The organism is Bdellovibrio bacteriovorus, from assembly GCF_002208115.1.
GTDB classification, from domain to species: domain Bacteria; phylum Bdellovibrionota; class Bdellovibrionia; order Bdellovibrionales; family Bdellovibrionaceae; genus Bdellovibrio; species Bdellovibrio bacteriovorus_C.
The window spans coordinates 2,063,264-2,176,572 of the sequence record NZ_CP020946.1; the positions used below are offsets into that span (position 1 = coordinate 2,063,264).

At 50.1% G+C, this 113,309-nt stretch carries 117 protein-coding genes and 2 tRNA genes (2 of these 119 running past the window's edge); 58 read left to right on the plus strand and 61 right to left on the minus strand.

Annotated elements, in window-relative coordinates; genetic code table 11:
• Both B9G79_RS09930 and B9G79_RS09935 read left to right on the plus strand, forming a co-directional pair.
• Positions 1 to 112 carry the end of a chemotaxis protein CheX gene (locus tag B9G79_RS09930; RefSeq protein ID WP_088565372.1) on the plus strand. 389 nt of this gene lie to the left of the window's left edge, so the window shows 112 of its 501 coding nt (coding positions 390–501); the start codon falls outside the window, past its left edge; it ends in the stop codon at positions 110 to 112.
• Positions 109 to 1,500 (plus strand): HD-GYP domain-containing protein, encoded by a 1,392-nt coding sequence (locus B9G79_RS09935; protein WP_088565373.1) that lies wholly within the window; start codon positions 109 to 111, stop codon positions 1,498 to 1,500. Before B9G79_RS09930 ends, B9G79_RS09935 begins: the two co-directional genes overlap by 4 nt.
• Positions 1,501 to 1,511: 11 nt before the next feature.
• Here B9G79_RS09935 and B9G79_RS09940 read toward each other — a convergent pair whose 3' ends face one another.
• The gene (locus B9G79_RS09940; protein WP_088565374.1) at positions 1,512 to 2,117 is read right to left on the minus strand and encodes an RDD family protein; all 606 of its coding nucleotides are present in this window, start codon (positions 2,115 to 2,117) and stop codon (positions 1,512 to 1,514) included.
• Positions 2,118 to 3,311 carry a CCA tRNA nucleotidyltransferase gene (locus B9G79_RS09945; RefSeq protein WP_232468545.1) on the minus strand — a complete coding sequence of 398 codons (1,194 nt, stop codon included), beginning with the start codon at positions 3,309 to 3,311 and terminating at the stop codon, positions 2,118 to 2,120.
• Between the two features lie 72 nt (positions 3,312 to 3,383).
• On the opposite strand from B9G79_RS09945, the gene queG reads away from it, so the two are divergent.
• Complete coding sequence (gene queG, locus B9G79_RS09950; protein ID WP_232468547.1) at positions 3,384 to 4,418, plus strand: tRNA epoxyqueuosine(34) reductase QueG; 1,035 nt, start codon at positions 3,384 to 3,386, stop codon at positions 4,416 to 4,418.
• Here the strand turns inward: queG and B9G79_RS09955 are convergent.
• Positions 4,415 to 4,897, minus strand: a complete 483-nt coding sequence (locus B9G79_RS09955; RefSeq protein ID WP_232468548.1) for a hypothetical protein — start codon at positions 4,895 to 4,897, stop codon at positions 4,415 to 4,417. The two genes, queG and B9G79_RS09955, sit on opposite strands and share 4 nt — an antisense overlap.
• A 68-nt stretch (positions 4,898 to 4,965) precedes the next feature.
• Between B9G79_RS09955 and B9G79_RS09960 the strand changes: the two genes are divergently transcribed.
• Entirely contained in the window at positions 4,966 to 5,892 is a 927-nt protein-coding gene (locus B9G79_RS09960) for an HD-GYP domain-containing protein (protein WP_088565376.1), read from the plus strand.
• A gap of 54 nt (positions 5,893 to 5,946) precedes the next feature.
• A complete protein-coding gene (locus tag B9G79_RS09965) occupies positions 5,947 to 7,275 on the plus strand; it encodes a chloride channel protein (RefSeq protein ID WP_088565377.1) in 1,329 nt (442 codons plus the stop codon).
• A 66-nt stretch (positions 7,276 to 7,341) separates the two neighbouring features.
• On the opposite strand, the gene B9G79_RS09970 is transcribed toward B9G79_RS09965, so the two are convergent.
• Positions 7,342 to 7,881 (minus strand): hypothetical protein, encoded by a 540-nt coding sequence (locus tag B9G79_RS09970; protein WP_232468549.1) that lies wholly within the window; start codon positions 7,879 to 7,881, stop codon positions 7,342 to 7,344.
• 21 nt (positions 7,882 to 7,902) lie between these two features.
• The gene (locus B9G79_RS09975) at positions 7,903 to 8,754 is read right to left on the minus strand and encodes a hypothetical protein (protein ID WP_088565378.1); all 852 of its coding nucleotides are present in this window, start codon (positions 8,752 to 8,754) and stop codon (positions 7,903 to 7,905) included.
• A 176-nt stretch (positions 8,755 to 8,930) separates the two neighbouring features.
• Here B9G79_RS09975 and B9G79_RS09980 point away from each other — a divergent pair, with 176 nt between their 5' ends.
• Genes B9G79_RS09980 through B9G79_RS09995 form a run of 4 tightly spaced genes read left to right on the plus strand, consistent with a single transcriptional unit; the run spans position 8,931 to position 12,579 of the window.
• Positions 8,931 to 9,515, plus strand: coding sequence for a hypothetical protein (locus tag B9G79_RS09980; RefSeq protein ID WP_232468550.1), 585 nt, complete (start codon positions 8,931 to 8,933; stop codon positions 9,513 to 9,515).
• Positions 9,515 to 10,474, plus strand: a complete 960-nt coding sequence (locus B9G79_RS09985; RefSeq protein WP_088565380.1) for a formimidoylglutamase — start codon at positions 9,515 to 9,517, stop codon at positions 10,472 to 10,474. Before B9G79_RS09980 ends, B9G79_RS09985 begins: the two co-directional genes overlap by 1 nt.
• A gap of 3 nt (positions 10,475 to 10,477) precedes the next feature.
• Positions 10,478 to 11,503, plus strand: a complete 1,026-nt coding sequence (locus B9G79_RS09990) for a threonine aldolase family protein (protein WP_088565381.1) — start codon at positions 10,478 to 10,480, stop codon at positions 11,501 to 11,503.
• A complete protein-coding gene (locus B9G79_RS09995) occupies positions 11,500 to 12,579 on the plus strand; it encodes a tryptophan 2,3-dioxygenase family protein (RefSeq protein WP_088565382.1) in 1,080 nt (359 codons plus the stop codon). The genes B9G79_RS09990 and B9G79_RS09995 overlap by 4 nt, the downstream gene beginning before the upstream one ends.
• Before the next feature lie 67 nt (positions 12,580 to 12,646).
• On the opposite strand, the gene B9G79_RS10000 is transcribed toward B9G79_RS09995, so the two are convergent.
• The gene (locus tag B9G79_RS10000; RefSeq protein WP_088565383.1) at positions 12,647 to 13,735 is read right to left on the minus strand and encodes a DUF748 domain-containing protein; all 1,089 of its coding nucleotides are present in this window, start codon (positions 13,733 to 13,735) and stop codon (positions 12,647 to 12,649) included.
• 96 nt (positions 13,736 to 13,831) lie between these two features.
• A complete protein-coding gene (thrS, locus tag B9G79_RS10005; RefSeq protein ID WP_088565384.1) occupies positions 13,832 to 15,082 on the minus strand; it encodes a threonine--tRNA ligase in 1,251 nt (416 codons plus the stop codon).
• A gap of 297 nt (positions 15,083 to 15,379) precedes the next feature.
• On the opposite strand from thrS, the gene htpG reads away from it, so the two are divergent.
• On the plus strand, positions 15,380 to 17,257 hold the full coding sequence (gene htpG / locus B9G79_RS10010; RefSeq protein WP_088565385.1) for a molecular chaperone HtpG: 1,878 nt from the start codon (positions 15,380 to 15,382) through the stop codon (positions 17,255 to 17,257).
• A 114-nt stretch (positions 17,258 to 17,371) separates the two neighbouring features.
• Here htpG and B9G79_RS10015 read toward each other — a convergent pair whose 3' ends face one another.
• Together B9G79_RS10015 and B9G79_RS10020 are read right to left on the minus strand one after the other, a co-directional pair.
• Positions 17,372 to 17,842, minus strand: coding sequence for a peroxiredoxin (locus B9G79_RS10015; RefSeq protein ID WP_088565386.1), 471 nt, complete (start codon positions 17,840 to 17,842; stop codon positions 17,372 to 17,374).
• Positions 17,832 to 18,980 (minus strand): hypothetical protein, encoded by a 1,149-nt coding sequence (locus B9G79_RS10020; RefSeq protein WP_088565387.1) that lies wholly within the window; start codon positions 18,978 to 18,980, stop codon positions 17,832 to 17,834. The genes B9G79_RS10015 and B9G79_RS10020 overlap by 11 nt, the downstream gene beginning before the upstream one ends.
• A gap of 113 nt (positions 18,981 to 19,093) precedes the next feature.
• Here B9G79_RS10020 and B9G79_RS10025 point away from each other — a divergent pair, with 113 nt between their 5' ends.
• The gene (locus B9G79_RS10025) at positions 19,094 to 20,830 is read left to right on the plus strand and encodes an AMP-binding protein (RefSeq protein ID WP_232468551.1); all 1,737 of its coding nucleotides are present in this window, start codon (positions 19,094 to 19,096) and stop codon (positions 20,828 to 20,830) included.
• Between the two features lie 40 nt (positions 20,831 to 20,870).
• Here the strand turns inward: B9G79_RS10025 and B9G79_RS10030 are convergent, their stop codons facing one another.
• On the minus strand, positions 20,871 to 21,254 hold the full coding sequence (locus B9G79_RS10030; RefSeq protein ID WP_232468552.1) for a high-potential iron-sulfur protein: 384 nt from the start codon (positions 21,252 to 21,254) through the stop codon (positions 20,871 to 20,873).
• Between the two features lie 194 nt (positions 21,255 to 21,448).
• Positions 21,449 to 21,925 (minus strand): MerC domain-containing protein, encoded by a 477-nt coding sequence (locus B9G79_RS10035; RefSeq protein ID WP_088565388.1) that lies wholly within the window; start codon positions 21,923 to 21,925, stop codon positions 21,449 to 21,451.
• Positions 21,926 to 22,023: 98 nt separating this feature from the next.
• On the opposite strand from B9G79_RS10035, the gene B9G79_RS10040 reads away from it, so the two are divergent.
• Positions 22,024 to 23,436, plus strand: a complete 1,413-nt coding sequence (locus B9G79_RS10040; RefSeq protein WP_088565389.1) for a protein adenylyltransferase SelO — start codon at positions 22,024 to 22,026, stop codon at positions 23,434 to 23,436.
• On the opposite strand, the gene B9G79_RS10045 is transcribed toward B9G79_RS10040, so the two are convergent.
• The 3 genes from B9G79_RS10045 to B9G79_RS10055 all read right to left on the minus strand — a co-directional run bounded on the left by B9G79_RS10045 (position 23,427) and on the right by B9G79_RS10055 (position 28,364).
• Positions 23,427 to 26,528 carry an efflux RND transporter permease subunit gene (locus B9G79_RS10045; protein ID WP_088565390.1) on the minus strand — a complete coding sequence of 1,034 codons (3,102 nt, stop codon included), beginning with the start codon at positions 26,526 to 26,528 and terminating at the stop codon, positions 23,427 to 23,429. The two genes, B9G79_RS10040 and B9G79_RS10045, sit on opposite strands and share 10 nt — an antisense overlap.
• Position 26,529: 1 nt before the next feature.
• Positions 26,530 to 27,975 carry a TolC family protein gene (locus B9G79_RS10050; protein WP_088565391.1) on the minus strand — a complete coding sequence of 482 codons (1,446 nt, stop codon included), beginning with the start codon at positions 27,973 to 27,975 and terminating at the stop codon, positions 26,530 to 26,532.
• Positions 27,976 to 28,169: 194 nt separating this feature from the next.
• Complete coding sequence (locus B9G79_RS10055; RefSeq protein WP_011164259.1) at positions 28,170 to 28,364, minus strand: hypothetical protein; 195 nt, start codon at positions 28,362 to 28,364, stop codon at positions 28,170 to 28,172.
• Positions 28,365 to 28,670: 306 nt separating this feature from the next.
• On the opposite strand from B9G79_RS10055, the gene B9G79_RS10060 reads away from it, so the two are divergent.
• From B9G79_RS10060 to B9G79_RS10070, 3 genes are all read left to right on the plus strand, one after another.
• On the plus strand, positions 28,671 to 29,552 hold the full coding sequence (locus B9G79_RS10060) for an HNH endonuclease family protein (protein ID WP_088565392.1): 882 nt from the start codon (positions 28,671 to 28,673) through the stop codon (positions 29,550 to 29,552).
• Positions 29,549 to 30,244, plus strand: a complete 696-nt coding sequence (locus tag B9G79_RS10065; protein ID WP_088565393.1) for an RluA family pseudouridine synthase — start codon at positions 29,549 to 29,551, stop codon at positions 30,242 to 30,244. Before B9G79_RS10060 ends, B9G79_RS10065 begins: the two co-directional genes overlap by 4 nt.
• Before the next feature lie 12 nt (positions 30,245 to 30,256).
• Positions 30,257 to 30,348 (plus strand) — tRNA-Leu (locus B9G79_RS10070).
• Positions 30,349 to 30,529: 181 nt separating this feature from the next.
• On the opposite strand, the gene B9G79_RS10075 is transcribed toward B9G79_RS10070, so the two are convergent.
• Complete coding sequence (locus B9G79_RS10075) at positions 30,530 to 30,838, minus strand: DUF2834 domain-containing protein (protein ID WP_088565394.1); 309 nt, start codon at positions 30,836 to 30,838, stop codon at positions 30,530 to 30,532.
• A 124-nt stretch (positions 30,839 to 30,962) separates the two neighbouring features.
• Between B9G79_RS10075 and B9G79_RS10080 the strand changes: the two genes are divergently transcribed.
• Complete coding sequence (locus tag B9G79_RS10080) at positions 30,963 to 31,382, plus strand: hypothetical protein (RefSeq protein ID WP_088565395.1); 420 nt, start codon at positions 30,963 to 30,965, stop codon at positions 31,380 to 31,382.
• On the opposite strand, the gene B9G79_RS10085 is transcribed toward B9G79_RS10080, so the two are convergent.
• Positions 31,360 to 31,830 carry a hypothetical protein gene (locus tag B9G79_RS10085; protein ID WP_088565396.1) on the minus strand — a complete coding sequence of 157 codons (471 nt, stop codon included), beginning with the start codon at positions 31,828 to 31,830 and terminating at the stop codon, positions 31,360 to 31,362. The genes B9G79_RS10080 and B9G79_RS10085 overlap by 23 nt on opposite strands.
• 106 nt (positions 31,831 to 31,936) lie before the next feature.
• On the opposite strand from B9G79_RS10085, the gene B9G79_RS10090 reads away from it, so the two are divergent.
• The 8 genes from B9G79_RS10090 to B9G79_RS10125 all read left to right on the plus strand — a co-directional run bounded on the left by B9G79_RS10090 (position 31,937) and on the right by B9G79_RS10125 (position 37,711).
• Complete coding sequence (locus B9G79_RS10090) at positions 31,937 to 32,692, plus strand: hypothetical protein (RefSeq protein ID WP_088565397.1); 756 nt, start codon at positions 31,937 to 31,939, stop codon at positions 32,690 to 32,692.
• Positions 32,693 to 32,945: 253 nt separating this feature from the next.
• Positions 32,946 to 33,743: a hypothetical protein gene (locus B9G79_RS10095; protein ID WP_232468553.1), complete on the plus strand. Its 798-nt coding sequence runs from the start codon at positions 32,946 to 32,948 to the stop codon at positions 33,741 to 33,743.
• A 5-nt stretch (positions 33,744 to 33,748) separates the two neighbouring features.
• Positions 33,749 to 34,720, plus strand: coding sequence for a hypothetical protein (locus tag B9G79_RS10100; RefSeq protein ID WP_088565398.1), 972 nt, complete (start codon positions 33,749 to 33,751; stop codon positions 34,718 to 34,720).
• Positions 34,721 to 35,059: an ankyrin repeat domain-containing protein gene (locus tag B9G79_RS10105; RefSeq protein ID WP_088565399.1), complete on the plus strand. Its 339-nt coding sequence runs from the start codon at positions 34,721 to 34,723 to the stop codon at positions 35,057 to 35,059.
• A gap of 87 nt (positions 35,060 to 35,146) precedes the next feature.
• Positions 35,147 to 35,890, plus strand: a complete 744-nt coding sequence (locus B9G79_RS10110) for a substrate-binding periplasmic protein (RefSeq protein WP_088565400.1) — start codon at positions 35,147 to 35,149, stop codon at positions 35,888 to 35,890.
• A 57-nt stretch (positions 35,891 to 35,947) separates the two neighbouring features.
• The gene (locus tag B9G79_RS10115; RefSeq protein ID WP_088565401.1) at positions 35,948 to 36,901 is read left to right on the plus strand and encodes a hypothetical protein; all 954 of its coding nucleotides are present in this window, start codon (positions 35,948 to 35,950) and stop codon (positions 36,899 to 36,901) included.
• A gap of 9 nt (positions 36,902 to 36,910) precedes the next feature.
• Complete coding sequence (locus B9G79_RS10120; RefSeq protein ID WP_088565402.1) at positions 36,911 to 37,339, plus strand: SRPBCC family protein; 429 nt, start codon at positions 36,911 to 36,913, stop codon at positions 37,337 to 37,339.
• A 111-nt stretch (positions 37,340 to 37,450) separates the two neighbouring features.
• On the plus strand, positions 37,451 to 37,711 hold the full coding sequence (locus B9G79_RS10125; RefSeq protein ID WP_088565403.1) for a hypothetical protein: 261 nt from the start codon (positions 37,451 to 37,453) through the stop codon (positions 37,709 to 37,711).
• Here B9G79_RS10125 and B9G79_RS10130 read toward each other — a convergent pair.
• Complete coding sequence (locus B9G79_RS10130) at positions 37,703 to 38,581, minus strand: SDR family oxidoreductase (protein WP_088565404.1); 879 nt, start codon at positions 38,579 to 38,581, stop codon at positions 37,703 to 37,705. The genes B9G79_RS10125 and B9G79_RS10130 overlap by 9 nt on opposite strands.
• Positions 38,582 to 38,689: 108 nt before the next feature.
• On the opposite strand from B9G79_RS10130, the gene B9G79_RS10135 reads away from it, so the two are divergent.
• From B9G79_RS10135 to murI, 3 genes are read left to right on the plus strand one after another with little or no spacing between them, the layout of a single operon-like run.
• Positions 38,690 to 39,370 (plus strand): hypothetical protein, encoded by a 681-nt coding sequence (locus B9G79_RS10135; protein ID WP_088565405.1) that lies wholly within the window; start codon positions 38,690 to 38,692, stop codon positions 39,368 to 39,370.
• The gene (locus B9G79_RS10140) at positions 39,354 to 40,403 is read left to right on the plus strand and encodes a guanosine monophosphate reductase (protein WP_226988114.1); all 1,050 of its coding nucleotides are present in this window, start codon (positions 39,354 to 39,356) and stop codon (positions 40,401 to 40,403) included. Before B9G79_RS10135 ends, B9G79_RS10140 begins: the two co-directional genes overlap by 17 nt.
• A 2-nt stretch (positions 40,404 to 40,405) precedes the next feature.
• Complete coding sequence (gene murI, locus B9G79_RS10145) at positions 40,406 to 41,212, plus strand: glutamate racemase (RefSeq protein ID WP_088565406.1); 807 nt, start codon at positions 40,406 to 40,408, stop codon at positions 41,210 to 41,212.
• On the opposite strand, the gene lysA is transcribed toward murI, so the two are convergent.
• On the minus strand, positions 41,209 to 42,384 hold the full coding sequence (lysA, locus tag B9G79_RS10150) for a diaminopimelate decarboxylase (protein WP_088565407.1): 1,176 nt from the start codon (positions 42,382 to 42,384) through the stop codon (positions 41,209 to 41,211). The two genes, murI and lysA, sit on opposite strands and share 4 nt — an antisense overlap.
• Before the next feature lie 44 nt (positions 42,385 to 42,428).
• On the opposite strand from lysA, the gene B9G79_RS10155 reads away from it, so the two are divergent.
• Complete coding sequence (locus tag B9G79_RS10155) at positions 42,429 to 43,076, plus strand: M14 family zinc carboxypeptidase (RefSeq protein ID WP_011164240.1); 648 nt, start codon at positions 42,429 to 42,431, stop codon at positions 43,074 to 43,076.
• Between the two features lie 12 nt (positions 43,077 to 43,088).
• Positions 43,089 to 43,910, plus strand: coding sequence for a 2,3,4,5-tetrahydropyridine-2,6-dicarboxylate N-succinyltransferase (locus B9G79_RS10160; RefSeq protein WP_088565408.1), 822 nt, complete (start codon positions 43,089 to 43,091; stop codon positions 43,908 to 43,910).
• Positions 43,911 to 43,918: 8 nt separating this feature from the next.
• Here B9G79_RS10160 and B9G79_RS10165 read toward each other — a convergent pair whose 3' ends face one another.
• The 9 genes from B9G79_RS10165 to B9G79_RS10205 all read right to left on the minus strand — a co-directional run bounded on the left by B9G79_RS10165 (position 43,919) and on the right by B9G79_RS10205 (position 50,939).
• The gene (locus B9G79_RS10165; RefSeq protein ID WP_088565409.1) at positions 43,919 to 45,169 is read right to left on the minus strand and encodes an FtsX-like permease family protein; all 1,251 of its coding nucleotides are present in this window, start codon (positions 45,167 to 45,169) and stop codon (positions 43,919 to 43,921) included.
• A gap of 37 nt (positions 45,170 to 45,206) precedes the next feature.
• On the minus strand, positions 45,207 to 46,004 hold the full coding sequence (locus B9G79_RS10170) for a substrate-binding periplasmic protein (RefSeq protein WP_088565410.1): 798 nt from the start codon (positions 46,002 to 46,004) through the stop codon (positions 45,207 to 45,209).
• Positions 46,001 to 46,786 (minus strand): substrate-binding periplasmic protein, encoded by a 786-nt coding sequence (locus B9G79_RS10175; protein WP_232468554.1) that lies wholly within the window; start codon positions 46,784 to 46,786, stop codon positions 46,001 to 46,003. Before B9G79_RS10175 ends, B9G79_RS10170 begins: the two co-directional genes overlap by 4 nt.
• Before the next feature lie 134 nt (positions 46,787 to 46,920).
• Positions 46,921 to 47,871 carry an MlaD family protein gene (locus B9G79_RS10180; RefSeq protein WP_088565411.1) on the minus strand — a complete coding sequence of 317 codons (951 nt, stop codon included), beginning with the start codon at positions 47,869 to 47,871 and terminating at the stop codon, positions 46,921 to 46,923.
• Positions 47,868 to 48,578, minus strand: a complete 711-nt coding sequence (locus B9G79_RS10185) for a cell division ATP-binding protein FtsE (protein WP_015090884.1) — start codon at positions 48,576 to 48,578, stop codon at positions 47,868 to 47,870. The genes B9G79_RS10180 and B9G79_RS10185 overlap by 4 nt, the downstream gene beginning before the upstream one ends.
• On the minus strand, positions 48,578 to 49,402 hold the full coding sequence (locus B9G79_RS10190) for an MlaE family ABC transporter permease (protein ID WP_041577479.1): 825 nt from the start codon (positions 49,400 to 49,402) through the stop codon (positions 48,578 to 48,580). The genes B9G79_RS10185 and B9G79_RS10190 overlap by 1 nt, the downstream gene beginning before the upstream one ends.
• 71 nt (positions 49,403 to 49,473) lie before the next feature.
• Positions 49,474 to 50,049, minus strand: a complete 576-nt coding sequence (locus B9G79_RS10195) for a YdcF family protein (protein ID WP_088565412.1) — start codon at positions 50,047 to 50,049, stop codon at positions 49,474 to 49,476.
• On the minus strand, positions 50,036 to 50,413 hold the full coding sequence (locus tag B9G79_RS10200; RefSeq protein ID WP_088565413.1) for a RidA family protein: 378 nt from the start codon (positions 50,411 to 50,413) through the stop codon (positions 50,036 to 50,038). The genes B9G79_RS10195 and B9G79_RS10200 overlap by 14 nt, the downstream gene beginning before the upstream one ends.
• Before the next feature lie 37 nt (positions 50,414 to 50,450).
• Positions 50,451 to 50,939 carry an organic solvent tolerance protein gene (locus B9G79_RS10205; protein WP_088565414.1) on the minus strand — a complete coding sequence of 163 codons (489 nt, stop codon included), beginning with the start codon at positions 50,937 to 50,939 and terminating at the stop codon, positions 50,451 to 50,453.
• Positions 50,940 to 51,085: 146 nt separating this feature from the next.
• On the opposite strand from B9G79_RS10205, the gene B9G79_RS10210 reads away from it, so the two are divergent.
• The gene (locus B9G79_RS10210) at positions 51,086 to 51,715 is read left to right on the plus strand and encodes a L,D-transpeptidase family protein (RefSeq protein WP_088565415.1); all 630 of its coding nucleotides are present in this window, start codon (positions 51,086 to 51,088) and stop codon (positions 51,713 to 51,715) included.
• Here B9G79_RS10210 and B9G79_RS10215 read toward each other — a convergent pair.
• Entirely contained in the window at positions 51,712 to 53,046 is a 1,335-nt protein-coding gene (locus B9G79_RS10215; protein ID WP_232468555.1) for an HD domain-containing phosphohydrolase, read from the minus strand. The two genes, B9G79_RS10210 and B9G79_RS10215, sit on opposite strands and share 4 nt — an antisense overlap.
• A gap of 150 nt (positions 53,047 to 53,196) precedes the next feature.
• On the opposite strand from B9G79_RS10215, the gene B9G79_RS10220 reads away from it, so the two are divergent.
• Positions 53,197 to 53,838, plus strand: a complete 642-nt coding sequence (locus tag B9G79_RS10220; protein WP_088565417.1) for a chalcone isomerase family protein — start codon at positions 53,197 to 53,199, stop codon at positions 53,836 to 53,838.
• 164 nt (positions 53,839 to 54,002) lie between these two features.
• Entirely contained in the window at positions 54,003 to 54,614 is a 612-nt protein-coding gene (locus B9G79_RS10225) for an NADPH-dependent FMN reductase (protein ID WP_088565418.1), read from the plus strand.
• Positions 54,615 to 54,696: 82 nt separating this feature from the next.
• On the opposite strand, the gene B9G79_RS10230 is transcribed toward B9G79_RS10225, so the two are convergent.
• The 4 genes from B9G79_RS10230 to B9G79_RS10240 form a co-directional block, all read right to left on the minus strand.
• The gene (locus B9G79_RS10230; RefSeq protein ID WP_157678768.1) at positions 54,697 to 55,461 is read right to left on the minus strand and encodes a tail fiber protein; all 765 of its coding nucleotides are present in this window, start codon (positions 55,459 to 55,461) and stop codon (positions 54,697 to 54,699) included.
• 226 nt (positions 55,462 to 55,687) lie between these two features.
• A complete protein-coding gene (locus B9G79_RS10235; RefSeq protein WP_088565420.1) occupies positions 55,688 to 56,125 on the minus strand; it encodes a DMT family transporter in 438 nt (145 codons plus the stop codon).
• A gap of 1,035 nt (positions 56,126 to 57,160) precedes the next feature.
• Complete coding sequence (locus B9G79_RS18205; RefSeq protein ID WP_198297999.1) at positions 57,161 to 57,331, minus strand: hypothetical protein; 171 nt, start codon at positions 57,329 to 57,331, stop codon at positions 57,161 to 57,163.
• A gap of 161 nt (positions 57,332 to 57,492) precedes the next feature.
• Positions 57,493 to 60,570: an efflux RND transporter permease subunit gene (locus tag B9G79_RS10240; protein ID WP_232468556.1), complete on the minus strand. Its 3,078-nt coding sequence runs from the start codon at positions 60,568 to 60,570 to the stop codon at positions 57,493 to 57,495.
• Positions 60,571 to 60,958: 388 nt separating this feature from the next.
• On the opposite strand from B9G79_RS10240, the gene B9G79_RS10245 reads away from it, so the two are divergent.
• The 4 genes from B9G79_RS10245 (at position 60,959) to B9G79_RS10260 (ending at position 64,353) form a co-directional block, all read left to right on the plus strand.
• Positions 60,959 to 61,768 (plus strand): helix-turn-helix domain-containing protein, encoded by an 810-nt coding sequence (locus B9G79_RS10245; RefSeq protein ID WP_088565422.1) that lies wholly within the window; start codon positions 60,959 to 60,961, stop codon positions 61,766 to 61,768.
• Positions 61,769 to 61,877: 109 nt separating this feature from the next.
• Positions 61,878 to 62,765 carry an Fpg/Nei family DNA glycosylase gene (locus tag B9G79_RS10250; RefSeq protein WP_088565423.1) on the plus strand — a complete coding sequence of 296 codons (888 nt, stop codon included), beginning with the start codon at positions 61,878 to 61,880 and terminating at the stop codon, positions 62,763 to 62,765.
• Between the two features lie 102 nt (positions 62,766 to 62,867).
• Complete coding sequence (locus B9G79_RS10255) at positions 62,868 to 63,053, plus strand: hypothetical protein (RefSeq protein WP_088565424.1); 186 nt, start codon at positions 62,868 to 62,870, stop codon at positions 63,051 to 63,053.
• 13 nt (positions 63,054 to 63,066) lie between these two features.
• Positions 63,067 to 64,353 carry an erythromycin esterase family protein gene (locus B9G79_RS10260; RefSeq protein WP_088565425.1) on the plus strand — a complete coding sequence of 429 codons (1,287 nt, stop codon included), beginning with the start codon at positions 63,067 to 63,069 and terminating at the stop codon, positions 64,351 to 64,353.
• Here the strand turns inward: B9G79_RS10260 and B9G79_RS10265 are convergent.
• From B9G79_RS10265 to B9G79_RS10290, 6 genes are all read right to left on the minus strand, one after another.
• Entirely contained in the window at positions 64,348 to 65,184 is an 837-nt protein-coding gene (locus tag B9G79_RS10265; RefSeq protein ID WP_088565426.1) for a LysR family transcriptional regulator, read from the minus strand. The genes B9G79_RS10260 and B9G79_RS10265 overlap by 6 nt on opposite strands.
• Positions 65,185 to 65,254: 70 nt before the next feature.
• Positions 65,255 to 65,785, minus strand: coding sequence for a rhodanese-like domain-containing protein (locus tag B9G79_RS10270; protein ID WP_232468557.1), 531 nt, complete (start codon positions 65,783 to 65,785; stop codon positions 65,255 to 65,257).
• 106 nt (positions 65,786 to 65,891) lie between these two features.
• Positions 65,892 to 66,518, minus strand: a complete 627-nt coding sequence (locus B9G79_RS10275; protein ID WP_088565427.1) for a hypothetical protein — start codon at positions 66,516 to 66,518, stop codon at positions 65,892 to 65,894.
• Between the two features lie 116 nt (positions 66,519 to 66,634).
• Positions 66,635 to 66,710: transfer RNA gene (locus B9G79_RS10280), tRNA-His, on the minus strand.
• Positions 66,711 to 66,792: 82 nt separating this feature from the next.
• Positions 66,793 to 67,776, minus strand: a complete 984-nt coding sequence (locus tag B9G79_RS10285; protein WP_088565428.1) for a hypothetical protein — start codon at positions 67,774 to 67,776, stop codon at positions 66,793 to 66,795.
• Positions 67,757 to 68,518 carry a glycosyltransferase family 2 protein gene (locus B9G79_RS10290; protein ID WP_232468559.1) on the minus strand — a complete coding sequence of 254 codons (762 nt, stop codon included), beginning with the start codon at positions 68,516 to 68,518 and terminating at the stop codon, positions 67,757 to 67,759. The genes B9G79_RS10285 and B9G79_RS10290 overlap by 20 nt, the downstream gene beginning before the upstream one ends.
• An 82-nt stretch (positions 68,519 to 68,600) precedes the next feature.
• Here B9G79_RS10290 and B9G79_RS10295 point away from each other — a divergent pair, with 82 nt between their 5' ends.
• Positions 68,601 to 69,215: a hypothetical protein gene (locus B9G79_RS10295; RefSeq protein ID WP_088565430.1), complete on the plus strand. Its 615-nt coding sequence runs from the start codon at positions 68,601 to 68,603 to the stop codon at positions 69,213 to 69,215.
• A 1-nt stretch (position 69,216) separates the two neighbouring features.
• Entirely contained in the window at positions 69,217 to 70,260 is a 1,044-nt protein-coding gene (locus tag B9G79_RS10300; RefSeq protein WP_088565431.1) for a rod shape-determining protein, read from the plus strand.
• 7 nt (positions 70,261 to 70,267) lie between these two features.
• On the opposite strand, the gene B9G79_RS10305 is transcribed toward B9G79_RS10300, so the two are convergent.
• Complete coding sequence (locus B9G79_RS10305) at positions 70,268 to 71,242, minus strand: aminotransferase class IV (protein ID WP_088565432.1); 975 nt, start codon at positions 71,240 to 71,242, stop codon at positions 70,268 to 70,270.
• Positions 71,243 to 71,370: 128 nt separating this feature from the next.
• Here B9G79_RS10305 and B9G79_RS10310 point away from each other — a divergent pair, with 128 nt between their 5' ends.
• The 4 genes from B9G79_RS10310 to tsaA are packed head-to-tail and all read left to right on the plus strand — an operon-like array spanning position 71,371 to position 75,718.
• Positions 71,371 to 72,120 carry a carbonic anhydrase gene (locus B9G79_RS10310; protein WP_088565433.1) on the plus strand — a complete coding sequence of 250 codons (750 nt, stop codon included), beginning with the start codon at positions 71,371 to 71,373 and terminating at the stop codon, positions 72,118 to 72,120.
• A complete protein-coding gene (metG, locus tag B9G79_RS10315) occupies positions 72,121 to 74,181 on the plus strand; it encodes a methionine--tRNA ligase (RefSeq protein ID WP_088565434.1) in 2,061 nt (686 codons plus the stop codon).
• Entirely contained in the window at positions 74,181 to 74,957 is a 777-nt protein-coding gene (locus B9G79_RS10320; protein ID WP_088565435.1) for an RNA methyltransferase, read from the plus strand. The genes metG and B9G79_RS10320 overlap by 1 nt, the downstream gene beginning before the upstream one ends.
• A complete protein-coding gene (tsaA, locus tag B9G79_RS10325) occupies positions 74,942 to 75,718 on the plus strand; it encodes a tRNA (N6-threonylcarbamoyladenosine(37)-N6)-methyltransferase TrmO (RefSeq protein ID WP_088565436.1) in 777 nt (258 codons plus the stop codon). The genes B9G79_RS10320 and tsaA overlap by 16 nt, the downstream gene beginning before the upstream one ends.
• Before the next feature lie 6 nt (positions 75,719 to 75,724).
• Here tsaA and crtY read toward each other — a convergent pair whose 3' ends face one another.
• Positions 75,725 to 76,858: a lycopene beta-cyclase CrtY gene (crtY, locus tag B9G79_RS10330; protein WP_088565437.1), complete on the minus strand. Its 1,134-nt coding sequence runs from the start codon at positions 76,856 to 76,858 to the stop codon at positions 75,725 to 75,727.
• A 37-nt stretch (positions 76,859 to 76,895) separates the two neighbouring features.
• On the opposite strand from crtY, the gene B9G79_RS10335 reads away from it, so the two are divergent.
• From B9G79_RS10335 to B9G79_RS10345, 3 genes are read left to right on the plus strand one after another with little or no spacing between them, the layout of a single operon-like run.
• Positions 76,896 to 77,717: a sterol desaturase family protein gene (locus tag B9G79_RS10335; RefSeq protein ID WP_088565438.1), complete on the plus strand. Its 822-nt coding sequence runs from the start codon at positions 76,896 to 76,898 to the stop codon at positions 77,715 to 77,717.
• Entirely contained in the window at positions 77,714 to 78,577 is an 864-nt protein-coding gene (locus B9G79_RS10340) for an ABC transporter ATP-binding protein (protein ID WP_157678769.1), read from the plus strand. The genes B9G79_RS10335 and B9G79_RS10340 overlap by 4 nt, the downstream gene beginning before the upstream one ends.
• On the plus strand, positions 78,561 to 79,307 hold the full coding sequence (locus B9G79_RS10345) for an ABC transporter permease (protein ID WP_088565440.1): 747 nt from the start codon (positions 78,561 to 78,563) through the stop codon (positions 79,305 to 79,307). Before B9G79_RS10340 ends, B9G79_RS10345 begins: the two co-directional genes overlap by 17 nt.
• Here B9G79_RS10345 and B9G79_RS10350 read toward each other — a convergent pair.
• The 9 genes from B9G79_RS10350 to B9G79_RS10390 all read right to left on the minus strand — a co-directional run bounded on the left by B9G79_RS10350 (position 79,276) and on the right by B9G79_RS10390 (position 87,304).
• Entirely contained in the window at positions 79,276 to 79,857 is a 582-nt protein-coding gene (locus B9G79_RS10350) for a hypothetical protein (RefSeq protein ID WP_088565441.1), read from the minus strand. The two genes, B9G79_RS10345 and B9G79_RS10350, sit on opposite strands and share 32 nt — an antisense overlap.
• Positions 79,854 to 80,768, minus strand: a complete 915-nt coding sequence (locus tag B9G79_RS10355; RefSeq protein ID WP_088565442.1) for a phytoene/squalene synthase family protein — start codon at positions 80,766 to 80,768, stop codon at positions 79,854 to 79,856. The genes B9G79_RS10350 and B9G79_RS10355 overlap by 4 nt, the downstream gene beginning before the upstream one ends.
• A complete protein-coding gene (locus tag B9G79_RS10360; RefSeq protein WP_088565443.1) occupies positions 80,768 to 82,249 on the minus strand; it encodes a phytoene desaturase in 1,482 nt (493 codons plus the stop codon). The genes B9G79_RS10355 and B9G79_RS10360 overlap by 1 nt, the downstream gene beginning before the upstream one ends.
• On the minus strand, positions 82,236 to 83,225 hold the full coding sequence (locus tag B9G79_RS10365; protein ID WP_157678770.1) for a polyprenyl synthetase family protein: 990 nt from the start codon (positions 83,223 to 83,225) through the stop codon (positions 82,236 to 82,238). The genes B9G79_RS10360 and B9G79_RS10365 overlap by 14 nt, the downstream gene beginning before the upstream one ends.
• 123 nt (positions 83,226 to 83,348) lie before the next feature.
• Positions 83,349 to 84,257, minus strand: a complete 909-nt coding sequence (locus B9G79_RS10370; protein WP_088565445.1) for a LysR family transcriptional regulator — start codon at positions 84,255 to 84,257, stop codon at positions 83,349 to 83,351.
• Positions 84,258 to 84,261: 4 nt separating this feature from the next.
• On the minus strand, positions 84,262 to 84,828 hold the full coding sequence (locus B9G79_RS10375) for a lipocalin family protein (protein ID WP_088565446.1): 567 nt from the start codon (positions 84,826 to 84,828) through the stop codon (positions 84,262 to 84,264).
• 135 nt (positions 84,829 to 84,963) lie between these two features.
• A complete protein-coding gene (locus B9G79_RS10380; RefSeq protein WP_088565447.1) occupies positions 84,964 to 86,220 on the minus strand; it encodes an MFS transporter in 1,257 nt (418 codons plus the stop codon).
• Positions 86,221 to 86,228: 8 nt separating this feature from the next.
• Entirely contained in the window at positions 86,229 to 86,615 is a 387-nt protein-coding gene (locus B9G79_RS10385; RefSeq protein WP_088565448.1) for a cysteine rich repeat-containing protein, read from the minus strand.
• A gap of 101 nt (positions 86,616 to 86,716) precedes the next feature.
• Entirely contained in the window at positions 86,717 to 87,304 is a 588-nt protein-coding gene (locus B9G79_RS10390) for an exopolysaccharide biosynthesis protein (RefSeq protein ID WP_232468561.1), read from the minus strand.
• Between the two features lie 60 nt (positions 87,305 to 87,364).
• Here B9G79_RS10390 and B9G79_RS10395 point away from each other — a divergent pair, with 60 nt between their 5' ends.
• Positions 87,365 to 87,640, plus strand: coding sequence for a TMEM165/GDT1 family protein (locus B9G79_RS10395; RefSeq protein ID WP_015090848.1), 276 nt, complete (start codon positions 87,365 to 87,367; stop codon positions 87,638 to 87,640).
• Here the strand turns inward: B9G79_RS10395 and B9G79_RS10400 are convergent.
• Together B9G79_RS10400 and B9G79_RS10405 are read right to left on the minus strand one after the other, a co-directional pair.
• On the minus strand, positions 87,637 to 88,140 hold the full coding sequence (locus B9G79_RS10400; RefSeq protein WP_088565450.1) for a hypothetical protein: 504 nt from the start codon (positions 88,138 to 88,140) through the stop codon (positions 87,637 to 87,639). The genes B9G79_RS10395 and B9G79_RS10400 overlap by 4 nt on opposite strands.
• A gap of 211 nt (positions 88,141 to 88,351) precedes the next feature.
• Positions 88,352 to 90,418, minus strand: coding sequence for a sodium-translocating pyrophosphatase (locus B9G79_RS10405; protein WP_088565451.1), 2,067 nt, complete (start codon positions 90,416 to 90,418; stop codon positions 88,352 to 88,354).
• 200 nt (positions 90,419 to 90,618) lie between these two features.
• Here B9G79_RS10405 and B9G79_RS10410 point away from each other — a divergent pair, with 200 nt between their 5' ends.
• The 3 genes from B9G79_RS10410 to B9G79_RS10420 all read left to right on the plus strand — a co-directional run bounded on the left by B9G79_RS10410 (position 90,619) and on the right by B9G79_RS10420 (position 96,085).
• Positions 90,619 to 91,149, plus strand: a complete 531-nt coding sequence (locus B9G79_RS10410; protein WP_232468562.1) for an RNA polymerase sigma factor — start codon at positions 90,619 to 90,621, stop codon at positions 91,147 to 91,149.
• Positions 91,146 to 91,667, plus strand: a complete 522-nt coding sequence (locus B9G79_RS10415) for a hypothetical protein (protein WP_088565453.1) — start codon at positions 91,146 to 91,148, stop codon at positions 91,665 to 91,667. The genes B9G79_RS10410 and B9G79_RS10415 overlap by 4 nt, the downstream gene beginning before the upstream one ends.
• Before the next feature lie 128 nt (positions 91,668 to 91,795).
• Positions 91,796 to 96,085 (plus strand): tail fiber domain-containing protein, encoded by a 4,290-nt coding sequence (locus B9G79_RS10420; protein WP_088565454.1) that lies wholly within the window; start codon positions 91,796 to 91,798, stop codon positions 96,083 to 96,085.
• A 41-nt stretch (positions 96,086 to 96,126) separates the two neighbouring features.
• Here B9G79_RS10420 and B9G79_RS10425 read toward each other — a convergent pair whose 3' ends face one another.
• The gene (locus tag B9G79_RS10425; RefSeq protein WP_088565455.1) at positions 96,127 to 96,873 is read right to left on the minus strand and encodes an endonuclease/exonuclease/phosphatase family protein; all 747 of its coding nucleotides are present in this window, start codon (positions 96,871 to 96,873) and stop codon (positions 96,127 to 96,129) included.
• A gap of 3 nt (positions 96,874 to 96,876) precedes the next feature.
• Positions 96,877 to 97,866, minus strand: a complete 990-nt coding sequence (cysK, locus tag B9G79_RS10430; protein ID WP_088565456.1) for a cysteine synthase A — start codon at positions 97,864 to 97,866, stop codon at positions 96,877 to 96,879.
• A 102-nt stretch (positions 97,867 to 97,968) separates the two neighbouring features.
• On the opposite strand from cysK, the gene B9G79_RS10435 reads away from it, so the two are divergent.
• On the plus strand, positions 97,969 to 98,391 hold the full coding sequence (locus tag B9G79_RS10435) for a PPC domain-containing DNA-binding protein (protein WP_088565457.1): 423 nt from the start codon (positions 97,969 to 97,971) through the stop codon (positions 98,389 to 98,391).
• Position 98,392: 1 nt separating this feature from the next.
• Here B9G79_RS10435 and B9G79_RS10440 read toward each other — a convergent pair whose 3' ends face one another.
• The 3 genes from B9G79_RS10440 to B9G79_RS10450 form a co-directional block, all read right to left on the minus strand.
• Positions 98,393 to 98,713, minus strand: coding sequence for a hypothetical protein (locus tag B9G79_RS10440; RefSeq protein ID WP_011164179.1), 321 nt, complete (start codon positions 98,711 to 98,713; stop codon positions 98,393 to 98,395).
• A 252-nt stretch (positions 98,714 to 98,965) separates the two neighbouring features.
• Entirely contained in the window at positions 98,966 to 99,553 is a 588-nt protein-coding gene (locus B9G79_RS10445) for a mobile mystery protein B (RefSeq protein WP_088565458.1), read from the minus strand.
• The gene (locus tag B9G79_RS10450; protein ID WP_088565459.1) at positions 99,550 to 100,020 is read right to left on the minus strand and encodes a mobile mystery protein A; all 471 of its coding nucleotides are present in this window, start codon (positions 100,018 to 100,020) and stop codon (positions 99,550 to 99,552) included. The genes B9G79_RS10445 and B9G79_RS10450 overlap by 4 nt, the downstream gene beginning before the upstream one ends.
• Before the next feature lie 293 nt (positions 100,021 to 100,313).
• Between B9G79_RS10450 and B9G79_RS10455 the strand changes: the two genes are divergently transcribed.
• The gene (locus tag B9G79_RS10455) at positions 100,314 to 101,792 is read left to right on the plus strand and encodes a nitronate monooxygenase (RefSeq protein ID WP_088565460.1); all 1,479 of its coding nucleotides are present in this window, start codon (positions 100,314 to 100,316) and stop codon (positions 101,790 to 101,792) included.
• Positions 101,793 to 101,904: 112 nt separating this feature from the next.
• The gene (locus B9G79_RS10460) at positions 101,905 to 102,375 is read left to right on the plus strand and encodes a hypothetical protein (protein ID WP_226988110.1); all 471 of its coding nucleotides are present in this window, start codon (positions 101,905 to 101,907) and stop codon (positions 102,373 to 102,375) included.
• 22 nt (positions 102,376 to 102,397) lie between these two features.
• Here the strand turns inward: B9G79_RS10460 and B9G79_RS10465 are convergent, their stop codons facing one another.
• Both B9G79_RS10465 and B9G79_RS10470 read right to left on the minus strand, forming a co-directional pair.
• On the minus strand, positions 102,398 to 102,748 hold the full coding sequence (locus B9G79_RS10465; protein WP_157678771.1) for a type II toxin-antitoxin system PemK/MazF family toxin: 351 nt from the start codon (positions 102,746 to 102,748) through the stop codon (positions 102,398 to 102,400).
• Complete coding sequence (locus B9G79_RS10470; RefSeq protein WP_088565462.1) at positions 102,741 to 102,965, minus strand: hypothetical protein; 225 nt, start codon at positions 102,963 to 102,965, stop codon at positions 102,741 to 102,743. Before B9G79_RS10470 ends, B9G79_RS10465 begins: the two co-directional genes overlap by 8 nt.
• A 905-nt stretch (positions 102,966 to 103,870) precedes the next feature.
• Between B9G79_RS10470 and B9G79_RS10475 the strand changes: the two genes are divergently transcribed.
• The gene (locus B9G79_RS10475) at positions 103,871 to 105,178 is read left to right on the plus strand and encodes a nucleotide sugar dehydrogenase (protein WP_088565463.1); all 1,308 of its coding nucleotides are present in this window, start codon (positions 103,871 to 103,873) and stop codon (positions 105,176 to 105,178) included.
• A 5-nt stretch (positions 105,179 to 105,183) separates the two neighbouring features.
• Here the strand turns inward: B9G79_RS10475 and B9G79_RS10480 are convergent, their stop codons facing one another.
• The 3 genes from B9G79_RS10480 to B9G79_RS10490 form a co-directional block, all read right to left on the minus strand.
• Positions 105,184 to 105,792: a glycerophosphodiester phosphodiesterase gene (locus tag B9G79_RS10480; RefSeq protein ID WP_088565464.1), complete on the minus strand. Its 609-nt coding sequence runs from the start codon at positions 105,790 to 105,792 to the stop codon at positions 105,184 to 105,186.
• A gap of 77 nt (positions 105,793 to 105,869) precedes the next feature.
• Positions 105,870 to 106,697, minus strand: coding sequence for a class I SAM-dependent methyltransferase (locus B9G79_RS10485; protein ID WP_088565465.1), 828 nt, complete (start codon positions 106,695 to 106,697; stop codon positions 105,870 to 105,872).
• A 122-nt stretch (positions 106,698 to 106,819) separates the two neighbouring features.
• Positions 106,820 to 108,667: a polysaccharide biosynthesis protein gene (locus B9G79_RS10490; protein WP_088565466.1), complete on the minus strand. Its 1,848-nt coding sequence runs from the start codon at positions 108,665 to 108,667 to the stop codon at positions 106,820 to 106,822.
• 166 nt (positions 108,668 to 108,833) lie between these two features.
• On the opposite strand from B9G79_RS10490, the gene B9G79_RS10495 reads away from it, so the two are divergent.
• The 5 genes from B9G79_RS10495 to B9G79_RS10515 all read left to right on the plus strand — a co-directional run.
• On the plus strand, positions 108,834 to 109,427 hold the full coding sequence (locus B9G79_RS10495) for a NeuD/PglB/VioB family sugar acetyltransferase (protein WP_088565467.1): 594 nt from the start codon (positions 108,834 to 108,836) through the stop codon (positions 109,425 to 109,427).
• Positions 109,428 to 109,465: 38 nt separating this feature from the next.
• Positions 109,466 to 110,029 carry a sugar transferase gene (locus tag B9G79_RS10500; protein ID WP_198298002.1) on the plus strand — a complete coding sequence of 188 codons (564 nt, stop codon included), beginning with the start codon at positions 109,466 to 109,468 and terminating at the stop codon, positions 110,027 to 110,029.
• A complete protein-coding gene (locus B9G79_RS10505) occupies positions 110,029 to 110,898 on the plus strand; it encodes an NAD-dependent epimerase/dehydratase family protein (RefSeq protein WP_088565468.1) in 870 nt (289 codons plus the stop codon). The genes B9G79_RS10500 and B9G79_RS10505 overlap by 1 nt, the downstream gene beginning before the upstream one ends.
• A 613-nt stretch (positions 110,899 to 111,511) precedes the next feature.
• On the plus strand, positions 111,512 to 112,750 hold the full coding sequence (locus tag B9G79_RS10510; RefSeq protein ID WP_157678772.1) for a hypothetical protein: 1,239 nt from the start codon (positions 111,512 to 111,514) through the stop codon (positions 112,748 to 112,750).
• Between the two features lie 3 nt (positions 112,751 to 112,753).
• Positions 112,754 to 113,309 carry the start of an O-antigen polymerase gene (locus B9G79_RS10515; RefSeq protein WP_088565470.1) on the plus strand. The gene runs 680 nt beyond the window's last position, so only the first 556 of its 1,236 coding nucleotides appear in the window; the start codon lies at positions 112,754 to 112,756; its stop codon lies off the right edge, out of view.

Consider the following 113,309-nt stretch of genomic DNA (forward strand, 5'->3'; position numbering starts at 1 on the left):
GATTTCCGGTGATTTCAAGATCACCCACGCTGACAAAGGTGCCACGCTCGTCATTCCCTTCAACCTGACGAACGGCTCCACTTTCTATGTGGAGATTTCGGTGCAGCAATGAGTTCCGCTTCAGGAAAGACGGTTGATGTTCTCATCGGGAGTCCCCGTGACTCCTTCTGGGAAGCCATCACATCTGTCCTGAAGGGTTACTATCCGTACCAGCTCAAGCATTTCAAATCCATCGACGAAGCCCTCGATCACGGCACTTCCGAAAATTTCAAACCTATCTTAGCCCTGGTTGACGGACAAGACGGCACCAATCTGACCAATGAATGGGTGCAGTCCACCAAAATGAATTATCCCGACTGCCCGGTCATCGTGCTGCACTCTTCCGCCGCCCCTTTGGATTTCAACATCGTCAAGAAAAACGGCGCTGACGAGATCATGCACATCAACTTCGACCGCGAATTCATTTCCGACATGGTTCTGCAACTGGCCCCTATCGAAATGGAAGGCGATCAGATTCCGATCACGGCTTTAATGCCCGTGGATCTGCGTGATATGGATGCTGACACCAATATCAACTTTGATGTCTATGTACACCTGCCTGCGAATCATCGCTCTGTGATGATGAGAAAGGCCGGCGACGTGGTCGATCAAAAACATCTGGACAAGTTCAATGCCCTAAAACAGCAGATGTACATCAAAAAGACCCAGATGAAACCGTTCTTTGAATACGCCCGCACGGTGATGAGCATGCGCAACATGCCGATGCCCATCTCAATGACGGAAAAATTCCACCGTTCCAAAAAAGTCATCTATGAAATCATGGCCCAGTTCCTGAATGGTGCCTCCACGGACTATTCCGAAGGAAAAGTGATCCTCGACAAATGCAAATCCATCGTTGCCGACTTTGAACTGACCAAAGATCTTCCCCCGCAAGAGATCTTTGATGAGGTCTTCCGTTTTTCAGGCAATGTGCGCACCATGTATCACGACTGCATCTGTCTGTCCGCCTATGCCGCTTACTTCGCCCAGCTTCTGGGATGGAGCATGGAAAAGCGTGAAGCCGCCGCCATCGCCGGGCTTTTGCACAATATCGGCCTGTCCCAGATGCCCGTCAGCGTCGGCACCAAACCCGTGAAAGACTATTCCCCGGAAGAGATTTCCCAGTATCATCTTTACCCGGAGCGCTCGGTGGTGATGGTGAAGGCCAAAAAAGTGCCGCTGCCACAGGAAATCGCCGAAGCCATCGGTCAGCACCGCGAAAACGGCACCGGCACAGGCTTCCCTAAAAAACTTTTGAGTGGGGATATTTCCGATTTTGGAAAACTGCTGGGCTTTGCCTATCGTTTCCACGAAATGACCGCCCTGACCGAAGGCGGCAAACAAGCCCGCACGGCCACACAGGCCATTCAGGATCTGCGCGATGAAGCCCTGTCGGGATCCGGCAACATCGATCTGCTGATGACCACGAATATTTTCAAAAAATGGAAGCCGGCAGCCTAAGCGCGCCCCGCCTAGTCTTCCTCGAACGTCACATCCATATAGTCCTGAAGATCAAAGACCTCGCGCAAGTTCGCCTGACGCTCGGACCAGTCAATGGACTTCAGAATCATTTTGGCCGAAACCAGTCCTTCATAGGAATAAAGGCACACAAACAACAAACCGGTCACCCAGCGCAAACGGGCTTGAGTGGCGCGGGGCTTATCCTGCACCACGCGGGTTTCCGCCGCCCAGTCACAAAGATGCGTGCGATCGTAACGGAAAAACGCCAGGGCATAAATCCCCCAGGAAAAAAAGAAGCTCAAACGCCCCGTCAATGGGCGCAGCAGACACTGGGACCAATGCAGCTTTTCGGTGAAATTATTGGCGGGCACCACTTTTAAGCCCATAAACCACTTGCCCGGCGTGGCCTGCATCAGCACCAGAAACACAAATTCATACACTGCGGGAATCAAAAACAGCAAAAACAACTGCAGCAATGTCACGATGACGTCGTCTTCGGTGAAAATCAGTTTTAAAAACACCCCGGCAAAAGGCAGATAAAACGGCAGACTGATGATCTGATCAATGCCATAGGCAAAAAAACGTCTCCAGGTGCTGGGAACAAATGCGGATTCCATCTAAGTTGACTCTCTTTCCAGATATTTTTTCAACCACAGCAACGCTTCGTCGCGGCTTTGCAGCCGGCGCTCCAGTTGCTGCTCAAAGGCCCTTTCCAGACAGACTCCGATGGCCGGCCCGGTCAGGCGCCCTTTCACATCCTCGCCGTTTAAAAACGGTCGCGGCAACACTTCCTGCCAGCTTTTCCATTCTGCCAGCAGAGTTTCAATCGCGGTCTTTTCAACCGCCTCGGACAGTAAAATTCTTAAGGCGAAAACAACGCCCTCTCTAGCCAGCATTTGCAGTTGCTTTCCCAAAGAGTTCTTCAGCACTGCGTGAGGATCGTGCCAGACTTTCCAGGCATCCTCGATGGCCCGGCGATCGCGGGTGGAAAGCTTCAGCATATCCAAAGCCGCAACAAGCTCTGAACCTTGAGCACTTCGCACAAACAGCGCCAGACGCTGCCAGGATTCGGTGGCCAGCGGGTTTTTCACCCAGTCATTTTTGCGCAGACGAAATGGAAACAGCACACCCATCAGGCCCGAGTCTTTCATGACTTGCAGTCCGCGCCCGGCGTGCTCTGTTTTTAGAAGCTTGGTCATTTCATCGCGGATGCGCTCACCACTGACGGATTTGACTTTGGCGGCCATCTTTTTAACGGCGGCAAAACTGACCGGCTCCAGCTCAAAATTCAGTTGGGCGGAAAAACGGGCCGCTCGCAGCAGGCGCAGTTGATCTTCCTCAAAACGCCGCTCGGCCTCGCCCACCGTGCGCAGTATGCCGGCCTTCAGATCCTTCTGGCCCTCGACATAATCAAGCACCTGCGCTGTCGCCAGATCATAAAAAAGTGCATTCACGGTGAAGTCCCGGCGCTGGGCATCCTCCTGGGGACTTGAGAAAACCACGTTTTCCGGGCGGCGTCCGTCGCTGTAGGTCCCATCGTTCCGGAAGGTCGCAACCTCTATATCCGCGCCCTCGACAATCACACGCATAACCCCGAAGCTTTTGCCCACATTGACGGTTTTACTAAACAGGGATTCGACTTTTTCCGGTGTTGCATCGGTCGCCAGATCCAAATCATTGGCAACAATGCCCAACAGGGCGTCGCGCACACAGCCGCCGGCCAAAAAGGCCTTATAGCCATGGGCCTGCAGCTTGTGGTAGATTGACTCCACTGCCGGCCAATGAGGATGGGATTGAAGAAGACTTTGCACCTGATTCACATCCAAGATTGTAGAAAAAGACAGGCCTGAAAGAAAGAGTTTGTTCGCGTGACGCCACAGGAGATGAAATCTCTTATCGATGGAACTTTGACCGATCTGGGGTTTTCCCACTTCGGTTTTGCGCCATTGAGCAAACCCTTAAGCTTTGATTTCTACCGGGAATGGATTGACCAGGGACTGCATGGAGACATGACCTATCTGGCAGAACATGCCCAGATCAAGGAAAACCCGCAAAGCAAGTGGCCCCGCGCCCAAAGCGCACTGGTGTTCGCCATGCCCTATTTCCCCCATCCCGAGAAAAAATCTGAATTTCCGCTGAAACAGGCCCGCGTCAGTCTTTATGCGCAAGGCATGGACTATCACTTCTGGTTCAAGGATCGCATGAAGTCTTTGTGCACAGATTTGCAAAAGCTTTTTCCAGAAGAGGAGTTTTTGGCCTTCACCGACAGCAGCCCGGTGCTGGAGCGGGATCTTGCCAAACAAGCCGGCCTTGGCTGGGTCGGGAAAAACACCTGTTTGATTCACCCCAAAAAAGGCAGTTTGTTCTTTATCGGGGAAATCTACACTTCCTTGAAAATCCAAACCGAATTTGCACCTTTGCCGGATTTCTGCGGCACCTGCACGCGCTGTCTGGACATCTGCCCCACCGGCGCATTGATTGAGCCGCGCAAGATGGATGCACGCAAATGCATCTCGTATCTGACCATCGAGTCGCGCCAGATCCCCGACGAGGAACTGCGCCCGCAAATCGGCGATTGGTTCTTCGGCTGTGATCTTTGTCAGACCGTGTGCCCCTGGAATCAAAAAGTCTTTAAAGGCCAGCTTTCCATCGAAAAAAGTCTTTCCCTGAACGATGCGCAAGAATCCCTGCTGATAGAGGATCTGCGCTATATCCTGTCAGCTTCCGGCAAAAAGATCAGCCGTGATTTCCTGGGAACCCCACTGGCCCGGGCGGGCTCGTTGGGCTTAAAACGCAATGCCATGATTGTCGCGGTCAACCGGGGTTTGAAAGAACTGCGCCCGGAAATCCAGGCGCTGACGGAACACGAAAAATTAGGTGAGCTGGCTTTGTGGAGCCTGGCAAAACTGGAAAACTAAAGTCCCAGTTTCTTCAGCAGGTCATCAATTTCAAACTGATTCATTTTAGACGGAGCCATGCCCGTATCCACGCTGGCACTGTAGGACTCATTGAACTGATTGGACACCCAGCGAAGCCGGTCAATAAAGGCCTGTGGGATGGTTTCCCGCAGGAAGTTGGAATCTTTATGGATATTTTCAAGCAGGGTTTCCAAAGTCTCTGTGGCATCCAGCAAAAGGCCCACACACACATGGAAGAACTGTTCATTGCCAGTGATCTGAGAAGCCTTGTATCCAACAGCTTTACACAGGGCCGCATAGTCGGAAATCATGTGCAACGCGTGCTCAGGAGGCGCCATCAGGGCCAGACTCTTGGCGCCGCCCATAATTCGATCGACGTTATTGCCATAATCCGCAAGTTTACGAACCTGAGAAAAGTCACCTTCAATACCTTCGAGAAGGTCCAACAACTCTTCAATCAAGGACTTTGACTCGTTCACAAAATCTTCTACAATTTCTTTATCAATCGACATCCACTCAAAGATACCAATCGAAGGATACAGAGGCAATGGATTATGTTTCTATACGTGTAAGCACCCTGCGCGGCGATCAGAAGATCGACTTCAACGCTTACGTTAAAATCAACGACAAGATGATACTCTACCTTCGTCGCGGCGATAGCTTTGAAGGCGAACGTCTGAAACGCCTTAAGGACAAAAAGCTTCGCAAAATGTACATCCTCACCGACGAAGAAACCAGCTATCGCAGCTACCTGCAAAAGAATATCGAAACCGCCTATGACGACACGACCGGGAAGGATATTCAAACCCGCGCCGACATCATTCAAGGTTCCCAGCAAAACAACGCCGAAGAGGTTTTCGAAAATCCCGAGAACATCGAAAGCTACAACTACTGCAAAGATGCCGCAGGCAAATATGTGAACTTCATCATGAGCAACGCCCAGGCGATGTCTGCGGTGATGAAGATTGAAAACACCGACAAGACGGTTTCTCATCATGGTGTCACCGTGGCGACTCTGTCGATCGCCCTGGCACAGAAGCTGGGAATCAATGACCCCAAAAAAACGCAGCTTCTGACCCTGGGGGCTTTGTTGCATGATTATGGCCACCACAACACCACTTTGAACCTGAATCAACCCCTGTCAGGGATGAGCCCGGAAGACCTGGCCCTGTGGAAAAAACACCCGACCGAAGGCGCTCAGAAAGTTCAGGACAAAAAACACTTCGATCAGACTGTTATCAATATTATCGGCCAGCATGAGGAAACCATCAATGGCACCGGCCCCAAGGGACTGCGTGAAAAAGACATGGATCCGCTGGCAGTTCTGGTTTCATCAGCCAATGCCATGGATCGCCTGATCACGTTTGAAGGTGTCCCGAAAGCAGAGGCCGCGAAAAAACTGATGATTGATCACGTTGGCAAACACCCTCTTCAGCACATTCAGCTTCTGAATGATATTCTGAAGGGTCTCTAGATTTTTATTCAAAAAAGGGTTTCCATCACCATCCAATGGGAGTAAGGGTTATGTATGACCCTTACAGACTTACTCCAAAACTGGCGCCACATTCTGCACAAGCTGGAATATCAGGACACTTTGCGTGTGGTCCCTTATCTGCTGGCAAGTCTGGTGGCTGCCGGAACATCCCTGCTGTACTCGCAGGCGTTTTTCTTTGGTGAAGAGGTCGCTCTTCACGTGGTCGAAAACTTTCACTGGGCCCTGTCTTTGCTCGTCACCCTGTCGATGATTTATTTAAGCTGGTATCTGCCCTATCGTTTCGCCAAGCAGGCCGGAGGCAGTGGCATCCCTCAGATGCTCATTGCCAACGAGCTGGATCCCGCCTCTGACAAAGCTCTGATCCGTTCTTTGATTGGCATTCGCACCATCACCATGAAAATCATTTCCTCTATCGCGTGTGTCCTGGGTGGCGGCGCCGTCGGCCAGGAAGGACCCACGCTGCAGATCGCATCAGGTTTGTTCTATCGAATCGGGGAAAAATCCACCAAATGGATTCAACAGCTTTCCATGCGCCCTTTCATTCTGGCCGGAGGCGCTTCGGGCTTGGCCGCGGCATTCAATACTCCCCTGGGTGGAATCGCCTATGCGTTGGAGGAGCTATCCAAGGACTACTTCAACAATTTCAAAACCTATGTGATCTGGTCGGTCATTGCGACGGGCCTGTTGGTTCAGACCGTCCAGGGCAGTTATCTTTACATTGGCTTTCCCAGCCTGGAATCCATCAGTTGGGAAACTTACATGTGGGTCGTGGTCACCTCTGCCATCACCGGGATTCTGGGGGCCACTTTTGGTTCAGTTTTATTTTCAGTGCACCAGAAAAGAAAAAGCATTCAGTCCTTCACGCGCTTAAGTCTGCTTAATCTGGGCTGTGGTTTTTTGTTCTGGCTGGGCATCACCTTTATCAGCAGTCACGGTGTGGGTGGTGGCAAAATGCTGATTTTGGATCTTCTGTTCCGCGATGGCGCAGCGACGGCTCAGGATATTTTAGTGCGCATCGGAGGCCCCTTGCTGATGGCCATTGCCGGAGCCGCCGGAGGACTTTTTGCCCCGTCTTTGACAATCGGCGCTGTGATGGGATCGTTTATGGCCCAGATCGTATGGCCGCACAACCACCATCTGTTGATCATGACGTCCATGATTTCATTCCTGTCTGGATTTATGCAGACACCTTTTACCGCCTTCATTCTGATCTTTGAAATGACGGACCGGCATTCAGCGCTGTTTCCCATGATGCTAAGTTCAGCCATTGCGGTGGGAACATCGCGAATCTTCCATAAGAAATCCTTCTATGATCTGGTGAAAGAGGATTTCCTGCATCAGCATCACAAAGCTTCAAAATAGAGGACCTGAAGAAATAAAAAAAGGGCCCCTTAACGGAAGCCCTTTCAAGTTTCATTTTTATTTCCATTAGAAGATAAATCCAACTGTCAGCATCGGGAAGGTCTCTGTGACCTTATAGCTGTCCAGGGCCGGATTCGTGTCGCTCTTTTTATAGTCAATGCTTCTGTAAGTCAGCTCCACGCCGACAAAGAAGGAACTGGTCACATTGGTCATGTACCCAAAGTCAGCCTGAATTCCCGTGCCCTCTTTCAGCTCGTCGTATTCAGCTGACAGAAGATAGTGACCCTTCACATAAAAACCGCTGGCTCCCACATACCCGATGGAGGCCCCGAGCGCATTTCCGTCCACAGATCCTGAATCTGTTTCTGTCTTACGAAGAGTGTAAATACCCCCCAGATACAAACCATTGCCGCTGACATATCCCAGCTTGATATCATATATGCTGTTATTCGATTTACTTTCACCACCCGGGGAAGCCTCAGTGTTATTGTTGTACATGAAGATATTTGCATTCACCAACACCCCATTGGATGTCGCCGCCTGCGACTGCCAAGAAAGCACACTGCCTGTCATGAATACGGCCAAAGCCAGAATCATCTTGTTCATTCAACACTCCTTGTTTTCGGTTTATGCAGGAACGCCTTTGATTATATCTTCACTAACCAGTGATAAAAACTTTTTTTCAAGTGTCTCGGATGATGGTTGGGGTGTGGCTTTTAAGCTGATCGCGGCCATTTCCAGCAGTTGTTTTTTTGAATACTTCCTATCTTCCTGTAACAAGTCGATGAATAGCGAATCCACCACGTCCAGTGGTCTTTCCACCACAGTATTCTTTGCACCACTATAAACAAAAGCGTACATACCTTTGTCCCGATTCAAGACGAGATTGTCTCGGGATAATATCACCACCTGCAGACTGGGATTCAGTGACAGCACACCGGGTTCTTCCGAACTGTCGCCGTCAAATGGCTGAACCTCAATCCATGCCTGCACCCATTCCCAGTGAGCCAGCTCCAGAATGTCGGCCTGCCCCGGAAACTTCTGTCGCAAGTACCCGACAAAGTAGCGCCAGTGATCCTGCAAAAGCCAACTGCTCCACTCCATGTTTTCCAGATACTCATCACGCAGTCGATTCGCCGCCACACCCAAATGCTTTCGTGTGCGCGGGAAAAGACTTTCAAACAGGCGCTCTTGTTCGGCGCGCAGATTCAAACGCTCGCCTTCTTCAACGCGAAAGGGGCGAAGCCATTCCAGCGTGCGCAAAAGCTCTGCCTGATAGATGGAACTGACTTGTTCGGGAATCTGCATGCCGTGGGTTTGCACAATCAGATTCTTGTTCTTCGACAGAATCTCAAGCTGATGCCTTCGGAAAGCCCCCACCCCCACAATATCGATATCACGCAGGGCGATCGCGTCCGCATCGGGCAGGACTCCGTTCCATGGAAAAACAAGCTGAGGGGTTCTGGTAGTGTCGGACATTTCATTCCATCCTACGGGTGGTGTTTGGAGGGAGCAAGCTTCGCCCCCACAAATCCCGAGCATTACTCTGGAGATACCCATAAATTGCTGATTTCTTTGGCAGTTGACTCACGCAGTCAAAAAATGGAGTCGGAATACTATTGACCGGAATTTCACCTCATGGAAAAAGGTGGGGCATGAGAATTCTGCTTTTCGTCCTCATTCTGATTTCAGGCTTCGCCGCGCATTCTGCTCGTCCGATTTCCGGCACAGTAGAACGTGATGCTTCTGGCGTTTATCTGAGAGCTGATTCCTCTTGCGTAAGATACTTGATCGACACCAAATCCACGGACGCTGAAATCAGCGTGCGTAAACTTTCCACGGGTGACACTTTGACGGCTTCGGGCGCGCTGGATTCCAGCACCTGCACAGCGGTTATTGAAAGTGTTGATTATGTGGGTTTGAGAAAAATGCTGGGTTACTGGCACAGCGCTGACGGTTTGATCACCGTTCGTGATTTCAATTCTTTAAGTTTTTACCCGATCACTTTGAATGACTTCCAAAATGGACAGTCTTACAGTGAAGTGGATCCGATCGTTTACCGTTACAGCATGACTCCTTCTGATGGCAAAGACTGGGTGCTTTTCCTGTCTGATTCCACCAGCACCACGTTCGCGACGATTCGTTTTAACAAATCCCGCGCGACCATGAAGATCTATGATTCTGACACGGGCAACGTGACTCGCACTCTTTACCTTAATAAGTGGGGCAACCTGAAATAATGAGCTGGTTTCATTCCATCGACAAACATCTTCTTTTCACCAAAAACGACAAAGAGGATCCGCGTCTTGGAGAATGCGTCCAGCTCCTTCATAAAGGTGACCTGAACACTCTTTCTGATCACACTTTCGACTTTGCTATTCTGGGTTTTCCGGACGACGAAGGCATTGGCCTGAATGGCGGTCGTGTCGGGGCTCAAGTCGCTCCGCGCGAGATTCGCACCTACCTGTACAAAATGACTCCGCACCTGCAAAGCACCCGTCTGCCACGAATTCTGGACATCGGGGATCTGGTCGATAAAGAAAAACCCCTGGCTGAACGCCATGAAAAAGCCCGCGAGGCGACACGCACGCTGGCCTCCAATGGTCAGCACTGGATTTCCCTGGGTGGGGGCCACGACTATGGCTACTGCGACGGTGCGGGCTTTCTGGATGTCTTTAAAAACGATGCTGTTCTGATCAACTTCGATGCACATATGGACGTGCGCCCGACCGACAAGGGTTTTAATTCCGGCACTCCTTTCCACCGTGTTTTGTCCGAGTTCAAAGGTCAGGTGGATTTTGCTGAAGTCGGCATTCAAAACCAATGCAACAGCCAAGCCCACATTCAATGGGCCAAAAATCACGGCGCCGATGTTTTCACTTTGGATGACGTCAACGAGCACGGCCTTCAGTCCGTCCTTGCCGGCTATCTTAAAGGCAAAGAAAAGAAAAAGATTTTCCTGAGCATCGACATTGATGCCTTCACCTCCAGCGAAGCGCCGGGCTGCAGTCAGTCCTGGACAACCGGCCTTTTCACGAAAGAATTCCTGGCAAGCTTCCTGTGGATGATTGAAAAGTTTGACGTGCGCGGGATTGGTATCTACGAGGTGTCACCGCCTCTGGATCAGGACAACCGCACCAGCAAACTGGCGGCCTTGATCTGTCATAACTTTATCTTCGCCACTCTTAAAAAAGGCTAAGACATGAAACGCGGGTTTGGCAGCGACAATCATGCCGGTGTCCATCCACGGATTCTGCAATCAATCCTTGATGCCAACACCGAGCACGCTCCGGCCTATGGGACCGACGAATGGACCGAGCGCGCGGTGACTGAATTCAAAAATCAGTTCGGCAAAGAAGCTCAGGTCTTCTTTGTTTTCAATGGCACCGCCGCGAACGTCACCGCTTTACGAGCTATGGCTCGCCCCTGGCAGTCGGTCTTCTGTTCGGACGTCGCTCACATCAATGTGGATGAATGCGGTTCACCCGAGTTTTTGAGTGGCTGCAAACTGCTGCCACTGCCTTCCCACAACGGAAAGCTTTCAGTTGATGAACTTGAAAAAGCCTTCATCCGCCGCGGCGATCAGCATTACTCCCAGACGCAGGTGCTCAGCCTGACTCAACCCACAGAACTGGGAACTGCTTATTCTGTGGATGAAATGAAAAGCCTGATCGCCTGGGCGAAGTCGAAAAAACTGCTGGTGCATATCGACGGTGCCAGACTTAGCAACGCGGCCCTGTACCTGAAAAAGACCTTCAAAGAAATCACCACCGACCTGGGCGTGGACGTGGTTTCTTTCGGCGGCACCAAAAATGGTCTGATGATGGGTGAAGCGGTTGTGATCCTGAACAAGGACCTGGCTCAGGACTTTAAATACATCCGCAAACAAAGCGCCCAGCTTCCTTCCAAGACCCGCTTTATCGCCTGCCAGTTCGAAGCCTACTTCAAGGATGGTCTGTGGCAGCAGATCGCTGAGCATTCCCACCACATGGCGCTGTACCTTTATGAACAGTGCAAGGGCCTTGCGGGTGTGACCGTGCGTGAAGTTCCACAAAGCAATGCCGTCTTTGCGACCATTCCCAGCCACTGGGTGAAACCACTGCGGGAACATTATTTTTTCTATGTCTGGGACGAAAACACCTTTGAATGTCGCTGGATGACCTCCTGGGACACGCAAAAATCGGATATCGATGGTTTCGTCGCACTTTTAAAGGAGCAACGTCTATGAAATACCCTCCGGTTCACTATCACGACTATCTGGGCCTGAACCCACTTTTGAATGCCCAGCACCCGAAAAGCACCGAGTACGGAAAACCCGCTCACGACGAACTGCTATTCATTATCGTGCACCAGACTTATGAGCTTTGGTTCAAACAGATTCTTTTTGAATTGGACTCCGTTCTTGCCACCTTCCAAAAGCCCACTGTGGCGGAATCCGAAATGGGCATTGCCAGCGCGCGCCTAGAGCGCATCGTCAGCATCCTGAAACTGATCATTGGTCAGGTGGATGTGCTTGAGACCATGACCCCTCTGGACTTCCTGGATTTCCGCGACATGCTTTACCCGGCCTCCGGTTTCCAAAGCTTCCAATGGCGTTTGATTGAAACCAAACTGGGTCTTCGCATCGGAGATCGTCTGGCTTACAACCAGTCCCCGTTTTATAAATCCTTGAGCGAATCCCAACAGGGCGAAATGCTGAACATCATGAATCAGCCTTCCTTGCATGATTCCGTTGAAAAATGGCTGGAGCGCACACCGTTCCTGCAGGGTGAAAACTTCAACTTCTGGGATTCCTACAAAGAAGCCGTGAACAAAATGTTCCAGGACGACATCAACACTGTGAAAAACAATCCTCGTTTGCCAGACGAGGAAAAAACCCGCACGGTTGCCGGTCTTGAACAAACTCTGAAAAGCTTTGATGCCTTGTTTGACGAACAGGCGTTCAACAAACTTCGCGCCGAAGGTCAGTTCCGTCTGAGCTATAAGGCCATGCACGCAGCCCTGCTGATCCAGTTGCACCGGGACCAGCCGATTTTACAGACTCCGTTCCGTATCATCCGTGCACTTTTGGATATCGATGAAACGATGACAACCTGGCGTTACCGCCACGCTTTGATGGCGATGCGCATGCTGGGCCAGAAAATCGGCACCGGCGGATCCAGCGGTCACAAGTATCTGGCCGATGCGACCGCGAAGCACAAAATCTTTGGAGACTTCTTCAATCTGACCACGTTCTTCATTCCACGTTCTCAGGTTCCGCCCCTGCCGAAAGCGATCGCCGACCGCATGAGCTTCCATTACTGACTTGCCCTCCGGCTTCGCCGGAGTAGCTTACGCTGGCTTTAATTTCGGCGGCTGCCGAAATTAGCCGCTACGGCGACTTCTGCTTCTTTAGGTCTTTGGGGGAAATGGAGTGCTCAAGGCTTTGTTTGATCGCTTCGAAGAAACCGTTTTGAACGGACGACCAAAAGGCGCCCCATTTATCGATGCTGGGCGCTTTGGAAGCGCCCTCAAATTCGATCCGGGCGCCCAGTGTCTTGCTGTCCCCGTCCCGTAAAATCAGATTCACCAGGGCCAGCCCCACTTCGTTAAAAGCACGTCCCATGCTTTTAAAGGACTCTTTGTCATCAATGACATCCAGGTCTTTGATAAAAGGCTTTGCATAACCCTTGATCCGTCCATCACGACTGACACTTTCAACATACAAACTGAATTGCCCCTTGGTGAAGGTGAAAGGTCCATAGGCCATAAAAAACTCGTTCAAGGTTTGCAGCTTCAGATTCTGCAACTGGGCATCGGTATCAAAGCTGGGAACTTTGGAAAGCAGATTCAGACGGGCCTTGCCTTTCAAATCCGCATGCCCCTGCATGCGCGCGACCACCGCAGCCCGTGTCGGCAAAGGGTCCTTATTGTCTTCGGTATTGCGGATGTTGTCGATACGCCCTTCGATACGGTCCACTTTCACATCCACGGGGACTTTAAAATCCCGGTTCAGAAAATGAAAAGAGCTGTCGGCAATTTTCACGGACTCCAGCGTGATGGGAATCAGTTTCTTAAAGACCGTTCGCCAGTCCTGCCCCTGACCAAGATCCTCTTTCTTTTCGTCTTTACTGTCACTCAGGCTGATCCTTGCACCGTGAACGGACAAATCCCCCAGAAACTCTTTTTTAAGAATCCCCCGCCAGGCAATAGACAAATCCAACTGATCGGCGGCAATCAATGCCTGGTCAGGACTGGCGCCTTTTTTCCAGATCTTCAGACCTTCGATCTGATAAGCTCCGCGGTATAAGGCCAGATCAAAATCCTCGATGCGGCCTTCATAGTTTTCCATTTTATTTCCCAGATACCAGTTGATGGCATACTTCATTCCCGTGGGCAGAAATATCCGCACCACAATCAGCACTAACACAACCCCCAGAATCACTTTCCCCGTCGGACCCAATCTGTTGATATACTTCATCGCCGCCTCCCAATCACGGGACCAAGACCCAAAACATCATTATGACTTCCCCCGTCCCAATGCGAAAGAATCCGGTCCCGTTTTTGAGCATTGACACTACTTCCTGTCGCGAATTTCACTCTGCAACAGGGACAGCAATTCTTCAGACGACACACTTTGCGACGACTGCCCCCGTCGCTGCAGACTGAACTGACCTGACTGCAGTTCCTTATCGCCGATCACCACGACGGAATGCACCTTCGCCTGCCAGCATTCGGCCACTTTGCGTGACAGGGCTTCGGCGCGATTGTCGACACTGACCCGCACAAAAGAATTATGTAACAGCAAGCGAAGACTTTCAGCCGCCTCCTGATGACGATCTGCTAAGGGCACAATGCGAACTTGCTCCGGTGACAGCCACAACGGAAAGGCCCCCTGATACTGCTCAATCAGCAAGGCCGCCATGCGCTCGTGAGAACCCAGCGGCGCCCGGTGTAAAATCACCGGGCGCTCTTTGTGGCCTTCTTCATTTATGAAGGACAAATCAAAGCGCTCGGCACTGATAAAGTCGACTTGCACAGTCGAGGCAGTTTCCTCTTTGCCATGCACGGACATAATCTGCACATCAATCTTGGGTCCATAAAACGCAGCTTCTCCCGGAGCCTCGAAAAACGACAGACCGCTTTCAAGCAAAACCTCTCGCAAAATCCCCTCGGCCCAATCCCATTGGGGATCGGCGACATATTTTTCCGAGGCCTCGCCCGCCTGCACTCCGCGCGACAGGCGCAGACGATAATTCGAGATGCCCAAAATCCGGTAGGCCTGCTGATACATGACAAGAACCTTGTGAATTTCTTCTTTCACCTGATTTTTTCGCACATAAAGATGGGCATCATTCTGACAAAGCCCGCGCACGCGCATAAGACCGGACAGTGCGCCCGAGCCTTCGTAACGATACACCTGACCGTATTCAGCCAGTCGCAGCGGCAGATCACGATAACTGCGCAGTTTCGCAGAAAAGATTTTGTGGTGGTGCGGGCAGCACATGGGCCTCAGGCGATAGCGCACGCTTTCAAGGTCCATGGACGGATACATGGAGTCTTCATAGTAAGGCAGATGCCCCGACTGATGATACAGATCCTCTTTGGCCAGATGCGGACTGACCACGCGCTGATACCCGGCCAAAAACTCCATTTCCCGCGCCAGCTTTTCAAGTTCATCGCGAATCACCACCCCGGCGGGCAGCCACAAAGGAAGCCCCGCTCCGATAGATTCGTCACTGTGAAAATAGGAAAGTTCCTGGTTTAACTCACGATGATCTTTTTGGACATGACAGGCCCCGGCCTGTCCTTTCTTAAAGGAAGACATAAACAAATCTCTCTCCGCTTCTGCGGATTTTAAAATTTTAAAATAAATAAGGAAAAATGCGTCGGGGCCGCAAGTTGGGCGGCCAATAGAATATAGACCCCTACGGGGTGGTCACCGTGGTGGCGAAAGCAGAAATGAGGTTGAAAGACTGGTCAAAACTCATAAAAACGACGATAACACAAAGCTTCCTGGCCGGACCAATCAATTTTTTTTAGTTTTCCCATAAGAAATACTCTCACCCGACCTTGCCAAACCCGCTTCTCGGCCCCAAATTGAGTGCATTATTAAGGAGAAACCATGGCCAAGCAGGTTCAAAACTTTAACGCAGAAATCAAACAACTTCTGGATATTGTGATCCACTCCCTTTATTCGCATAAAGAGATCTTCTTGCGCGAACTTCTGTCCAACGCATCTGATGCGATCGACAAACTGAAATTCAACTCTTTGACTCACCCGACTCTGCTACCTGAAAACTGGCAGCCCGCGATCCGTCTGGAACCAAACACTGAAAGCAAAACCCTGAAGATCATCGATAACGGTATCGGTATGACTCAGGAAGAAGTTGTCGAGTTCATCGGCACTATCGCGCGTTCGGGCGCAAAAGCCTTCATGCAGATGAATGCCGAAATGAAAACCAAACCGGAACTGATCGGTCAGTTCGGTGTGGGCTTCTATTCTGCTTTTATGGTCGCGGACCGCGTGACCCTGCACACTCAAAAAGCCGGCAGCAATGACGGCACCGTGTGGGAGTCCATGGGTGATGGCACTTATTCTTTGGACAACGTACCGCGCCCGGAAGGCACAGGCACAACCATCACTTTGCACATGAAAAACTTCAAAGAGGAAGACGAAGTTCAGGATTTCACCGACAAATGGGTTCTAAAATCCCTGGTGAAAAAATATTCTGACTTTATCGCTCACCCGATCAAGATGATGGGCGAAACCGAGGAAGAAACCCTGAATTCGCAAAAAGCTCTGTGGTTGAAATCCCCTTCTGAAGTGAGCAAAGAGGAATACAAAGAATTCTATCAGCACCTGACTCACGACTGGAACGAGCCTCTGCGCACGGTTCACTATCGCGCCGAAGGCACGATGGAGTTCAATGCATTGTTGTACATCCCGGGCAAAAAACCATGGAACTACAACATGCGCGACATGGAATACGGCCTGAGCCTTTACATCAAGCGCGTGTTCATCATGGCTGACTGCAAAGACCTGCTGCCGCCTTACTTACGCTTTGTAAAAGGCCTGGTGGACAGCAGTGACCTGTCTTTGAACGTATCCCGCGAATTGCTGCAGCAGGACCGTCAGGTCACGCAGATCCGCAAGAACGTGACGAACAAAGCTCTTTCCACTTTGAAAGACCTTTTAAGCAAAGAGCGTTCTGCTTACGAAGACTTCTGGACTGAATTTGGTGCGACCCTGAAGGAAGGTCTGCCATCCGATGCGGCTAACAAAGAAAAGCTGCAGGATCTGCTGCTGTTCCATTCCACGTCCTCTGACAAGATGACGACTTTGGATGAATACGTGTCGCGCATGAAAGAAGCGCAGAAAGACATTTACTACATCACGGGTGATTCCCTATCCCAGGTTTCAAACAGCCCTTACCTTGAGAAGCTGAAAGAAAAAGGCTTTGAGGTGCTGTTGCTGGTCGACCCGGTGGATGAATGGGTTGTGGATGCTTTGAGCGAATTCAAAGGCAAAAAGTTGCAATCGATCATGCGTGAAGGTCTGGACCTGGACACGGCTGAAGAAAAACAGCAGAAAGAACAGGAAAAGAAGCAAGCCGAAGTCACTTTGAAGCCGGTTTTGGAATCCATGAAAAAGACTTTGGAAAGCGACGTGAAAGACGTCGTGCTTTCTGATCGCCTGACCAACACCCCGGCGTGCCTGGTGGCATCGTCCGCAGACCCTTCTGCGCACATGCAAAAACTGATGGCGCAAATGGGGAAAGAATACGCTGGCCAGCAGGTCAAACGCATCATGGAAATCAATCCGAACCACCCTGTGTTTGAAAAGATGCTGAAAGCTTCTCCGGAACAACAGACCAAATGGGCAGAAATTCTTTATGCTCAGGCTTTGTTGACCGAAGGCTCCAACCTTCCCGACCCAGTGAAGTTCTCTCAGCAAATCGCGGAGCTGATGGTGCAGGCCGCTGACAGCACGAAACACTAGCCCGCCTGGGGCAGAGCTGGAACGCCGCTACTCCGGCGAAGCCGGAGTGTAGATGGCCGCGCAAGCTGAAGTAACTAAAAGGGCTCCGTCAGGAGCCCTTTTTCATTTATGGATTTACAAATCTTTGATGAACTTCAGCATCTCGGCCGCGTGGCCGTGTGCTTTGATTTTACGGAACTCCCCGACAAGCTTCTGGTCCTCGTCGATAACAAAAGTGCTGCGCTCAATGCCCATTACTTTCTTGCCGTACATGTTCTTTTCTTTGATCACATCAAATAACTGACAAAGCTCTTCGTCTTCATCAGACAAAAGTTCAAACTTAAAGTCATACTTGCAGATAAACTTGTCATGGGATTTCAAACTGTCGCGGGAAACACCAAAGACCACGGCATTTTGCTTTTTAAACTGCGCCAGCAGGTCATTAAACTCAATGCCTTCGGTCGTACAGCCCGGCGTGCTGTCTTTCGGATAAAAATACAGCACAACCTTTTTGCCTTTCAAAGAAGACAGACTCAACGTTTCTCCGCTGGAGGATGGGATTTTAAAGTTAGGGACTTTTTTACCAAGTTCAATTTTAGCGGCCATTCGGAATTCCTTGTGGTTGTTCTTGCGGTGGTAATTGTTGTTGCTGTGATTCATCCTGCGGCTCCGGCACCGGCGGATTGTTTGGATCATATCCTTCCGGGAAGCCTTCATTCGAAGGATCGGTGTTTTCCGGCACTTCAATCATGTCCATTCCTGGATTCTGACTGCGCTGACGCTGCAATAACACGTCTGGATCGACATCACGTCCTGCGGGCATTCCAAGTTCTGGATTTCCCGGATGCAGAGGTTCACTGCCAACCGGCGCCGGGCCTGACGGCATTGGCACGGGCCCACCCGCCTTTGGCGCCCCCGGAGCAGGAGAAGATCCCGGTGCTGGCGCTGGAGCCACAGGCGGCTCTTCCGGAGCATACAACTCTGTTTCCGTGACGGTGATCTTTCCTTCCATCGGAACATCAGCTTCAATCTTGCGGATGTCGGTCAGATTCTCATAAACTTTTCCGCGCAATTTGATCAGATTTTTACCGGACTTTTGGTAGTCGTAAACATCCAGGCGGATCATCTGTTCTTTGCTGCGATCCTGCGCCCAGTCTTTACAATTCAAGCTTTCCAGCTTTTCCTTCCCCTTCAGGGAACAGTGAATCTGCCTGTTCAGAATGCCGGCCCCCAGCCCCAGGACCTCCTGCAAATTTTCGGGATAGAAAACCAGATTCATTTCGCCCTCTTTCGGGACATCAAAGCTGGCAATGCGCTTGGCCTCGGCTTTGTCGCTGCATTTTTCAAAAACCTCGCCCTTTTGCGGGTAACCCAAAAGACCCAAAATATCACGCTTTACGACGTAGCGGTCGCAGCGAAACATCGACTTGTTCGTCAGCTTGATGTTTTGTGTGGCCAACAAAGCTCTTTGAACTTTCCCGAAGGGGGATTTACTGATCGGTGGGCGCGCTGCGGTCAGAACCCACCACGCCTCACGATGAATACCGTCGGCCTCAGCCAGATAGCGCACCAGAACATCCAGACTTTTATCTCTGTGCGAGGTGTCTTCTGCCTTCGGAGTAAGCACTTTGACGACTTTTTCTTTCACGACAGGCGCTTCTTCTTTCTTCCCAAAACAGGAGGAAAGCCCCAATGCGGCAATAAGCGCGGCAGACAGAAGAATAATCAGGCGGCAAAGCTTCATATCTAGAGTCTTGCAAATAGGCCCTGTGAAAACAAGAATTTACTTTACCTCGTTTGAATCTTTACTCTAAACTTTCTAAGAATCAAATTGAAGCACTTTTGCAGGAGGTTCTCATGGAAAGAATTTGGCTTAAGAATTACCCGAAAGGCGTTCCCCACGAGGTGGATCTTTCCAAATATGGATCACTGGTGGATGTCTATGAAGAAGCCATCGGCAAATTCCAGTCCAAAAAAGCTTTCACCAGCATGGGAGTCAGCCTCACCTTCAGTGACCTGGATCGCAAAGTGGATCAGTTTGCCTCTTTCCTGCAAAACGAACTGAAGTTGAAAAAAGGCGATCGCATCGCCATTCAAATGCCGAATCTTCTGCAATTCCCGATCGTGGCCTTTGCAGCTTTGCGTTCGGGCCTGACCATTGTAAACACCAATCCGCTGTACACGGCCAAAGAAATGCGTCACCAGTTCAAGGACTCGGGCGCCAAAGCCATCGTGATTCTGGCAAACTATGCTCACCTGCTTCAGGAAATCCTGAAAGAGACAGACATTGAAAGCGTTGTGATCACTGAAGTGGCCGACCTGTTCCCGACTCCGAAAAGAATCCTGGTGAACTCGGTTGTGAAGTACATCAAGAAAATGGTTCCAACTTATCACCTGCCACAAGCTTACACCTTCCGTCAGGCTTTGGAATTGGGCGCGATGAAGCCTTCTTCCAAAGTTCCGACAAACCTTGAAGACATCGCCTTCCTTCAGTACACCGGCGGCACAACGGGCGTTGCCAAAGGTGCGATGCTGACACACAGAAACGTCGCTGCGAACATGCTGCAGATCTGTGACTGGATGAAGCCAAAACTGCGTGAAGGTGAAGAAGTCGCGATTGCAGCCTTGCCGATGTATCACATCTTTGCTCTGACTCTGAACTGTCTGGGGCTTTTGCGCTACGGAAGCGAGAACGTGCTGATCCTGAATCCGCGCGACATTCCTGGCTTTATCAAAGAACTTAAAAATACTCCATTCACCGTGATGGCTGGCGTGAACACTTTGTTCAACGCATTGATGAACAATCCGGCCTTCACCACGATTGACTTCTCTCGCGTGAAAGTCAGCGTCGCCGGCGCGATGACCCTGCAAAAACCGGTGGCTGAAAAGTGGATGGAACTGACAAAATCCGTGATCGTGGAAGGTTACGGCCTGACGGAAGCTTCTCCGGTTGTGTGCTGCAACCCGATTGACGGCACCGACCGCGTGGGCACGATCGGCCTGCCGTTCCCAAGCACTGACATCATGCTGATTGATGATGATGGCAAAGAGGTCCCGATGGGCGAACCGGGTGAACTGGTGTGCCGCGGTCCTCAGGTGATGGCGGGTTACTGGAACCGTCCGGATGAAACAGCGCAGGTTCTGAATGATGGCTGGCTGAAAACCGGTGACGTGGCTGTGGCTGACAATGATGGGTTCTTTAAGATCGTGGATCGCAAAAAAGACATGATCCTTGTCTCGGGCTTTAACGTTTATCCGAACGAAGTGGAAGAAGCGATTGCCTCCCACCCTGGCGTTCTGGAAGTGGCGGCGATCGGTGTGCCGGATCAGCACTCTGGTGAAATCGTGAAAGCGGTTGTGGTGAAAAAAGATCCAAACCTGACTGCGGAAGATGTGATTGCTCACGCCCGCAAGAGCCTGACAAACTATAAAGTTCCACGCCTGGTGGAGTTCCGCACAGAACTTCCGAAAACGAATGTCGGAAAAATCCTGCGCCGTGCTTTGCGCGATAATGCGATTCTGACGAAATTAAAAAAGAAAAAGCCTGATAAGGAAACTTATCAGGCTTTTTTTATTTTAAGCTGCTTCAGCTGAAGTGCCTGCTGGCACCTCAGCTCTGCCGGGCCAAGCCCGCTTACGCCTTTTTATTCCAGGATGCGCACCAAGCGTCGCCAAGAACCAATTTGCCAGCGAAGATGGTGCAAGTGCCGGCTTCTTTGCCGTTGCGAACTTCTTTTTTAGCGTAGAAACCGCAAGTCACACAGTTATTGCCTTTGGCTTCTGGAGCTTTTTTGTAGTCTTCAACGTACTTGACTGCTTTTGCTACAGAGTCGTTAGGATCAACCAATGCCATGCCACCAGCGGCCGCGCCACCTGCTGCAGGAGCTCCACGTTTTTTTTGAGCTTCAGCGGAAGAAGAGAAAATAGCGTTCAACATTGTTGGCGCAACTACAGCCACACCGGTGATTTTCGCAAGAGTCGTGAAGAAACCACGGCGATTCATATTCGTCTCAGTCATTGATGCCTCCATCATTTGGTTTTCAACTAGACACTACCTGAAATCACTTGGTTTGCAATTGGAAAGAAGGCAAATGACAGCCTTGCAGCGAAAAAATCTGACCTAAGTTATGAAAATCGCAACGAAATGCTGCTTGGCATGCCACAAATAGTGGCATTGACAGGGGCGACTTTGGACCATCGCCCGGTGAATGATTAAGCGTGCTTATGGCAAAGGCAGGCGCGACGATTCAGCACGTGTGCTGTGATCAAAACAAAGCTTCCGATGATGGTGACCACATCGTGCTCCATCACTTCCACCCACTCATGCGGCAGAACCGAGGCCGCACAAATCATCACCAACCCCAGCACTCCCAACGAAAGCACCTTCACCTGGCGGTGATGCTTGTAACCACTCCAGAACGCAAAAAGGCCCACTGGCAAAATCACCACCGCCATCAGGATGTGCACCCACTCTGCGTGAAAGACCTCTCCCATCACAGGCAAAAGCAGAATCAACAACGGCGTGGCCAGACAGTGAATCGCACACAATGAAGACAGCACAATCCCGATACGATCCCAGGTCAGCGTCTTTTCTTCAAAGACCTCGTGCTGAGTGTGATCCACCTCGCAGCAGGAATCATGTGATTTGCCGGAGTTTACAGAATCTGGATTCAGGATTGTTTCGTCCACGGATACCGCCTTTGGAACCCCAGTTGTCTCCTAAATGCAAGTTACTGTCAACTAGATTACCTTTTGCGTTTCCCCTTGGAAAAGAAGATAAGGAACAGGTGAGCAATCCATTCATTCCTCCTATTTACGAACTGGGGCCTGATTTCTACGATCAAGTCCGCCCTGCCGCATTTCCCAAGGCCATACTGCGATATCGCAACCAGGACGCTGCTGAAAGCGTAGGATTGGGCCTGCTGACACCGCAGGAGTGGCAAAAGCACTTCTGGGCCTTTGAGAGCCTTCCTCAGAATATAAAAACACCGCTGGCTTTGCGGTACCATGGTCATCAATTCCGCAGCTACAATCCGGATCTGGGCGATGGCCGGGGCTTTCTTTTTGCGCAAGTGCGCGATGACCATCGACTGCTGGATCTGGGAACCAAAGGCAGCGGCACAACCCCGTATTCCCGCCGGGGTGACGGACGTCTGACCCTGAAGGGCGCCTTCCGCGAAATCCTGGCGACAGAGCTTCTTCAGTCCTATGGAGTCAACACCAGCAAAACCTTCTCGGTCTTTGAAACCGGAGAAAGCCTGGAACGGCATGATGAACCGTCCCCCACTCGCGCCGGCGTTTTGGTTCGACTCAGCCACAGCCATGTCCGCTTCGGAACTTTCCAGCGTCTGGCCTTTTTCAATCAGACCGACAACATCAAAAAATTAATTCAGTATTGCGTGCGCCATTACTATCCAAGTCTTGCCGGCTTCAGCGAAGCCGAGCTTGCCGCAGAATTCCTGCGTGCTGTTTCCCAGAAAACCGCTGAAACAGTCGCCGCCTGGATGATGGCGGGTTTTGTTCACGGCGTATTAAACACCGACAACATGAACATCACCGGGGAAAGTTTCGATTATGGTCCGTACCGCTTCCTGCCGGTTTATGATCCGGCGTTCACGGCAGCGTACTTTGATCAAAGCGGCCTTTATTGCTTTGGCCGTCAGCCCTCGGCTGTCCTGTGGAATCTGCATCAACTGGGTGGCGCGCTGAAAGTCGCCTATCCTGAACTCCCCGTCCCGGAGCTTCTGGAGGAGTTCGGTGATGCCTTTAACGTTGAAGTGCAAAATCGCCTGTTGAAAAGACTGAACCTGAAAAATCCATTGCAGGAATTCACCGCCATTCACGAACTGAATGCGGAGCTTGTTTCAGGCGTTTTCCAGTTTATGGATACAGAAAAATGCGCCTTTGAACAGACCCTTTATGACCTGCATTCCGGGGCTTTACCGGAGCGTCTGCAAAGATCCGTTCAAAAAGACCTTTACCAGAAAGAGTCCTTTAAAAAATTAAGCGAAACCCTGTCGTGCTTTGAAATTGATGATGAAGACAAAGCCCGCCACAGCTACCTGCAAACCGGCAAAGCGTGTGCACTCGTCATTGATGAGCTGGAGGCTTTGTGGGCCCCCATCGCCACCCAAGACGACTGGGGACCGTTTGAACAGAAGCTGCTTGAAATACGCAGCTTCCGGGGACTTTACGGCTGATAGCCTGCCAGCTTAGCCAGCTTGGCGCGGAACCACGCTTTAAAGTCTTCCACGAAACCAAAGGCCGCAGGAACGATCAACAACGTCAGCAACGTTGAACTGATCAAACCGCCGATGATGGCAACACCCATGGATGTTCTCATCGCCGAAGCTTCATTCAGTCCGATCGCAATTGGAATCATCCCGGCGATCAACGCCAAAGATGTCATCAGAATCGGACGAAGACGCGTGCGACAGGCCTTCAGGATCGCCGTATTACGCTCCATCCCCTCATGAATAAGTTGATTGGTGTAATCCACAAGCAGGATCGAGTTCTTCGCCACAACCCCCAGCAGTAACACAATCCCGATAAGCGAGAAGATGTCGATGGTCTTGCCAAAGATCAGCAACGCCAGGAAGGCACCGGTCATCGCCAGCGGCAATGCCAGCAAGATCGTGAATGGCGTGATGAAGCTTTCATACAAGCTCGCCAAAACCAGATAGATGAATGTCACACCCAGGATGATTGCCAGAAGCATGTTTTCAATCAGCTCTTTAAAGTCATCCGCCTGACCTTTGAAGGCAAAGTCCACACCCGGAGGTGGCGGCATTTCCTTTTTGATGATTCTTTCAACTTCCGCCGACACGTTCCCCAGCGCCCCGCCCTTGGCAAGGTTTCCGGAAATCTGGATGTAACGACCTTTGTTCATACGATTGATCTGAGAGAAGCCTGAAGCATTCTCCCCTTGAGCAATACGTGAAAGCGGAATCATGTTGTAGTTCGCATTCGGCACCAGGGTCGTGTTGAACTGGCTGCGCAGATCACGGAACAACTCCTCGAAACGCACGCGGATTTTATAGTCGATACCGTTTTCACGATAGATCGCCTGCTCGTTACCCTCGGTGCGGTTACGCAATTCGGCCCCCGCCGTCACCGTGGAAACACCCAAAGCCTCAGATTTCTTACGGTCAAACACCACATGGAATTCCGGCTTGCCGGAACGGAAATTCGTATCAACATCCACCAGGCCGGGGATCTTTTTCATGCGCTCAACCAATTTCGTGGCATAGGCATTCAACTGATCCAGATCCTCACCCTGAATATTCACATTCAGAGGTTTTTCACCCGAGTTCACCGCATCGATATCACCAATGGATACATTGGCGTCTTTTTCAAACTGCGGGAACTTTTTGCGCAGGGACTCTTTATAGTCTGTCGTGTTCATGCTGCGCTGTTTGCGCTCGACCAGTCTGATGAACATCATGGATTTGTTGGATTCGTTATTTGAGTTACCAACAATTGTCATCACCATGTCCACTGCCGGGTCATTTTCAAAGATCTTCTCCACTTTTTCCGTGAACGTGCTTGTCGCCATCAAAGAGCTTCCCACCGGAAGCTCCACATTCACCACGAACTCTCCGTTATCCGCCGCCGGAAGGAACGTCGCCGGGATGAAGGCCAACGTGCCCAAAGAGGCCACAAAGATAATCACACCTCCGGCCAGAATCTTTTTCGGATTCCCCAGGGTGTATTTCAAAGCTTTTTCATACCAGTCCTCTAGCCAGGTCTGGAACTTGTCAAAGGCCGTCAGCATGCGGCCGACAATGCCGGTGCCTTTGACGTGTTCATTCGGGTGCGCCATATATGCCGACAACATCGGCGCCACCGTGAAGGCATCAAACAGGGAAATCAGCATCGTAAAGACAACCGTCAAACCAAACTGCTTGAAGAACTGCCCTACGATCCCCTGCAGGAAGGAAATCGGACCAAACACCGCGATAACAACCAGAGTGGTTGCAATAACGGCCATCGCAACCTCTTTGGTTCCATCCAAAGCGGCATCTTTCGGCTTTTTGCCCATTTCCAGGTGTCGGAAGATATTTTCCCGCACCACGATCGCATCATCGATCAAAAGACCCACGGCCAAAGAAAGCGCCAGCAAAGTCATCAGGTTGATGGAAAAACCCATAGCCCACATAATGACAAAACCACCCAGCAGGGAGTTTGGCAAAGCCATGGCCGTGATAAAGGTCGAACGCGCCGACCCCAGGAAGAAGAACACCACGATCACGCACAGAATGATACCGATGATGATGGATTCCTTCACGTCATACACGTTCATCTGAATTGGACGGGACGTGTCGCGCACCATCGTCACAGTGCCCTTCAGGCCTTTTTCCTTTAGCATCGCATTGACGGTTTCAATGTTCTTTTTTACCGCCTCAGCCACCGCCACCGTGTTGGCACCGCGCTGTTTGTACACGTTCATCAACAGGGCGCGTTTTCCTTTCACGCGACCCATGGTTTTCTGGTCTTCCAGACTTTTCACAACACGACCGACGTCCTTCACCAGGATGGCTTTGTCTGATCCCACGAAGTTGACGTTCACCTCTTCAATTTGCTTCAGGGATTCAAACTCCCCGTTGGTTCTCAGGGTGGTTTCGTCTTTCGGGTTTTCAATTTTACCAATTGGAATGTCTTTGGATGTGTCGATCACACGCTGGGACACCTGCAGCATTGAGATCTTGCGATCCTGGAGTTTGTTCTTGTCCACCAGAACGTGAATCTCCTGCTTGCGACCACCGAAGATGTCCACCTGCCCCACGTCTTTGATACGCTCAAAACGCGGCTTGATGACTTCGTTGGCAAGATCATAGGCCGCGCCCTCATCCAGCTCCGTGGTCACAGCCAAAGTCACAATCGGCTGATCGGCCGGGTCAAATCGTCGGATCACAGGTTCATAGATCTCTGAAGGCAGGTCACGGCGGATATTGCCGATGCGGTTCCGCACCTCCTGCTCGACCTCTTTGATGTCTGTCCCCAACTGGAATTCCAGAACGATGACGGCAACACTGTCCAGATTGTTGGATCTGAGATTTTTCAGACCCGAGATGCTGCCGACTTCATCTTCAATAAGTTTTGAAACCTGCTTTTCCAGATCCAAAGGCGAAGCCCCTGGATAAGTCACCTGCACGAACAAAATCGGGAAGGTCACATCCGGGAACATATCCACCGGCATTTTGCGCAGCGAGAACGCCCCCAGAATCAGCATCAGGATCACGATACAGGAAATAAAAATAGGTCGTTTGATCGACAGACCAGGCAAATTCATATTATTTCTCCTCCCGGTTGTTTTCATCCAAAGTGACGAACAAGCGGGCCTGAGCTTCCATTTTTCTCTGCTCAGATTTCAGTTTGGTCAAAGTCAGTTCCGCATCGGCGGCATCTTCTTCGGCATTGATCACATTGGCTGTGATCGAACGGCCTTTGTTGAACAGATCAGCCTGCGCTTTGGCGGCATCCGTCTGCAGGCGCGCGATTTGTCCCGCGGACTCAATGCGTTTGTTCATTTCAGAATAACGGCGATTCAGCTCGATCCACGCACTTTCGCTGTCCAGAATTTTTCTTTCACTCTGCAACTGGGCAGCCAAGGCATCCTTGCGCGCAGCGGATTTTGCCGAGCCCTTCACGTCCGTGTCGAACATATAAATCAGGTTCAACCCCACCTTCCAGGTCGGAAGCTTGTTGTCTGTCCATTTCGAGGTTGCATCCGGAATGCTCTTGTCCGGCTGGAAGTTGTTGGTGTTGTAGGCACCTGAAAGCACCAGATCCGGACGATAGACGTCCTCGGTCTCTTTTGCCACCAGGGACATCGCCTTGGCATTCAGGGAAGCCAGATAAGCTTCCAGCGCCACGACCTTGCCCCCGTTGCCATCCACCATGGAATTCAAAGAGCGCAAACGGGAAATATCACCGGAGATTTCCGGCATCGCTTCGTCATCACGAAGCTCAAGGTAGTCACGGATCTGTCTTTTTGCCGCTGCCAGATCATCTTCCGCAGACACAAGCTGCAACTGACGTGCAGCCACCAGGGCCTGGGCCGACAACAGGTCCGCACGGTCACTGATACCATCGTTCACACGGCGACGAGTCCAGGATTCAATGCGACGGGCGCGCTCCAACGAAGCCCGGCCGATACGCAGGTTTTCAGACTGATAGACGTAATCCCAATAAGCCGCTTCCGCACTGACCAGCAGAACTTTCTTCTGCAGGTCAAACTTGCCGACCTCCGCCGTCGCCACTGCCTCCTGGCGATCCTGGCGCAGACGAGTGGCATTACCAAAAGAGTTCTTCCACAGCGACTGACTTAAACCCAAACCCAATGAACCATAAGAGAACTTCTGGAAATTCGGATTTAGCAGCGCCCCTTCATTTTCAACTTCTGTGGCGTTGGCCGTCAGGGCCACATCAGTGCCCGAAGAGAATCTTTTCGCCAGGCCCAGTTTCAGATCTGTTGCGGTGGTCTGGGTTCCCCCCAACTGCGCGAACTGACCCAGCGGGCTTTTGTCATTCAGATAACCCACACCCGCAGTGAAAACAGGCACCAGCTCAATGTCACCGGAAACACGGCGGTCTTCCGCCGCCTCTTTGGAAACATCAAAAGCCTGAATGGATTTGTTTTTATTAACGACAGCCTGAAGATAATCCTGAAGATTCATCGCCAGTGCTTGCGGTTGCCACAGTCCGAGCAGAAGTCCTACAAGGGCGCCCTTTTTCATTTTTCAAATTCCTTCCGAAATACAAACTACGGAAGAAAACCTAATTTAGGGGCCTATCCAAATCAAAACATTTCATTATTTGGTTTCAATCCGTTTCAATCCGACGGGGGTGCGTAAATTCATGGGCCTGAAAATGAAAAACCCCGCTACCAGCGGGGTTTTGAAAGCAAATTGAGATTTGAGCTTTCACTGCACTATTTTGCTGCAGCAGCCTCTTCCTTTTTTGCACAATCAGCACATCCACCTTTTTTCGTAGCGCACTCCGTGCCCGAGCAAGCGGACTTTTCAGCTTTCGCCCCACCACAGCCACAATTTTCGTGGTTGTGTGCTTTGTGAGCACAAGAAGCCAAACCCAAAACCAAAACAGATGACAGCAAAAGCATTTTCATGGAACCGATCCTCCAAAATAGTGAGCCTTAAGCTTAGCGAGGGCCCTCATCACAGGGCAAGCAAACACCCCGGTTTCTGGCCCTCAAACCGGAAAAACAGTGACAATTTGCGCCAAGTTTTTTCCATTTTTACCGCCTATTCAGACGAAAATTCCCTTAAAAATGCGCAAACTTACGGCATTTAAACGTCCCATCGGGAACTTAATGCAAGGTGGCTAGATTGAACCAAATCCTGACAAAATGAATTGTTGAAACTACCTCCGATCTGGGGCTTAATGGGTCCGATTCGCGGAGGGGGAACCGAGAATGAAACACTTAAAACTGAAGACAGTCAGCTTGCAGTTTGTGACCATGGCAATGGTCGCAATGTCCGCAGCACCTGTTTATGCAGCCCCCGCAACCGCCGCTCCCGCCCACGAATTCTTCACAGTGGATGAGGACAATCTGGAATCAGACACCACTCGCAGAAACGAATACTCTTTTATGGAGTACTCCCCTGAATTCGGACCTCAACAGTTCATTCAGGGCCTGAAAAAAGTGGTCATCAACCTTCTGAAATGGACTCTTCACGAAGAAGCTCCACCGGCTCCAGAAGAAAAGTACATGCGCAAACTTCACTTCGGCCGCTGGATCAATGATCCCACGGACGACACGTGCATGAACACCCGCGCAAAAGTTCTGGTTCGCGATTCCAATCAGGAAGTCACCTACCGCGGCAACAGGCAGTGTGTGGTGGACGCCGGCCACTGGAACGATCCTTACGCAGGCAAAGAAGTTGTCGTCGCCAAAGAAATTCAAATTGATCACATGGTTCCTTTGAAAAACGCCTACATATCCGGAGCGTGGCAATGGGATTACAAAACCCGCTGCCTGTATGCGAACTATATGGGCTACAAAAACCATCTGATTGCCGCAGACGCCAGCGCCAACATGTCCAAAGGCGACCGTGCTCCAGACAAATACCTGCCATCCAATCTTGCTTACCGCTGTCAGTACGTCCGTGACTGGCTGGCGGTAAAGCTGATCTGGAAACTGAATATGACCATGGATGAAGTTCAGGCGATCCACGACGTGGTGACCAACTATGGCTGCAAGGCCTCTGACTTCAAATTCAGCAAAGCCGAACTTGAGAGCCAGCGTGAATACATCAATGGCAATCTTGATTTCTGCATGATCAACAAAAGATGATCGAGATCCTTTTCGAAGACGATTACTTTCTTGCCGCCGCCAAGCCGGCAGGCATGCCTTCCCAAGCCACCGTTGATAAAAGCCGCTTGGACTTCTTTACGTCCCTGAAAAACCAGTTGCGCAGCGAACGAGGCAATGACTTCTATCTGGCCCTGCACCACCGTCTGGACCGGGACACTTCCGGGGTGATGATCTTTGCCAAATCCAAAGAGGCCAACGAACCTCTCGCAGATCTGTTCAAAACTCACAAGATTCAAAAAACCTATCTTTGCCTGACCAAAAGAACCCAAAAGGCGGCGGAAGCCTGGGAAGTCGACAATCATCTGGTGGAGATGAAGGACAACAAACTAAAAAAAACCAAGATGGTTCGCACCCAGTCCGGAGGCGATCGTGCCTACACCAAGTTCCGCAAGCTTGAGGTCTTTCCCGAAGCTTTACTGATCGAGGCGCAACCTTTAACTGGACGCATGCACCAGATCCGAGTGCACCTCGCTGATCGTGGCATGGGCATCTATGGGGACGACATCTATCAGGCACCGAAAAATCCCGTGGCGCCGCGACTGATGCTGCATGCTCATGCACTGGAATTCACTCACCCGTTCACCCAAGAATTTGTGCGTATAGAATGTGCAATGCCTGCGGATATGGCGCAATTCATGAAGACATTGACGTTTCACTCCAAAAATGATTGAGTTGACCCTTGTGCCCCGGTGGCGAAATCGGTAGACGCACAGGACTTAAAATCCTGGGCTTCGTTTAAACGGGCGTGCCGGTTCAAGTCCGGCCCGGGGCACCATTCCCTCTCCAAATTTCTTCGGACAGTCCTCGTTCTTTTTGTCTTCCGTTTCATTTTGTTGATTGATTGCTTCAATGATTTTTCATTGGCTTCGTTGTGGCTACTAAGGCCTGCGGAACTTGAAATTTGGAGAGGGAATGGTGCTTCCGCTCAAGTAGTGAGTGGAAGGCGTGATGCTTGGCTACTTTTGGGAAAAGCTGCGCTTATAGAAATACAGAGGCAGAGCTAGTGACAGGCCTACCATTAAATTGGCTGCCAGAATCATCCACCAGCCGTTGATACTGTTTTTCTTGGAATCAAAGAATGACCATAGCAGGAATGCTGCTGACGAGATGACCAGGTCAACTGCGAAAAATCTGGATACGCTGTTTGCAAATAATTGTTCTAGAAAAAGCGAAACGCTTGCTCCCGGCTCCATAAAGAACGGGACCAGATAATAAAATGGAAGTACAGTCCCTAACACAGCAAAGAAAATCCATATTTTGCGCATAGCTCATGCTATGAGGTTAACAATTCACAAACAAGGTCAAAATCCGACATCACAGGCCAGACGTAATTTTAAACTCAACAAAATAAAGAATCGCATACATCATAAGTTCTTAAAGAGGTCCTTAGTGAATCTTAGATTTTTGAATGCTCAGAATGTTTTCTTGATGGATGCTATGGGAGCTTTATTAAGCCTGACTCTAACGGCGGGAGTTTTGCCGTTCCTGTCGACTTGGACAGGGCTTCAGCCGAATGTTCTTTATTTCTTAGCGACGTTCCCACTTCTTTACTGTGTATTTTCGTTTATCTGCTACAAACTGCGAAGCCGAAAACCGTGGATGCTTTTAACCATCCTCTTTGCCAATGCTCTTTATATTCTTGTTTCAGGGGCTGTGATGATGACGGTGCAGGGAATCACCGTTTGGGGTTATTTATTCCTGTTGGCAGAAATTCTGGTCCTGCTTGCAGTCATCCTGATCGAGTGGTCGGTGTACCGCAGTTTCTTTGGAAAAACTGCAGTCTCGGCTAAGGCATCTTATAAATCATAAAATTCAAACGCGGATCCCGACTGCTCACAAAACCAAGGCTGTAACTTCCCGCCTTGGTGAACTCAAAGCGCAGTGCTTTACTCAAAGTGCCGCAATCGCGGATTTTGCCAAAATCCACTGGATTAAAAGAAGTTCCCGACGCCAGTTCGGTCACATCCATGCGTGGATAGGCATCCGATACAATGATATAGAAGCCCGGCACAGAGACTTCGAATTTCACAAAACCACCAGAGCTGGCCTCGCCAGAGACCAACGACAAATCAATACGCTGACCGGTACCGACAGTGGGAGCCCCCGCCACGTCCTTGCTTGCTGCGGCCTTGATGCCACTGCTGATCCAGGCTTTATAAGCTTCAGCGGAAAAATTACGGGAAGATGTGCAGCCCGCGGGAACATCTGCGGCCACAGCGCCGCCTCCCAACAACAAAGAAAAAACCAATGCAACCATACCTTGTATCCTCAACCAGTGCCAAGCTTATGCCCTGCATTTTCCCGACACAAGTGGTTGCTCAATGCCCCATCCTTTGCCTATAGTTTTAGACAGGGAGACCAACATGAAGACACAACACCTGCTGCTGATCGCGGCTCTGGCTCTAACTGCTTGCACCAAGGTTGAAGAAGAAGTCCCGTCCATCAAGGCTGAATTCCAGCAAAAGTATGAATTCGTCATGGCCACATTTGATTCCACCATTCGCACCCACGACCGCGAAAGCACTTTATCCCCAACCCAGCAGGAGTTCCTCAACCGCCAGTTGAACGAACTTAAAGCCATCATCCCTTTGCGTGGCATGACGGAAGCCCACCGCTATGACTCTTTGACAGAAAACCAGACTCTGCGTGCTGACAGCTCGCAAGTGGGACTGGTGATCAACCGTGTGAACGTCTGGCAGATCTGCCGTCAGATGAGCTCTTTGGGTGTTGGAACTTTGCAGATGGGCGGATACTCTTTGGCGATCAACGCCAACCCGAGTTCAGCCTATACAGTGAACTCCGATTACTTTAACTACGACACCTTTGCAGCCCAGTACCAGGCGCAACCGCAAAAGACGATCTCGGCTCCGGCTGTCATGCTGTGGGAAAACACGGTCAGCAATCCCGGCCAGTGTTACAGCGCCCGCGTGCTGGTGGAATACGGTCTGCCTCATGAAACCGTAAAAAAATCCCTGCTTGAATGGCGACAGAACATCGCAGGCATCCAGGGACGTCTGGAACAACTGACCCGCGAAAGATCTCCGGCGAACTATCCCCTCAGCCATCAGTTGATGGTGGAATCCCAGAAGCTGAAAGAAGCCTTCGACAAATTGCCTTAACAGTAAAAGCCGCTTCAACAGCGGCTTTTACTTTTTCAATCTCAGCCACCCACTCTCATTACAACAATCGCTGGAAAGCAAGTTTTCAGCCCGTTGCCCTTTTTGTCCTCCCCGCAAAAATCACCCTCTCAGATGCTGCTAAATGCAAAGCAGTTGGCCCAAAGCTTGAATATTTATCGCATTGGCAGAGAGAGCCCTCGTTCGTCTCATTTCGAGACAGAGAAAATAAGAGCCTTAAAAAGGAGAGAAACCCATGAAAAGAACAATCACCCTGTCCGTCGCCGCGGTTATGATTTCCCAAAGCGTTGCATTCGCTCAGGTGGATCGTACAGCCGAAATTACCGGTCAAGCCATCAGTCAGGCGCAACAAAATATTTCGGCATTAAGAACGAATCTTGTTCAATTGGACACGGCTTTGGAACAGACAGCAAAAACCATTGATGCCCGCGACAACTCTGGCGGTATCACCAATGCTTTGACCATTGCTGGTGCGGCTGCCGGCCTGGGTCTTTCTGTGATCTCTTACTTCTCTGTGAAATCCCGCACTGCTGGATCCGGAGTGCTGGGAATGTTCACCGTGGCGGGCTCCCTCGTTGCTTCGATGACCTCCATCGTTACGGGCACAGGCAGCTCTCTGCTTAAAAAAGATGTCGACACCAAAGCGCTTGCGGACCAGTTGGACGCCATCGAAAAAGAAATTGCCGCAAACAAAGCCGGCCAAAGCAAAGAGGCGTCTGCAATTCTAAATCAGTTGTCTGATTCAGTCTCTGGCATGAAAGCCTCTCTGAAAGACTATCAACAGGACGAAAACAGCACCGACCGCACAAAGCTGCTGGCACACCTGTCTCAAGGTATCGGAACGGCTCTGCTGTTCTACTCCCTGACTCAAAAAGACAGCAACAAAGCTGTCGTCATCGGCGGACTTTTGCTGAGCGCCGGGAACCTGACCCGCATCGTGGCAGGCTTGAGCGATTCTCAGGCTGAATCCGTTTTGAAAGAAATTGAAGCAACCCGTATGAGTCTGCGCACGGCCGCCGCAGTTCTGGAATAATCCTGATGCTGAAGCGGACTCTGTGCTTTTTGCTGACGCTGTCTTTGGGCCTTCCGGTGAAGGCTCAAGGCGCAGCTATGCGTTGCGAGTCCGTTTTCATTCCCAGTCTTAAAGAGGTCCTGGAGACCCTTGACCGCGAAAATTCACAGTATTTATTCAATGGAAAATCCATTCAAGAACACACCTCCACACTGTCGTGGAGCCGTAAAAGAAAGATTCGCAAGATTCTGAATCAACTGGAAATCGAAAACATCCCGTCCCAGGCCACCCTGGAAAGACAGGCCGTGGAATTGGGCACCCTGTTATTTGGCGCCAAAGACGCCCCCTCCCGCTGGATAAAAAAGAACGGTCAGGAACGAATGGAAGAATCCGCTGTTCTGATCGTCAAAGAACAGATCCTGAAAGAAGGCCTGATGAAAACCTGGGGTCAGACTCACGACCCGGCCACGTTAAGTACCCTTTCCAAAGTCATGGACCGGGTCTGGCGCTTTCAGCACAGCCGCCTCATGGAATTTGCCGGCATTCCGTACTGGTTGCCGAAAATGCCCAACAAAGCCATCAGCAAAGAACTGATGTTCAAGGTCATCCGGGATGGCTACACCACTCACCAAAAAGAAGTCGCCGTGGCTCTAAGATCCCAGAACTACCGGGACGCCTACAACACTTTTGCAAAGATCTATAAACCCGTGGTCTTTGCCTTGATTTTTATTTTTATCATCGAACGCTCTTACGACCAGTATCAGGACGAGATCAACAAGACGGTCGACACCATGATCAAGGATCTGCAACAACAGCGAGAGTCTCTGGATGAAGTCATGCCCCAGGTAAAACTGGAAGAAGGTAAAAATGCCTTCCGTCAGGCACTGGAAGGATTTAAGATGAAGTGGGGCGAAGAGCCCACGTCCGCAGAGCGCGCCCTGATGCAAACCCGCATCGAAAGCGCCCTGGGACTTCCACAAGGCAGTATCGGAGAATAAATGTCAGCTGGGGACTGGAAAGAAATGTACAACGCCGCCGCCACCGGCAATATGGAACTGGTTCAATACCATATCAAAAATGGTGTGGATCCCAACTATCAGCATCCGGAAATCCTCTCCACCGCTCTGGTCGCCAGCATTACCTATGGTCATCTGGAAATCGCCAAGTTCCTGCTTCAGAATGGAGCCAACCCCACCTTGCTGTCCGAGTTTGATAATATGACCCCACTGCAGGCCGCCAAAGCCTTCAATCGACAGGAAATTATCGACATTCTTGTGAAATTCTCGCCTTCTGATACTTTGCTGGAACGCTTTCTTCGATTTCTGCGCCTGCACTAGAGACCTTCTTCATAATTTCATAATCGTAATAGTCTCTCCCCCGAAAAAGGCAGTGACAACAGTCCGTGGCTGTATGACCTTAGCTTCATGAACGCATTGATGGCCTTGGCCTTCATTCTGATCCCGACATGTTCTTTGGCAAAACCTCCAGAGCCAAAGGCCGTTCGCTATGGCATCAACTCCAATTACGCCATGCCTTTGATTAATGTAGAGCGAGTTCAGAATACACCGAAGCTTGAGGGCGGAGTGCTGCGGGACCTGGGATTGGCGATCTTCAAGGAACTCCATCTCAGCCCCACGTGGATACTTTTACCCAAAAGCCGGGTGGCTTCAAACCTGACCTCCTGCAACGTCCATCTGGTCTGTCACCTCAATGAAGTCTGGCAGCCGGCGATCCGGGAGGCCGTTGACTGGAGCCACGATCTTTATCGCAGCTCCAATCTGATTGTGTACATCGGGGGAAAACCCATCGCGAAAGCCAAGGATCTTTACGGCAAACGTGTCGGCGGGGTTTTGAATTTCATTTACCAGTCCATGGACGACTATTTTAAAAAAGGTCTGATTCTGCGCGAGGACGGTCCCAACAATGAAAGCAATATCCAAAAGCTGCTGAATGGGCGCATCGACTACCTCATCATGTCGAACCTGGAGTTCGACTACTACAAGAATATCTATCCCAGCCTTGAATCCGCCGACCTGGGAATGGATGAAGTTATCACCAAGTGCGCTCTTTCCCGCAAAGCCCCCATCACTCTGGAAGAGCTGAACCGGGCCATCGACACCATCAAGAAAAACGGAACCTTGGAAAAAATCCTCAAATCCTACAATTAAACCCGGCACCCCCCGCCCCTTCTTGACTCATATGGAGCTTCCTGCGATCTAGGTCCCATGAAAGTCCTTTTGCTCCTGACAGCCCTCGTTCTGACCGTCGCCGGATCCGCCCGCGCCGAGGAGCTGAATTGGTGGGCCGCCACAGCCGAAGACGTGGAAAAAGCCCCGTGCAAAACATCAGGAGCCCCCTCGGCGCACGCCATGGAGTCCGCGCTGAGCCTGCCGGGCCCCGGGGTTTCCAGGACCCTTCACGGCATCAGCTTTAAGAATGAAAAGCCCGCACTGTTGGAGCTTTTCTCGGATCTGCACAAACTCGATATCAGCCTGCGGGGCCGTCCCGAGCTGACCTTCACCATTGCCTGCGACAAGGTTCTTTGCGCTGTTAAAAAAATCTATGGCGATAACGAAGGGGTGCAACTGCTGTATCTGCTAAAGACCTTTGGTTTTAACGGTTCGCACCTGCGCACCAAGCTGGCTTCACCCTGGCGCTCTGATGAGCTGAACGAGATCCTGCAGGCTTTGGCCGACTATCCATTGCATCTTTACCCGGTGGAATACAACAAACGCCTGATCCACTTCACGCGTGGCGCACGCTATGGCTTCGGTCAGGACGTGGTGGCCAACGCCAGCATGGAAGTCTTTGACCTGTGGAATGAACTTTCCGCCCCGGAACGCCAGCAGACCTTTTTGCATGAACTGGGGCACACGCTGGCCTATCGCGGAAAGCTTGATACTTCGGCTGAATGGCTGCGCCTGGGAGGCTGGCAGGAAACAAGCCGCACCGTGAAAGGCGTCCTTTACCGTGAATACACACTGCGGGATCCCTCCAAAGCTGTTTCTGAATACGGGAAGCTGAACCCGTCCGAAGACTTTGCGGAATCCGTGGTGGCCTATCGATTTACGGGGCGCCGATTGAAAGAGCTTCAGCCGCAAAAATACGAATTCCTGAAAAAACAGGTGTTTGCCTCCCAGGAATATTTGTCGCAAGATCAATGCAGTTCCTCACCTTAGGAGTTCCCGATGAAAGACAGCATTGAATTATCCATTAAGCTTAAAGCCAGCAGCGGCTGGATCTGGAATGCCCTGACGGATCGCGGGGAACTTGAAAACTGGTGGAGCGAATCTGTTGTGCTGGAGCCCAAAGTCGGCGGTGCCTTTAAAGAACCGTGGATGGATGACGAAGGCGATAAACAAATGGCCTCCGGCAAAGTGGTTAAACTCAAGAAAGAGCAGTTCATCACCTTCACCTGGCGGGAAAAAAGCTGGCCCAAAACCGCCATCACTGAGTGCACTTTCACCATTGAAGACACAGGCAAAGAACGTGTTCTGTCACTGGAACACTCCGGCTGGGATACTCTGCCGGCAGAAATCCGCACCAAAACCATCAAGGACTTCAAGGTTGGCTGGGGTTATCACCTGAAAGAGCTTAAATCGTACCTGGATGATTGAAGAAAATTTTGAAACGTTTTCCAAACAAAATCCTAACTGGTAAATGGCCCCAAGGCCTCTTATAAAAGCCCCGAAACCAAGTCACTGCAAACAAGTAACAAGGGGCTTTTCATGAAGACTTTCGCCGTTATCGCAACTGTTTTGCTATCCTCTGTCTCTTTCGCAAAATCGAAATCCTGTTCCTGGCAGGTGGAAAATCACTTCCGTCAACAGGGATATCAGGTGCGTCTGATACAGTTCCAAAAAGAACTGGAGACCGGCGACAAGGTTTACCATGTGCGCACAAACTATTACGGTGGCGACGCGGCCTCTGAAGTGACCACCAGTCCAAAATGTGAAATCCTGGATGTTCGGGAACTTTGGTCAGAGTAATCCTTCCTGGGGCTCGGGTAAAACCCAGGCCTTTTTCATATCCTCGCAGAACTCTTCAAAGCTGCGAGGATCGTGTCCCAGAATCTTTCTCAGCACTCCGGACACTTCCGCCACAGCCCCTTCCCGGGCGGCTCTGTGCAGGCTCATCTGCGCCTCCATCATCCACGACGACTCTTCGCGATTGAAAGTCTTTCTGGCGGCCTCTTCGGTCACCGGAACATAGGACACCCGTCGTCGCGCATAGTGGGAAATGATCGACACGGCCTCGGCATTGGAAAGGGCTCGTTCCCCGGTCAGCACCAGCTCCCTTTTTTGATAGCGCCACGGGTCCTGCAACAGGAACGCCGCCACATCGGCCACATCACGGGCATCCACATAGGACGTTCGCCCTTCCCCTTGAGGCAGATAAAGCGTGCCGGCCATCAGGGATTCATAGTGCGATTTCAGGAAGCATTGCATGTAGATATTGGGTTTCAGCAAACAATAGCGCAGCCCACTTTGAATCAGGATCTCGTCAGCTTCGCCCTGAATTCGCTGATACAAATACCGGGACACCGGGGATGCCCCCAAACCCGAGACTTTTAAGACAAACTGCACTCCGGAGGCTTTGGCAGCCCCGACGACATTTTCGGCCTGCTGAATCATATTTTCACAAAGAGGCTGGATAAACACCAAGACATCGACATCGCGGAAGGCCTGCTCCAAAAGATAGCGGTTCTCAAGTGGGACCTGCATCCCCTTGATATCCTTTGGCAAGCGTTCCAGATCCCGGCTGACAGCGACCACCTCTCGGCCCATGGAATGCAGTTGGCGAACCAACTCCGTCCCCATGGTTCCGGTGGCACCGGTCACCATAATTCGCAGTTCCATAAAGCCTCCCAGAGTCTTTATTATGACAAATTCTTGGGCCTGAACGTCATCTGTTTCTTAGCAAGAGTCCGCTTGACTCAAACAGGCTTTAGGGATGTAAATACTTAAGTGAATTTTTTTGCCGAGAACCTGAAGGTCTTTAAAAAAGTTTTCTTGCCCCTGTTCGCGCTGGTCGTTCTGTCGAGCAACATAGACCAGTATCTAAACCTTAAAATGGAAACCGCCCTTCGTGACCCCTTGGGAGTTCAAGCCCAGGTGATTTACTATGGCTTTTTCTCGATCTTAAGCAGCATCCTGTTCCCGGTTCTGCTGGTCAGCATCGCCCTGTACGCGCTGAACAATCTGGATTCCTCCACCAAAACGCTTCAGGATTTCTGGGCGAAGAATCTGAATCAAATGTATATCGAAACCCTGCGCGCCTGGGGAAAGACCCTGCAGTGGACACTGCTGCTGATTCTTCCGGGAATCTGGAAATATGTGGAGCTTTCGATGGTGCCGTTTGTGGTGACCTCAAGCCCGCAATACGATGAGGGGAAAGTCGATGCCCTGAAGGGCTCGGCCCTTATTGTTCGTCGCCGCTGGTTTGTGATTTTGGCGATTCTGATTTTATTCCACCTTTTCATTCCAGGCGTCCTGACCACCGTCTTTGATGCCTATCGCCTGATCTGGAAGACACCGCTGCAAAGCCTGCTGCTTTCCGCTCTGGACACCTATTTGCTTTTGGTTTCAACTCACATTCTGTTCAATATTTTTAGAAGCGAGGTAAGACGTCATGACGCTCATGTTTAACTGGAAAGATATCAAGAATCGCGGCAAAGGCCTGACCTTCGATGACGTGCTGATCATCCCGGCAAGATCGGACGTCCGTTCCCGCCGTGACCCGCGTCTGACTTCCAAAGTGACCAAGAACTTCACGATTGAAACTCCGATCGTCAGTGCGAACATGGACATGGTCACTGAATACGACATGGCGTTTGCGATGAACCAACTGGGTGGCATGGGGATTCTTCACCGTTTCCTGGATATTGAAGAACAAGCCGCTCAGGCCCGTCGCCTGAAAGAAAACGGCGTGAAGGTTATTTCCGGCAGCGTCGGCGTGGGTGAAGAATTCAAGACCCGCGCAAAAGCCCTGGTTGAAGCCGGCGTGAACATCATCACGATCGACATTGCTCACGGTCACTCTGTGCAAATGATGGAAACCATGAAATGGCTGAAAGACCAGTACCCGCAAGTGGATCTGATTGCCGGCAACCTGGCGACTCCGGATGCGGCTCGTGATCTGATCGAAGCTGGCGCTGATGCGATTAAAGTGGGCATCGGGCCTGGCTCTATGTGCACCACGCGCATCATCACCGGTTGCGGGGTCCCACAACTGACTGCGATCGGCCTGTGCGCCGAGATCGGCGAATCCTACGGCGTTCCAGTGATCGCTGATGGTGGTATCCGCACCTCCGGCGACATGGTGAAAGCCTTTGCTGCGGGCGCAAGCACCGTGATGCTTGGAAGCATGCTGTCTGGCACGATTGAAACTCCCGGGGAAATCAAAAACGGTAAAAAACAATACCGCGGCATGGCCTCCAGATCCGCTCAGGATTCGTGGCGCGGTGGCGTGCCTGAGGGCATGGCTCCTGAAGGGGAATCCACTCAAGTGACCGTCAAAGGCCACGTTAAAGACGTGATCCTGGAAGTCACCGGCGGCATCCGCAGCGGCATGAGCTACATCAACGCGACAAGCATTGCTGAAATTAAAGACAAAGCCCTCTTTATGGAAATGTCTTCCAATGGTATTGCTGAGTCTCGCGCACACGGAGTGAAAAACTAAGAATGGCAGACCAGGATTCCCGTCCCATAGGTGTCTTTGATTCAGGTATCGGCGGATTGACAGTTCTAAAAGAGCTGGCGCTGCAGTTTCCTCATGAAAGCTTTTTATATGTGGGCGATACGGCTCGCCTTCCCTATGGTTCGAAATCCCCGCAAACCATTCGCAAGTACTCTGAACAGATCATTCAGTTCCTGGAAAAACAAAACGTCAAAGCCATCGTGATTGCGTGCAACACAGCTTCAAGCCAGGTGTCCGAACGCGAGATCGATGGACTGCCGATTTACAACGTGATTGAGCCTGGTTCCCAGCGCGCGCTGGAGCTTTCCTCCGGCAAACGCATCGGCGTGCTGGCCACCCGTGCCACCGTCAACAGCCAGGCTTACACTCACAAAATTCATTCCCTGGATCCACAGGCGCAGGTCTTTGACCAGGCCTGCCCGTTGTTCGTTCCACTGGCGGAAGAAGGCTGGGACGCAGATCCCGTCACCAATCTGATTGTGTTCCGTTATTTAAGCCCGCTCTTGCAGAACCATATCGACACTTTGATTTTGGGTTGCACTCATTATCCGATTTTGAAAAACTCCATTGCGCGAGTGACTGGAAGCTCAATTGAACTGGTGGATTCCGGCGAAGCGATTGCACAATGGCTGTCGCGCGACTTCAAGAGCGGCCGCCTGGGTCCGAACAAAAGCGGCGAACCCCGTCGCATCGATATTATGACGACGGATTCTTCCGCGCACTTCACTGAAATGGCTCAGCGGATCTTAAAACCCGCCAAAGCCGATCAGTACGCGGTCGTCGACGTTTAGATGCAAATCTCCAAAGGCAGCTCCTGCAGGTTATAGACGCTGGCCATGGAATAGCCGTAGGCCCCCGAATCCATAATCGCCACAAAGTCGCCTTCTTGCACTTTTGTCAGTGAAATTTCTTTCGCAAAGAAATCCGAAGACTCACAGATCGGCCCTACAACATCCACCACAAAGGCCGCGTCCGTTCTTTTCAGGGGTTCAATACGGTGAGTGGCTTCGTACAATGATGGACGAATCAGGTGATTCATTCCCGCATCCACAATCACAAAAGTTTTCGCACTGGTTTCTTTGATGTACTGCACTTGCGTGATCAAAGCCCCGCAATGAGCCACCAGCCAGCGGCCAGGCTCGGCCTGCAGTTCACAATTCAGATCAGATAGATTTTCCAGAGTGATTTGCGCGTACTTCTGCAACAGGGATTCTTCCAGTTGAAGATCCACGCGATCGTAGAAAATACCCAAGCCCCCGCCGAAGTCGAATTTTTTCAAAGTGGGAAATTCTGCCTTTAACTCAAGGCACACGTTCTTCAGTCTTTTCAGGGCCTCATCGTAACCGGAGAATTCCAGCATTTGCGATCCCAGATGCAGACTGACGCCCACCAGATCAATTGAATCCGAATAGTTTTTTAGGCATTTCACCAAGGCCGGCACCATCGAGCGCTCCATGCCGAATTTATTGTCTTTCAACCCTGTGGCAATATAGGGGTGCGTATTGATATCCACATCCGGATTCAGGCGCAAAGCCACCTGAGCCTTCTTTTTCAGTTCACGACCCAGCATCCCGATGCGTTCAAGCTCCGGCAGGCTTTCCACGTTGATCTGATAAATGCCGAGCTTCAGTGCCTCGGTCAGTTCAAATTTGGTTTTCCCCACACCACTATAGACAATGTCCTGCGGAGAAAATCCGCATTCCATGGCGCGCTTGATCTCGCCCAAAGAAACCACGTCGGCTCCGGCGCCAAGGCTTTTCAGTTTTTGCAGAACACCAGGATTGGGGTTGGATTTCACTGCGAAAAAAAGACGAGTCCCCTTCAAAGCCTGAGACATCGCCTGATACCTTTGGGCGACAGAATCAAGATCGTAGACATAAATGGGGCGCATGTAATTGGCCACCAGGGGCAAAAGCGGCTTTTTTAACGGACCAAGACACAATTCATTATTGATGTATTCCACGAAAACCTCGTGCTAGTATGATGGCCCATGAAGGATGATTTGTCATGAAAACTTCTATTTTTACTTACACTTCCAAAGGTTTGCCGGTACCGGCCTGGCACTTCAACAACAACGGCCCTGAGGTTCTGATTCTGGGCGGCGTTCATGGCGACGAGGTCGAAGGTGTTATCGCCGCGCAAGAGCTGCTGAAGCACTTCATGAACTCCAATCCCTACAAACTCAACATCACCCTGGTGCCGCAGTTCAACCTTGAAGGTGTGATCTTCAAAACCCGCGGCAACGGCAATGGTGTGGATCTGAACCGCAACCTGCCAACGAAGGACTGGTCACCGGAAGTGAAAACTCCGCGCTATCACCCGGGACCGTTTGCCGGCAGCGAAAAAGAAAACCACGGCCTGATGACTTATCTGGATGAAAAAAAGCCGGTGTATGTTTTGTCACTGCACTCGTGGCACCCGGTGCTGAATGTGAATGGCGACTGTCGCCCGGTGGCGGAAGTTTTGTCCCGCCTGACGGGTTACAAGATCGACGACGACATCGGCTACCCAACTCCGGGCTGCCTGGGCACTTACGCGGGCCTTGAAAGAAACTGCCCGACACTGACTTACGAAATCGAACGCGGTCTTTCGGCTGAAAAAATCATCGAAATCCACGTCCCGGCAATCCTCGAATCTTTGAAAGTACTGGAATAAGGAAGGAACACCATGCAAGAACAAGTCTCAAAACTTTGGACCGACATTCAAGGCGGAAAAACGATCGATCAACTTTCAACTGCCGAGTTGAAAACCGTTTTTGAAACCATCGAAGGCCTGGATTCCGGCACATTGCGCGTTTGCCAAAAGCAAGACGGCAAATGGATCACCAACGAATGGATCAAAAAGGCCATCCTGCTTTATTTCCGTATTCAGAAAATGGAACCAATGAATGCGGGCGACATTGCCTTCTTTGACAAAATTCCATTGAAACGCTGGTCGGAAGAAGACGGCGTGCGTGTGGTGCCACCGGCAGTGGCGCGCAAGGGCTGCTTCATTGAAAAAGGTGCGATCCTGATGCCCTCTTACGTGAACATCGGAGCTTATGTTGGTTCCGGCACCATGGTGGACACCTGGGCCACAGTGGGATCTTGCGCTCAGATCGGTAAAAATGTGCACCTTTCTGGCGGCGTGGGAATCGGCGGCGTACTGGAGCCGATTCAAGCCTCCCCGGTGATTATCGAAGACAATGCCTTTATCGGCAGCCGCTGCATCGTGGTTGAAGGGGCTGTCATTGAAGAAGGCGCCGTTCTGGGCGCGGGTGTGACCATCACGGCCAGTACTAAAATCATCGATGTGACGGGCTCATCGCCTGTGGAATACAAAGGCCGTGTGCCATCCAATTCCGTGGTGATCCCAGGCACCCAGATGAAAGAGTTCGCAGCGGGCTCTTACGGAGTCCCTTGCGCGCTGATCATCGGTAAACGCAAAGCCAGCACAGACCTGAAGACCTCCCTGACCGATGCTCTTCGCGACCATCAGGTGAGCGTTTAGTTTTTAAATTATTTCATTCTTAAAGCATCGGACGGCTGCACTTCTGCAGCCGTTCTTGCTGGGATATAAGAGCCCAGCAAAGCAATCAATCCACTGACAATCAGAACCCCAAAGACCAGACCATAGTTGACCAAAGCCGGGATGGAAGAATCATAGTAAACGTCCGACGGCAGGAACTGAATCGGATTGGCTTGAATGTAAAGACTCAAACCCGTCCCCAGAACCACGCCGCCCACAACACCAATACCGGCCAGGAAAAAGCCGATCTGCGTGAATGTGCGAACCGTCTGACGGGATGAAAAACCAATCGTGCGCAAGATCGCGATATCGCGTTTTTTCTGCGACAGCAACAACGCCAGCACGGTCAGAATGGAACTGCCCGCGATCATACCGGCAAGTCCCAGGAAAATCCCGATGGTCAGCTTTTCAAGCTTTAGCGCATACAGCAAAGCCGAATTGCGATCCATCCAGGTCTCAACACTGACACCTTCAAATTTCATCAGATCTTCTTTAACAGATTCGATGCGGCCTTCATCCGGCAGCCACACTTCGATTCCGTTTTTGCGCAAGCCCTCATTCACCAGGGCGTTCAAAGCCTCACCGCGCTGATAGAAAAGATACTGTCCATCCAGATCCGGCAGACTGGTGGTGACAATGCGCTTAATACGCACGCGTTCAAACTTCGGGGTTTCCCCCGGAGGCAGCAACAAACCTGAGGGCGACACGACAGTCAGGAAGTCCCCTTCAAAAACACCCAGGGACTGAGCCAGATCCACACCCATCACCACTTCACCACGCCCGGGAACATCCTGCGGGTCCCAGAAATAAGCCTGGGAATCACGATCCGTGGCCTTGCGATCAATGCGCTGAAGTTGTTCAATGAAGTGCTCAAGACTTTCGCGGGTCACACCGCGCGCGATGCCTCCACGGAACTGTCCATCCTGACTGCGGATGATGATATCCATGGTTTCATAAACATAGGCACGATGGGCCGGATCTTCCTGCAGACGTTGAAATGCAGGACTGGATTCAAGGCTTTGTGCGGTGTCGGCTCCCGCGACCTGCACATACAGATGCGGCTCCAGCCCCAGAATGCGTTTGTGAATACTGGCATTCATGCCGTTCATGACAAACAAAACCACCAGAAACGCCGTCACGCTGATTGTGATTCCAACCATGGACAACCAGGCGATGCGTTTCACCAAAGAACCCGCTCGCGGAGAGAATATAAAATGACGGAAAAGGTGGCCTACCAACATCCCCTCATAATAGAGCCTGGGGACCCGGATTCAAGCCTCAATGGGGCTTCGGACCACTTTTAAGCATGGCGGCAAGGCGCTCACCCACGTAAATTCGCACGATACTGTCGTATTCGCCGCTTTGGCGCAGACGCTCGAGCTCTTTATCGAAAGCCGATCGTAATTTAGCATCCCGAAAGGCCACATAGCTGTGATTTACCACCGGGAACAGATCAAAGACATCCACGTCCACCCCGGTGTTCACCTGGGAAGCCATGGTCATTCTAAACCAGCCAAAAATATATCGATCCATCACCAGGGCCTCAACCTCACCGGCCCACAGGGCTCGCACCTGGTCCTCTTGGCGAACAAACTCGCGATAGTTGTCCGGCAGGCGCCCGTTGGCTTTAGGTGAAAACACCCGGCCAAACTCCTTCCCCAGATCCTTCCAGGCATTGTGCCACGCCCCCACCCGCACCCCTGAAAGATCCGATATCTTCTTCGCTCCAAGCTTGCGGGATCTTAATGCGATCAGATAATTCTCGTAAGCCACAAAAGGTTTGGAATAATAGTGGCCGGAACCATCACTGTTATGAGGAACACCGACCACAACATCGAAAGTGTTTCCGTGCTTGGCCTCCGCCTCAATACGATAAGGCGACATCACCTGCTGCCGGACTTTGTAACCCAGACGCTTCAGAATCTCCATTGCCAGATCCACTTCAATACCACGGGTATTGCCGCGCTCTGAAAAGGAATAAGGCGGACGGCCTTTACCAAAGGCCACAAACAAGGATTTAGCCTCTTGAGCTTGAACACCTGAACAGAAAAACAGCAGCGCAAGAATCAGCTTCATTTTTTACCCAATCCCGCCAAACGCTCACCCATATAGGCCTTCACCATGCGGGCATAGTCCCCGCTGTCGCGCAAACGTTTCAGTTGACGGTTGAAGGCATCCCGGGTCTTTTCATCACGGAAGGAAACATAGGCCGGAGTGTTTTCCGGGAAGATTTCATGCACTTTCACGTCCTGCGTAAAGTGACTCGCCTCCTGCGGCATCAGGCGATACCATTCAAAGATAAAACGATCCATGACCAACACATCCACTTCGCCATTATACAAACTGGCAAAACGGTCCTTGGTCTGCGGATACTCGATCAGGTTTCCCGGAACTTTTCCGTTGAATCCAGGCTCGAAGATTCTTTTAAAGTCCGCTCCCAGGTCTTTCCAGGCTCCGCGCCAAACGGCTACTTTCAAGGACTGCAGATCTCTGGCACTTTTGATAGAAATCTTTCGCGATTTCAAACTGAAGGCGCAGACCTCGTGGTCCATGAAGGGCTGAGAATAATAGCGCCCCCCTTCACGATTGCGCACGCCAACGATCATGTCGAAGGTGTCGCCGTGATTGGCTTCAGTTTCAAGACGCAGATAAGAAAGACTTTGGAAGTCATGGGGTGCCTTCAGGGATTTTAAAATCTCCCGCACCAGATCCACTTCAATTCCATGCACGACACCATTTTCCTCATAAATATAAGGCGGCTTGCTTTTTCCAAAAGCAACCTTCAAGGTTTTGGCGTCCATTTGTACCGGTAATACGTTCAGAAGTAAGATTGTCAGGAAGCGAAAAACATTTCGCATGATCAACCATCCCCATGCTCAACATTGTGAGCTGAAGTATTATCGTGCGAATTGAAGTATTACTGAAGAGTAATAAAGAATTTTTGATATGTTGTAATGTGCCCCAAAGCGAGACACATCACAACGATTCAGATCTATTTGCTGGCCGGAAGACGATCTTGAGTTTCCTCGTCTTTAACTTCTTTAACACTGCTTCTCATGAAGAAGCTTTTTTGCATGGCCTTTAATACAACAACTGTTTCGTCCAATGCCTGTACCAAACGCACACTGGCTCCTGGAAGCTCGCCTTCAACTTGTTTCACCGCAGGTCCCAGCGCCTTGGTCATTACGGCCAGGTTCTGAGTCATCACGGCAAGGTCTTTGGCCATTTCCGGATTCTGTTCGTTCAGTTCAGGAAGGATCTTGTTAATCTCACGCGTGGTCACAGCAAGATTTCCCACCAGCTTTTGCACACCATCATCGTGCGTGGCCTGCTTGGAAAGTTTAATCACTTCCACAGACATCGTGTTCAGGTTTTTCACCAACGGATCCAAACGGTCAATCACACGAACCAGACTTTCTGCACGGCTTTTATCCGCAAACGCATCTACCAGGACCTGCACACTCTCTAAAATCCCGCCCAATTTGCTCAGGTAAGAATTCAGGTGTTTACCACTCATCAATGTCATCAGATCCACCGTTTCGATGGACTTCACAGCACTGTGATCCGGAATCATTTCAAACTCTTCGTTCCCCACGGTCAGCTCCAGCACCCGCTCACCGATGATGAACGGACGAATCAACTGCACCGTGCTGTTTTCACGAATGCGGTTCTGGAATTTTCCCAGAACATAGAAGCCAACACGAATGCGGTTGTCACTTTCCAGTTCCACGGTTTCAACGGCACCGGCACGAAGACCCGCCATCTGCACCAGCGTTCCTTGATGAATACCGTCGGCATTCTCAAAGGTCGTGGTGAAGCGCACCTTCGGCTCAAACCAGCCTTGTTTCACTGCCGCACTGATGGCTGTGACAATCACACCCACAATGGCCAGGACAACAAAAAGGCCGGCGACTCTTTCAAACTTGTTGAATTTTACCTTCATAGGTGAACAACTCTTTTCTCGGGATCCACAGCCTGGAAGTAAATCTGTCCGTCATCCAGGTGAATGATCTGATAATTGAAAAGATTCATGAACTTTTCATCATAGGAACTGATAAAGATATGTTTCAGGTGCCCCTCTTTGCGCAGACGGTGCACGTGATCAGCAAAGATATAAACACTGTCCTGCCCCAGACCCACGCTTGGATCATCCAACAGCAGCATTTCCGGCTGCATCACCACTGCGCGCATCAGGCAGGTCAGTTTGCGAATACGACCTGGGACATGGGCCGGTCTTTCATGGGCAAATTTCTCGATGCCAAATTCCTTGATCATCGCTTCCACGCGGGCTTTGCATTCCTCCGGCGTCAAAACCTTATGATACAAAAGCGGCAGCATCAGATTGTCATACAAAGTGCGGTTGTTGATCAGACCACCGTAATCGAAGGAATAGCCAATCTTCAGACGGAAGGGCAAAAACTCTTCAAAGGACATATCCACCACATTTTCACCGTTGATCAGATATTTCCCGGACTGGGGGATCTGCAGGCCTGCCAGAATCTGCAACAGAGAGCTCTTCCCCGCGCCTTCATCGGCTTTCACCCACAGGATTTCGTTCATTGGAAAATCAAACTCCACATTCTGAACAATTGGCTCCTGCCCTTCATGAGTGAAAGACACGCCTTCAAATTTTAGATTTTCGATTTTCATCACACCACCCCTAAACTACGAAGTTGATTTAGATAAAACAAAGCTGTCACAATCAGATTAAACACGACCACAAAGATGATACTGTTCACCACGGCCTGGGTCGTGACCTGTGGAACCTCATGCGGACTGCGCTTCACGGAAAGCCCCTGATAGCAGCACACCACAAAAATAATCATCCCGCTGAAACCGTTCTTCAGCAGGAAGATCAGCACGTCCTCTTTGGCAAAGGCGCGCATCAATGAATCCGTATAAAAAGCCAGCGGCAGATCCTGCACGAATTTCGTGACCAGGAACCCGCCAATCAAAGCGATGAAATTGAAATAAAATGCCAGCCCCAGCACGCTGATGATTCCACCCAGCACACGTGGGAACACAATAAAGCTCAGCGGGTTGATGCCCATGCTTTCCAGCGCTTCAATCTCGCGATTGGCGCGCATGTTGCCGACCTCGGAAGCCACCGCCGTCCCCGAACGCGCGATCACCACCAAAGCCACCAGCAACGGACCGGCCTCACGCACGATCATGACGATCAGGAAGTTCCCGATCATCTGGGTGCCGCCCAGAAGTGATAAATTGGATAAGGATTGAAGCAAGATGATAGATCCGGTTCCCAAAGCCAGAACCGAAATCAGTGGCAGCGCCTGCCAGCCGGTGAAATAGATTTGTGCGGAAATAACGCCGACGATCTGGCGGAAGCCTTGGGCACGATCCAAAACCGTTGCACGTAAAGAAAGATAAACCATCAGGAGAACACGTGCCGTGTACTCCACATTCTTTGTTACTGATCTTCCTAGCGAGTCAATTTGCGCCAGTAAAGAAGTCATGATTCACCCTCGATTTCTCAAGGATTTATCGGTTCATTTGGATAAAAGATGTCTTGGTCAAAGGTCTGGTTTTAGTAGGCCCAGATAGAGTAAAACAGCGATTTCAGAGCCTCAAACCCCGACTCCCAGACGGAAGACTCAAAACGCCCCCCGATAATCGCATGCTTTTCGATATAGATGTTTTCCGGGAACGTGGCCCGGAAGGTCCGGTACGACCGGTACATGTGAAGCCTTGATGTCACCAGCAGGATGTCCCGGCACTTCAGCGCCTCCACAATCGGCAGGCTTTGCTGGGCATTTCCATAAGTGGTTTCTGAACGGCGGTCCAGGACCACATCGTTCTCGCTCAGGTTCCCGTAAAAGGGCCACACCGGCATGATCTCGCGCAGACGCGCATTGGAATACACACCCGAAATAACGAGCTTTTTGACATTCTGATTCGCCAGAAGGTCAAAACCCTCCCGCACCCTGCCCGCGCCGCCCGTCAGGACAACCGCGCAGTCAGCGGAAGGGGTTTTCGTCCAGGATTGAATCCGCTCTTTCTGCACTTTCTGATATTCGTCGGCGAAGCGGTAAAGCACCACCGCGCTCAGGAATGCCAGAGCCCAGAATGAGCGGGATTTCAACAGGGACTTAGCGATGCGCAATGACTTCGATCTCCACGTTCACGCCTTTAGGCAAAGCAGCAACCGCCACTGTCGAACGCGCCGGAGGAGCGTCAGTGAAGGCCTTGGCGTAGATCTCGTTCACAGTTGCAAAGTCCGACATGCTGGTCAGGAAGATCGTGGTTTTCACGATATTGCTGTATTTCATATTGGAAGCTGCCAGGACCGCTTCGATGTTTTTCAAAACCATTTCAGTCTGGGTTTTGATATCGCCTGTGAAAACTTCGTTTGTTTTTGGATCGATGGAAATCTGACCGGAGCAGAACAACATGTCGCCGATCTGAATTGCCTGAGAATAAGGACCAACAGCTTTAGGTGCGTTGTCTGTGTGAATAACTTTTTTCATAAATATCCTTTTTCGAGATTGGGAAATTGGTTGAGGATTAGAAGTAGAAAATGATTCCGGCGCTGAACGGACCATCACCGATGGTTCTGAAGCGCACGTTGTCGCCAGAGATCACACCCACGCCGCCTTCAAAAGTAAACGCCAGGGAATCCAGACCGGTGAAGAAGAATTCACCACCGAACAACGCATTCAGTTCGAAACCGGATTCTTTGTCACCAGCCACTTCGTTATTCAGGATGCCCAATGTACCACCCATATAGAAGTTCATGTTGTCTTCTTTGAAAACGATGCGACGAATGCCTGCGTTGAATGCAAACTTGGAATAGTCTTCCTGAGTATCAATACCCAAGCCGCCCGCGATGGAAACATCCGGAGCAATATAGTAAACAGCAGCCAACTGAGCCAGATCCAGAGCAGAGTGACTTTTAACACCCACACCCAAACGGTTGGTCAATTCCTTGGCTTCACCTTGAGCTGCAAAAATAACTGTTACCAAGCATAGCGCCAACGCCACATTTTTAAGCACTTTGATCTCCTTGCGATCGATTTTTTAAGCCCTCTTATTAAAGGCAAAAGCTGGGAATGGGGCAAAGGATTTTCCTTCTTACGGACAGTGTCAAAGCTGCCAAAAGGCCCCTTGCGCAAAGCCGGCCTTCATGGGAAATCAGGGACATGAAATTCCTCTGGCTCGTACTTGTGATTCTTGCTCCCATGACTTCTTCTGCCATCATCAAGGGCGATGGGTTTGAAATGCTCAGCCCTGATGAAAGCCGCATGCTGGAAGTGGGCCTTGAATCCTCCGAACTTCCCAGCCTGTGCCCGCACACCAAGGATTTCGCAGAAAAGGCCCGCTGGGACCACGCCCCGATTTCACAGAAGCTGGATTTCGTTCTGGTGGATAAAAAGCGCCGCTTGTTGCATGTGATGCGCCACGGGCAGGTGCTTGCCACTTACGCCGTCGCCCTGGGGGGAAACCCGCAAGGACATAAAAAAACTGAAGGCGATCAGCGCACTCCGGAAGGACGTTATTTCTTTGATCTGAAAAAAGAAAAAAGTGAATACCATCTGGGTCTTCGCATCAACTATCCCAACGCCAAAGATCTTGCGGAAGCCAAAAAAAATGGCATCAAAAATCCCGGCGACAGCATTTTGATTCACGGTCTTCCCAACAGTTGGGTGAAACGCAAAGTCATCCGCCATCCGCGCGATTGGACCAAGGGATGCATGGCCGTTCGTGATTATGAAATAGAGGAAATTTACGCCAACATGGATCTGGGCGGAATGATCGAGATCTGCCCTTAAAGCAGGGATTCTGCAATCGCCGCCAGGAACGCCGGAGGAAAAGCATCGGCCGAGTTGTTTTCCGACTCCCAGATTCTTTCCTTCAGGAAGCGGAAACCCACACCATTTTTTTTCATGATGGTCAAAACGCCCTGATCAATTTTCTCAGCAAATTGCAAAATAAAAGCCTCTACCGGAATCTTGTCCGCCGGGACCTGATTCGGAAAGCCCTTCTCATCGAAGCGCTCATGGGTGCAGACCATCACGGCTTTGATCTCTTCTGACAGGGGCAGCCCTTTGATCAGACAGCGGTTCAACGACAGAATCGGATGGTTGCTGAACACGCGCTGCTGCTCTTCCCGGACAGTTCTGCTTTCAGACGTCAGAAACTCGCGACTGACTTTATCGTCGATATCAAACAGCCCCACATCGGTCAGCAGGCCCGCCATCAAGACCGTCAATGGATCGCCCTGACCACTTTTCTTCGCAATCATGGCGCCATAAACGGCAATCCAAGGGGCGCGCCACTGTTCATAAAACTCGCCCTTTAAAACCTCGCGGAAAAGATCCCAAAGATCCTCTTCGGTCCCCAGAAGCTGCAACAGATCCGAGGCCGTTTTTTGCACAACCTCATAACGGGAACGGAAAGTCTCCGGTTCGGGAGATTTAAAATCAAACAGCAGAATTTCGTTCAAATGCAAAGCCCCGTGGCACAACGACAGAAAAAGCGCACGGGCGCGTTTCTTCAGACCGTGCCCGGAGGTGTCGTAATAGGTGGCGATGTAATCCAGATATTTTTCACTGTCACGATTCTGGATGTAGGTGCTTTCGGCCTTTCCAACCCGCTGGAAGCGCTCATCACTCAGGACCGAGTTGCTGTACACCACCGCCAGATAACGCTGATTCAGCGGCATGCGCACAAACACCGGGAAGGTCATGGTGGTCATCGGAAACAGATCCCCGATTTGAATTTCAAAGTACTGCGCCCGGCAACGATAAAGACAAATGTATTCAAATTTTAAAGTGCGGTTGAACTCACTTTGAGAAAGCGGCGTGACTCGCGGGTTCTGGGTTCCTTCCAGATTCTCCCGCGACAATGAGGCCGCCATAACGGTCACAATTCTGGAGCGCGGAAAAAGATTCAGGACCTGATCCACCCGCCCTGCGAATGAGGACAGCTCTTCATTTTCCTCCTGCACCATCAACACCATCTGGGCCCGCATCAAGTCCATGCGGGAGCCTTTATCCAGCTCAGAGTACGGCATTTGTTTGAAAGTCAGAAAGTGGCGGGAGATGATCTCTTTGGCGCGGTTTAAAATCGCCTCATCCCCGGACAGGATCAGAAGTTCCAATTTTTGTCTGAATAAGGTCTGCGTCCGGGTGTCAGTCATTGCTCTAAAAATTCTAAACTTCCGCACGGGAGCTGCCAACAAAACTTTTCCCGGTTGACAATTAATCCCCCTCAACCAATCCTATCTGGACCAATACGAGAAAGGACCTGTATGAAACACCTTATCGCAGCCCTTGCGACTGTTCTTTTGTCTGTAAACTCCATGGCGGCCCTGCTGACTCCGGAAGGAACCGGCGAAAAAGTGGAAAAAGTAACCCTGTCCACTTCCGCCACCGCCAATGTGGAATCTGAATCCCTGAAGCTGACTTCCGTGGGTGCCGGCCTTCGCGCAAAAAAAGTGGTCTTTGTGAATGTGAAAGTATACGTGGGACAGCTTTTCGTAAGCTCCCCTGAAACTTTCAAAAAAACCGATGCCGAGGCTTTGACATCCCTGAAGGATCAGCAGGCCGTTGCGATCCAAATGCACTTCCTGCGCAGTGTGGATGCAGACAACGTGCAAAAGTCCTTCAAAGAAGCTTTGAAAGCCAATGGCGTCAGCTCTGATGAAGCGTCTGTAAAACAATTCCTGGATTCTGTTTCCAAAGGCGGCGAAGCCAAGGAAGGCAAGGCACTGACTGTACTGGGTGCCAAACTGAAAGACGGCACTGAGGCTGTTCTTTACGAAACAACTTCCGGCAACGTGTCTGAAATCAAAGGCCCGGCGGGATTCATCGAAAAGATCTTCTCCATCTGGCTGGGCAAACCATCTGACGATGGCGTGGCCTCTTTGAAAAAATCCATCCTTAAAAAGTAAATAGTCTTTCTAAAAAAGAATTGAAACTGCCTCTCTCTGGAGTCTCTGGAGGCAGTAACCTGCTTCCCTTCCCCCCCCCAATTTGTATTTTGGAACATTTGCAACTTTTCATCCGCGCCTCCTCACGGACAGTGAGATAATCTCTTCTATTCAAGAGGTGCCAAATGAAGGTCTTTATGTTCGCGGCGTCTTTGCGCCAGGGCTCGTACAACAAAAAACTTATTCGCGTGGCCGCCGAGATGGTTCAGGATCTGCCTTTTTGTGAAGTGGACCTTTGTGAATTCAATGAGTTCCCTTTACCCATGTACGATGCAGACCTTGAATCCTCCAAAGGTGTCCCTCAAGGCGCCAAAGAGCTGGGAAAGAAGTTCAGCGAAGCTGACGCCATTATCATTTCAAGCCCCGAGTACAATGGCAGCATTCCGGGCACCTTTAAAAACGCCATCGACTGGCTGTCGCGATTAAAACCTGTGCCCCTCGAAAAAAAGCACATTCTGCTGCTGGGGGCATCCCCGGGTGCCTTGGCGGCCGTGCGCGGCAACCTGCACGCCCGAGTGCCATTGCATGTGCTCAAGTCCTATGTTTATCCCGAATACTTTGGAGTGGCGAAAGCCGACGAGGCCTTTGATAAAGAGGGGAAGTTAAAAGATGAAAAGCAGATTGAAAAGCTACGGACTATGATTGCGGACTTTATCCACTTTGCCGCAAGGAAAGAAACTCCCTTTGAAAAGCTCACCGAGTTTGTGGATGAAAAAATCCACGAACAACACAACTAAAACTCTGACAGCAGGTGCGGCTGTATCGCACCAACCGAAAGGGATGATCACCTCATCCCTTTTTAATTCAACTCCACAAAAACTACTGACAGATAAAGATGCGCGGAGCGGTTCTCAACTGACCATCAGCCAAAGAAGCCGTGATCGGAGTTGAGGGAACAAACTCCCTGGTATTTCCTGGCGCCCTATGCTTCCACAAACCAAACAGAACCTCGCCCTTTTCACAGTTGGCTTCGCTGGAAGGCCATTCCCCAGCTACGACCACATAGTTATAAAGTTTGGAGTGACCATCATCATTGTTTTCAGTTCCGGCAGGCAGAATAACATGGGGGAAGCGAACACCCTCAGAGCCGCCACGCGCTTCAAATTTCAAATCATCAAAGATGGCCTGGCCGTATTCGCTGTACTCATCAGCCAGACCACTTTGGTCATTCAGAGCACGGAAGTAGTTTAAATCATAGCGCATCCCCAGCGGATACTGCTTGATGAAAGAAATCGGACTGGAGGCGCCCGTGGTGGTCGGAAAAATCCCCTTGGTGCAAACATAATAGGAAAAAGTCAGAGCGTCGACCGTCACATCCTTGATCAAAGGAAATGCAAAGGTTCTAACCCCATCTCCGCCGAATTTATTTCCATACAAAGAGAACAAAGTGACGTTACTCATTAATTCAATGACGTGACCATCCGCCTTGGCCCACTTCTCAGAATTGGGCTGCACGGTGGACACGAAGGCTTTCACTTCCCCCAGATCACACTCATTGCGAAACACATCACTCCAGGCAAAAGAAACAGAAGACACCAGTTGCAAAAGAAGAAGTCCAGAGACAGTCAGAAATTTTGTTTTCATAAACACACCTTTGTGATGATTGGTATTGTCTAACTGAATTGCACAGCCGGTGCCAGTCAAATTACGGTCTCAAAACCATCACAATCCTTCTGAAGGCCCTGCTGCCGATTTCCCGACAGCCCCTTCTGCCGCCATTCCCGCACCTGCCGAAACCCCGGCATAAAATAAAAAAGGAGTGGTCTTCGCCACTCCTTTGCATTTTTTAGAATGTAATTGCTGAAAAAACCTAACCCGCGTTGCGCGGAGCTGCCGAGGCAACGGGCGCTGCTGGCACCGGCACAACCACGGCCGACGGAATCGGCTCAATGTGTGTGGCTTCAACCTTGGCTACTTGCTCTTCGGTTTTTTTGCCTTCACCCAGGTTCAAAATAACGACACCAGCAATGATCAATGTTGTCGCCACCACTTTCTGCAGAGGCAAAGGCTCATTGAAAATAACCAGTCCCAGGAATGCCATCAAGGCTGTTCCCACTCCCGCCCAGATCGCGTACACGTTACTGACCGGAAGATATTTAAGCGCCACAGTGAGGCTTATAAAGCAGATTCCATGACATGCTACTGTGAGCACGGATGGGAGCACCTTTGTAAACCCCTCTGAGTACTTCATCGTGATCGTACCGAAAACCTCGAATATAATTGCTGCTGCAAGATACACGTATGCCATAAGACACCCTGTCGCATCTCGACCCTTTCTATCGTATTAAATTGTGTTTACCCCGTGTCTCGGATGAACCTCCGAGAGATCTTTTTTTGAACCAGTCGACAAAAAAGACTTAAAAAGCGAACAGGAGAAAGCTCCTGTATTTGATATAACTAGAATACCACAGCCCTTTAAAAAAAGCTCTCATGACTCGACTCCAATGAGATTATGCAGTCATTTCATGGATTTAGTGGTGAGACACAGCGAATATTTTTAGTCCAAATTTTGTTTGATTACACATTTCTGTGTTTATAGAAATTCCCCTTTTGAAACAAAAAAGGACCTCCAAAGGGCAAGTTCAACGTCTCTGAATGATGTGAAAATGAAAGAAAAGATCCGAGCCGCTTCGCCAGCGGTCGCACTCGCCAACCCTGGTAAGCACCTTCACCAGTAAACTTTTGCATCTGATTGAGGCGATAAAGAGATTCAAGGGGCCATTGAAATGCCAGGAAGGCATTTCGAAGGGAAGTCCACGAAGTGGGTTTGCAGCAATCCACTTCCAGATTTTAGACACAAAAAAACCCGGATTACTTTCGTAACCCGGGTTCAAGTAAAATAGAGCTGGCGTCTTGTCAACACCCTCTCAAACATTTTTTCGAAAATTTTCAAAAGAACTTTTTCGAAAAAATATTTGATCCTCAATCAACGTTCAAACGCGCCAAAAATAATTGAATTCAAATCAACTACTTAAGAACCCTGTCTGTGTTTGGAATCAAACATAACGTCGGTGAGGTCCTGATTTATAGGCCTATTGCCCTTTACTGGCAAGGCCTTTTTTAAATAAATAAAAGTGTAGAAAAATGTAGAAAAATAGGGCAAAAATTGCGCTTTATGCCGCCTTAATGGGCACAAACCGGCTCCGCAGCGCTTCATGCCTGAAAAAGAGGAGCCCATTTATAGCGCATTTCAGAGGAAATCTCTGGATATCATCGCCTTTGGCACCCTCCAAAAACGAAAAAAGCCCCTTCTATATAAGAAAGGGCCTTTAAAAGCGCTCTTCTAAGTACGGCGGGACTTCTTATTGTCGTTCATGTGTTCAATCTTATCCCCCAGATCATGAATGGCCTGACCGGTTTTAGGGGCTTTTTCAGAGATCTTCTGACCGACCTTCTCAATTTTGTCCCCCACCTTATGGGAGAGGCTTTCTTTTTCACCCTGTTTTGAAGCCATAAAGAACCTCCTGGTTCGTTTTCTTTATTCTATTACTTAAAGAGACGGCTTCAGAAAGAATCCACCAACAGTGCCAGCTTACATTCAACAATCCATCACCTTGGTTTGGCGCCGATGAATTTAGACATAAAAAAAGCCGCCCCTAAGGACGGCTTCATTGTTTAGATCACTGTCTCATCATGTCCGAAGACTTTGCGATACTTCGCCATGAACCAGTTCTGGAATCTATCGACATACAGATGCACGGCGGGAATCACATACAAAGTCAGCAAAGTGGAACTGATCGTCCCGCCAATGACGACAATCCCCAGGCTTGTGCGGGATTTTGAAGCTTCATTCAACCCGATCGCGACTGGCACCATACCCGCAATCAATGCAAGACTGGTCATGATGATCGGACGAAGGCGGGTTTCCCCGGCTTTCAGCAACGCCTCCGTCGGAGAAGTGCCTTGCTTTTGTTGTTCCGCCGCTGAATCAATCAACAAGATCGAGTTCTTGGTTGCAAGACCCATCAACATCACACACCCGATCATCGAAAACAGATCGAAACTGGAGCGTGTGATAAATAACGACAAGAAAGCCCCGCAGGCTGCCAGTGGAATCACCGACATGATCGTCACCGGAGTGATGAAAGAGCCATACAAGCTTGCCAGCACCAGATAGATGAACATAACCCCCAAGCCCAGCGACACCAGAATGTTGGTCATTAGTTCGGCGAAACGTTCCGCCTCGCCCACGAAGCTGAAGGTCACCCCTGGTGGCGGCTTGAGCTCTGTCTTGGACAGACTGTTGATTTCCGCAATCACCCCACCAAGGCCTTTGCCACCCGGAGTGATATCCGCAGAAAGCTGGATGTAACGGTTGCGGTTTTCACGCAGGATCACAGACGGCCCCTGAGCCTCTTTCAAATGAGCCACGTTGGCCAGAGGCACCAATCGCTGGCTTAAGTTCGGAACCTTCAGACTGGGGTACTGCTCCCGCAAATCGCGCTGATCCGGCTGCAGGCGCACGCGCACATCATAGTTCACGCCATTTTCACGATAGATGGCCGGTGTCTGACCTTCGATCAAAGTACGGAGCTCCATTCCCACACCCACCAGGGACACTCCGGAGGCCTGGGCATTTTCACGCTTTAGCTGCACCTGAAATTCAGGCTTGCCCGCACGGTAACTTGTATCCGGCTGGGACAGACCGGGTTCGGCCTTCAGCTTGGCCAGCACTTTTTCCGAATACTGAATCAGATCGTTCATGTTCTGACCCACGATATTTAAGTTGAACTGACGGCTGTTCTGCTGTCCCGGGTTGTCCGTCACGATGATGTTGTATTTTTCAAGGCCCTTATAGGCTTCACGCAAAGCCGCTTTGGTCTGTGTGGTGTTCAGGCTGCGCTTTTTAGACGGCACAAGACGGATATACAGGCTTCCTTTGTGAGGTTCGCCATTACCCGTACCCACGAAGGTCAGAATATCCTCAATCTCAGGGAACTTGCGGGTGCGATTTTCGATCTCTTTGGCGATCACATCAGTGCCATCAAGACTGGCTCCCGGAGAAAGCTCAAACTGCACATAGAATTCACCATTGTCCTGCGCGGGCAGGAATGTGAAGGGCACACGCGTGGCGATAAAGAGCGAGAACACGAAGATTCCCACCGAAGCCAGGATGGTTTTTGCTGGATGTGCCAGGGCCCAGCCAAGGGTTTTTACGTACCACTGTTCCAGACGGGTCTGGAAGCGGTCAAAGGCCTTAAGAGCTCTTTGATTCCAGATGCCGAACCGCGAGGTTGGGGGTTTGTGAGAATGCTCCCCTGCAACATACGCTGACAGAGTCGGCGCCACAAAAAGCCCGTCAAACAAACTGACAATCATGGCAAAGCAGATCGTCAGGCCAAACTGCTTGAAGAACTGCCCCACGATCCCCTGCAGATTTCCGATCGGACCGAACACCGCTAGAATGGTCAAAGTCGTGGCCACAACTGCAAGTGTCACTTCGTTGGTGCCAACCACTGCGGCCTTTTTCGGTGACATGCCGATTTCAAGTTTGCGGAAAATATTTTCCCGCACCACGATGGCATCATCCACCAGAAGACCCACGACCAAACTCATTGCCAGCAGACTCATGATATTGATGGAGAATCCAAAGATACCCATCATGATACACGCCCCTAACAAAGAATTGGGCAACGCAAACCCCGTAATAAGCGTGGATTTCATACTGCCCAGGAAGAAGTAGACCACAAGAATGGTCAGTATCACCCCGAAGATAATGGATTCATATACGTCATAGACGTTGGCGCGGATCTTGTTGCTGGTATCCTGGACGATCTTCATCCGGGCGTCCACACCCTGGGCTTTGAAGTCCTCGTTGATCTTGGCCACTTTTCTGGCGATGTCGTCGGCGACTTTGACCGAGTTGGCTCCGGACTGGCGATAGATGCTAAAATTAATAGCCTTTTTCCCATTCAGACGACTGCGCGAACTTTCGTCCTGCAAGGTGTCTTCAATCTTCGCCACCGTGCCAATGGTGATCGGGTGATATACGTCCGCCAGACGAAGCACTGTAGAGCCGATTTCATGCACGGACTGATACTGCCCCAGAGTACGGAATGAAAACTGAGTCTCACCGACGTCGATTTTACCGGCAGGAATATTTCGTCCCCCACTGCGCAGGGCTTCGGCCACCGTGCTTGCAGAAATGTCCGTGCCGTTCAGGCGGTCCCGATTCAGGCTGACATGAATTTCACGCTTGCGCCCGCCGAGGATCTCAACCTGCCCGACCTGATAAACCTGTTCAAACTGGGGGGAAATGATTTCCTTGGCCAGATCGTAAAGCTTCCCGTCCTCCATATCAGCCTGCAGGGAAATGTACATGATGGGTGCATCCGAGGGACCGACCTTTCGGATAACAGGCTCATCCACATCCTCTGGCAGTTCGCGCATGGAGTTTTGCACTTTGGCGCGGACTTCCTGCTCAGCAAAGTTCAGGTTCGTCTTTAAAGAGAACTCGATACTGAGAATACTGACCCCCTCCATATTCTGGGAAGAGACCTTCTGAACCCCGGAGATGGTGGAAACCTGATCTTCCAGCACTTTGGTGATTTCAGTTTCAACTTCCTGAGGACCGGCACCGGCATACGAAGTCACAACCACGACTGTGGGAAGCGTGACATCGGGATACAGATCGATGGGAAGATTTTTTAAAGAGATGCCTCCGAGAGTCAGCATAAGGATGACAAGAGACATGATAAGAACCGGTTGGCGTACTGATAGTAAAGCTGGTGACATAGTGGCGGGAAATTAGCAGCTAGGCTGAAACCGGACAACTGAAGAGATATTCGAGGGGCGAAGGAGTCTTTTCGTGGGGATCTTTATACGATACTATGACCTTTTTATGAGCCATTTAGTGGCATTTTGGATCATTTTTTGATACCCTCAGGATGATGATTGCGACTCCGAACCAAATGCTGCAATCTGGTTTCAGAAAGCAATGGGGCTTTCTGAAAAAGGCAGGTATCAAATGAAAAAAATCTTTTATGTGATGTGTGCACTGCTTGGTTTTGACAGTCTGGATGTGGATTGCAGTCACATTTTGGAGCGCGAGTTCCGCAGAAACTTTAAAAGGTAGGATCTGATGAACGAGTTTAAGTCCCAGAAAATAAAAGCAGTTCTTAAAGTTCTTTTGAAAAAGAAAGGTCTTACCTATGAAGCCCTGGCCGAGCAGATGGAGTGCTCTGTTCCCACAATCAAAAGAATTCTGGGGCCCGAAGAACTTACCCTGAACCGACTTCTTCATCTGTGTGAAATTTTGGACACCAATCTTGCAGAGATTGAAACCCTGACTGCAGAAGAAGAAACCGGCAGCCCGTCGTTCACCGAAGAACAGGACGCTTTTCTGGCGAAGAACAAGAATTACTTCGCCTACCTGATGAAGCTGTTTGACGGAATGACCCCAAAACAAATTGCTGACGAGTATCAACTCACCGCCAGAAGCACGGACAAGTACCTGATCGGCCTTGAAAAGCACGATCTGATCCGCGTGACCGGAAAACAAAAAGTCAAACCGGCCTTCAAAACGGTTCCAAATCTGGGGAACGGAGCCCTGGCGCGGGCCCACTCAGAGTCCTTCATCAAAAGCATCGCCTATTTCTTTATCGATCTGGTGCGTGAAGGTCTTTATTCACAAAAGAAAAAAGAAGAGCGCAACCAGGCAACATTCTCCACCCAGGTCGTGAAAGTCTCCAAAGCCAGCTATCTGGCCTGGATTGAAGAGCAGCAAAAGTCCATGCGCAGTTTTGAAAAACTGGCCACTTATGAAGAAAAAACCAAAGCCCCCGAAGAACTGATGTCAGCGGTGATTGTTTCTGCGCACACCCTTCTGAAGCACGACTACGAGGGTTTGAAAAAGATCAGCTCCACTTTCGGCGAAATCACCAACTTCTAAAAAGGACGGGGTGATTGCTTTTTGTCAATCACCTCGCTTGCTTCCAGCTCTCTTGACTGCTGTCATCGCAACCAGTTTTCCCTGTCCCTTGTTTGTGCGCATAAGGATAATGAACGCTTACGGAGGTCCTATGCCAGAGATTGCCGAAGTCGAAACCGTACGCCGTCATCTTGACAAAGCCCTGCGCGGTAAAAGAATCAAGGAAGTCATCTATGAAGAAAAAGACCGACACCTGTTTGCTTTTGTCTCCGCAAAAGCTGTGAAAAAAGCACTGGAAGGAGCACGCATCACCGGGACTGGCAGAAAAGGAAAGTATTTCTGGCTGGAGCTGGATCGCAAACCCTGGCCTTTATTTCATCTGGGCATGAGCGGAAACGTCTCGCTGCTGACCGATCCGTCAGACGCCAAACATCGTAACATCTGGGGCGGCAAGAGACTGTGGAGTCTTGAGGATGAAAGTGAGCACAGTATGATCTGGTTTTGCCGCTTGCTGCTTCGCTTGGAGAGAAAAATCGAGATGGCATTCAGCGATCCCCGCCGCTTTGGCCGGATGTGGCTGACGGAAGATCCCTGGCAGCACCCGCGCATCGCCAAGCTGGGCTTTGATCCTTTATTGGATTTTCCCACGGGAAAAGATCTTTACGAGCGTCTGCACAAACGAAAAAAATCCATCAAAGCGGTGATGCTGGATCAAGGCCTTTTTGCCGGCATCGGAAACTGGCTGGGGGATGAAATTCTGTTCCAGGCAAGAATATCCCCGCATCGCCTGGCCTCGGAACTGAGCCCCGCCGAAGTGGCGACATTACGCAAGGTGACCCTGGCGGTTGTAAAAAAAGCTGTGGCCGTCGACGCGGACTATGAACGCTTTCCCAAAACCTGGCTGTTTCATGAACGCTGGGGCAAATCGAAAACTGCCAAAACCCACAAAGGACACAAAATAAAACACGAAGAAATTGCCGGACGCACGACTGCCTGGGTTCCTGACTGGCAAAGTTAGGACCTTGGCCAAAGCCGCAGCTTGTTTTAAATCAGCAGGCAGGGGTTTTAATTTCCGTTCCTGTCGCCGCATCGGAAAATATCCAGACGACAGGAGGATCTTATGACTGAGAAGAAAAATAAATCGGTGCGGGGCCCGGATCTGCGAAAGAAAATCATCGACTCTCAGGAAAAGGGCGAGAACTACCGCTCCGAACATCAGGGAACGGACCTGATTGACACGAACACCGTTCACGAGGACCAGACCACACGAAATCGCAGCTCGTCCGAGCACAGCTCGAAAAAATAGCCCGGGAGGGACCATGATCCCTGATCACATTGACGTACTGAAGCGGCGCCAGACTCCCCTGCTTAAACACGGGGACTTGCAGGATGTGATTCTGCACATCAAGGATCGCAAAGTGGTGATGCTTGGTGAAGCCTCCCATGGGACTCACGAATATTATCACTGGCGCGCACAAATCACGCAGGAACTTATCAGTAAACACGGCTTTCATTTTGTCGCGGTGGAAGGCGACTGGCCTTCGTGTCAGTATCTGGATCGCTATGTCCGCTCCAGCACTCTGGACAAACTTCCTTTTGTTCATTTTGCACGCTGGCCGGCCTGGATGTGGGCCAATGAAGAGGTGCGTGATTTCACGACTTGGCTTAAATCGCACAATCATCTGAAAAATGAAAAGCCCGTGGGCTTTCATGGGCTGGATGTGTATTCATTGTTTGAATCCATTGATGCTATTTTTAAAACGGTCGGAGAAATCGAACCGGATCTGCTGGCGCCCCTGAAGGAGTATTACAGCTGCTTTGCATCTTACCGGCACGATGAAAAGAAATACGTGAAGGACCTGATGCGAAACTATAAAGGCTGCCGGGACGAGGCCGTGTCGGCCCTGGAGGAATTGCTTGAAAAAAACATGACCCGTCCGGACAACTCTCTTTTTGATGCGATTCAAAATGCCCGGGTCATCAAGAATGCCGAAAGCTACTACAGGGCCATGACGGACTTTGAGGACAGTTCATGGAATGTGCGGGATCGCCACATGCTGGAAACTCTGGAGGCTCTGCTTCACCATTACGGACCCGATGCCAAAGCGATCGTGTGGGCTCATAATACCCATATCGGCGACTATCGCGCGACGGACATGGTGCTGGAAGGAAGCGTCAACATCGGCGGACTTGCCCGGGAGATCTTTGGCGAAAGGAACGTCGCCTTGGTGGGGTTTGGCAGCTATCAGGGAAGTGTTATTGCCTCTCCGGCATGGGCCGGCCCGGTGCGGGTGATGAATCTGCCGCGAGCGCAGAGTGGCAGTTATGAAGACCTGTTTCATCAAGTGGCCTATGCTTCAGGATACAAAAATTTTTCTTTGAATTTCTTCAAGGAGGATCGCTCCAAACTCTGGGCTCAATCCCGCGGTCACCGCGCAGTGGGTGTGGTTTACAATCCCCATCATGAACGCGGCAACTATGTTTCAACCAAAATTGCCGAGCGCTATGACAGCTTTCTGTTCTTCGATGAGTCGCGGGCTTTAAGTCCTCTCAAACAGGAGATTGATCGATCGGAAATACCCGAAACGTATCCTTCGGGCTTATAGCCCGAGGATCGAGTGCTTGAGTGCCTCGATGACAAGTTTTTCTGCCGGGATCTTGCCAAACTCGGGACGATAAACCAGAGAAATCTGATCCTTGAAGCTGGGAAGCTGGGGCAGAGACTTTAACGACAGACCCGACATCTCGACGGCACGGCCCGGGATGATTCCGTAACCAATACGTTCATGCACCATTTTACAAATCAGCTCCAGACTGTCGGTCGAGATCACCTTTTCCGGGCGGTCCTTCCATTTTTTCAAAATGGACTGAGTCTGGAACAGGTTCAGATTGCAGATAATGGTGTCGTGAGCTTCGTTTTTGGCCGACCAAACACCGACAGTGTCCTGAGCCATTTTATGAATCACCAAGTCCGGCACTTCGGCAGGATTGATGACCACTCCGATATCAATATTTCCCTTTTGAATCTCCATCTGAACACTGCGCGACAGATCATGACGAAGTTCGATTTTATAGTCCGGAGCTTTTTCCTTCAAATAGGTGACGGCCCTGGGAATCGAGTACTGGGCCACCGTCATGTGGCAGCCAATCGTCACTGTGCGACCCGCGAACACACGCTCATGATCAGCATCAAAATCAAGCTCTTGCAAAGACTGCAGGGCTCTTTGCGCCTTCCCCAGAAACACCCGGCCACTTGGAGTGAGCTGAATCCCGGAACGGGAGCGGTAGAAAAGCACAGTCCCCAGATCTGATTCCAGGCGCTTCAAGCTTTCAGAAAGAGCCGGCTGACTGATCTCCAGTTTCTGCGCGGCCTGAATAATCGTGGTGCAGGTGCTGGTGTGAACAAAGTTTTCGATATCGCGAATCTTGTATTTCATAAGCAAATACTTATCACAATTCAGCACACAATCCACATTTAACTATACACAATAGGTCCCGCTTTTCAGGTCATTCCTCATTCTGACACCCGGCCATTCCGGAGTAATCACCAGGATAATTCAACACCCGAGTGTAACCCCAGGTGAAGATTTGCCGGGCGATATCCGGAGCTCCCCCGCCTTGACTGCATACGACGATGATTATTGACTCCGGAGTCATGCCCTTGGCCGCGATCACTTTTGTTGCTTCTTCCGCCGACAGGGGTTTTAACGTCGACGCCGGAATATTACTGACTGGCATTTTGGTGATGGGGTCCATACTCATGTTGAATTGGACAAAATCCGCTTCCCTGCGCACATCCAACACATGAGCTTTGAGTTTAGCCTGGCTAAATGGCATTCCGAAAGTGGGGGCCAATTGCTGACTGGGTGCCCGCCCCCCGAGGGAGCTCATTCTCGCCTTGGTGCTCCACTGGGCAACTTCATTTTTTTGGGACAAATAAGATTTCAATTGCGGCAAATCAATCTGAATGGGCCCCGGCCGGGTTTGGCATCCACAAGACAAGACAACCGTCAGCAGCATTAATAATTTTAATTTCATAAAATCATCTTATCGCGACTGCGGCGCCCTCACATATAGTCATTTCGAGGTCTCACAAATCACAAATCTGCTGAATTGCAAGGGGGCGCCCGGGATTCATCAGGTGTTATCTTAAAATACCCGTTGAAGTCATAGAATCAATGTCATCAATGTACATCAGCCGGAGGGTGAAGAGGTCTCCGGCGCTCAAACCACGGTCGTCCCATCTGCGGGTGTTACAATAACTCATGATCGAGTCTGCATCGTATTCTGTGTAGCCGAAGCCCCACTTCATACCCTCTTTCGTTTTGCCACCGATGGCGCAGGTGGAGTGAGGATGATCGTGTTCGTGATACAGACCTGCGATATGACCAAACTCATGTACGACCGTGGACTTATTTAAGCCTCCGGCAAAGAAGTGCACGACCCCCGAAGCTCCCGGAAAGTCCTTGGATTGATAAATAAGCTGAACCCCCACCGATGCGGAGGCCCGCGTGCCACCCAACCACTTCAAAGCATTCTTCGGGCGATAGTTGATGACGACTTTACTTTTGTCACCCAAAACGCAGTCCTCAAATCCGACAAAATGAATGCCCGTGCGGGATGCGGTGAACTCATCCTCGATCCAACGACGAACTTGCTCTTTGTCTTGGGACTTCCAGACGGATCGACGGTAGTCTTCTTTCGAGTTTTGCACTGGATTGGCAAAGCAAACTTTCACAGCTTCAGGGCGCCAACGACGCCAAGTAAACATGCCAGCCTTTGCCTGCAAAGCGGAGCTTAGAATAAGGAATACAAGCAATAGGTTCCAAATCGCGTCAGCATACAGGGATCTGTTTGTTTTGAATGGAATATTAAAGAGAAGGAAATTGGGGTGAGTAACGGGGCTTGAACCCGCGACACTCGGAATCACAATCCGATGCTCTACCAACTGAGCTATACCCACCACAAAGGAAGATCTTTTATAGGGCCTTGCCAAAGAAAGTGCAAGCAAGAAAATGGCCCCGAAATACAGATTTTAAAAAGCCCTAGTAATCACAAGGGCCTACGACCACCTGCGCCTTACAGGCACTGCCCCCTTTTTCGGCATCAAGGACAGTTTCCTCAGCCCATTCGCCATTGGCGTTGCAGCGATGGCGAACACAGGAAACCCCCGGCACCGCCACGAGACAGGCTTTCTTTTCTTTCTTCGGGTTGTTGAAGCATGTCCAGGAACACTCGTTAAAACGGCCGGCCGGTTTTTCACAGATAGCGCCAGCCTTCTTGCTGTCCGCCTTGGCCTTGGCGGCCCGCGCCTGCTCAGAGGCCTGTTTTTTCAGGCGCATTTTCTCGGCCTCACTGGCTTTGGACAGCTCTTTCAAATCAATGGCCGTGACCGTGGTCAAACGACCGCGGGGGATTTTTCGGCCCTGCAGAAGGATGTCATAGGCTATTTCACCACCCTCGATCACACCTTGAAAACCGACCTGCTGACCGCTTTGAACTTTTGCCGAGTCTTCGCCGTTCAATGCCGAAAACTCCATGGAGCCCTCAAACATCTTCACTCCGGCAAAGGCTTTCCCCGGATCGATGCTTAAGACATAGTCGCCAGCAGGAGCGATAAACTCGAAAAGATCCGAACGCACAGCCACATTGTAGGGCCCCTTGTCCTTCAGGGACTGGCGCCAATGCACATGGCCCGACTTCAGATTCAGCACAGGGGCCTCGCCCCCTTCCCAACTGATCACAGGAATAACAAGTTCACTTCCACCCAGAACAGTGAAGCTGCGCTTTTCATCAAGTTGTACTTTAACTTCCCCATCCAATGAGGTTTCCAGAGTCGCTTTTTCCCGCAGAGTCGTGGGGCCACGAAGAGACAGGCGCTTGCCGTCTTTCCCCGTCAACCAGACCTGACCACGAACTTCGCGCACCGCCGGGTATTTGGGGACTGTAGCCAAAGCATGGGAATCCACCCAAGTGATTCCCGCCAGCAGCAAAATCGCAAACAGACTGTTAAGGCTTTTTGTGAACACGTTCCATCTCCCACTGTTTGGCGAACTTCAAGAACAGCGAATAGGCCGCTCCGACTGCAATCACAAAACCCGGCATCCCGTCCATGAAGCCGCGCTTTACGAAATAGGTCTCAATGAACTTACCCCAGGGCTTAAAGATCAGCTTTAAGTAAGAGAATTTCTTGCCCGAAGCGGCAAGCTGCTTGGCGCCCAGCGTGGAATAGCGGTCGTTGGTGATGACCTGATCACTCAGGCCATCAAACACCCAGTGCAGCAGATCCCGCTTCATTTTCAGCATGCGCTTAACTTCCACTTTTTCGTGTACATCTGCGGAATTCCACTGGGAACGGGATTTATTAAACAATCTCAGTTGATAGTCAGGATACCAGCCACCGTATTTAATCCAGCGCCCCAGATGATAGGACTTGCGCGGAAACAGGTAACCCGCCTCCGGATCCAAAGAATGGAAACTTTCATAAAGCTCGGAAGCAAGTTCGGGACTGAGAGCCTCGTCGGCATCCAAAGACAAGACCCAGTCATTTTTGGCTTGGGCGGCGGCAAAGGCCTTCTGAGGACCAAAACCCTTCCATTTTTCCTGGAACACCCGGGCGCCGCACTTTTGAGCAATCTCAACGGTGCGATCCGTCGAAAAGCTGTCGACCACGACAACATCGTCTACAAAGGCGGCAGAGCGAATGCAGCGCTCAATGTGCGCCTCTTCGTTCAAGGTAATGATCACGAGGGAAATGGGAAGTTTCGTCACGGAATCAGATTCTCTTTGGATCAAGGTCTTGTCAAACGATTCACGACTCGATACCATTTTTTGAATCGAAAGGCTTTTATCCATGAATTTTGCTAAATACTTCGTTTTAGGTCTGTTTCTAACCTCTCAAGCGCATGCTTACCTGAGCATCGCGGAATCCGGCGAATTGCTGGCTCCGGGCAAATATCAAGTGGGTGTTGAGCCTCAGCTTTTGACCAACAAAGGCAATGGTGCCAACTTCAACGTGTTCTTTGATACCGCACTGAGTGATTCTTCCAGCGCACGTATCAGTATGGGTGCCGGCGCGGTGGACTTTAACACTTTTGCCAGTGTTAAGTGGATTCCGATCCCTGACGTGGACAATCAGCCTGCAATGGGCCTTCGTGCCGGCGCGGGCATTGCCCGTGATGAAGATGAAAATCTGATCCAACTGCAATTTGCTCCGCTGGTCAGCAAACGTTTTGACACAGAATACGGATTGACCGTGCCTTATCTGGCGGTGCCGTTTACATTCCTGAATACCAAAGACGAGAACTTCGTTGCCTCCAATCTGGCATTGGGAAGCGAGTTCCACTATGTTGACTGGAAAGAGGTCAACATGGGGGCGGAAGTGGGTATCGACCTGAACAAGTCTTATTCCTACATCTCTCTTTATCTGACATTCCCTTTTGAAAGCCACAAAGGATTCGGGAAATAATATGTTTTCATGGTTCTTTAAGGACGAAACCGGAACAGCCGCAGATCTTTACGTAGATTTGGGGACTGCCAATACACTCATCGCAGCTCGCGGCAAAGGGATCATCCTGAATGAACCCTCGCTGATTGCCTACCAGCAGACCAGCCCCGGCAAAAAACGCGTGATCGCTGTGGGAAATGACGCCAAAGAAAAACTGGCAAACAATCCCGGCAGCATCTTTGCTCAAAAGCCGATTCGCGATGGCGTGATCGCCGACTTTGAAACCTCTGAAGTGATGCTGAAGCACTTCCTAAGTCAGCCAGGAGTCAAAGGCGCCTTTTCCCGCCCGCGTGTGGTGGTGTCACTTCCCTACGGTGTGACTGAGGTTGAAAAGAAAGCCGTGATTGAATCCTGTAAAGCGGCGGGCGCAAAAGAGGTTTATCTGATCGATGAGCCGATGGCGGCCGCGATTGGGTCAGGCCTGAACGTAAAGTCCGCAGAAGGCAACATGATCATCGACATCGGCGGCGGGACCACGGAAGTGGCCGTGATCGCTTTGGCCGACATCGTTTACTGTGAAGCCGCCCGCGTGGGTGGTCACCGTTTGGACGATGCAATCATTGATTACTTCAAGAAATACAAAAAACTGATCATCTCTGACACCACGGCGGAATACCTGAAGGTCACCATCGGAACTGCGGTTCCGAAAAAAGACATTCGCAGCGTCACCATTTCCGGACGCGATGCCGATACCGGCATGAATCGCACAATGGAAGTCAGCTCTGAAGATGTCGGCCTGGCGATGAACGGTTGTATTCAAGAGGTCATCAATGCGATTCACCGTGCATTGGAACACACCCCGCCAGAGTTGGTTTCTGATATCATCGAAAGAGGTATCACGCTGGCTGGCGGTGGCGCTTTGATTCGCGACTTTGATCTGCGCATTCAGAATGAGGTTCGCCTGCAGGTTCGCATCGCGGAAGATCCGCTGACAGCGATCGCCAAGGGCGGCGAAGCAGTTCTGAGTGATCCAGAACTGCTCGATAAAATCCAACTGGAAGTTTAGAGTTTCGCTAGAATTTCACAGGGGTCGTTTTCGGCCCCTTTTTCATATCCTCACGCAAAAGCTGCAAAAGCTTAAACGCCAGCGGACCTTGTTTGCCCTCGCCGATCTGCTGACCTTCGTATTCAGTCACCGGCAACACATCCAAAGTGGTTCCGATCATCATCGCTTCCGAAGCACTTAGGATGTCCTGCTCGGTCAGATCCTTTTCCTGAATCGACTTTAACTCCCCGGCGGCCAGCAGACTTTCTGCCAGATCAAAGGTGCGCATCATGGTTGTGCCCTTTAGAATCTGACGCAATTTGGGACGAATCAGGTTTTTATCCTTATCAATCAGCACGATATTTTCTGTACTGCCTTCCGTGACAAACCCTTGCGGATCAATACCGATGGTGAAATCGATTTTACGATCCACACTTTCTTTTTTCATCATCACATTCGGAAGATAGTTGCAGGTTTTAATCCGCGCCAGCCACGGGTCCTTTGGAATGACCTGGCTGCGCCCGACCTTCACGCCCTTTAAGTATTTTTCATCAGTGAACGGTGTGAACGACGTCACGATCAAATACATTTGGGAACTGATGGAATCGTAAGGATTTGTCGTAAAATATCCCGGCCCCCGAGAGATATAAAGTCGCAAGACTGCATAGGGGGCCCCCGCAATGCGGGTGGTTTCCAGAATGATCTTTTTCATGTCTTCCAGACTGTGCGGCAGACTGATGCCGATCTGCTGAGCCGAGGACTGCAGACGCTCCAGATGCTCCTGCATCAAAAAGACCTGACCATCCACGACTTTGATCGCCTCAAAGACCCCATCCCCGCGGTGCACCAGGTGATCATCCACCGGAACCATCATCAACCCCGGATCCTTGATAACCCCTCCATACCAACTGCTGTACATGGCAAGATAGCTGCCTTGCGCCGGGTATTGTCGTTTTAAAAGTTGGGCCTGAACATCCGCAGAAGAAAGAATGGGTAGATTCATAAACGTCCTTAATAAAAAATCACCGTTTTATTCTAGATTCATGGCCTTATCAGAGTGAAGTTTTTTTTGTTTTTAATTTGACCATCCCCAAGGGAGGTCCTGACAATAAGACATCACGGAGGACGTCAATGCAATCCAATCTCATCATCGGGCTTCTTGCTCTGAACCTTACAGCCTGTGCATCTTTCACCAGCCATCGCGAACCCAATCAGGAAACGAAAGTAACCCTGAAAGACGGCAAAGGCGGCGTTAAAGAAGCCCCTGCTCAAGCCACCAGCACTGGCGGCGAAAAAGAAATGACCCGCGTTGAGGTTGGCAGCGATGCTGAAGCACAAGCCCACGCCACGGAAGTGAAAGAGGCCGTAGCCGCTGCTGCCCAACACATTCAAGACACCCATGGAAAAGCACCCCGTGAGGCCGGACCAGTGCCTGCGGAAAAAGCATATGGCTGGCTTAAAAACGGCAACACCCGTTTTGTGCGCGGCACCTTCCGTAATGACGGTGCCTCGGCTGCCGACCGCCGCCGTGTGAGCGCATTGCAGCGCCCGCATTCGGTTATTTACACTTGCAGCGATTCCCGCGTTTCGCCTGAAATCGTATTTGACCAGAAATTGGGGGAAATCTATGTCGTTCGCACGGGCGAGCTGATCCTGGATAAAAACGTTCAGGAAAGTCTTGAATATTCCGTAGGCACACTGGGCACGAATCTAGTGGTGATCATGGGCTCGGACTCTTGCGGTGACCTGACAGCAGCGGAAGGCCTTGCCAATGAACTGCTAGAACGCTCTGCAATCCTGCGTGACGCTGTGGCCTCGGGTGATGTAAAGGTAGTGAAGGCTGTCTACCATCTGGAAGCTGGAAATGTGGAGTTTCGATAAATGAACGACAAACGCAAGATTCTGATCACCTGTGCTCTTCCCTACGCAAACGGATACATTCACCTCGGTCACCTGGTGGAGTATCTTCAGGCCGACTTCTGGGCCCGTTTTCAGAATATGCGTGGCAATGAATGCGTCTTCATTTGTGCGGATGACACTCACGGCACCCCGATCATGGTGAAAGCCCGCGAACTGGGTATCACTCCGGAAGCACTGATCGCTCAAAGTTATAAAGAACACACACAGGACTTTGCGGATTTCCAGGTTCAGTTCTCGCACTTTGGTTCGACCAATTCAGAAGAAAACCGTCTGCTTTGTGAGTACTTCTATAAAAAAATGCAGGAAGGCAATCACACCCGCAGTCAGCCAATCCAGCAGATGTATTGCAATCACGACAAGATGTTCCTGCCGGACCGTTTTGTAAAAGGCACGTGCCCTAAGTGCGGCGCCAAAGAACAGTACGGTGATTCCTGCGATGTGTGCGCTTCAACTTATTCTCCGAGCGACATGAAAGATGTGCACTGTTCTCTTTGCGGGACGGCTCCGGTCATGAAAGATTCTGAGAGCATCTTCTTCAAACTGAACGACTTCAAACAGTACCTTGAAGAATGGATCCCCAAACACTGCTCCCCTGAAATTTCCAAAAAGATGCTGGAATGGTTCAACGAGGACCTGAAGGATCTGGATATTTCCCGCGATGAGCCTTATTTCGGCTTCGCAATTCCAGGCACGAACAATAAAAAATTCTTCTATGTGTGGGTGGATGCTCCGATGGGTTATATGTCCACCACCGAGCAATGGGCGAAATCCCAGGGTAAAACCCTGAAGGACATCTGGCAGGATCCAAACCGTGAAATTTACCATTTCATCGGTAAAGACATCGCAAGATTCCATACGATCTTCTGGCCGGCATTCCTGAAGGCTGCGGAATTCCGCTCGCCTAACCAGGTGTTCGTGCACGGTCACTTGATGGTCAATGGTGAAAAGATGTCCAAGTCCAAAGGGACCTTCATCGCCGCAAGAACATATCTGAACCATCTGAACCCGGAATATCTTCGCTATTACTACTCCACGAAACTCAGCAGCTCTGTGGATGATATCGATTTGAATCTGGAAGATTTCACCAACCGTGTGAATTCTGAGCTTGTGGGTAAAATCACAAACCTGGGCTCCCGTGGCGGCCAGATGCTGAAAAAGAAAATGGACGGCAAAATGAGCGTGCCGGATGCGGAAGGTAAAAAGCTGATTGAGCACGCCCAGAAAACGGCTGAATCCATCGCCGCTCACTATGAGGCCCGCGACTTTGCCAAAGCACTGGGTGAAATCCGTGGCTTGGCGGATGACGCCAACAAGTACTTTGACGAAAAAGCCCCTTGGAAAACCCTGGAAGCTGATCCAGAGGGTACCAAGCAGGTGATCACCACCACTCTGAACATGTTCCGTTTGCTGGCGATCTACCTGAAGCCGATCTTGCCTTTCTATAGCCAGAAAGTGGCAAAACTTTTGGGCGAAAAAGACTATGTGTGGTCTGATCTGAACACGGTTCTTACCAACCGTGAGATCAATGACTATGAACATCTGGCAACTCGCATCGAGGCTGACAAAGTCAAAGCCATGGTCGAGGAAGGTCGCAAGATCAACGAAGAAATCCAGGCCGCAAAGAAAGCAGCCTCCACCGCTAAACCGGCGGCAGCCCCTGTGGCGACGGTGCCAACCGCAGCCGATCGTCCGGCTGAAATTGAATTTGCGGATTTCGACAAAGTGGATCTGCGTATCGGTCAGGTCATTGAAGCTGAAGAAATCAAAGAAGCTGACAAGCTTTTGCGCCTGAAGATCGATATCGGCGAAGGCCAGATCCGTCAGATCATTTCCGGCATCAAAGCGGCTTATAAACCGGAACAACTGGTAGGACGAAAAGTCCTGGTTTGCGTGAACTTGAAACCGCGCAAAATGAAGTTCGGAATGTCTGAGGGCATGGTGCTGGCAGCCGGAACCGGCGGCAGCGATCTGTTCGTACTTTCTGCCGACGACGGTGCCCAGGTCGGCCAGAGAGTGAAATAATGAATCTTTCCATTCAGGATAAAAAATCCCTCGAAGAAATCCATCAGCTTTTTCTGAAGCTGGAGAAATCCTCGGGGGATTTTTCTTTTTCCGAGACAGAACTAAAAAAACTGAAAACTCTAATTTCGGCTTTGTCTGTTTGTGAGAATCCTGATGTTTCCCGCCTAGCGCCCTTGGAAAAGCACCTGACCCCGGGCATGACACTGAAACACTTTGTCAGCTATGCCATCCCTTTTGAGCGCCTTTTACATAAAAACCTGCAGGACGATGAATTCTTAGTGGTTGAAAACGACCGCGAACAGGCTGAAAGCAAATTACCGCTGGTGTTTGTTCTGGATAACATCCGTTCCGCCTTCAATGTTGGATCGATCTTCCGCACCGCCGAGTGCCTGGGGGCTGAAAAGATTTATCTTTGTGGCTACACCCCGCTTCCGACCCAATGGAAGGTCGAAAAGACCGCCATGGGGACTCAAGAGTATCTGTCTTGGGAAGAAGCTCCCAAACTGCTGGAGTGTTTGGAAGAGCTGAAAGACGAAGGCTACCGGATTGTCGCTTTAGAGACCGCGGCCAGCGCTTCAGATCTGTTTGAAAAGTTTGAATCTGAACCCACAGCCTTTGTTTTGGGAAATGAACGCTTCGGTCTTGATCCGGAAGTTTTAAAGATCATCGACGAAGTCCGTATCATCCCTTTGCGTGGGCGCAAAAACTCCCTGAACGTCGGCGTCACTGCGGCGGTGGCAGGCTTTGAATGGATGAGACAATGGCGACTGAAATAAAACTCACAGCCATTGGCACCTTCAAAAGTCCCCAGGTGCATCCTTACGAAGCTGGACGCCAGCCTGATGAGTTTCACTCGCAAGGTGTGATTGAACTTGAAGCCGGTCACAACTTTGAACAGGCGCTGACCGGACTTGAGGGCTGTGAGCGCATCTGGGTGGTGTTCTTGTTTCATCATAACGACCACTGGAGTCCGATGGTGCTGCCCCCGCGCGGTGGCAATACCAAACAAGGCGTCTTTGCGACCCGGTCCCCCTATCGGCCCAATCCCGTGGGTATGAGCTGCGTAAAGGTGAAGTCCATCGATAAGCTGAAGATTCATGTCGAGGGCGCGGACCTTTTGCATGGCAGTCCGATTTTGGATATCAAACCTTATGTGGCCTATGCGGATTCATTCCCCGGTGTGGAGCCGGGGTGGCTGAAAAATGCCGAACGCTTCACGATTGATTATTCGCTGGAAGCCAAACAGGAACTGGAATGGCTGGAGCTGCATAATCTTCATCAACTGCGCGGATTTTTGCAGCATCAACTGGAATTCGAACCGGACAATTCCCGAAAGAAGCGCGTAAAACCCGAAGGCACTGGCTTTGTGATTGCCTATCGGACATGGCGCGCGCAGTTTGAAATTCAAGGACAGCACGTAAGCATCCTGAAAATCTTTTCCGGATACAGCGCTGAAGATCTTGCCACACCTGAAGATGTCTATCAGGACAAAGCCCTGCACCGTAATTTTCAAAAGAATTTTCCGGGAAAAACTTAAGTCCTGCTAGAAAAGACTTTTAAGCGCACGCCATACAGAAACCGGCGGCTTTCCACACAAGATACGCAGTTGATCACCGCGATGCAGCCGCCCCTGATAGAAGCGCTCGATCAAGGGCTCTGAAAACTGGTAAAATCTTTCAAGAATCACATATCTTTTTTCTGGCTCCGCCGCCAGGAACATCATCCGATTCAGAACACGAAGATAGCGGGCCTGTTGATTGTATCTTTGTTGCATTTGCGAAAGCACCGCTCCCCAATTATCCAAAGAACTTTCAGCCAAAGCCTGCACACATGCCACAGTCTGTGGAAATGTGTATCCCGTCACCGGCTGATAAACACCGGAGGCCGCCCCCAACTGCAAAGGCCCGTTCCCCGTCATGGAAACGGCAGAGCCGTATAAATCCAGTGGTAAACAACCGATCTCCCGGCGTATCACCGATTCAACTTCCCACCCCTTGGTGGCAATGTACTTCATGATTTCCTGTTGAAGCTGATCCACATTCAAATCCGGAGAATTTGAATAATAAGTGTCTTCCACAAGCAGCTCCGTCGGACTCCACGGCAGAGTGTAGAAAAAACGGTATCCATCCGTCTGGGGAACCAAGGCATCCTTCAGAATCACATGATCAAGCCCATGAGGCTTTGCCAACTTCACATCCAGGCCCACGAACTTCTGGTAACCGCGAAGGGCTTCCTTCTTGGGCCAGCCTCGAGCATCGATGACTTGTCGGGCTTTAAAAACCCTGCCGTCCTGCAGGGTCACGGAATCTCGCCGAACCTCCTGAACAGAGGTTCCAAGACGAATTTGATCTGCATGGTGCCGCAGCAGTCGTTGATGGAAGTCTTCCGCCCTGATGGAGCAATAGACACTTTCTATTTTTCTTTTATATTTTGGAAAACGGACTTCATAAGCCGGCCAGGATTTCGATACCAAGGGCGTAAGCCATTTTGCCTGGGGTGGAACATCGGAGCCATGGAAGCTCCAGGTATGATTTCCTCCCAAACTGGTGCCCCGCTCCAGCAGCAAGACTTTCAATGCTGGTTGCTCTGTACGCAATGCTTGCAACAGCAAACCACCGGCCAGACCTCCGCCTACGATAAGGCAATCCCAAATATTATCTTCTGTCTGACCAAACATGTTTTACAAATATCGTGCTTTAAGATAGCAATCAATTATGAACCACTTTGAGAAGTATGAATCCTACATCCCCTTCGATCTTCTGGTGCCACAAAATTTCCTGATTGCCACGTTGGCACTGACATTGGTGGTTTTGGTTCGATATCTGGCTTTGACAGCCTGCTTCTATGCAGCCTTTTACAAGAAAAACTGGCCGTGGGCACAGCGTCGCCAGATCTATCCCGTTTTGCCCGATAAAAAAATGCAACTTTTTGAAATCAAATGGTCCATCATAAGCTCGGGGATATTCGGACTGGGCGGAGTTCTACTGGGCGTATTATGGCAAAGTGGATGGGCTCGCTTCTATCTGCCGCTCAATGAATACGGCTGGACCTATCTGGTGATCAGTGGTTTCCTGCTTTCGCTGCTCCATGACTTTTACTTTTATGTGACCCACAGGCTTTTGCATATCCCATGGCTGTACCGTCGCTTCCACTCTGTTCACCATGCTTCGTTGCAGCCTTCTCCCTGGGCTTCTTTTTCGTTCCATCCCGTGGAGTCCATCATCGAAGCCCTGCCGCTGCCTTTGATTCTGCTTTTCCTGCCGCTGCATCCCTTGGTTTTGCTGGTTTATCTGACCCTGATGACAGTATCGGCCATCATCAATCATCTGGGCTTTGAAGTTCTGCCGCGCGGGTCGGCCGTTCATCCCGTTGGCAAATGGCTGATCTCAGGGACTCATCATTCTGCCCACCACCGTTATTACAAATACAACTTTGGCCTTTTTTACACTTTTTGGGATCACCTGTTAAAGACCCAGCATCCCGCCTATGAAACTCAGTTTCGCAAAAATACAGGCGAATGGGATCAAAGCAAATGACCTCTCCTCTGCTGTCTATAACGAACCTTCGTAAAAGTTACGGCGCCAAGGTCGCCTTGCACAATGTGGGTTTTTCTGTCGAGCCCGCTCAGATTGTCGCTCTTTTGGGGCCTAATGGTGCTGGCAAAAGCACGACATTAAAGATTCTGCTGGGCCTAAGAAGCGCTGATCAAGGCGTCATCGAAAAGCCTGACAAGTCCCTGATTGGTTACTCGGGGCAGGAAATTTCCTTTCCCGCCCATTTAAAAACTGTCGAAGTCCTTCGTCTGGTAAAGGCGCACTATGACCGAGGCCCCTCGGTTGAACACATGGCAACCCACTTCAGTCTGCATTCATTCCTGCATCGTCAGATGGGGGGCCTGAGCGGCGGGGAAAAGCGCCGGGTTTCTTTGGCCTGTGCCCTGCTGGGAGCACCCCATTTGCTTGTGCTGGATGAACCCACTGCAGGGCTGGATGTGGAGTCCCGCATTCACCTGTGGCAGGAGATCCGTGATTTCGCCGCAGATGGCGGCGCCGTCCTGCTTTCCACCCACGACCTGAATGAAGTCTCTCAAGTCGCGCACCGGGTCGTCATCATCGATCACGGAACCGTGCTGTTTGATGGCCCCACCAATGAAATCACGCGCAGCCTGAAATTCAGAACCATCAAGTTTCGCAGTCCCAGAAAACCGCTGTCCTCTTTGATCGAGGATTGCACCACCGAAGGTGACAACCATCGTATTCTGACCCAGCACCCTGAAGAGCTTTTAAAAGAGTTCTTTGAAAACAGCTTCCCGCTTGAAGATCTGGAAGTTTCAACGGCGACCCTGGAAGAGGCCTTCATTCACTTAAGAAAGAAGCATCATGAAAAGACACCTTAAACTGACGCTGCTTCACACTTATTACCAGTTCTTGGAACTGATTCGTCAGCCCATGTACCTGCTGTCGACCCTGGTGTTTCCCGCGATGTTCTTCTGGTTCTTTGGAGTTCCAAACGCACAAACCGAGGCTGCCGCCGCCATGCTGACAGGCTCGTTTGCCTGCTTTGGCGTATTGGGAGTTGTACTTTTTCAATTTGCCATCGGCATCGCACAGGAAAAGGGCACGGCCTGGTCCCACTATCTGCACATTCTGCCTTTGCCTCATGTGCTGACTTTTTTACCCAGGGTTTTAAACGCCCTTTTTGTTTCGCTGCTATCCATTTTAACGGTGATTCTTGTCGCCGTGATCACGACACCTCTGAAGTGGCCGGAGATTCCGTGGCTGCACTTCTTCATCACTTTAATGCTGTCCTCGATCCCGTTTGCGCTGTTGGGCGCCTGCCTTGGATATTCTGCCAGCGGCAAGTCGGTGGTCCCCCTGGCCAATCTGGTTTATCTGCCACTTTCTTTCGCTGGCGGACTTTGGATGCCACCGCAGGCATTACCAAAAGTCGTTCAGGAAATATCTCAGTATCTGCCGACACGTTTTATGGGAGAAGTGGTCTGGGCTGCTTTGCTGAAGCAGGACACAAACAGCAAGTATGTCTGGGGTCTTGCTATTTATGCCGTGTTGTTTTTTGCGGGCTCTTTGCTGTTATTTAGAAAAACCCAAGAGCAAGAGTTTCGTTAACCCCCTGATAGCCCTCGCTGTACCACTGCCACCAGGCAAGAATCATAATCAGATGACCCACGAAAATGAAAAAATGACTCCACATTTCGACCCGGTCAGAATGCTGGGCCAGATAGCGATACCAGTGCAACCCCTCATCGATCAGTGAATAAACGATGCTCAAAGCCACCAGCACCAGAGCTGGAATGCGCAGGAAGACCGGGAAATGGTACGCCAGACACAACACCAGCACACTGGTGATACCGGCAAAAATCGTGATGTGATGAACCAGGGCCTCGGCTTTTTGCAGGAACTCTTTATAAACCGTGCGGTGCCCGATAGTGTCGAAAGCAATCGCAGTTGAAAAAATGAAAATCCCCAGTGGAATGTTGTAAACATAGGCCGGGAACTGAACTCCGTTGAAATGCCCCACGCCGATAAACAGAGTGACCACGGCAAAGAGCCCGTACATCATCCCCACCCAAAGCACGTACACGATCCAGTCTTTCAGACTGAACTCGCGAACACGGCTGGCATAAATCCATGTTTCTTTGACAAAGCTGGTACTCACTTTACACTCCAAATTCTTAGTGGCAAACGCACACTTTCCCTCGACCTCAACGCCCACCAGACCTGGGGGCCCAGATACTTTACGGTCGAAACGATCAAAATTATCTTCTTCCAAACACTCACATAAATTCGCCGGGTCAGACCGCGGTCAGAATCCCTGCGTATCAGCTCGCCAATATGAGAGTACACTTTAGCCGCAATCAAAACCGCCCAGCAAGAACGGAGTGATAAAAAACGAAGTCCCGCAAACCCTTCGCGGTACAGCTCATCGGCCCTTTGCAGCAGGCGCTCCTGAATACCCACCAGAGACTTGCGGTGCTCAGGCAGGAACATTGTCGACTCGGTGATACCGGCCTGCTGCAACCAATCCTGAGGCAGATAACAGCGTCCGCGTTCAGCATCCTCGCGAATGTCGCGACAGATGTTCGTCAACTGCATGGCGCTCCCCATAGAGACTGCATATTTCAAAGCCTGGTCAGAACGAACCCCCATGATGTGACACATCATCAGTCCCACAACTCCGGCGACGCAGTAGCAGTAATCTTCCAACTCCTGCAAGTTACGGTAACGGCGGTTCTTCACATCCATTTCCATTCCCCGCAACAAATCCAAAGGGTACTGAACAGGAATGTTATTGCCGGACAGGATTTCGGCCAGCCCACGAAACTGAAAAGGCAGTCCCGCTTTGATCGCCGGCAGGGATTTTGTCAGACAAAGCAGCTCCTGCAGCCGCCGCGGAGCCTGATCCACCGAGGCCTCATCAATCTGGTCATCACAATACCGGCACCAGGAATAAAGCTTCCACGCGGCAATTTTTTGCTGTTTGGAAAAAAACAGCGAGGCCACCGCAAAACTTTTGGAGCCTTTTTGAATCGACTCCCTGTGCAGATCCAAATCAGAGGCCTGATCCATCAATTAAGATCCTCGACGACCAGGCCCGCAGTGGCTTTGCCAGAGTTCACAACCCCCGGCACCCCCGGATGAGTTCCCGCCCCCACAAAGTACAATCCCTGAATCTGGGAGTCTTTGTTGTGCTGGCGGAAGTATGCACTTTGAGTCAGCTTCGGCTCCAGAGAAAACGCCGAACCATGGAAGGAATTCAGTTCGGTTGAGAAGTCTTCAGGTGTGAAAATTCTCTGGGTGACAATATTTTCTCTTAGACCCGGCATGTATTTTTCTTCCATGTATTTCAGGATCTTTTCTGCGTAAACCGGCCCTTCCTTTTTCCAGTCGATGTTCATTTTACCCAGGTGAGCCACCGGAGCCAGAACATAGAAACACTCATGCCCTTCCGGAGCCAGATTCGGATCCGTCAGGCTGGGCACATGCAAATAAAGCGAAAAATCATCCGGAAGTGTGCCGTTACTGAAAATATCCTCAAGAAGACCTTTATAGCGAGGACCGAATAAAACGTTATGATGCGCCAGATTCGGATACTTTTTTCTGGTCCCGAAGTAGATTAGGAAAAGACTCATGCTGAAGTCTTTGTTTTGCATTTCCTTTGATTTCTTTGCCGCCAGGGGCTCCTTCCCCAGCAGGTCACGGTAGGTGTGAACAATATCGCCATTGCTGACCACGGCATCACAGTTCCAGACTTCGCCCTGAACCGTTTGCACCCCGGTCACTCTGCCACGGGTGGTGAGGATTTGTGCGATCTCGCTTTGGCAACGGATTTCTCCGCCCATTTCGGTGAAGTACTGAACCAAAGCCTGCACCAGGGCCCCGGTTCCGCCGCGTGGAAAGAAAACACCCCAATTGCGTTCCAGGAAGTGAATCAAGGTGTAAATGGCAGACGTGCTATAGGGGTTTCCGCCCACCAGCAAAGAGTGAAAAGAAAACGCCTGGCGCAAATGATCATCTTTGACGTACTTTGAAACCACGGAATAGACGCTGCGATAAGCCCCCAGACGCAGAAGCTGCGGGGAAACTTTCACCATGCTCCAAAGATGCAAAAAAGGTGTCGCCACCAGTTTCGTGTACCCCTCGTTAAAGACCTCTTCTGAATACTTCAGAAATTTTTCATAGCCTTTGGCGTCTTCGGGGGATTTCTTTTTAATTTGAGAGTACAGCTCCTGGGTGTTGTTGCTGTAGTCGAACTTATACCCGTCATCCCAGAGCAGACGATAAAAAGGCGATACGGGGATCATCTCGACATAGTCGGACATCTTTTTGTTTTTTAGGGCAAAAAGCTCTTCCAGACACTCAGGGGCTGTGATCACCGTGGGGCCGGCATCAAAGGTGAAACCTTTGTCCCGATAAACATAAGCCCGTCCCCCCGGCATATCGCGCTTTTCAAAAATTCGAACTTGAAAACCTGCAGCCTGAAGTCGAATGGCAGCACTCAATCCGCCGAATCCACTTCCGATCACGGCAACTTTTTTATTCATAGGCATGGACAATTCTCTCTGTCAGATTTTTTATAAGACCCAGGGTTTGAACATTTTCAAAACCGGCAAAAGACTTTTTCATTTTTTCTTCCATGTTCCGGTGAAGCCTCAAGGCCTCGGCATGGGCGCGCTTTTTCAGATCCGTGCTCTGCACGAAGGCCTCCAGAGCATGGGTTTCAGGAAGGAACTCCAGCGCCTCCTTGAAGCCTTGAATCTGACTGCTGTCACCGCAAGTGGCCAAATACATCCAGATCCACGAGGGACGGCCAAGCTTCAGGTCTTCCAGGGCCTTGCTGTCAGCACAGTGGAACTTCAAATTCCCAAGATCATCAAAGCGCTGCAATGACGAGCCCAATTGCGTGCCGAGTTCCTGCAAAAGCAACAGATCCGGCTTTGGCTCTGCGACCAAGGCCCCCACTTGCAGAGCCAAAGCCACCAGGGCCCCGCTTTTAAGGCAATGACTTTTATGCACGACTTCCTGAATCTGACCGGCGTTGAGAGTCTTCATGCTGGCCCCCAGATCAAGTGCCTGGCCCAGATGGGCCTGGTGCATGGCCTCGTGAGTGCAGGAGATAATTTTAAGTTTCACCCCGTCATCCACCGCCAAACCATGCAAAGCTTTTAACGCTTCAAAATACATCCAATTTCCCAGATTCAGCGCCGGCCCAACACCATAAAGGCGATGGACGGTGGGGCCCCCACGGCGCTCCAGGCTGTCATCCTGGATATCGTCAACAATCAGGGAGCCGGCGTGGATCCACTCCAGCACCCGGGAAAGCTCTGCTATGATTGATTTTTGTTTTTCGCTGAACGGAACACCCTTCAGATACAGTCGGCAGCCAATGGACACAAGCTCCGCCCGAAATTCTTTTTTGGGGCGAGACATGAATTCCTGGGCCGGACCGTGCAAAAAGGCACCCCAACATTGCTCGACACTGGAAGGTGAGCTGACCTGAAGAGCTGGAGAGAGAACTAAATTCACGACTATGAACTCCTCAAAACTTGCCCCGGGGCCAAAACGTTATTTGAAATAACTCACTGATGTTGTCATTAAAATCAATGTCCGCACTAGAATTGGAATTAAGGACTGCCAAATGACATACTCTTATTCTTTAAGCAGACCTTTCAGTTGGGATTGCCACTGCTTGAAAAGACGCTGGCTGATCTTGTCAGATCGAACCGAGAGATAGATTCGCGACTCTATGGGGTCCAATCCCCGGATTTTCAGACTGCGTATCAATCCGGCCTCTTCGGCTTTTCGTGCAATGATGTTCGGGATCAGTGCCACGTTGTTGGAATGTTGCACGATCTCGATGGCCGTCAGGGCCGTTTGCATTTCATGTCCCATGATCCGCTCGCTGCGCGGTATCGGCAAATGATCCGCCGCTTGCGCGATCGCACGTCCATTCCAATAAGCCGACCGGGCAAATGGAAATTTCAACAGCTCCTCTTTGGAAACAGATCCCTTTAAGGGGTGATTCTTTCCGACATACAGATTCCAGCGCATAGAACCCACTTCGGCCGCGCTCCAGGTTTGGGGCCATTGGATCTCTTCCAAATGAAGAGCCACATCCAAAACCCCTTCGGTGGCGGTCTGGCGCAGTTCTTCCGGCGAAAGATCCATAAAACGCAGCAGCGCCGTCACACCCGCCACCTGAAGGCTTTCAATCATCGCCCCGGAAAAGAAAACATTCATGAAACCCCGGCCACCCACAGTGTAGGTGACCGATGGTGCCAGAAGCTGCGATTTGCGGGGAATGAATTCCTCGGCCTTTCTTAGCAGTTCTTTGGCCTGAAGGCTGACGTGGGAACCCTCGGCCGTCATGATATAACCGTGAGAGGACGTCTTGATTATCTCAAACTGCAGTTGATGCCGCACGGACTGCAAAACCTTGGTCAAACGCGGAGGCTCAATCCCCAGGGAACGCGACAGCGAACGCAGGGATTTATGATCCGGCAGCTCTGCCAGCAACAACAAATCAAAAAATGAGATTTTCGAAAGACGTTTATCCATCCGACTATTTCACATACTCGCAAAGGGGAATTCGCTGACTAAGCCCGCCCGACTGCACGGACGTCAAAACCGTGCATGTGTCATAACCCAAAGATCTGAGTTTAAGTTCTGCTGACACCCATGTTTCGCGTGCCAAGAATGGATCGCGGGACAGAATCCACGCATACTGCAGCGTCGGATCGCCGACCACCGCATACGAATAATCTGATGCCAGATCCAAGACCCAGTAATCGCCGCCAAAGCCAAACACCCAGTCAATGATCTTCACGAAAGTGACCTTCAGGCGTGAGTTGCTTTCTTTATCAAGAACCTTGGCTCGCCCCTCGGCCACCGAGCGTTCACCACTTTGTGTGTCACAGGAATTCACCACCGCGATCAGACCATCTTCGGCAGAGGCATACTCGGCCGTCGTGTTTCCAATACATTGTTTTTGAAAGACCATTGGGATGCTGGCGACTTCAAACCACTTACCCAGATACTTATTCAGATCCACAAAAGGCACTGTCGCCGGCGCTGCCACAGACGTTGAAACAAACCCCAGAACAAAAATTGAAAGAATCAGTTTTTTCATAAGAGCTCCTTTTTCTGTTAAAACTGTTATAAACAGAATTGAGGAAGGCGCCTATTACAAATAGGAACACGCCTGTTTCCATACTGGAAACACCATTGAAAGGCGCAATTCAAGAGCCTTTGCGGCATGTCAGAATCAGGAGGCTTTTTCGGGGGAAAGATCTTCCCGAAGACGGTCGGAGACATTCAAGTGGCTGCGAACATACCTGTACAGCGGATAGAACCCTGCGCCACGAACAAGGGATCCCAATATAAATACGGCGTAATAGCTGCTGACTTTTTCACCCATCACCCACAGGACTTTGCCGCCGATGTAAGTTCCCAAAATGATCGCCAGTGAATTCAAAAGATTATAAACCGTGAGCATCGGAACTTTTTCGTCGTGTTTGATGTCTTTAAAGAAGATCAAGGACAGCCCCACTTCCACAAACGCCCAGGCCATACCGCTGATGAATTGCAGGAAGAAGATAAAGTACATATCACTGCTGACCGCCCACATCGCTGGCAACGGCACAATGGCCCCGGCGCCAAACACCAGCAAATTAAAGCCCGAGGCATTCTGACGGAACCGATCAATCAAAGTCAGAGTCAGAATCTTACCAATGAATAAAACCCCGATGGCTGTCATATAGGCGCCATAATCCATTTTCACCTGCGCCAGCATATAAGGGGTCACAAAGGGTGAAGACACAAAGACTGCGGCCTGGAAAGGCGCCAGATAAAAGAAAAACTGACGCTTGGATTTGTTGGCCCAAAAGACTTTCCAGGATGCGCGGAATCCCAGCTTTGGCTCTTTGTTCCAAGCCGGATCAAAATACTGAGAAGAAAGAATAAAGGACGAAACCAGACGACAGGCAAACGCAAAAACAAAGAGCATGGTGAAAACGGACGAGAACGGTCCGATTTCAACATTGTTATGCAGGGCCACCCCGCCTCCGATAAGGCCCAGCAGAATACCGATCTGGGACACGCGTGCCCGTTTGGCAAAATAGCGGCTGCCCTCTTCGACCTGCACCAGGCGACCCATCCAGTAATTCCACGCCGGTCCCGCGGCAAAGCCCGAACCCCAGTACAGGGATAAAATCAAAAACAGCATCCAGAAGTTCGGCGCCTTCGTGGCCGAGAAATAAATCAAAGGAATAAAGGTCAACGCCTGCAGCGTGGCCGAGGCCACCACCCAGTTTTTATGAGATCGAATGCGCTGCAAGCCGCGCGGAGTGATCAGTTGCAGGAACGCGCCGCTGACAATAGGGAGCGTTGAAAGAATACCGGCAAAGATTTCACCCATGCCGATGGATAAAGAATAAGCCGGCAAATAAGTTTCGCCGGCTCCAATCATCAGTGAACAAAGAAAAGCGTCGAAAAGACTAAGTCTCAGACTTCTTTCGCGCATAAGGTTCGTTATTTTCCTTTTCTCATTTTCTTGTGCGCATCTTTCATGTTTTCCATCTGCGCTTTGCAGTCTGCAGACAGTTCATCCTTGTGTTCCATCATGCATTTCATTTTTTTACCTTTGCCCATGGAAACATTCGCACAGAATTTTTCATGGTCCTCGTGACAAGCGTCTTTCATCTCGGCCGCGTGATCTTTCATCTTTTCAAACTTTGCCTTACAGTCGGCGGAAAGTTTGTCTTTGTTGTCCATCATGCACTTCAAAACACGGCCTTCTCCGCGCTCAACGGTCCCGCAAAGTGTTTCACGATCCTTGGCGCAGACGTCGTTCGGGCCTTTTGCCACTGCCCCATTTGCAAAGCAGACAACCAACACAGCTGCTAATAGTTTTCCCATAAAGTACCCCCTATAGATACTCATGTTAGAGCAGCTGCCGGAAGCACACAAAGAGCTTGAGGTCTTGTTGGTCCTTTCTGTGAGACTGGACCTAAGGGAAGTCAGACAAGTTTGATCGCCCCCAGGGCCAGTGTTGCAAAGAACGATGCAACTATCAGACACCACAGGTAGCTAAAAAGGATAAAAACACCGTCTTTTTCCATATGGCCAATGGCGCACAGAATGATCCCGACGGCGGGAACGGTGTTGGAAAAAGGAATGGGTAAAGGCAGAGACAGAAGAACCGCATTCCCGACGAAAACAATCAGATTCAGGATGCGGAAAAACCACATGTCGTGGAAGAAGGTCAGCCGCTCTTTGACGATGCGGGAAACATAGGTCCAGATCTTTTCGGCCACTTCCGAGACCTTGATCACCACTTCAGAGGACAGCTTCACATTTTCAAAACGTTTGGGAAGCCACGGAGGTCGTTGCAGGTACAGAAAAAAAGCCACCACACAGATCATCATCCCCAGGGGCGTTGAAAGCCCAGGAATGGGAATAGGCTGCATAAAAGGCAGACAGAAGAACAGCACCAGCATGGCGTGGCCTTCTTCTCCCAATAAATGGAAAACTCTTCGCAAAGTGAGGTGTCCTTTGGAAGCTTCTTCCTGCAAAAGATCCATGGCGGAAATAAATCGACTTTTCAAACTTGCCTTCCCTCACCTATCCTTTTATCACTAGGTTTTCATTTTTCGAACAAAGGACCCATGATGGATTGGAAGATTTTTGCCAGCACCTTTATCACTATATTTTTGGCTGAAATGGGAGACAAGACCCAATTTGCCGCGTTGGCTGCATCTTCACAAACAAAGTCGACCATGACAGTGATGCTGGCCGTTGTATTGGCCTTGGGTCTTGCCGGGGCACTGGGAGTGATCTTTGGAAAGTTCCTGGGGACTATGTTAAGCCCCCAAATCATGAAGTACGTTTCTGGCAGTTTGTTTATTCTGGTCGGTATCTGGGTTCTGGCAGCCAAGTCCTAGAACAGAGAATAGCCGCAATACTCGGCACGATCCGTGTCGAGTCCCGTCATTGAATTCATAATTCGAAAGCGTGCCGTTTTCCCCACAAGCTCTGGCGAATTCACCGCCTGAGTGAACTGCAACTGCAAATAACGGCGTCCGTTGTCCTGAATCACAAATCCTTCACCGACACCGTTTAATTTCACGCGCCCACTGTGGCCGTCGATGCTGAAACGCGACTGCAATCTCGTATCAAAAGCCACATCATCCAAAGTGAATTCACGATAGCGCATATCAAAAGTGTGATTTGAGTGCAGGTAAAGCTCCTGCTGCGAATGTAGCACCGCAGACGGGTCCGTCCACATTTGGGTGCCCGCGGCCACCAGCACACTGAATGACAAGTCCCCTTGAGCGCAGTCACCCTTGGTTTGATAAAACATTTCAGATGGAATTTCGTGAAGAATTTCAGACGGTCCAATCAGAGCTTCGACACCGCCACAGGAGGAAAGCATAAGAGCCATTAACGATACAAAAAGTACAAACTGTGGTTTAGGCATACTTGTTTATACGGCCTGCAAAGCCGGCTTGTCACAAATTTGGTGTCAGAATAGGCGGAAGTCCTGTGGACAAAAAAGAAAACCCCACAAGTGTTAGCTTGCGGGGTTTATAAATTTAGAAGCTAGTCCAGCTACGGCGCCCAGAGGGCGCCTGCGCTTCCTCGGCCGGGGCCGATTAGCCGCCGATAGTAGCGATCAATTGAGCGATCAACAAAGATACGACGGACATAACTTTGATAAGGATCGCAACGCCAGGACCGGAAGTGTCTTTGAACGGGTCACCGACAGTGTCACCAACAACCGCTGCTTTGTGAGCATCGGAACCTTTTGGATGACCTGGAAGGCCGCCTTTTTCGATGTATTTTTTAGCGTTATCCCATGCACCACCCGCGTTCGCCATGAACAGGGACATAGTTGCACCGACAGCCAAACCACCCGCAAGAAGACCTGCAAGAGCTTGAGGGCCCAAGATGAAGCCCACTGCCACTGGAGCAAGGATCGCGATCATACCTGGCAGGATCATTTCGAACAATGCAGCCTGAGTTGCAATGTCCACGATCTTAGCTGGTTGTGGTTCCGCTTTACCTTCACGAAGACCTGGGATTTCTTTGAATTGACGAGCGATCTCCTGAACGATTTTCTGAGCCGCTTTACCAACCGCAGTCATTGTTGTCGCACCCACCAGGAATGGAAGGATAGAGCCCAACAAGATACCGATCAGAACGCCGGAAGAAGTCAGATCCAAAGACATTTTAGCAAGACCCGCGCCCTCACGAACGTGGTTTACTTCCATGTTGAATGCAGAGAACAATGCCACAACTGTCAGGATCGCAGAACCGATCGCGAAACCTTTACCGATAGCTGCAGTTGTATTACCAACAGCATCCAATTCGTCAGTGATCGCACGAACGTCTTTACCCAAGCCGGACATTTCAGAGATACCACCCGCGTTGTCAGCGATTGGACCGTAAGCATCCACAGTCATTACAACTGCAGTACCAGCCAACATACCCACTGCCGCCATTGCGATACCGTACAGACCCAAAGCCTGGTCAGCCACGTAAGCTGCGATAACAACGATCAACATTGGGATTGCTGTGGATTCCATACCCACTGCCAAACCACGGATCACACCAGTGCCCGCACCAGTCAAAGCTGCTTCCGCAACCAGACGGATCGGACGAGCCGCTGTATAGTACTCAGTGATCAAACCGATCAAAGCACCACCGAACGCACCCGCAGCCAAAGCCACAGTCACACCCTGGTTGATGCCGAACATCGGAAGGATGATGTAAGCAGCGATCGTCAAAAGAATTGGAGGGAAGATCAAAGCATTACGCAATACAGTTGCAGGCTTGCCGTTTTTGAACGCGCGAGCAGCAAAGATCACGATGATAGAGATCACCAGACCCAAAGTGGACAACAGGATCGGCAATGCAACACCGGCAATACGCACAGTTTCAGCATCCGCACCCGTCATCAAAGCAGACAGACCTTCTGCAGGGATTGTCAAAGCAATCGCCATAGCAGAAACGATCGCAGCAACCATGGACTCATAGATGTCTGCGCCCATACCAGCAACGTCACCCACGTTGTCACCAACGTTATCGGCGATTACACCAGGATTACGAGGGTCGTCTTCAGGGATGTTCTCTACAACTTTACCAGCGATGTCGGCACCCACGTCCGCCGCTTTCGTGTAGATACCGCCACCGATACGCGCAAATAGAGCGATAGAGGAAGCACCTACGGCGAAGGAGTGAAGGATTGTGCCAAGGTGAGCATCACCCTGGAAAGCAACATACAAACCACCAAGACCGATCAAACCAAGACCTGCAACGGAAAGACCCATTACAGCGCCGCCGTCCAAAGCAACCAGCAAAGCCGCCGCTTTAGAGCCGCCAGCTGCGGCTTGAGAGGTACGAACGTTGGCATAAGTTGCCGCCTTCATACCGAAGAAGCCCGCAAGCAAAGACAGGAACGCACCCAGGATGAAGGATCCTGCTGCGATACCGCCCAAGGCGAACCAAAGAGCCAAGCCTACGACAATTGCGTAGACGAAAAGTACCTTGTACTCACGCACAAGGAACGCCATAGAACCTTCGCGCACGTAGGACGCGATACGATTCATTGTCTCATTGCCCGCTGGTTGTGCCTTCACGCGAAGGTACAGAGCCAAAGCAACGATCAAACCAACGACCCCTGCAATTGCAGGAGAGATCAGCAAAGATTCACTAAACATGTTGCACTCCGTTTATGATTTCTCGTTTTAATTACGAAGGCTTAGAGTTACCGCGTCTCATTACACCGAGTCAATCTGGTAGGGGGCCGTAGCAGTTGAATTTGCGCCGCATTATGCCCAACGATTAGGCACAATTCACTTTCGCCGCTCTTTTAACGATGCATTGCTTTCCTAAAAAGCTCAGCGTACCTTCAGGGAACATGAATGACTTGAGTGACGAGGATCTATTAATAAAACTTTCCGAGGGCGAACGAAAAGCCCTGGATATCCTCTATCTAAGACATTCTGGGCGCGTCCTCAGTTATGCCCTGAAAAGACGCCTGTCTCAGGAACGCGCCGAGGACCTGTTGCAAATCGTGTTTTTACAGATTTACCGTAAAAAACACCTGTACGACCCCAAACACTCGGCCCTGGCCTGGATCTATGTCATCACCCGAAGTGAGCTAAAAGACTATAGAAATCGCGAAATTAAAGATTTCCTCGAGTGGGACGATTCCCTGTCACAAACCGAAGGGTCCGCTCCTATCATGGAAGAGAAGGACGAGGCCGAAGCCCTGTTGCAGGACCTCAAGCCCCGGGAGCAGGAAATCCTGCGCCTTCGCTATCTGGACGAGATGGAATACAATGAAATCGCGGCCCTGCTGCAGGAGTCCGAAAGCAACATCCGCCAGATTGTTTCGCGCAGTCTGAAATTCTTAAAAGGCCAAAAACCGAAAGGAGCGTCGAAATGAAAGATATCAAAAAAGACTTCGAATCATTTGCTGAAGACAGCTCCCCGGCTGGCTCCTCTTTTGTCTTGAATAAAATCAACAGCACTCTGCAAGCCGAACTACCCTCCCCATGGAAAGTGGCCGGCAAACTGGGGATTGCCCACACGGTGGCAACTTCCCTGACGCTAGCTTCCTGTTCGCAGTTTGGTGTGACGCTGTTTAACACCGGTCATGATCTGATGCATTCGTTTATGAATATCAGCGAAACTTTCTGTCACAGCTTGTGTGGTGCCTACTATCTGGCGGCCACTTTCCTGCTGGCGCGAATGATTTTGAACCGTGAAGAGTGGCTGGTGCTTTTGAAAAACCGCACTCTGAGCATTGCCAGTCTGGCTTTGGTATCTTTGGGAGTGTTCTCGTCTCTTAGCCACGAAGTCACTTGGGAAAGTGCGCTGTTATGGTTCTTTGGCGCCGCCTTGGGGGCCGAACTAATGACCGTACGCAAGCAGGCACTCAAAAGACTCCTTCACGATATTTAATTCAATTAACGAGTCAGGAGCTTATTTTTGCTCCCCCACCTGGGGGAAAAGTGCGTCTCATACCTGAACGTCATTCTTAAAAATCTGAAATTACTGTAGTTTTCTGTCAAGAAGCCGATAAGAGAGGCATGAGCAAACGAACGTTAATGGTGCTCTGTTTGACCCTGTTCATCTGTACTTTCTGGCTCCAGTTAGGTTATGCAGCACCTTCCAATCTGACTTATCAAGGGCGAATTATTAAAGCCGATGGCACTCCATTGGAGTACGGCAACACCAGCTTCTTATTTGAAATCACCAGCCCCAACGGCAACTGTGTGATCTATCGCGAACAACGCGATGGTGTGAGTATGCTGAATTCCAAAGGCGTCTTTGATGTGCCGATCGGATCTGGCACCAAACTTTTCCCGGCGGATCCTCTGTTCACACTTTTGGATTCTTTCAACAACTCGCTGGTGCACAACTGCTTTGGCGGCGCCACTTACACGGCGGGCACTGGTGATGTGCGTCTGTTGAAAGTTCAGTTCCACGACGGTTCCGGCTGGAAGGTGATTTCGCCAGCTAATGAGATTCGCTCTGTTCCCTACTCTGCCTACGCTCTGTCGGCGGAAAAACTGGGAAACAAAGTTGAAGCTGACTTTGTTCTGAAAGCCGCAGTTCCAACCTGTTTGGCCAATGAGTTCCTTTCCTGGAATGGCACAGCGATGGATTGTGCTCCGGTCAGTGGGGCGGCTGGTGGCACAGTCACGGAAGTGACTTCAAGCAATTCCTATATCACCGTTGCAAACTCCACCTCGACTCCCGCCCTGACTCTGAACGTGGGCTCCGCCGCAGGCACTGTCGCTGCAGGCAATGACCCCCGCTTGTCTGACTCCCGCACGCCGACGGGTTCTGCAGGAGGAGACCTTGGTGGTTCCTATCCAAGCCCTTCCGTTGTAAAAATTCAGGGCGTGGCTGTTTCAAACACAGCTCCCACCAGCGGCAAGTTCTTTAAACACGACGGTGCTCAGTGGGTGCCTTCGACTATTGAAATCACCGACGTGAATAATCTGTCGACGAATCTCGCGGGCTATCACACGACGGCCGCATTTAATGCGGCGGTGGGAAGTGCTAACTGCGCGGCTTATGAAACTCCGTATTGGAGTTCCGTGTCTGGATCGTTCCAGTGTCAGGCCATTAACGTTTCAGTCGCAGGCGATGTCAGCGGCAGTATTGGTGCCGTGACTGTCAATAAAATCAAAGGCGTGAACGTGGACACCACCGGACTGACCTCCGGGCAGGTTCTGAAATATGACGGCACGAAGTGGGCTCCGGCCAACGATAGCAATGCGGGCGGCACAGTCACGAATATCGCCACGGGCACAGGTCTTTCTGGCGGGCCGATTACTTCCACCGGGACTATTTCCCTGGCGAACACATCGGTTACAGCGGGCTCATACGGTTCCGGCACTCAGGTGCCAAGCTTCACCGTGGATGCGCAAGGTCGGTTGACTGCGGCTGGCAACGTTTCCATCCCCACAGCCAGCGGTTCCACAACAGGTCTTTTAACTTCGGCCGACTGGACTAACTTTAACAACAAACTCGGCACGGCTTCGACGTTTGCGGGCGATGTCAGCGGCACATCGGCTGCGATGAGTGTTGATAAAATCAAAGGCACGGCCGTCAGTGCCACGGCGCCGACTTCCGCGCAGATTCTGATTTACAATGGCACTCAGTACAGCCCCTCTTCAGTCAGCGGCGATGCCACGATGTCGACAACCGGCGCGGTGACTTTGAAAAACACCGGCACGGCGGGAACTTACACGAAAGTCACTACCGATGCTCAGGGCCGCGTGACATCTGGGACGACACTGTCTGCTTCCGATGTTCCAGCACTGGATTGGAGCAAAATCACAACCGGCAAACCAACGACTTTGTCGGGTTATGGTATCACCGATTCAATTCAAAATGCCGGTGGCACACCGAGTGTGCAATCCGGAACGGTCGCCAGCCGCCCAGCAGCAGCCACGGCAGGACGTCTTTATATTGGCACGGATGACAACTCCCTTTACCGCGACACCGGAAGTGCGTGGGTCAAAGTCGGCGATGGCGCCGGATCCAATGGTGTGACGAGTGTCACAGCGAGTGCCCCTTTGGCTTCCAGTGGTGGTGCGACTCCGAATATCACGATCACTCAGGCCAACACCACTACCAATGGGTATTTAAGTTCGACAGACTGGAACACGTTTAACAACAAACTGGGCACGGCTTCGACGTTCTCTGGTGATGTGAGTGGAACCTCCAGTACGACCAGTGTTGATAAAATCAAGGGGAAATCCGTCACCCCGGCGGCCTATGCAACAGGCCAAACTTTGCGCTATAACGGTACGGACTGGGTAAATGCTCTTTTAGGTTTTGCTGATATCAGTGGCACGATTGCCACGTCTCAGTTGCCGGTGGTGCCGGTTTCCAAAGGTGGTACGGGTTTATCTTCTGGCACGGCCAATGGCGTTTTGTATTTTGATTCCTCCTCGACGATGGCCGCCACAGCGGCTGGAACAGCCAATCAGGTGTTGCGAATTCCTGGAGCTGGTGGTGCACCTTCATTTGGCGCCATCAATCTGGCTCAGTCTGCGGCGGTGACTGGAACATTGGCCGTGGCAAATGGTGGTACCGGAGTCAGTTCATTGACCGCCAATCGCCTGCTGGCTAGTGACGGCACCGGAGCCACCGTGACCGCCTTTACGTGCGCTGTAGGGCAACTGGTGACCTTTGATGCTGCGGGAGTGATGGGCTGCACGAGTTACGCTTCTTCGGGCCTTTTTGCCAATGGCGGGAATAGTTTTGGTGCCGCGGCGACTTTGGGTACTAACGATGCTCAGGCGTTGAATCTTGAAACCAATAGTACGACGCGTATGACGGTGCTTAGTACAGGGGAAGTGGGTATTGGCACAACCACCCCCACATTCCCATTGGAAGTTCAGGCATCTGCCACCACCAGCAAAGGCATCCAGATCAACAATACAAACAACACCGGGGGCGCTTACATCAACGCCAAAGCCGGAACCAACAGCCTCAGCCTCGGCACTTGGGGCCAGGGCAGCGGAAGTGCCCTGACTTACATCGAATCGAATTCCAACTGGAATTTCAAAATCAACACTTACTCCAACACCGCCATTACCTTTGCAACCAACACTAATGCTGGATCCAACGAAAGAATGCGCATCGATAACGTCGGGAATGTCGGCATTGGTACGACCTCCCCGTCCTCCCTGTTACATGTGACCACCTCAGCCGCGTCACCTCCGGCCGTGCTCGTGCGTAACTCTTTGTCTCCGGCTCCGACGGCGACGGTAACTCAGAACTTGCACGCGATTTGGAATACAATCGTGGTCGGATCTGCACAGCCATTTACCGGAGCGCTTTACGGGGCCGTAAATCGTATCGAAGATTCAGCCGGGCAAACAGGCAACATCAGTAATGCTATTGGCTCGGTTAACGACGTTCATCACAAATCAGCCTCCACGATGTCCAATGCAACGGGTCTGCAGGCCAATGTGCAAAACACTTCCACCGGTACAGTGACTCTGGCCAAAGCGGCCTATCTGACGGTTGCCAACACCGGCGGCGGAACTATCGATACGGGTTATGGACTGCATATCGGGTCTATTGCAGGAACCACAAAGTACGGCATCTATCAGGATGACACGGCCTCAACGAACGTCTTCACCGGTAATACCGGTATCGGGACCAATTCGCCCAACACCAAACTGCATGTCGAGGGAAATACCTTTATCAAAGACAGACTGTACGTTTATAACAACTCGGGCTGGGGGGCTACGACTCCGGGTATTGCGCTGGCGATTGGTGATCAGGACACGGGCTTGGACTGGGTGTCTGACGGGGTTTTACAGATCTATTCCAACAATGCCGCTCGAATGCATTTTGCCATCAATGGCAACGTGGGGATTGGAACCACGACCCCGGGATACAGACTGGATGTGAATGGAACCTTGCGAGGATTTGGGATCACCGACTCTTCAGATATCCGCCTGAAACGTGACATTGCTTCGCTGTCTTCTTCCGAGGCCTTGCAACGCATTCTGAAGATTCAAGGTGTCAGCTACAACTGGAAAAATCCAGAACATGGCAAGCGCCCGCAACTGGGCTTTATCGCCCAAGAGCTTGAAAAGATTTATCCAGAGCTTGTCGAAACCGACCCCCAGGGAATGAAGTCCGTGAATTACTCACACTTGGTGTCCCCGTTGGTGGAAGCTATCAAGGCGCTGTATGATGAAGTCAGTGCCTTGAAAGACTCGCTGGCCGACAAAGATCAGCGTATTCTGGCTCTGGAGCAGGACAAAGCCCAAAAAGACAAAGAGCTGGCAGAACTGAAAGCCAGGATGGATCGGCTGGAAAAAGCTGTGCTTAACAGCAAATAAAGCTGACGCAGTGGAGACCCGAAAAAGAACCGGGAACCTTTTTAGAGTTTCAGGGTGATTTCCAGAGGGAAGTGATCAGAGCTTACGATGGTGTGGTGAACTTTGGCTTTCACTACATCAAAGCCCCGCACAAAGACATGATCCAGTTTCAGGATGCGCCCGTCATCTTCCAAATCCAGATGTTCAAGCCCCAGATCCCGGAAAATAGATTTCATGATCATATAGCGTTTGAAGTTCCAGGTGTTGAAATCCCCTGCCAGGACGACCGGCCCGTCAAAGCGCGCGATCTTTTCGGCGATTTCATACAGCGAAGACGTGAAAGCCTTTAAGGTCACAAAGTTCAGCACATGGGTGCAGACAAACAGGGCTTTCTTTTCACCGAAACTGTATTCACTGAACAAGGTTAATTTCGGGGTCAGCCAGAACAGCTCGCGGGTTTTTGCCCGGATAAAATCGACCGAGTGAGGCGTCAGCCTGGAGCCAATGGCCACCCCCGTGCTGGAAAGGTCTTTTTTATAGTGAAAACTTTGCGCCAGATGCCACTCATAGGCGGCGAAATCAGATCTCCACATGGCGGGCATGCGCTGATCCAACAAAGCTTCCTGCAGGAAGATGAAATCCTTGTTTTCCCCCAAGCGTTTGAAGTCTTGTTCAAACAGATGAGCTTTTTGTCCTTTGTAAACGTTCCAGACAAAGATATCAAACTGCGAAGGTGCTTCGGGAAGCTTTGGGGCCTCCCCGATCTTCAGCAGCACTTTTTCTTTGGCCGGAACGATAAAAGGAACCATTTTTTACTTCACTTTACTCAGGTAATTTTCATCCACGGTCGCAACTGGAAGACTGAGAGCTTCGGCTCTTTCCTGTTCTGCCAGCAGGGTCGACAAATAGCGTTCGGTGGTGCTTGGAATGATCACAACGATGTTCTTGCCGCGATTTTCCTCTTTCGCCGCCTGGCGAAGGCCTGCGCTGATTGCAGCCCCTGACGAGATCCCAACAGGAATCCCCTCTTTTTTGATCACTTCGCGCGCCACTTTCATGGACTCTTCGGACGACACTTGCTCAACGCCATCAACGACGGATCTATCCATCACGCTAGGAATAAACCCCGCGCCCAGGCCTTGAATCTTGTGCGGACCTGGTTTGCCCCCGGAAAGTACGGGACTTTCTGCAGGCTCGACCGCGATGATTTTGATGTTTTTGTTTTTTGCTTTTAGCACCGTCCCCACGCCGGTGATCGTGCCCGAAGTTCCAACGCCGCTGATCACCATGTCGACTCTGCCGTCGGTGTCGTTCCAGATTTCAAGAGCGGTGGTTTCTTTGTGAATTGCGGGATTCGCGGGATTGTCAAACTGACGAGGCATCCAGGCATTGGGTGTGTTTTCCAGTAGCTCCATGGCTTTGGCGATAGCACCCTTCATACCCAAAGGACCCGGAGTCAGAACGATTTTCGCCCCCAGCATCAGCAACAGCGTACGACGCTCTTGAGACATGGTTTCTGGCATTGTCAAAGTGATGTCATAGCCTTTGGCGGCTGCCACAAAGGCCAGAGCAATCCCGGTATTGCCACTTGTCGGTTCGATTATTTTCATTCCGGGTTTAAGCTGGCCTGAGCGTTCAGCGTCTTCGATCATGGCAAGGCCGATGCGATCTTTGACGGACCCCAGAGGATTAAAGAACTCAAGCTTCAACAACAGCCTGCCCGGCAAATCCTTGCCGATTCTTTGCATTTCGATTAACGGGGTTTGACCAATGGTTTTCGTGATATCAGAATATATTCTCATAAGATGCCGATCTCCGTTCCTCCATGATACTCCCGTTGCGGGACCGGACAAAGATGAAGTTTATAAAATTTTGTTTTCATTTCGTTAATAAGGGGAAATCCAATGGCAACTGAACCTTTTTCCAGCTCCAATACCAGTTACTGTTTCCGTTTGAGACCGGGGCAGGACTTAAAAAAGGAACTCTTGTTCTATTGTCAAAAGTACCACCTTCATGCGGCCTGCGTCGTGAGCGCAGTTGGCAGCGTCGATAAGGCTCATTTACGTATGTCTGGCGGCAAGGACGTTGTCGAGTTCCAGGGGCCGTTTGAGATTGTGTCCTTGTCCGGAACGCTGGGGCCCGATGGGGCTCACTTGCATATGGCGATTAGCAACTATGAAGGTCAGGTGATCGGAGGGCATTTGATGGATGGCTCGGTGATTCACACGACGGCCGAGATTGTGCTTTTGGAAAATCATGATCTGACTTTCCACCGGGAAGTGGATGGACATACCCAATACAAAGAACTGGTGATTAAAAAACGCTGACTCAAGCCTCTTTTTTAAGTTTTAGAGCTGGAAATACTTTACGAATTTCTTCGACATCGACGAGACTACCTTGCACATAGGCATGAATCACAAACCCCAAAAGAGTTTGATAAGGAATGCCTTTTCTTTCTGCAACCGCCTTAAAACCTTCAAAGTCCGCTTGTGTTAATCGCGCCGTAAACTTTGCTTCTTTCTTTTCTTTTTCACGTCTTAAAACTTCGTTCCGAGCATTGATTGCGGCAACTTTTTCTTTACTGACGGACTTCCAGCTTGAAAAATTATCTTCCAACTCTTTTTGGGTGGGAATTCGTTTTCTTTTCATAATCCATACTCCTTCTTAAGTTTGCGGCTCTTATACATGGTTATATATCTTTCCGGAGGGATTTATCCGCCTCATAGATTATACCTACTTGTATGGCAAATAGCCATACTTTTAATATCTGTGTAATTCCATAGGGATAAGCAATGATTATGCAGAAACGAACGACTTAACAATGGAGGCTGGCAGGACAGAGATTCCGAATCTCGCCCAGCCACAACCCAGTAAAGAATTTGGCTTGAGTCATTTTTAGATTTAGCTCTTGGCAAAATTTAACAGGGGGCCATACTCCCCTGCTTTATCCGCCAACTTTAGACAATGAATATATTCTTTGCGCAAGTGCCCCGCCAAGGCCAGACTGGTGCGCCCCCAGGTAAAACCAGAACACCCTTGCTGCTTCAAAAATAGATCCGTCGCCAATCGCGCACAACGCCCGTTGCCGTTTGGGAAGGGATGAATATACACAAGACGATGATGAAAACGGATGGCAATTTCTTCGACTGAAAAAGTCTGATTCTGCAGCCAGTAGCTGATATCACCCAAAAGAATAGCCATATCACTCTGAATCGACAGCGGCGACACACCAATATTGGTTTGCCGGGTTCTCAAGTCACCCGCCCAGCGCCAGGTGTCCTCAAACATCTTCTGATGCAGCCGCTTCAGCCCGGTCAGGCTTAGCAGATCCTTTTTCAAAGACCTGCTGGATTCGGCCCACAGAATCGCCCGCGCGATATTGGCGGCCTCAAATTCATCCAGTTCCCCGTGAGTGGTCAAGCCCGGGATCAGACCACGCAAGGTCTCATCATCCAAAGGTGTGGCTCCGGGGATTTCCTGGATTTTCATTTTTTCCGGCTCCAGATACGGCGATCTTCGTTGCGCAACAACTCTTGGGCAATTTCTTCGGAAAGCGCTTTTTGTGCGGATTTGGACGTCGCTTGCAATTCAAGACTCATCGAATGCTCGCTGGACTTCACGATTTCATCTGCGACTTTAAAAGCCTGCGCCTCTAAGGTCTTTTGCAGCCCCTGCTTCGGAACAAAACAATAAACGAAGTCACAGTTCATAGCTTCCGCTGCCTTTCTTAAAGACTCCAAAGTGACTGTCCCCGCCACTTCGTTCTTTTCAAGCCCTTCGATTCGCTGTTTGATCACACCCAAACGTGTCGCCAGGTCGTTCATCGACATCCCCAAGGCTGTACGGATTTCACGCACCCAACCCGTTTTGGGTGCTTTTAAGGCACGAACTTCTTGCGCCGCAGCAAACTGCCGGTCCAACTGAGCTCTTCGCAACTTTGCGGTTTTGGATTTCACTAGGCCCCCATTCGTCTATCTATAGATAGATATAATACATCATATCGTCTATTTTTAGATAGACTTAAAGATATATTTTATCTACTTAAAGGTAGACGTTTTTACTGATTATAGAGGGAGCTGATCGAAGCTTTCTAAAAAACTCTATTGCCCAAACCCGGCCTTAGTCAATGAATATGTAAATTATATGTAAATACTAGACCTTTTGGACCGCCGCCCCGAAGCGAACATAAATTTAACCCGAGAGGCTTTATATGTTTGATGCCTACTTCGGCCCCCGATAGATTGCTCGGATGCAATTTAATCATCCGATCGTAATTCAAGGTGGCATGGGGATCGCAGTCTCTGACTGGCGTTTGGCAAAAACAGTTTCTCAAACAGGCCAGTTGGGCGTTGTTTCTGGAACTGCGATCAATTCAGTTCTGGTTCGTCGTCTGCAAGATGGTGATGCCGCCGGCGACTGCCGCCGTGCTTTGAAAGCCTTCCCGTCCCAGGAAATCGCTCAGAAGATTCTGGACACTTATTTCATTGAAGGAGGTCGTCCAGCGACTCAGGCCTACAAACGTCCTCCGATGTTCAATCTGGAATCTCCAAAGGCTTTGTTGCAACTGACTGTGGCAGCTAGCTTTGTTGAAGTGTGGCTGGCGCGTGAAGGTCACAATGGTTTGATCGGCTTGAACCTTTTGGAAAAAGTGGTTCTGCCGAACTTGGCCTGCCTGTACGGCGGCCTGCTGGCGGGTGTGGATTACGTTATCATGGGTGCGGGTATTCCGCGTGAAATCCCGGGCGCTTTGGATCTGCTTGCGCAGAACCAAAAAGCGACTTTGAAGGTTCCGGTTGCGGGCGCTGCTGAAGATGGCGTTACATCTTTTGATCCACAGTCTGTGATGGAAGGCATTGAGCTTGCGCCTTTGAAACGCCCTTACTTCTTCCCGATTGTTTCTTCTGCAATTCTGGCTGCGAATCTGAAAAAGAAATCCACGGGCCGTGTCGACGGCTTTATCGTGGAAGGCCCTTTGGCGGGTGGCCACAACGCGCCTCCGCGCGGGCCGATGAAGCTGAATGAGCGCGGCGAGCCGGTTTATGGAACTCGCGACGAAGTGTGCTTAAAAGAAATGGCAGCTTTGGAGCTTCCATTCTGGATGGCGGGTTATTACGCGACTCCGGAGAAGCTGGCGGAAGTTCGTGCGCAAGGTGCTCACGGAGTTCAAGTGGGAACTTTGTTTGCCTTCTCGGAAGAATCCGGAGTGAAGGAAGAACACAAAGCCCAGGCTTTGAAGAAAATCACAACCGAAACGGCTCCTGAAGGCGGCTGGATCTTTACCGATCCTCGTTCTTCACCAACAGGATTCCCGTTTAAGGCGGCTCGCCTTTCTGGAACTATTTCTGAAGAAGCTTTGTACCTGTCCCGCAAACGTATTTGCGATCTGGGTTACTTGCGCCATGCTTATCAAAAACCCGACGGCACTGTGGGCCAGCGCTGCCCTGCCGAGCCGGTGAATGATTATGTTAAAAAAGGCGGTTTGGAAGAAGACACTGTCGGACGCAAATGTCTGTGCAATGCTTTGATGGCCGACGTGGGCATGGGCCAGATCCAGGCCGGCGGCGTGGAAGAGCAGCCTTTGTTGACTGCGGGTGATGACTTGAACAATGTCGCTCGTATGTTGCGTGGGAAAAGTTCTTACAGCGCTAAAGACGTTGTGGCTTATCTGCTGGGCCTTGATGGCACGGCACAGGTTGCAGTTCAATCTGAGGCCCCGCTGACAGTATAAGTTTAATAAACTGTCGATGTTTTTGACTGTTGCCACTCAGCTTGAAACAGGCTGAGTTTTTCGATGGAATTATTATTCCCAATGCGGATAATGAACTTCAGCGGAGGACTTCATGAAGAAGTTAATGGCAGCAGCGACGTTGTCTCTATCAATGATGATTACCACTTCTAACGCCCTTGCCGACAATGCCATCGGTATTGTGCTGGGCGATCCATCGGGGATCTCAGGAAGAGCTTCCCTGGATGGACAGCATTCAATTGAAGGCGCCCTGGCCTATGCCACGGGGGACCATTCCGGACTTCATATCCACGCCACTTATCTTTGGGACCGCGCTCGGACTTTTGCTGTGCAAGGTGGCGGTCCGATTGAGATGTATTATGGGCTTGGGGTGCGGTTGATTAACTTCAACAAGGGTGAACACGATGGCGAGCTGGCCATCGGTCCGCGGGCCCCGCTGGGGCTGCTTTATAATATCAATAATCCGGATATTGAGATCTTTGGGGAGCTTTCCGTCGCGGTGGATTTGACGCCGGAGACGGATGTGGATTTGGATGTGGGGATTGGGGTGCGGTTGAGGTTTTAAGGTGCATCACCTGACAACCTTATCAGAGATGTACCTCATCAATTTCAAAAATAAGAGCCAAGCTTTTTCTACATAGGAAAAGCTCTGACTTTGAAACCTTGCCTAGAGCTTTGGTAATACGACCACTGGATAACGTCCGGATCTGCAAAGTATCTATGACAGAATCCTTACTAAGGCCAGCGGCAGCCAGATTTTTCACGGTAACAAAAGCTGCACCCTTTTTCCCCGACGCATCGGTGACTGGCAGAACCGTTATCAAATCCAGTTTTGGATGCTGAAAGATAACCAGGCAAGGTCGAGTTTTTCCTTTTTCCTGACCTTGCACAGGATCTAGCTTTAATTCCACGACATCGCCCACGGAATACTTACTCAAAGTCTTCTCCGTCCAATGCCTTAAAGTAATGTTCAACCGATGACTTGCTATAGTCTTCCAACAACTGCTCTCTCTCTTTACGGCGGCGTTCGCGCTTCATTTTTTCACGCAAAAGATCCATCGCAAAATCTAGCATTTTGGTCTTATTCGCAAAACCCAAACCAGAATGGTTTTCCAAAAGCTCAACATTCTCTTCTTTAAGTTTACCTATCTGCATAAGAACCTCTTACCTTCTTATCGGCGTACATGTCTATGTACATTAGGAACATACTCAAATCAATACATTAATATATACATATTTACATACAACAATCGGTCCATAAAGGGCAAGTTCATAAAGACCCAAAAACACTGGGCTTTTGTCTGTTTGGCAATTCAGAGTGCTGTCTAACTTTTAAACGATATTACCGGCATAGTGCTGCCATATCACCCCAAAGAACAAAAGACTCCATAGAACACCGCAACAGTCATTGCCGGTTTACAAAAAATATTTTACCCTTAAGCAGATTTTAGCTGTGCTAAGATCAGCTTAAATTCGCGACCACAAAAAACAATCATAACTTCTCATTGCTAAACTACAAGAAATCCTTATTAAGATGACCTCAACAATAAATGGAGGTCTCATGTCACTACCAAATAATGGATGGAAAAATAAATCTGGCACCGCCAAAAGAAGCTGTTCTCCTTGCGGCAGTTGGAAAGACCACTGGGTCAGCAAGACAAAACAATCTTGGCCCACACCATGTTCAGCTGGTGGCTGCGTCGGCACCGCATCAGTTGGCGCTCACGTATTTAACTCTAATGTCACCGGAGAACGCATCGTCCCTTTGTGCTACTCGTGCAACGGTATAGACAGTGAATTCTCGATCAAAGGTGGCGTTCACCTCGCCCATGCAGTTGAGTGCTAATTAGACTAATAGGAGTTATCTCCCCCCTTTTTTTTCAGTCTTACCTAGAGGCTGACCGAGAAAAAGGGGACACCCCCTCGGCACAAAAAAAGCGAGAATACGCGAACACAACTCCGTGCGGAAATTCACAGAACACTCAAAAATTTCAAAGCCCCTGTGACATCTTGTTAACAAGTTTATTAGGACTTATATCTCCGCCGATTACGGAGAACTTATGCCTTTTGGAACTCTTACTTCCCTATTCAAAGATCGCAAAGCAGTTATTGGAATTATCGGACTTGGCTATGTGGGACTTCCACTTGCTTTGAGATACTCGGAAGAAGGGTTCCCCGTTGTTGGCTTCGATATTGATGAGACCAAATCTGTAAAAATCGCCGCTGGGCAAACTTACATTGAGCACATCACTTCAGAATCCATCAAAAAAGCAACGCAAAGAGGGTTTCGAGCAACTACTGATTTCTCCGAGATTTCAAAAGTAGACGCCATCGTCATCTGCGTTCCAACTCCGCTTAACAAGTATCGCGAACCAGATCTTAGCTTTGTTATTAACACAACAGAAAGCCTTCTTCCATTCCTGAGAACCGGCCAAGTCGTCAGCTTGGAAAGCACGACTTACCCGGGAACCACCGACGAAGAGCTATTGCCACGTATTGAATCCCGCGGCTTTAAAGTTGGCGAAGATATCTTTCTTGTATTCTCTCCAGAACGCGAAGATCCAGGCAGAAAAGACTTTACCACAAAAACCATCCCGAAGGTTGTCGGCGGCTTCTCGCCAAAATGTCTTGAGATCGGCAAGCTGCTTTACGGCGGCGTTATTGACACCGTAGTTCCAGTCAGTTCAACCAAAGCGGCGGAAATGACCAAGCTGCTTGAAAACATTCACCGTGCAGTCAACATCGGTCTTGTGAATGAGCTCAAAGTGGTCTGCGACAAAATGGGCCTTGATATCCACGAGATCATTGATGCTGCCAGCACCAAACCATTTGGCTTTGTGGCTTATCGCCCGGGGCCGGGCCTTGGCGGCCACTGCATCCCTATCGATCCGTTCTATTTGACCTGGAAAGCCCGTGCTTATGGCGTAAACACAAAGTTCATTGAGCTGGCCGGTGAAGTGAACTCCTCCATGCCCGAATATGTTATGGGGAAAATTAACTCCGGACTGAATACTCACAAAAAGTCCATCAATGGATCTCGCGTGCTGGTCGTTGGCATCGCATACAAGAAGAATGTTGACGATATGCGCGAAAGTCCAAGTGTTATGATTATGGAGCACTTGCGTGATGCAGGGGCAAACATCGACTATGCGGACATGCATGTCCCGGTGTTCCCGAAAATGCGTGAGCATAAATTTGATTTGAAGAGTGTTGAGGTCAATGAGGACTCACTGAAGCAATACGACTGCGTGCTGATCGCGACTGACCATGATCGGTTTGACTATGGAATGATTCAGAAAAGTGCGAAACTGATCGTGGATACCCGCGGGAGATACCGCGGGGTTCATGGGAATGTTATTAAGGCGTAGGACAGCTATCTACAAATAACCTGAAACTTGTAGTTTTGGACTTCTATACCGTTTCTATAAGCAATATCGCACATGGATTTTCTTAATGTTCTGTCGGAATAGTCATATAAAATAACTACTTTATCATGATCTATGATCAAGTCTTTAACCAAATCCTCAAAACGCTTGATCGAGTCACTTCCGGCAGCTTTCATATCGACAAGAACGGTTGCGAATCTTCGTCCCTCCAACATACCTACGACTTCTTGCATGGTGGGAACCTTAAACCCACCCTTCATTCTTGGTATTTCTGACAGCATTGTTTTAGAAATCACAACATTCTTTTCACCATAGCTACAGGTATCCGAATCATGCATGATGATCAACTCATTGTCCCTGGTGGATCGCACGTCAAACTCGACGGTTGAGACTTCCGACGCAATTAGGTCTTTCAAGCTCTCTAGCGAATTATGGGGGAAGCTATGTCCTGAAGATTTAGTTGCCATGCGATGGCCTTCATAAGAAATATCGGCCGGGTAGATAGCATTGTTGCCGCACTCCTGGGCGCAGCCTACCAAGAAACCACTCACGCAAAATAACAACGCCCAAATCAATACATTCTTCAAACCAATCATGGCTTGTAAATATATCGTTATTTGTTTTCAAGCTCAAGAGGCACCTATTTTTTCGACATACGACCAGGACAATTTCGCTAAGTCACAAAGTCATGGGCCAAGTTAGTTTTTCTACCAACCGCTGTGCGGGGTTCCGACGTTTTGACGAACTCGACGACCAAATGATTCTGCAACAAGATAGCAGGAGAAAGCGCTAACGTAAAAACTTCGCGGACCTGGTTTGCGGCATCAGCCCCCTGCTTCCTTTTCATTCGACGATACGACGCCCATGAAAAATAGCAGACAAAAGGATAAATCAAAGGAAACAACATCAGGGCTGTATAGTTCACCCGATTCGCATGAACTTTGACCAGCTCCAAGCCGGCAAGTTTTGCAAAGAGCCTAAGTCTTTGGATACCAATAAGATTCACATGCCCAAAATACATCTTATTTTGGCGATCAGGATTGAACCAAACGCTGTCGATTTCATTGGGTGGCATAATCTTACCCATGAGTTCACTTTCATTAAAAAGGTACGACATTCGAGCCCGCAAATTGGAATAATTGGGAGTTGTGACTAATAGTGTACCCTGGCTTTTAAGAACTCGCGCGAACTCGGACAGCACCCGGAGCTGATCGGTTACGTGTTCTATGCCCTCCTGACACAAGATAAAGGCGAAGGTTTGATCTGCATATGGAAGTTTTTCGGCGAGGTCGACATAGGCACAGTTGATCTCTGGAACACGGAAGAATTCTGGAATCAGGTCGCCGGCAACGACGTTGGCACCCAGAGCATGAAGCTGCCTTGCAGAAACACCATTCCCGGCTGGCAAATCCAGGACATCTTTGCCAGCAAAGAAATCCTTTCGATTCTCAATCCACTTTTGTACGTAAAACTTAATGTCTTTTGAACCGAAGAAATACATAGTTCCAGCCGCATGAAGGTTGATGAAACTCTATAGTTGTTTAGTTGGAATATGATTTCAACTCTAGAATGTGACGCTAGTGCTCGCCAGCAATCGTCCGATCACACTTGCCACTTAGGCACTTAAGTCGGCTTATACTCCGGCACCAAGCTTTTTAGCACCTCGCGCACGGCGGGTTCATCACCCGTACTGCATGCGCTGCGCATCTGATCTAAAGACTGCATAAGCTTAGACAATTCGATCGAAGCCTCTTCCGCTGTCATGATTCGAGGGTGAGCAGTCCAGCTTACGTTTTCACCGATAAGTAATTCTTCATACAGCTTTTCGCCGGGGCGAAGTCCGGTGAATTCTATACTGATATCACCTTGTCCGGTATCTGGGTTTCGAACCTCAAGACCACTGAGCTCGATCATCTTTTTAGCAAGATCCACTATCTTTACTGATTCGCCCATATCAAGCACGAAGACATCCCCACCCTTACCCATGGCTCCGGCCTGCAAAACAAGCTGAGCCGCTTCGGGGATGGTCATGAAGTAACGAGTGATATCAGGATGAGTTACAGTAACCGGGCCCCCGTGACGAATCTGTTCTTTAAACAAAGGTACGACGGAGCCGGAGGACCCTAATACATTTCCGAAACGAACCATACAAAAACGCGTAGAATGGGACTTGTCCTGAGACAACCCTTGCAAAACCAGCTCGGCCAGACGTTTTGAAGCCCCCATAATGTTTGTTGGTCGAACAGCTTTGTCGGTGGAAATCAGAACAAAGGTTTCTACCTTACATTTGATAGCCGCTTTTGATGCCGACAGTGTTCCAAAGACATTGTTCACAATGCCCGCAATGACATTGGATTCAACTAGGGGCACGTGTTTATAGGCAGCCGCATGATAGATCGTTTGAACTCCGTGGCTTGCGATCATTTTTTCTAAATGTTCGGTATTTAGAACATCACCCAGAACCGGAACAACTTCAAAATTAATACGGTGCTTAAGAATGTCTTGCTCGATCTTGTACAGAGCGTACTCGGCCTGCTCAAAAATGATCAGCTTTTTCGGGGTATTCAAGATAATCTGGCGACACAACTCAGAACCAATAGATCCACCCGCCCCTGTCACCAATACGACTTTGTCGCGAATGCATGACTTAATCAGGTCTTCAAACGGCGGAACAGGATCACGGCCCAACAGATCTTCGACGCCCACCTCACGAATGTCTTCGATACGGACCTTGCCATCGACGAGTTCGCCAATGCCTGGAAGAGTTTTCAAGCGAATGTCGACATTTTCAAAGCGCTGGATTATTTCACGACGGCGGGACCTGCTGGCTGAAGGCATTGCGATGAGAAGTTGATTGCAGTCCTCAGCACCCATGATATTCAAAGCTTCGTCAGGAGAGTAAACGCGGATACCGGCAACACTAGTCCCGTGCAGCTGTCTATTGTCGTCGAAGAATGCAACCGGCCTAAACTCAGGACCTGACATCAGCGCCAAAGCTGTTTGCAAACCAGATCGGCCCGCACCGTAAATAGCCACGGGTTGTCTGCGATCTTGCTCCCGCTCTAAAGAGCGCAACACGCCTCGCGCAATAAAACGACTAGAAGTAATATAGGCAATCGCTATAATCCAGTAAATCACGATAGATGAGCGTGGAACGCCCGTAACATTTCCCATTACAACGGCCGCAGTAAGCAATAGCACAGAAAGACTCACACCATAAAAGACGGTCGCAATAATGCGATCATCCATGTATCGAATCACAGCTCGGTACAATCCTACTCGAATAAAGATCGGGACAGTCAGAAACGGAATAGCAAGAAACAGCCACCAGAACGACGAAACTTCAGGGCGAACTGTACCCAAGCGCAAAGCAATCGCGGAATACAACGCCAAAGGAAGAAGTATGACGTCGCAGAAAAGCATGATGAAAATCTTAATTCTTCGCGGCAGTCCCGCAATACGCACAAACATCTGAGATTCCTTATAAAATCAGTGATGGATCATTACATAAGGAACTTTGATCTACAATACTTCATATATACGCCATGGCGCACCCCTATCAAAAAAACTCGACCTAAAATACCAACATTTGACTTCGATCTCGATATTTTGAATCGTTGAGTTTTAAGAGGAAACAATGAACAAAAAACCCATTTTCATCATAGGAGCTGGCGGACATTCCAAAGTAACGTCAGAAATCATCACCAGCCAAAACTGGGAAATTTTAGCCTACATTGACGAAGGAAGCACCTCAGACCACTTCCTTGGGAAGCCCGTATTCAAGAGCTTGGAGCAAGCTGAGTCTGCCAATCCGTCAGTCGACCATGCCTTCATTGCTATTGGCAACAATGAAGCCAGATCCAAATGGGCCAATATTCTTTCTAAAAATGACTACACACTTCCTCACTTTGTCCACCCATCAGCCTTGGTGTCCCCTAGCGCCCAACTGTCGCAAGGAGTCTTAGTCTGCGCGATGGCTGTTGTCGGCCCCTCTGCCATCGTAGGACAAGGCACCATTGTAAATTGTGGCGCTATCATAGATCATGACTCCGTTGTCGGCTCATTCGCGCACTTAAGCCAAAGAGTGCTCGTTTCCGGCGGTGCAAAGATCGGGTCAAATGCACTCGTCGGACCGGGAAGCATAATTGAAAAACTTGCTGCGGTTAAAGAAGACTCCATTATAGCCTCAGGAACCGTAATTGCAACGGCGCGCAAACAGTGCTTTCAATGACAACGCCATCCATCTCACTGTACCATCAGCTTTCATTTATGATTAAACGTATTTTTGACCTTGTTCTTTGTGTTATCGCTTTTGCAATTTTTGGAATACCGTTGTTGCTAGTTTACGTAGCCGTGAAAGTTACGTCTAAAGGACCAGCACTTCACTGGTCCAAACGAGTTGGAAGAGACAATAAAATTTTTCTAATGCCTAAGTTCAGATCTATGTTGGTGGATACCCCGCAAGTTGCCACCCATTTGCTTACAGATCCAAAAAAGTACCTTACCCCTATCGGCGGATTAATCCGCAAAACGAGCTTGGACGAGCTACCGCAGTTACTGTCGGTTTTAAAGGGTGATATGAGCTTTGTCGGGCCGCGTCCGGCCCTTTTCAATCAAGATGACCTGGTAGCTCTGCGAACCCAGCATGGCATTGAAAAACTTAAACCAGGCATAACCGGCTGGGCCCAAGTAAATGGGAGAGACGAACTGCCTATTCCTGTTAAAGTTGAGTTTGACAAGTACTACGTAGAAAACCAATCCGTAGCCTTAGACATCAAGATTCTGCTCATGACTGTATTCAAGGTTATGCGCAGTGACGGAGTCAGCCACTAATGTTCAAAGTTTTGTTAACTGGTGCATCCGGCTTTGTTGGCAGCAACTTCTTACAACGTCATGGTGAAGATTTCACCATAACTACGGTAAGTTTAAAATCATCTTCTCCAGAATCCTTAAACCTTCGTGGCTACGACTGCATACTTCACTGCGCCGCCTTGGTTCACCAGATGCAAGGTGCGCCCGAAGATCAATACTTTGCAGTCAACTACGAGTTAACTAAAAAACTGGCTAATACTGCAAAGCGAGCCGGAGTTCCCCACTTTGTATTTGTCAGCACTGCACACGTCTTTGGCGACTCGGGAGATTTATACGACCACGCCAGAAGACTGGATGAAAAATCACCATGCCACCCGCATGATCCTTATGGCCGAAGCAAGCTTGCAGCGGAGCAATATCTTCAATCTTTGTCCGATGAAACTTTCAAAGTTTCCATCGTAAGACCACCAATGGTTTATGGAAAAGGTGCCAAAGGAAACATCCTTAGCCTTATCAAATTGGTAAAAACTGTCCCTTTTATGCCTTTGGGCTACAAAGAGAACGCCAGGAGTATTGTTTACGTAGGGAATCTTTGCTACCAACTCTCTCTGATTATCCAAAAGAGAGCTGGCGGAATATTCCTTCCTCAAGATAGGGAGCCTATTTCAATTGGAACCCTGGTTGAATCCATTGCTCTTGCCTTAAAGGTAAAACGAATCATCTTTAAGCCGCCACAAATGCTTCTTAAGGCATTATTTGCATTAACCCCAAAGGTCTCCCTACGACTATTTGGAACTCTCGCAATGAACAGCACCGAAAGCGACAGAGCCATTGAATACAAAGCCCCGATGACTACATTGGAGGCATTACAAGAGATGATTCGGAATTAAGCTACAAGCAAGTCAAGAAAAACCCATCCATTAATTGACCAAAGTGTCTCACTTTTCTCTCGCCAGACTATTAACGAAGAAGCTTAGTACATAGTTTTTTTTAATCCCAAAGTTTCCTTTCATTTCTTGGCGGAGCATTTTTGCCCCCCTCCCTTATAACTTGCGTCTGCCGCCAAAGTATGGGCGATGGATTTTATTCAGGACCAATTGCTCGATGGTCGAGATATCCACTACCTTACTTTTGTGGATAAGCTTATTCGTGCGATGATTCTCATAAAGACCCTGATCTTCCGAGGGGACAGGTCAAACACATCGAGACTCGAAAAACCTCCTTCCTGATAAAGGGGGAAGCTCACACTCATTGACTAATTCCACCACTGTTAACGAAAAATAGTTACTATCGTCACGTGTCGCCGTGGCGCGCCATGATGCCATATATTTGTGTTAGCATGATGATTTTGCGCTCAAATTAGGTGTATACAGAACCTTATCGAATTGGGAACAGGGATTCTCGGTTTTGAGAACTTGGAAAGGCATTAAATAAATGTTCAAAAACTGCAAACCTCTGAATGAACTTACAAGTGTAATTCAAAGAAACAAGTGGGTGTTCTGCGTGACTCTGGTCACGTTGTTAGCATTTTTCTCTTATTGCATTTCTTTGAATCCTCGCACCCCACGCGCACGCATTGTAGTTCAAATTGCAGATTGGGCTGTTCCATACTTAGGCAAAAGCATTGGGCTTGACAACATTTGGAATGAAGATGTCCTTCGTTTGAAAGTTTCCGAATATCCACAAGAAGCTACTCGCCTTGAAGCTAGCAGCCCCATTTTTTGGGGAGAAAACTCAGTTCTAACGATAGATTCCATTTCCACGGACGTCGAAGGACAAACTGTAACATTGCTCCTGGAGAAATACGAAGGAGACAAATTCCACATCAAAGGTCCAAAAGCCACGACGGAGTGCGTAGTGGGCACCTTATGTCGTTCTGAGGAAAATAAGACCAATCTCCTAATTAGCCGTTTTTCTGCTCCGTCTGGTAAGATGATGGAAGTTGCTCTTGGAACTACCCAAGAGTTTCTTAGTGATTTACAGAAAAAAGTTCGTGTCCAAAGTATTCCTGGCATCTTTGGCCTAGTGGAGATCTCGATCGTCGGAGTCGCTGGCAAACAAGCCGAGCAACGTCTTCGCTATCTTGCAGACCTCTATATTAAAAACCTAAAAAAGGTTTTAGGAGACAAACTCCTAATGCGTGTCAACGCGATGGCGGAAATCATACCTGGTCTTCTTTTCGTAGATACTACGGGCGAGATTCATACATTAAATGCACCGGCTATTTTCTCAGCAGACAAGTATAACAAATACTTGCCAGATGCCACTGCAACATTTCAGGAGTTGTTAGTCTTAGAAGAATACCTAGTTCTAGAGCAACTAGATTCTATTGGCTCTACAAAAGAAGATTCTTCCCCTCATAATAAAGGTAATGGAAATAAAAAGTACGAGCGCACTTTGGGAAGACGCTTAAGCCTTCTAAAGAAATTAGAAAATCTACCTCTGTCTACAAGACAACAGTTTTTCCAAGATCTCCAACAAAATTTAACGCGCAACCTGACCCTGCGAGTATCTCAGAAAATTAATCTCGAGCTAGAGAACCGGGGGAAAATACAAGATTCTATTGTGGTGGCTTCACAGCCTCAAATAGATGCATCGACTAGCAATTTATATACAATCTCTGTGGCACTCTTTATTGCGGTGATCAGCTTTTTAGGGGCACTCACATTGGTGTTAATACGCGACAATAATTTCTTAACTCGCATTCAAAATGCACTCTCTACCCGCTTTCACCAAAGTTAAACCATGTTGGCAATAGGGCTTTTGATTCTTTTTCTTTTTGGTGCTTCACGCGGTCGGGTTACTTCTCCGGAAGTTATTCTAGTAAGCCCTTGGCTTGCGGGCACAACCGTCCTTACTGCCGCGGGAATGCTACCTTTCGTCCCGACACTGCAATACCTTCTTCTCTTTTCATTTATAATGTTTGAATACTTCTTTTTGTCGTTCATATGTCAAGGCCTTACCCTGCAACGGCCTCCAACTTTAAAAAATGTAGCCATATTCTCTAAAGAAATAGCTCCAATGCTTGTTGTCTTATTCACAATTCCAGCTGTCTTTTACTTGGCAAAAGTTTTCATCAATGTGCAAGAAAGCGGAGTAGGTTTTGGGCAATATATTCTAAAGGTGCGTGCTTTAGCCCACGCCGGCCATGGAATTGATGTTAAACACCCCTATATCTATCGAATCATAAACTTCGGATTAGCCGGGACTTTTTTACTTTATTATGAACGAACGCGAAATTTAGTTACGCGATCCATGTTCCTTTTCTACATGGCATTGTTTTCGTTGGTACTTTTAGCTA

Bases quoted from the DNA above. Each gene is read 5' to 3' on its own strand.
- B9G79_RS09935 (WP_088565373.1), top strand. From the start codon at position 109: ATGAGTTCCGCTTCAGGAAAGACGGTTGATGTTCTCATCGGGAGTCCC.
- B9G79_RS09940 (WP_088565374.1), bottom strand. From the start codon at position 2,117: ATGGAATCCGCATTTGTTCCCAGCACCTGGAGACGTTTTTTTGCCTAT.
- queG (WP_232468547.1), top strand. From the start codon at position 3,384: ATGAAATCTCTTATCGATGGAACTTTGACCGATCTGGGGTTTTCCCAC.
- B9G79_RS09960 (WP_088565376.1), top strand. From the start codon at position 4,966: ATGGATTATGTTTCTATACGTGTAAGCACCCTGCGCGGCGATCAGAAG.
- B9G79_RS09965 (WP_088565377.1), top strand. From the start codon at position 5,947: ATGACCCTTACAGACTTACTCCAAAACTGGCGCCACATTCTGCACAAG.
- B9G79_RS09970 (WP_232468549.1), bottom strand. From the start codon at position 7,881: ATGAACAAGATGATTCTGGCTTTGGCCGTATTCATGACAGGCAGTGTG.
- B9G79_RS09975 (WP_088565378.1), bottom strand. From the start codon at position 8,754: ATGTCCGACACTACCAGAACCCCTCAGCTTGTTTTTCCATGGAACGGA.
- B9G79_RS09980 (WP_232468550.1), top strand. From the start codon at position 8,931: ATGAGAATTCTGCTTTTCGTCCTCATTCTGATTTCAGGCTTCGCCGCG.
- B9G79_RS09985 (WP_088565380.1), top strand. From the start codon at position 9,515: ATGAGCTGGTTTCATTCCATCGACAAACATCTTCTTTTCACCAAAAAC.
- B9G79_RS09990 (WP_088565381.1), top strand. From the start codon at position 10,478: ATGAAACGCGGGTTTGGCAGCGACAATCATGCCGGTGTCCATCCACGG.
- B9G79_RS09995 (WP_088565382.1), top strand. From the start codon at position 11,500: ATGAAATACCCTCCGGTTCACTATCACGACTATCTGGGCCTGAACCCA.
- B9G79_RS10000 (WP_088565383.1), bottom strand. From the start codon at position 13,735: ATGAAGTATATCAACAGATTGGGTCCGACGGGGAAAGTGATTCTGGGG.
- thrS (WP_088565384.1), bottom strand. From the start codon at position 15,082: ATGTCTTCCTTTAAGAAAGGACAGGCCGGGGCCTGTCATGTCCAAAAA.
- htpG (WP_088565385.1), top strand. From the start codon at position 15,380: ATGGCCAAGCAGGTTCAAAACTTTAACGCAGAAATCAAACAACTTCTG.
- B9G79_RS10015 (WP_088565386.1), bottom strand. From the start codon at position 17,842: ATGGCCGCTAAAATTGAACTTGGTAAAAAAGTCCCTAACTTTAAAATC.
- B9G79_RS10020 (WP_088565387.1), bottom strand. From the start codon at position 18,980: ATGAAGCTTTGCCGCCTGATTATTCTTCTGTCTGCCGCGCTTATTGCC.
- B9G79_RS10025 (WP_232468551.1), top strand. From the start codon at position 19,094: ATGGAAAGAATTTGGCTTAAGAATTACCCGAAAGGCGTTCCCCACGAG.
- B9G79_RS10030 (WP_232468552.1), bottom strand. From the start codon at position 21,254: ATGACTGAGACGAATATGAATCGCCGTGGTTTCTTCACGACTCTTGCG.
- B9G79_RS10045 (WP_088565390.1), bottom strand. From the start codon at position 26,528: ATGAATTTGCCTGGTCTGTCGATCAAACGACCTATTTTTATTTCCTGT.
- B9G79_RS10050 (WP_088565391.1), bottom strand. From the start codon at position 27,975: ATGAAAAAGGGCGCCCTTGTAGGACTTCTGCTCGGACTGTGGCAACCG.
- B9G79_RS10055 (WP_011164259.1), bottom strand. From the start codon at position 28,364: ATGAAAATGCTTTTGCTGTCATCTGTTTTGGTTTTGGGTTTGGCTTCT.
- B9G79_RS10060 (WP_088565392.1), top strand. From the start codon at position 28,671: ATGAAACACTTAAAACTGAAGACAGTCAGCTTGCAGTTTGTGACCATG.
- B9G79_RS10065 (WP_088565393.1), top strand. From the start codon at position 29,549: ATGATCGAGATCCTTTTCGAAGACGATTACTTTCTTGCCGCCGCCAAG.
- B9G79_RS10075 (WP_088565394.1), bottom strand. From the start codon at position 30,838: ATGCGCAAAATATGGATTTTCTTTGCTGTGTTAGGGACTGTACTTCCA.
- B9G79_RS10085 (WP_088565396.1), bottom strand. From the start codon at position 31,830: ATGGTTGCATTGGTTTTTTCTTTGTTGTTGGGAGGCGGCGCTGTGGCC.
- B9G79_RS10090 (WP_088565397.1), top strand. From the start codon at position 31,937: ATGAAGACACAACACCTGCTGCTGATCGCGGCTCTGGCTCTAACTGCT.
- B9G79_RS10095 (WP_232468553.1), top strand. From the start codon at position 32,946: ATGAAAAGAACAATCACCCTGTCCGTCGCCGCGGTTATGATTTCCCAA.
- B9G79_RS10100 (WP_088565398.1), top strand. From the start codon at position 33,749: ATGCTGAAGCGGACTCTGTGCTTTTTGCTGACGCTGTCTTTGGGCCTT.
- B9G79_RS10105 (WP_088565399.1), top strand. From the start codon at position 34,721: ATGTCAGCTGGGGACTGGAAAGAAATGTACAACGCCGCCGCCACCGGC.
- B9G79_RS10110 (WP_088565400.1), top strand. From the start codon at position 35,147: ATGAACGCATTGATGGCCTTGGCCTTCATTCTGATCCCGACATGTTCT.
- B9G79_RS10115 (WP_088565401.1), top strand. From the start codon at position 35,948: ATGAAAGTCCTTTTGCTCCTGACAGCCCTCGTTCTGACCGTCGCCGGA.
- B9G79_RS10120 (WP_088565402.1), top strand. From the start codon at position 36,911: ATGAAAGACAGCATTGAATTATCCATTAAGCTTAAAGCCAGCAGCGGC.
- B9G79_RS10125 (WP_088565403.1), top strand. From the start codon at position 37,451: ATGAAGACTTTCGCCGTTATCGCAACTGTTTTGCTATCCTCTGTCTCT.
- B9G79_RS10130 (WP_088565404.1), bottom strand. From the start codon at position 38,581: ATGGAACTGCGAATTATGGTGACCGGTGCCACCGGAACCATGGGGACG.
- B9G79_RS10140 (WP_226988114.1), top strand. From the start codon at position 39,354: ATGACGCTCATGTTTAACTGGAAAGATATCAAGAATCGCGGCAAAGGC.
- murI (WP_088565406.1), top strand. From the start codon at position 40,406: ATGGCAGACCAGGATTCCCGTCCCATAGGTGTCTTTGATTCAGGTATC.
- B9G79_RS10155 (WP_011164240.1), top strand. From the start codon at position 42,429: ATGAAAACTTCTATTTTTACTTACACTTCCAAAGGTTTGCCGGTACCG.
- B9G79_RS10160 (WP_088565408.1), top strand. From the start codon at position 43,089: ATGCAAGAACAAGTCTCAAAACTTTGGACCGACATTCAAGGCGGAAAA.
- B9G79_RS10165 (WP_088565409.1), bottom strand. From the start codon at position 45,169: ATGTTGGTAGGCCACCTTTTCCGTCATTTTATATTCTCTCCGCGAGCG.
- B9G79_RS10170 (WP_088565410.1), bottom strand. From the start codon at position 46,004: ATGAAGCTGATTCTTGCGCTGCTGTTTTTCTGTTCAGGTGTTCAAGCT.
- B9G79_RS10175 (WP_232468554.1), bottom strand. From the start codon at position 46,786: ATGCGAAATGTTTTTCGCTTCCTGACAATCTTACTTCTGAACGTATTA.
- B9G79_RS10180 (WP_088565411.1), bottom strand. From the start codon at position 47,871: ATGAAGGTAAAATTCAACAAGTTTGAAAGAGTCGCCGGCCTTTTTGTT.
- B9G79_RS10185 (WP_015090884.1), bottom strand. From the start codon at position 48,578: ATGAAAATCGAAAATCTAAAATTTGAAGGCGTGTCTTTCACTCATGAA.
- B9G79_RS10190 (WP_041577479.1), bottom strand. From the start codon at position 49,402: ATGACTTCTTTACTGGCGCAAATTGACTCGCTAGGAAGATCAGTAACA.
- B9G79_RS10200 (WP_088565413.1), bottom strand. From the start codon at position 50,413: ATGAAAAAAGTTATTCACACAGACAACGCACCTAAAGCTGTTGGTCCT.
- B9G79_RS10210 (WP_088565415.1), top strand. From the start codon at position 51,086: ATGAAATTCCTCTGGCTCGTACTTGTGATTCTTGCTCCCATGACTTCT.
- B9G79_RS10220 (WP_088565417.1), top strand. From the start codon at position 53,197: ATGAAACACCTTATCGCAGCCCTTGCGACTGTTCTTTTGTCTGTAAAC.
- B9G79_RS10225 (WP_088565418.1), top strand. From the start codon at position 54,003: ATGAAGGTCTTTATGTTCGCGGCGTCTTTGCGCCAGGGCTCGTACAAC.
- B9G79_RS10230 (WP_157678768.1), bottom strand. From the start codon at position 55,461: ATGAAAACAAAATTTCTGACTGTCTCTGGACTTCTTCTTTTGCAACTG.
- B9G79_RS10235 (WP_088565420.1), bottom strand. From the start codon at position 56,125: ATGGCATACGTGTATCTTGCAGCAGCAATTATATTCGAGGTTTTCGGT.
- B9G79_RS18205 (WP_198297999.1), bottom strand. From the start codon at position 57,331: ATGGCTTCAAAACAGGGTGAAAAAGAAAGCCTCTCCCATAAGGTGGGG.
- B9G79_RS10240 (WP_232468556.1), bottom strand. From the start codon at position 60,570: ATGTCTCTTGTCATCCTTATGCTGACTCTCGGAGGCATCTCTTTAAAA.
- B9G79_RS10245 (WP_088565422.1), top strand. From the start codon at position 60,959: ATGAACGAGTTTAAGTCCCAGAAAATAAAAGCAGTTCTTAAAGTTCTT.
- B9G79_RS10250 (WP_088565423.1), top strand. From the start codon at position 61,878: ATGAACGCTTACGGAGGTCCTATGCCAGAGATTGCCGAAGTCGAAACC.
- B9G79_RS10255 (WP_088565424.1), top strand. From the start codon at position 62,868: ATGACTGAGAAGAAAAATAAATCGGTGCGGGGCCCGGATCTGCGAAAG.
- B9G79_RS10260 (WP_088565425.1), top strand. From the start codon at position 63,067: ATGATCCCTGATCACATTGACGTACTGAAGCGGCGCCAGACTCCCCTG.
- B9G79_RS10265 (WP_088565426.1), bottom strand. From the start codon at position 65,184: ATGAAATACAAGATTCGCGATATCGAAAACTTTGTTCACACCAGCACC.
- B9G79_RS10270 (WP_232468557.1), bottom strand. From the start codon at position 65,785: ATGAAATTAAAATTATTAATGCTGCTGACGGTTGTCTTGTCTTGTGGA.
- B9G79_RS10275 (WP_088565427.1), bottom strand. From the start codon at position 66,518: ATGTTTACTTGGCGTCGTTGGCGCCCTGAAGCTGTGAAAGTTTGCTTT.
- B9G79_RS10295 (WP_088565430.1), top strand. From the start codon at position 68,601: ATGAATTTTGCTAAATACTTCGTTTTAGGTCTGTTTCTAACCTCTCAA.
- B9G79_RS10300 (WP_088565431.1), top strand. From the start codon at position 69,217: ATGTTTTCATGGTTCTTTAAGGACGAAACCGGAACAGCCGCAGATCTT.
- B9G79_RS10305 (WP_088565432.1), bottom strand. From the start codon at position 71,242: ATGAATCTACCCATTCTTTCTTCTGCGGATGTTCAGGCCCAACTTTTA.
- B9G79_RS10310 (WP_088565433.1), top strand. From the start codon at position 71,371: ATGCAATCCAATCTCATCATCGGGCTTCTTGCTCTGAACCTTACAGCC.
- metG (WP_088565434.1), top strand. From the start codon at position 72,121: ATGAACGACAAACGCAAGATTCTGATCACCTGTGCTCTTCCCTACGCA.
- B9G79_RS10320 (WP_088565435.1), top strand. From the start codon at position 74,181: ATGAATCTTTCCATTCAGGATAAAAAATCCCTCGAAGAAATCCATCAG.
- tsaA (WP_088565436.1), top strand. From the start codon at position 74,942: ATGGCGACTGAAATAAAACTCACAGCCATTGGCACCTTCAAAAGTCCC.
- crtY (WP_088565437.1), bottom strand. From the start codon at position 76,858: ATGTTTGGTCAGACAGAAGATAATATTTGGGATTGCCTTATCGTAGGC.
- B9G79_RS10335 (WP_088565438.1), top strand. From the start codon at position 76,896: ATGAACCACTTTGAGAAGTATGAATCCTACATCCCCTTCGATCTTCTG.
- B9G79_RS10340 (WP_157678769.1), top strand. From the start codon at position 77,714: ATGACCTCTCCTCTGCTGTCTATAACGAACCTTCGTAAAAGTTACGGC.
- B9G79_RS10345 (WP_088565440.1), top strand. From the start codon at position 78,561: ATGAAAAGACACCTTAAACTGACGCTGCTTCACACTTATTACCAGTTC.
- B9G79_RS10355 (WP_088565442.1), bottom strand. From the start codon at position 80,768: ATGGATCAGGCCTCTGATTTGGATCTGCACAGGGAGTCGATTCAAAAA.
- B9G79_RS10360 (WP_088565443.1), bottom strand. From the start codon at position 82,249: ATGCCTATGAATAAAAAAGTTGCCGTGATCGGAAGTGGATTCGGCGGA.
- B9G79_RS10370 (WP_088565445.1), bottom strand. From the start codon at position 84,257: ATGGATAAACGTCTTTCGAAAATCTCATTTTTTGATTTGTTGTTGCTG.
- B9G79_RS10375 (WP_088565446.1), bottom strand. From the start codon at position 84,828: ATGAAAAAACTGATTCTTTCAATTTTTGTTCTGGGGTTTGTTTCAACG.
- B9G79_RS10380 (WP_088565447.1), bottom strand. From the start codon at position 86,220: ATGCGCGAAAGAAGTCTGAGACTTAGTCTTTTCGACGCTTTTCTTTGT.
- B9G79_RS10385 (WP_088565448.1), bottom strand. From the start codon at position 86,615: ATGGGAAAACTATTAGCAGCTGTGTTGGTTGTCTGCTTTGCAAATGGG.
- B9G79_RS10395 (WP_015090848.1), top strand. From the start codon at position 87,365: ATGATGGATTGGAAGATTTTTGCCAGCACCTTTATCACTATATTTTTG.
- B9G79_RS10400 (WP_088565450.1), bottom strand. From the start codon at position 88,140: ATGGCTCTTATGCTTTCCTCCTGTGGCGGTGTCGAAGCTCTGATTGGA.
- B9G79_RS10405 (WP_088565451.1), bottom strand. From the start codon at position 90,418: ATGTTTAGTGAATCTTTGCTGATCTCTCCTGCAATTGCAGGGGTCGTT.
- B9G79_RS10410 (WP_232468562.1), top strand. From the start codon at position 90,619: ATGAATGACTTGAGTGACGAGGATCTATTAATAAAACTTTCCGAGGGC.
- B9G79_RS10415 (WP_088565453.1), top strand. From the start codon at position 91,146: ATGAAAGATATCAAAAAAGACTTCGAATCATTTGCTGAAGACAGCTCC.
- B9G79_RS10420 (WP_088565454.1), top strand. From the start codon at position 91,796: ATGAGCAAACGAACGTTAATGGTGCTCTGTTTGACCCTGTTCATCTGT.
- B9G79_RS10425 (WP_088565455.1), bottom strand. From the start codon at position 96,873: ATGGTTCCTTTTATCGTTCCGGCCAAAGAAAAAGTGCTGCTGAAGATC.
- cysK (WP_088565456.1), bottom strand. From the start codon at position 97,866: ATGAGAATATATTCTGATATCACGAAAACCATTGGTCAAACCCCGTTA.
- B9G79_RS10435 (WP_088565457.1), top strand. From the start codon at position 97,969: ATGGCAACTGAACCTTTTTCCAGCTCCAATACCAGTTACTGTTTCCGT.
- B9G79_RS10440 (WP_011164179.1), bottom strand. From the start codon at position 98,713: ATGAAAAGAAAACGAATTCCCACCCAAAAAGAGTTGGAAGATAATTTT.
- B9G79_RS10445 (WP_088565458.1), bottom strand. From the start codon at position 99,553: ATGAAAATCCAGGAAATCCCCGGAGCCACACCTTTGGATGATGAGACC.
- B9G79_RS10455 (WP_088565460.1), top strand. From the start codon at position 100,314: ATGCAATTTAATCATCCGATCGTAATTCAAGGTGGCATGGGGATCGCA.
- B9G79_RS10460 (WP_226988110.1), top strand. From the start codon at position 101,905: ATGAAGAAGTTAATGGCAGCAGCGACGTTGTCTCTATCAATGATGATT.
- B9G79_RS10470 (WP_088565462.1), bottom strand. From the start codon at position 102,965: ATGCAGATAGGTAAACTTAAAGAAGAGAATGTTGAGCTTTTGGAAAAC.
- B9G79_RS10475 (WP_088565463.1), top strand. From the start codon at position 103,871: ATGCCTTTTGGAACTCTTACTTCCCTATTCAAAGATCGCAAAGCAGTT.
- B9G79_RS10480 (WP_088565464.1), bottom strand. From the start codon at position 105,792: ATGATTGGTTTGAAGAATGTATTGATTTGGGCGTTGTTATTTTGCGTG.
- B9G79_RS10485 (WP_088565465.1), bottom strand. From the start codon at position 106,697: ATGTATTTCTTCGGTTCAAAAGACATTAAGTTTTACGTACAAAAGTGG.
- B9G79_RS10490 (WP_088565466.1), bottom strand. From the start codon at position 108,667: ATGTTTGTGCGTATTGCGGGACTGCCGCGAAGAATTAAGATTTTCATC.
- B9G79_RS10495 (WP_088565467.1), top strand. From the start codon at position 108,834: ATGAACAAAAAACCCATTTTCATCATAGGAGCTGGCGGACATTCCAAA.
- B9G79_RS10500 (WP_198298002.1), top strand. From the start codon at position 109,466: ATGATTAAACGTATTTTTGACCTTGTTCTTTGTGTTATCGCTTTTGCA.
- B9G79_RS10505 (WP_088565468.1), top strand. From the start codon at position 110,029: ATGTTCAAAGTTTTGTTAACTGGTGCATCCGGCTTTGTTGGCAGCAAC.